At 70.7% G+C, this 113,945-nt stretch carries 103 protein-coding genes; 49 read left to right on the top strand and 54 right to left on the bottom strand.

Going from position 1 to position 113,945, the window contains the following annotated elements; all coding sequences use genetic code 11:
- Positions 1-304: 304 nt before the first annotated feature.
- Complete coding sequence (locus ACFWW9_RS10070) at positions 305-1,483, bottom strand: AI-2E family transporter (RefSeq protein WP_390374098.1); 1,179 nt, start codon at positions 1,481-1,483, stop codon at positions 305-307.
- A 76-nt stretch (positions 1,484-1,559) separates the two neighbouring features.
- On the opposite strand from ACFWW9_RS10070, the gene ACFWW9_RS10065 reads away from it, so the two are divergent.
- From ACFWW9_RS10065 to ACFWW9_RS10055, 3 genes are all read left to right on the top strand, one after another.
- On the top strand, positions 1,560-3,773 hold the full coding sequence (locus ACFWW9_RS10065) for a hypothetical protein (protein WP_390374095.1): 2,214 nt from the start codon (positions 1,560-1,562) through the stop codon (positions 3,771-3,773).
- A 174-nt stretch (positions 3,774-3,947) separates the two neighbouring features.
- Positions 3,948-4,787 (top strand): hypothetical protein, encoded by an 840-nt coding sequence (locus ACFWW9_RS10060; protein ID WP_390374092.1) that lies wholly within the window; start codon positions 3,948-3,950, stop codon positions 4,785-4,787.
- 182 nt (positions 4,788-4,969) lie between these two features.
- Positions 4,970-7,993: a beta strand repeat-containing protein gene (locus ACFWW9_RS10055; RefSeq protein ID WP_390374090.1), complete on the top strand. Its 3,024-nt coding sequence runs from the start codon at positions 4,970-4,972 to the stop codon at positions 7,991-7,993.
- Positions 7,994-8,093: 100 nt separating this feature from the next.
- Here ACFWW9_RS10055 and ACFWW9_RS10050 read toward each other — a convergent pair whose 3' ends face one another.
- Both ACFWW9_RS10050 and ACFWW9_RS10045 read right to left on the bottom strand, forming a co-directional pair.
- Complete coding sequence (locus ACFWW9_RS10050) at positions 8,094-8,936, bottom strand: diguanylate cyclase domain-containing protein (protein ID WP_390374087.1); 843 nt, start codon at positions 8,934-8,936, stop codon at positions 8,094-8,096.
- A gap of 128 nt (positions 8,937-9,064) precedes the next feature.
- A complete protein-coding gene (locus ACFWW9_RS10045) occupies positions 9,065-9,943 on the bottom strand; it encodes an exonuclease domain-containing protein (protein ID WP_390374084.1) in 879 nt (292 codons plus the stop codon).
- Positions 9,944-10,128: 185 nt separating this feature from the next.
- Here ACFWW9_RS10045 and ACFWW9_RS10040 point away from each other — a divergent pair, with 185 nt between their 5' ends.
- Positions 10,129-11,880 (top strand): hypothetical protein, encoded by a 1,752-nt coding sequence (locus tag ACFWW9_RS10040; protein WP_390374081.1) that lies wholly within the window; start codon positions 10,129-10,131, stop codon positions 11,878-11,880.
- Here the strand turns inward: ACFWW9_RS10040 and ACFWW9_RS10035 are convergent.
- The 3 genes from ACFWW9_RS10035 to ACFWW9_RS10025 are packed head-to-tail and all read right to left on the bottom strand — an operon-like array spanning position 11,877 to position 13,596.
- On the bottom strand, positions 11,877-12,260 hold the full coding sequence (locus ACFWW9_RS10035; protein WP_390374078.1) for a heavy metal-responsive transcriptional regulator: 384 nt from the start codon (positions 12,258-12,260) through the stop codon (positions 11,877-11,879). The two genes, ACFWW9_RS10040 and ACFWW9_RS10035, sit on opposite strands and share 4 nt — an antisense overlap.
- Positions 12,247-12,663, bottom strand: a complete 417-nt coding sequence (locus ACFWW9_RS10030) for a hypothetical protein (protein WP_390374075.1) — start codon at positions 12,661-12,663, stop codon at positions 12,247-12,249. Before ACFWW9_RS10030 ends, ACFWW9_RS10035 begins: the two co-directional genes overlap by 14 nt.
- A 42-nt stretch (positions 12,664-12,705) precedes the next feature.
- Positions 12,706-13,596, bottom strand: a complete 891-nt coding sequence (locus tag ACFWW9_RS10025; protein ID WP_390374072.1) for an alpha/beta fold hydrolase — start codon at positions 13,594-13,596, stop codon at positions 12,706-12,708.
- Positions 13,597-13,742: 146 nt separating this feature from the next.
- On the opposite strand from ACFWW9_RS10025, the gene ACFWW9_RS10020 reads away from it, so the two are divergent.
- Entirely contained in the window at positions 13,743-14,690 is a 948-nt protein-coding gene (locus ACFWW9_RS10020) for a helix-turn-helix transcriptional regulator (RefSeq protein ID WP_390374069.1), read from the top strand.
- Here ACFWW9_RS10020 and dnaB read toward each other — a convergent pair.
- From dnaB to ACFWW9_RS09990, 6 genes are all read right to left on the bottom strand, one after another.
- Entirely contained in the window at positions 14,687-16,663 is a 1,977-nt protein-coding gene (dnaB, locus tag ACFWW9_RS10015) for a replicative DNA helicase (RefSeq protein ID WP_390374114.1), read from the bottom strand. The two genes, ACFWW9_RS10020 and dnaB, sit on opposite strands and share 4 nt — an antisense overlap.
- Before the next feature lie 562 nt (positions 16,664-17,225).
- Positions 17,226-17,681: a 50S ribosomal protein L9 gene (gene rplI, locus ACFWW9_RS10010; protein WP_390374066.1), complete on the bottom strand. Its 456-nt coding sequence runs from the start codon at positions 17,679-17,681 to the stop codon at positions 17,226-17,228.
- A 25-nt stretch (positions 17,682-17,706) separates the two neighbouring features.
- Complete coding sequence (gene rpsR, locus ACFWW9_RS10005; protein WP_106184952.1) at positions 17,707-17,946, bottom strand: 30S ribosomal protein S18; 240 nt, start codon at positions 17,944-17,946, stop codon at positions 17,707-17,709.
- Between the two features lie 54 nt (positions 17,947-18,000).
- Positions 18,001-18,507 carry a single-stranded DNA-binding protein gene (locus tag ACFWW9_RS10000; protein ID WP_390374062.1) on the bottom strand — a complete coding sequence of 169 codons (507 nt, stop codon included), beginning with the start codon at positions 18,505-18,507 and terminating at the stop codon, positions 18,001-18,003.
- Positions 18,508-18,523: 16 nt separating this feature from the next.
- Positions 18,524-18,868, bottom strand: a complete 345-nt coding sequence (gene rpsF, locus ACFWW9_RS09995; protein ID WP_259629132.1) for a 30S ribosomal protein S6 — start codon at positions 18,866-18,868, stop codon at positions 18,524-18,526.
- A gap of 113 nt (positions 18,869-18,981) precedes the next feature.
- Positions 18,982-19,992, bottom strand: coding sequence for a hypothetical protein (locus ACFWW9_RS09990; RefSeq protein WP_390374059.1), 1,011 nt, complete (start codon positions 19,990-19,992; stop codon positions 18,982-18,984).
- A gap of 150 nt (positions 19,993-20,142) precedes the next feature.
- On the opposite strand from ACFWW9_RS09990, the gene ACFWW9_RS09985 reads away from it, so the two are divergent.
- Positions 20,143-20,913, top strand: a complete 771-nt coding sequence (locus tag ACFWW9_RS09985) for a deoxyribonuclease IV (RefSeq protein ID WP_390374057.1) — start codon at positions 20,143-20,145, stop codon at positions 20,911-20,913.
- Between the two features lie 2 nt (positions 20,914-20,915).
- Positions 20,916-22,328 (top strand): glycosyltransferase family 87 protein, encoded by a 1,413-nt coding sequence (locus ACFWW9_RS09980; RefSeq protein WP_390374054.1) that lies wholly within the window; start codon positions 20,916-20,918, stop codon positions 22,326-22,328.
- A gap of 40 nt (positions 22,329-22,368) precedes the next feature.
- Here the strand turns inward: ACFWW9_RS09980 and ACFWW9_RS09975 are convergent, their stop codons facing one another.
- From ACFWW9_RS09975 to ACFWW9_RS09960, 4 genes are all read right to left on the bottom strand, one after another.
- The gene (locus ACFWW9_RS09975; protein WP_390374051.1) at positions 22,369-23,931 is read right to left on the bottom strand and encodes a glycosyltransferase family 87 protein; all 1,563 of its coding nucleotides are present in this window, start codon (positions 23,929-23,931) and stop codon (positions 22,369-22,371) included.
- Positions 23,932-24,037: 106 nt separating this feature from the next.
- A complete protein-coding gene (locus ACFWW9_RS09970) occupies positions 24,038-24,502 on the bottom strand; it encodes a hypothetical protein (protein WP_390374049.1) in 465 nt (154 codons plus the stop codon).
- Positions 24,503-24,599: 97 nt separating this feature from the next.
- The gene (locus ACFWW9_RS09965; RefSeq protein WP_390374046.1) at positions 24,600-26,969 is read right to left on the bottom strand and encodes a transglycosylase domain-containing protein; all 2,370 of its coding nucleotides are present in this window, start codon (positions 26,967-26,969) and stop codon (positions 24,600-24,602) included.
- 601 nt (positions 26,970-27,570) lie between these two features.
- The gene (locus tag ACFWW9_RS09960) at positions 27,571-27,975 is read right to left on the bottom strand and encodes a DUF5318 domain-containing protein (RefSeq protein WP_390374043.1); all 405 of its coding nucleotides are present in this window, start codon (positions 27,973-27,975) and stop codon (positions 27,571-27,573) included.
- A 164-nt stretch (positions 27,976-28,139) separates the two neighbouring features.
- On the opposite strand from ACFWW9_RS09960, the gene ACFWW9_RS09955 reads away from it, so the two are divergent.
- Positions 28,140-28,685, top strand: a complete 546-nt coding sequence (locus tag ACFWW9_RS09955) for a PadR family transcriptional regulator (protein ID WP_390374040.1) — start codon at positions 28,140-28,142, stop codon at positions 28,683-28,685.
- Positions 28,686-28,735: 50 nt separating this feature from the next.
- The gene (locus ACFWW9_RS09950) at positions 28,736-29,827 is read left to right on the top strand and encodes an inositol-3-phosphate synthase (RefSeq protein ID WP_390374037.1); all 1,092 of its coding nucleotides are present in this window, start codon (positions 28,736-28,738) and stop codon (positions 29,825-29,827) included.
- A 47-nt stretch (positions 29,828-29,874) separates the two neighbouring features.
- Here the strand turns inward: ACFWW9_RS09950 and ACFWW9_RS09945 are convergent, their stop codons facing one another.
- Complete coding sequence (locus ACFWW9_RS09945) at positions 29,875-30,612, bottom strand: SDR family NAD(P)-dependent oxidoreductase (protein ID WP_390374034.1); 738 nt, start codon at positions 30,610-30,612, stop codon at positions 29,875-29,877.
- Between the two features lie 95 nt (positions 30,613-30,707).
- Between ACFWW9_RS09945 and ACFWW9_RS09940 the strand changes: the two genes are divergently transcribed.
- Positions 30,708-31,295 (top strand): hypothetical protein, encoded by a 588-nt coding sequence (locus ACFWW9_RS09940; protein WP_390374031.1) that lies wholly within the window; start codon positions 30,708-30,710, stop codon positions 31,293-31,295.
- Here ACFWW9_RS09940 and ACFWW9_RS09935 read toward each other — a convergent pair.
- Positions 31,267-31,902: an HAD family hydrolase gene (locus ACFWW9_RS09935; protein ID WP_390374029.1), complete on the bottom strand. Its 636-nt coding sequence runs from the start codon at positions 31,900-31,902 to the stop codon at positions 31,267-31,269. The two genes, ACFWW9_RS09940 and ACFWW9_RS09935, sit on opposite strands and share 29 nt — an antisense overlap.
- A 68-nt stretch (positions 31,903-31,970) precedes the next feature.
- Here ACFWW9_RS09935 and ACFWW9_RS09930 point away from each other — a divergent pair, with 68 nt between their 5' ends.
- The 4 genes from ACFWW9_RS09930 (at position 31,971) to ACFWW9_RS09915 (ending at position 36,894) form a co-directional block, all read left to right on the top strand.
- Positions 31,971-33,188: an MFS transporter gene (locus tag ACFWW9_RS09930; RefSeq protein ID WP_390374027.1), complete on the top strand. Its 1,218-nt coding sequence runs from the start codon at positions 31,971-31,973 to the stop codon at positions 33,186-33,188.
- A gap of 116 nt (positions 33,189-33,304) precedes the next feature.
- Positions 33,305-35,401, top strand: coding sequence for a PhoX family protein (locus ACFWW9_RS09925; RefSeq protein ID WP_390374025.1), 2,097 nt, complete (start codon positions 33,305-33,307; stop codon positions 35,399-35,401).
- Between the two features lie 158 nt (positions 35,402-35,559).
- Positions 35,560-36,141: a DUF3455 domain-containing protein gene (locus ACFWW9_RS09920; RefSeq protein WP_390374023.1), complete on the top strand. Its 582-nt coding sequence runs from the start codon at positions 35,560-35,562 to the stop codon at positions 36,139-36,141.
- Positions 36,142-36,207: 66 nt separating this feature from the next.
- A complete protein-coding gene (locus ACFWW9_RS09915) occupies positions 36,208-36,894 on the top strand; it encodes an SDR family oxidoreductase (RefSeq protein ID WP_390374021.1) in 687 nt (228 codons plus the stop codon).
- 3 nt (positions 36,895-36,897) lie between these two features.
- Here the strand turns inward: ACFWW9_RS09915 and ACFWW9_RS09910 are convergent, their stop codons facing one another.
- From ACFWW9_RS09910 to ACFWW9_RS09885, 6 genes are all read right to left on the bottom strand, one after another.
- Positions 36,898-37,929 (bottom strand): adenylate/guanylate cyclase domain-containing protein, encoded by a 1,032-nt coding sequence (locus tag ACFWW9_RS09910; RefSeq protein ID WP_390374018.1) that lies wholly within the window; start codon positions 37,927-37,929, stop codon positions 36,898-36,900.
- Positions 37,930-38,083: 154 nt separating this feature from the next.
- On the bottom strand, positions 38,084-39,391 hold the full coding sequence (locus ACFWW9_RS09905) for an amidohydrolase family protein (RefSeq protein WP_390374015.1): 1,308 nt from the start codon (positions 39,389-39,391) through the stop codon (positions 38,084-38,086).
- Positions 39,392-39,585: 194 nt separating this feature from the next.
- A complete protein-coding gene (locus ACFWW9_RS09900) occupies positions 39,586-40,782 on the bottom strand; it encodes a sensor histidine kinase (protein WP_390374013.1) in 1,197 nt (398 codons plus the stop codon).
- 296 nt (positions 40,783-41,078) lie between these two features.
- The gene (locus tag ACFWW9_RS09895) at positions 41,079-42,242 is read right to left on the bottom strand and encodes a nitric oxide synthase oxygenase (protein WP_390374010.1); all 1,164 of its coding nucleotides are present in this window, start codon (positions 42,240-42,242) and stop codon (positions 41,079-41,081) included.
- A 147-nt stretch (positions 42,243-42,389) separates the two neighbouring features.
- Entirely contained in the window at positions 42,390-43,043 is a 654-nt protein-coding gene (gene trmB / locus ACFWW9_RS09890; RefSeq protein WP_390374112.1) for a tRNA (guanosine(46)-N7)-methyltransferase TrmB, read from the bottom strand.
- A 104-nt stretch (positions 43,044-43,147) separates the two neighbouring features.
- A complete protein-coding gene (locus ACFWW9_RS09885; protein ID WP_390374007.1) occupies positions 43,148-43,606 on the bottom strand; it encodes a hypothetical protein in 459 nt (152 codons plus the stop codon).
- A 425-nt stretch (positions 43,607-44,031) separates the two neighbouring features.
- Between ACFWW9_RS09885 and ACFWW9_RS09880 the strand changes: the two genes are divergently transcribed.
- Positions 44,032-45,240 carry a S8 family serine peptidase gene (locus ACFWW9_RS09880; protein WP_390374004.1) on the top strand — a complete coding sequence of 403 codons (1,209 nt, stop codon included), beginning with the start codon at positions 44,032-44,034 and terminating at the stop codon, positions 45,238-45,240.
- On the opposite strand, the gene ACFWW9_RS09875 is transcribed toward ACFWW9_RS09880, so the two are convergent.
- From ACFWW9_RS09875 to ACFWW9_RS09860, 4 genes are all read right to left on the bottom strand, one after another.
- Complete coding sequence (locus ACFWW9_RS09875) at positions 45,237-46,139, bottom strand: ABC transporter ATP-binding protein (RefSeq protein WP_390374002.1); 903 nt, start codon at positions 46,137-46,139, stop codon at positions 45,237-45,239. The two genes, ACFWW9_RS09880 and ACFWW9_RS09875, sit on opposite strands and share 4 nt — an antisense overlap.
- A gap of 40 nt (positions 46,140-46,179) precedes the next feature.
- Positions 46,180-46,932 (bottom strand): ABC transporter permease, encoded by a 753-nt coding sequence (locus tag ACFWW9_RS09870; RefSeq protein ID WP_390373999.1) that lies wholly within the window; start codon positions 46,930-46,932, stop codon positions 46,180-46,182.
- Positions 46,933-47,122: 190 nt separating this feature from the next.
- Positions 47,123-47,881: a hypothetical protein gene (locus tag ACFWW9_RS09865; protein WP_390373996.1), complete on the bottom strand. Its 759-nt coding sequence runs from the start codon at positions 47,879-47,881 to the stop codon at positions 47,123-47,125.
- Between the two features lie 4 nt (positions 47,882-47,885).
- A complete protein-coding gene (locus tag ACFWW9_RS09860; RefSeq protein WP_390373993.1) occupies positions 47,886-48,797 on the bottom strand; it encodes an ABC transporter ATP-binding protein in 912 nt (303 codons plus the stop codon).
- A gap of 226 nt (positions 48,798-49,023) precedes the next feature.
- Here ACFWW9_RS09860 and ACFWW9_RS09855 point away from each other — a divergent pair, with 226 nt between their 5' ends.
- Positions 49,024-49,458, top strand: a complete 435-nt coding sequence (locus tag ACFWW9_RS09855; RefSeq protein ID WP_390373991.1) for a PPOX class F420-dependent oxidoreductase — start codon at positions 49,024-49,026, stop codon at positions 49,456-49,458.
- On the opposite strand, the gene ACFWW9_RS09850 is transcribed toward ACFWW9_RS09855, so the two are convergent.
- Positions 49,455-50,258, bottom strand: coding sequence for an HAD family hydrolase (locus ACFWW9_RS09850; RefSeq protein WP_390373989.1), 804 nt, complete (start codon positions 50,256-50,258; stop codon positions 49,455-49,457). The two genes, ACFWW9_RS09855 and ACFWW9_RS09850, sit on opposite strands and share 4 nt — an antisense overlap.
- Before the next feature lie 53 nt (positions 50,259-50,311).
- On the opposite strand from ACFWW9_RS09850, the gene ACFWW9_RS09845 reads away from it, so the two are divergent.
- The 3 genes from ACFWW9_RS09845 to ACFWW9_RS09835 all read left to right on the top strand — a co-directional run bounded on the left by ACFWW9_RS09845 (position 50,312) and on the right by ACFWW9_RS09835 (position 52,872).
- Positions 50,312-50,884, top strand: coding sequence for a TetR/AcrR family transcriptional regulator (locus ACFWW9_RS09845; protein WP_390373987.1), 573 nt, complete (start codon positions 50,312-50,314; stop codon positions 50,882-50,884).
- The gene (locus tag ACFWW9_RS09840; RefSeq protein ID WP_390373984.1) at positions 50,884-51,798 is read left to right on the top strand and encodes an SDR family oxidoreductase; all 915 of its coding nucleotides are present in this window, start codon (positions 50,884-50,886) and stop codon (positions 51,796-51,798) included. Before ACFWW9_RS09845 ends, ACFWW9_RS09840 begins: the two co-directional genes overlap by 1 nt.
- 387 nt (positions 51,799-52,185) lie before the next feature.
- On the top strand, positions 52,186-52,872 hold the full coding sequence (locus ACFWW9_RS09835) for a hypothetical protein (RefSeq protein WP_390374110.1): 687 nt from the start codon (positions 52,186-52,188) through the stop codon (positions 52,870-52,872).
- Positions 52,873-52,932: 60 nt separating this feature from the next.
- Here the strand turns inward: ACFWW9_RS09835 and ACFWW9_RS09830 are convergent, their stop codons facing one another.
- Together ACFWW9_RS09830 and ACFWW9_RS09825 are read right to left on the bottom strand one after the other, a co-directional pair.
- The gene (locus tag ACFWW9_RS09830; protein ID WP_390373982.1) at positions 52,933-53,589 is read right to left on the bottom strand and encodes a response regulator; all 657 of its coding nucleotides are present in this window, start codon (positions 53,587-53,589) and stop codon (positions 52,933-52,935) included.
- A 10-nt stretch (positions 53,590-53,599) separates the two neighbouring features.
- Positions 53,600-54,760: a sensor histidine kinase gene (locus ACFWW9_RS09825; protein ID WP_390374107.1), complete on the bottom strand. Its 1,161-nt coding sequence runs from the start codon at positions 54,758-54,760 to the stop codon at positions 53,600-53,602.
- Between the two features lie 185 nt (positions 54,761-54,945).
- Here ACFWW9_RS09825 and ACFWW9_RS09820 point away from each other — a divergent pair, with 185 nt between their 5' ends.
- Entirely contained in the window at positions 54,946-55,671 is a 726-nt protein-coding gene (locus tag ACFWW9_RS09820) for a hypothetical protein (protein ID WP_390373980.1), read from the top strand.
- Positions 55,668-56,039 (top strand): GntR family transcriptional regulator, encoded by a 372-nt coding sequence (locus tag ACFWW9_RS09815; RefSeq protein WP_390373978.1) that lies wholly within the window; start codon positions 55,668-55,670, stop codon positions 56,037-56,039. The genes ACFWW9_RS09820 and ACFWW9_RS09815 overlap by 4 nt, the downstream gene beginning before the upstream one ends.
- Here ACFWW9_RS09815 and ACFWW9_RS09810 read toward each other — a convergent pair.
- Positions 56,024-56,536 carry a hypothetical protein gene (locus ACFWW9_RS09810; RefSeq protein ID WP_390373976.1) on the bottom strand — a complete coding sequence of 171 codons (513 nt, stop codon included), beginning with the start codon at positions 56,534-56,536 and terminating at the stop codon, positions 56,024-56,026. The two genes, ACFWW9_RS09815 and ACFWW9_RS09810, sit on opposite strands and share 16 nt — an antisense overlap.
- Positions 56,537-56,652: 116 nt before the next feature.
- Between ACFWW9_RS09810 and ACFWW9_RS09805 the strand changes: the two genes are divergently transcribed.
- From ACFWW9_RS09805 to ACFWW9_RS09785, 5 genes are all read left to right on the top strand, one after another.
- Entirely contained in the window at positions 56,653-58,185 is a 1,533-nt protein-coding gene (locus ACFWW9_RS09805; protein WP_390373974.1) for a dynamin family protein, read from the top strand.
- Positions 58,182-58,568 carry a nucleotide exchange factor GrpE gene (gene grpE, locus ACFWW9_RS09800; RefSeq protein WP_390373972.1) on the top strand — a complete coding sequence of 129 codons (387 nt, stop codon included), beginning with the start codon at positions 58,182-58,184 and terminating at the stop codon, positions 58,566-58,568. The genes ACFWW9_RS09805 and grpE overlap by 4 nt, the downstream gene beginning before the upstream one ends.
- 4 nt (positions 58,569-58,572) lie before the next feature.
- Positions 58,573-60,393 carry a dynamin family protein gene (locus tag ACFWW9_RS09795; RefSeq protein WP_390373970.1) on the top strand — a complete coding sequence of 607 codons (1,821 nt, stop codon included), beginning with the start codon at positions 58,573-58,575 and terminating at the stop codon, positions 60,391-60,393.
- A gap of 166 nt (positions 60,394-60,559) precedes the next feature.
- Complete coding sequence (locus tag ACFWW9_RS09790; RefSeq protein ID WP_390373968.1) at positions 60,560-61,261, top strand: DUF6802 family protein; 702 nt, start codon at positions 60,560-60,562, stop codon at positions 61,259-61,261.
- Positions 61,262-61,653: 392 nt separating this feature from the next.
- Entirely contained in the window at positions 61,654-63,465 is a 1,812-nt protein-coding gene (locus ACFWW9_RS09785) for a phosphoenolpyruvate carboxykinase (GTP) (RefSeq protein ID WP_390373966.1), read from the top strand.
- Positions 63,466-63,615: 150 nt separating this feature from the next.
- Here the strand turns inward: ACFWW9_RS09785 and ACFWW9_RS09780 are convergent, their stop codons facing one another.
- Positions 63,616-64,902: a hypothetical protein gene (locus tag ACFWW9_RS09780; protein ID WP_390373964.1), complete on the bottom strand. Its 1,287-nt coding sequence runs from the start codon at positions 64,900-64,902 to the stop codon at positions 63,616-63,618.
- 50 nt (positions 64,903-64,952) lie between these two features.
- A complete protein-coding gene (locus ACFWW9_RS09775) occupies positions 64,953-65,726 on the bottom strand; it encodes a LamB/YcsF family protein (RefSeq protein ID WP_390373963.1) in 774 nt (257 codons plus the stop codon).
- A 77-nt stretch (positions 65,727-65,803) separates the two neighbouring features.
- Here ACFWW9_RS09775 and ACFWW9_RS09770 point away from each other — a divergent pair, with 77 nt between their 5' ends.
- The 3 genes from ACFWW9_RS09770 to mctP all read left to right on the top strand — a co-directional run bounded on the left by ACFWW9_RS09770 (position 65,804) and on the right by mctP (position 68,533).
- Complete coding sequence (locus ACFWW9_RS09770; RefSeq protein WP_390373961.1) at positions 65,804-66,499, top strand: GntR family transcriptional regulator; 696 nt, start codon at positions 65,804-65,806, stop codon at positions 66,497-66,499.
- Positions 66,500-66,617: 118 nt separating this feature from the next.
- Entirely contained in the window at positions 66,618-66,899 is a 282-nt protein-coding gene (locus ACFWW9_RS09765; RefSeq protein ID WP_390373959.1) for a DUF3311 domain-containing protein, read from the top strand.
- Positions 66,899-68,533, top strand: a complete 1,635-nt coding sequence (gene mctP / locus ACFWW9_RS09760) for a monocarboxylate uptake permease MctP (RefSeq protein WP_390373958.1) — start codon at positions 66,899-66,901, stop codon at positions 68,531-68,533. The genes ACFWW9_RS09765 and mctP overlap by 1 nt, the downstream gene beginning before the upstream one ends.
- Positions 68,534-68,572: 39 nt before the next feature.
- On the opposite strand, the gene ACFWW9_RS09755 is transcribed toward mctP, so the two are convergent.
- Positions 68,573-69,106 carry a CGNR zinc finger domain-containing protein gene (locus tag ACFWW9_RS09755; protein WP_390373956.1) on the bottom strand — a complete coding sequence of 178 codons (534 nt, stop codon included), beginning with the start codon at positions 69,104-69,106 and terminating at the stop codon, positions 68,573-68,575.
- 75 nt (positions 69,107-69,181) lie between these two features.
- Here ACFWW9_RS09755 and ACFWW9_RS09750 point away from each other — a divergent pair, with 75 nt between their 5' ends.
- Positions 69,182-70,084 (top strand): DMT family transporter, encoded by a 903-nt coding sequence (locus tag ACFWW9_RS09750; RefSeq protein WP_390373954.1) that lies wholly within the window; start codon positions 69,182-69,184, stop codon positions 70,082-70,084.
- Here the strand turns inward: ACFWW9_RS09750 and ACFWW9_RS09745 are convergent.
- The 9 genes from ACFWW9_RS09745 to ACFWW9_RS09705 all read right to left on the bottom strand — a co-directional run bounded on the left by ACFWW9_RS09745 (position 70,005) and on the right by ACFWW9_RS09705 (position 83,664).
- Positions 70,005-70,661: a class I SAM-dependent methyltransferase gene (locus ACFWW9_RS09745; protein ID WP_390373952.1), complete on the bottom strand. Its 657-nt coding sequence runs from the start codon at positions 70,659-70,661 to the stop codon at positions 70,005-70,007. The genes ACFWW9_RS09750 and ACFWW9_RS09745 overlap by 80 nt on opposite strands.
- A gap of 29 nt (positions 70,662-70,690) precedes the next feature.
- A complete protein-coding gene (locus ACFWW9_RS09740; protein WP_390373950.1) occupies positions 70,691-71,596 on the bottom strand; it encodes an ROK family protein in 906 nt (301 codons plus the stop codon).
- 19 nt (positions 71,597-71,615) lie between these two features.
- Positions 71,616-73,793 carry a hypothetical protein gene (locus tag ACFWW9_RS09735; protein ID WP_390373948.1) on the bottom strand — a complete coding sequence of 726 codons (2,178 nt, stop codon included), beginning with the start codon at positions 73,791-73,793 and terminating at the stop codon, positions 71,616-71,618.
- Positions 73,794-74,555, bottom strand: a complete 762-nt coding sequence (locus ACFWW9_RS09730; RefSeq protein WP_390373945.1) for an amino acid ABC transporter ATP-binding protein — start codon at positions 74,553-74,555, stop codon at positions 73,794-73,796. It lies immediately after the preceding gene.
- A complete protein-coding gene (locus ACFWW9_RS09725) occupies positions 74,555-75,346 on the bottom strand; it encodes an amino acid ABC transporter permease (protein WP_390373943.1) in 792 nt (263 codons plus the stop codon). The genes ACFWW9_RS09730 and ACFWW9_RS09725 overlap by 1 nt, the downstream gene beginning before the upstream one ends.
- 71 nt (positions 75,347-75,417) lie before the next feature.
- Positions 75,418-76,236: a transporter substrate-binding domain-containing protein gene (locus ACFWW9_RS09720; RefSeq protein ID WP_390373941.1), complete on the bottom strand. Its 819-nt coding sequence runs from the start codon at positions 76,234-76,236 to the stop codon at positions 75,418-75,420.
- A gap of 205 nt (positions 76,237-76,441) precedes the next feature.
- A complete protein-coding gene (locus ACFWW9_RS09715; protein ID WP_390373939.1) occupies positions 76,442-79,099 on the bottom strand; it encodes a glucosidase in 2,658 nt (885 codons plus the stop codon).
- A 90-nt stretch (positions 79,100-79,189) separates the two neighbouring features.
- Positions 79,190-80,620, bottom strand: coding sequence for a M20/M25/M40 family metallo-hydrolase (locus ACFWW9_RS09710; protein WP_390374105.1), 1,431 nt, complete (start codon positions 80,618-80,620; stop codon positions 79,190-79,192).
- Positions 80,621-80,640: 20 nt separating this feature from the next.
- On the bottom strand, positions 80,641-83,664 hold the full coding sequence (locus ACFWW9_RS09705) for a glycoside hydrolase N-terminal domain-containing protein (protein ID WP_390373937.1): 3,024 nt from the start codon (positions 83,662-83,664) through the stop codon (positions 80,641-80,643).
- Between the two features lie 565 nt (positions 83,665-84,229).
- On the opposite strand from ACFWW9_RS09705, the gene pdhA reads away from it, so the two are divergent.
- Genes pdhA through ACFWW9_RS09690 form a run of 3 tightly spaced genes read left to right on the top strand, consistent with a single transcriptional unit; the run spans position 84,230 to position 87,838 of the window.
- The gene (gene pdhA, locus ACFWW9_RS09700; protein WP_390373935.1) at positions 84,230-85,426 is read left to right on the top strand and encodes a pyruvate dehydrogenase (acetyl-transferring) E1 component subunit alpha; all 1,197 of its coding nucleotides are present in this window, start codon (positions 84,230-84,232) and stop codon (positions 85,424-85,426) included.
- Positions 85,426-86,451, top strand: a complete 1,026-nt coding sequence (locus tag ACFWW9_RS09695; RefSeq protein WP_390373933.1) for an alpha-ketoacid dehydrogenase subunit beta — start codon at positions 85,426-85,428, stop codon at positions 86,449-86,451. The genes pdhA and ACFWW9_RS09695 overlap by 1 nt, the downstream gene beginning before the upstream one ends.
- A gap of 13 nt (positions 86,452-86,464) precedes the next feature.
- Entirely contained in the window at positions 86,465-87,838 is a 1,374-nt protein-coding gene (locus tag ACFWW9_RS09690; RefSeq protein WP_390373931.1) for a dihydrolipoamide acetyltransferase family protein, read from the top strand.
- 45 nt (positions 87,839-87,883) lie between these two features.
- Here the strand turns inward: ACFWW9_RS09690 and ACFWW9_RS09685 are convergent, their stop codons facing one another.
- Both ACFWW9_RS09685 and ACFWW9_RS09680 read right to left on the bottom strand, forming a co-directional pair.
- Entirely contained in the window at positions 87,884-88,465 is a 582-nt protein-coding gene (locus ACFWW9_RS09685; protein WP_390373929.1) for a hypothetical protein, read from the bottom strand.
- Positions 88,466-88,764: 299 nt separating this feature from the next.
- Positions 88,765-89,295, bottom strand: coding sequence for a hypothetical protein (locus tag ACFWW9_RS09680; protein ID WP_390373927.1), 531 nt, complete (start codon positions 89,293-89,295; stop codon positions 88,765-88,767).
- A gap of 119 nt (positions 89,296-89,414) precedes the next feature.
- On the opposite strand from ACFWW9_RS09680, the gene ACFWW9_RS09675 reads away from it, so the two are divergent.
- The 3 genes from ACFWW9_RS09675 (at position 89,415) to ACFWW9_RS09665 (ending at position 91,428) form a co-directional block, all read left to right on the top strand.
- Positions 89,415-90,347 carry a MerR family transcriptional regulator gene (locus ACFWW9_RS09675; RefSeq protein WP_390373925.1) on the top strand — a complete coding sequence of 311 codons (933 nt, stop codon included), beginning with the start codon at positions 89,415-89,417 and terminating at the stop codon, positions 90,345-90,347.
- 81 nt (positions 90,348-90,428) lie between these two features.
- Positions 90,429-90,824, top strand: a complete 396-nt coding sequence (locus tag ACFWW9_RS09670) for a hypothetical protein (protein WP_390373923.1) — start codon at positions 90,429-90,431, stop codon at positions 90,822-90,824.
- Between the two features lie 142 nt (positions 90,825-90,966).
- Positions 90,967-91,428: a hypothetical protein gene (locus tag ACFWW9_RS09665; RefSeq protein ID WP_390373921.1), complete on the top strand. Its 462-nt coding sequence runs from the start codon at positions 90,967-90,969 to the stop codon at positions 91,426-91,428.
- Positions 91,429-91,516: 88 nt separating this feature from the next.
- Here the strand turns inward: ACFWW9_RS09665 and ACFWW9_RS09660 are convergent, their stop codons facing one another.
- Positions 91,517-92,731 (bottom strand): acyl-CoA dehydrogenase family protein, encoded by a 1,215-nt coding sequence (locus ACFWW9_RS09660; protein ID WP_390373918.1) that lies wholly within the window; start codon positions 92,729-92,731, stop codon positions 91,517-91,519.
- 11 nt (positions 92,732-92,742) lie between these two features.
- Positions 92,743-93,393, bottom strand: coding sequence for an SCP2 sterol-binding domain-containing protein (locus tag ACFWW9_RS09655; RefSeq protein WP_390373915.1), 651 nt, complete (start codon positions 93,391-93,393; stop codon positions 92,743-92,745).
- A gap of 96 nt (positions 93,394-93,489) precedes the next feature.
- On the opposite strand from ACFWW9_RS09655, the gene ACFWW9_RS09650 reads away from it, so the two are divergent.
- Positions 93,490-94,152, top strand: a complete 663-nt coding sequence (locus ACFWW9_RS09650; RefSeq protein ID WP_390373912.1) for a TetR/AcrR family transcriptional regulator — start codon at positions 93,490-93,492, stop codon at positions 94,150-94,152.
- On the opposite strand, the gene ACFWW9_RS09645 is transcribed toward ACFWW9_RS09650, so the two are convergent.
- Positions 94,141-94,932, bottom strand: a complete 792-nt coding sequence (locus ACFWW9_RS09645) for a MaoC family dehydratase (RefSeq protein WP_390373910.1) — start codon at positions 94,930-94,932, stop codon at positions 94,141-94,143. The two genes, ACFWW9_RS09650 and ACFWW9_RS09645, sit on opposite strands and share 12 nt — an antisense overlap.
- A complete protein-coding gene (locus ACFWW9_RS09640) occupies positions 94,932-96,230 on the bottom strand; it encodes a 3-oxoacyl-ACP reductase (protein WP_390373907.1) in 1,299 nt (432 codons plus the stop codon). Before ACFWW9_RS09640 ends, ACFWW9_RS09645 begins: the two co-directional genes overlap by 1 nt.
- 55 nt (positions 96,231-96,285) lie before the next feature.
- Here ACFWW9_RS09640 and ACFWW9_RS09635 point away from each other — a divergent pair, with 55 nt between their 5' ends.
- Entirely contained in the window at positions 96,286-97,563 is a 1,278-nt protein-coding gene (locus ACFWW9_RS09635; protein ID WP_390373904.1) for an acetyl-CoA C-acetyltransferase, read from the top strand.
- Here the strand turns inward: ACFWW9_RS09635 and ACFWW9_RS09630 are convergent.
- A complete protein-coding gene (locus ACFWW9_RS09630) occupies positions 97,560-98,639 on the bottom strand; it encodes an aldo/keto reductase (protein ID WP_390373901.1) in 1,080 nt (359 codons plus the stop codon). The two genes, ACFWW9_RS09635 and ACFWW9_RS09630, sit on opposite strands and share 4 nt — an antisense overlap.
- Before the next feature lie 107 nt (positions 98,640-98,746).
- Here ACFWW9_RS09630 and ACFWW9_RS09625 point away from each other — a divergent pair, with 107 nt between their 5' ends.
- Positions 98,747-99,622: an AraC family transcriptional regulator N-terminal domain-containing protein gene (locus tag ACFWW9_RS09625; protein ID WP_390373899.1), complete on the top strand. Its 876-nt coding sequence runs from the start codon at positions 98,747-98,749 to the stop codon at positions 99,620-99,622.
- Between the two features lie 50 nt (positions 99,623-99,672).
- Here the strand turns inward: ACFWW9_RS09625 and ACFWW9_RS09620 are convergent, their stop codons facing one another.
- Positions 99,673-100,515: a LysR family transcriptional regulator gene (locus tag ACFWW9_RS09620; protein WP_390373896.1), complete on the bottom strand. Its 843-nt coding sequence runs from the start codon at positions 100,513-100,515 to the stop codon at positions 99,673-99,675.
- A 71-nt stretch (positions 100,516-100,586) separates the two neighbouring features.
- Here ACFWW9_RS09620 and ACFWW9_RS09615 point away from each other — a divergent pair, with 71 nt between their 5' ends.
- A complete protein-coding gene (locus tag ACFWW9_RS09615) occupies positions 100,587-101,795 on the top strand; it encodes a pyridoxal phosphate-dependent aminotransferase (RefSeq protein ID WP_390373893.1) in 1,209 nt (402 codons plus the stop codon).
- On the opposite strand, the gene ACFWW9_RS09610 is transcribed toward ACFWW9_RS09615, so the two are convergent.
- Positions 101,781-102,419 (bottom strand): SIMPL domain-containing protein, encoded by a 639-nt coding sequence (locus ACFWW9_RS09610; protein WP_390373891.1) that lies wholly within the window; start codon positions 102,417-102,419, stop codon positions 101,781-101,783. The two genes, ACFWW9_RS09615 and ACFWW9_RS09610, sit on opposite strands and share 15 nt — an antisense overlap.
- Positions 102,420-102,563: 144 nt before the next feature.
- Between ACFWW9_RS09610 and ACFWW9_RS09605 the strand changes: the two genes are divergently transcribed.
- The 3 genes from ACFWW9_RS09605 to ACFWW9_RS09595 all read left to right on the top strand — a co-directional run bounded on the left by ACFWW9_RS09605 (position 102,564) and on the right by ACFWW9_RS09595 (position 106,980).
- Positions 102,564-103,757, top strand: coding sequence for an AAA family ATPase (locus tag ACFWW9_RS09605; RefSeq protein ID WP_390373888.1), 1,194 nt, complete (start codon positions 102,564-102,566; stop codon positions 103,755-103,757).
- A gap of 261 nt (positions 103,758-104,018) precedes the next feature.
- Positions 104,019-104,165, top strand: coding sequence for a hypothetical protein (locus tag ACFWW9_RS09600; protein ID WP_390373886.1), 147 nt, complete (start codon positions 104,019-104,021; stop codon positions 104,163-104,165).
- A gap of 1,465 nt (positions 104,166-105,630) precedes the next feature.
- Positions 105,631-106,980, top strand: a complete 1,350-nt coding sequence (locus ACFWW9_RS09595; RefSeq protein WP_390373884.1) for a S28 family serine protease — start codon at positions 105,631-105,633, stop codon at positions 106,978-106,980.
- On the opposite strand, the gene ACFWW9_RS09590 is transcribed toward ACFWW9_RS09595, so the two are convergent.
- A complete protein-coding gene (locus tag ACFWW9_RS09590) occupies positions 106,960-107,466 on the bottom strand; it encodes a Clp protease N-terminal domain-containing protein (RefSeq protein ID WP_390373881.1) in 507 nt (168 codons plus the stop codon). The genes ACFWW9_RS09595 and ACFWW9_RS09590 overlap by 21 nt on opposite strands.
- Positions 107,467-107,570: 104 nt before the next feature.
- Between ACFWW9_RS09590 and ACFWW9_RS09585 the strand changes: the two genes are divergently transcribed.
- The 6 genes from ACFWW9_RS09585 to ACFWW9_RS09560 all read left to right on the top strand — a co-directional run bounded on the left by ACFWW9_RS09585 (position 107,571) and on the right by ACFWW9_RS09560 (position 113,806).
- Positions 107,571-107,945 carry an NTP pyrophosphohydrolase gene (locus ACFWW9_RS09585; protein ID WP_390373879.1) on the top strand — a complete coding sequence of 125 codons (375 nt, stop codon included), beginning with the start codon at positions 107,571-107,573 and terminating at the stop codon, positions 107,943-107,945.
- Between the two features lie 4 nt (positions 107,946-107,949).
- Positions 107,950-108,354, top strand: a complete 405-nt coding sequence (locus tag ACFWW9_RS09580) for a VOC family protein (RefSeq protein WP_390373877.1) — start codon at positions 107,950-107,952, stop codon at positions 108,352-108,354.
- 40 nt (positions 108,355-108,394) lie between these two features.
- Entirely contained in the window at positions 108,395-110,248 is a 1,854-nt protein-coding gene (locus tag ACFWW9_RS09575; RefSeq protein ID WP_390374103.1) for an NHL domain-containing thioredoxin family protein, read from the top strand.
- Between the two features lie 49 nt (positions 110,249-110,297).
- Entirely contained in the window at positions 110,298-110,618 is a 321-nt protein-coding gene (locus ACFWW9_RS09570) for a GroES family chaperonin (protein WP_390373875.1), read from the top strand.
- 513 nt (positions 110,619-111,131) lie between these two features.
- On the top strand, positions 111,132-112,886 hold the full coding sequence (locus ACFWW9_RS09565; protein WP_390374101.1) for a VanW family protein: 1,755 nt from the start codon (positions 111,132-111,134) through the stop codon (positions 112,884-112,886).
- 104 nt (positions 112,887-112,990) lie between these two features.
- Complete coding sequence (locus ACFWW9_RS09560) at positions 112,991-113,806, top strand: DUF1206 domain-containing protein (protein ID WP_390373873.1); 816 nt, start codon at positions 112,991-112,993, stop codon at positions 113,804-113,806.
- Positions 113,807-113,945 lie beyond the last annotated feature (139 nt).

Below are 113,945 nucleotides of genomic sequence, written 5' to 3'. Positions count from 1 at the left end.
CCCATACACCCACCATTTTTCGTCTTGTCAAGGCAGCAAAGACGCCTTGACAAGACGAAAAAGGGTGGGGGCGCAAAAACAATCGGGGGCTGCCAGGGTTGGGGGTTGAAAGAACCTGCCGGCACGGAACGATGGGTAGCGGTGCGAGTGGCGGCCGGGGGCCCGAAAAGGCATGCGCCGGTTGGTCACGGGGGCCGGTTGAGGCCGGGGGCCGAAAGAGTCCGCCCCCGGTTGGTCACGGGGGCCGGTTGGGGCCGGGGGCCGGTGAAGTTCTGTTGGTCAGTGGGCCAAGAGGGCTGTGCTGCTAGTCCTTGAGTTTCTTGATTTCGTCTGTGAAGTCTTCTACGCGGTCGCCTGTGCCGTCTTTGGGGCCGCTGGCCTGGGGGGCGTGGACGTTGACTTCTGAGGGGCTGACTGTGGCGTCCGAGTCTGAGAGCAGGGAGCGGATGCCGGAGTTCAGTACTGCCAGTAGTGGTACTGCCAGTAGTGCGCCGGAGATGCCGCCTACCACCAAGCCGGCGGTGATGGCGAGGACTACTGCCAAGGGGTGCAGTTTTACTGCTCGGCCCAGGAGTAGGGGCTGTAGTACGTGGCTTTCCAGTTGCATGACGCCGATCAGTACCGCGAAGACGACCAGGGCTGCTACCGGGCCGTTGGCCACCAGGGCGATCAGTACTGCGACCGCGCCGGTGATGACCGCGCCGATGATCGGGATGAACGCGCCCAGGAAGACCAGGGCTGACAGCGGGACGATCAAGGGGACGCCGACGATCCACAGGCCGATTCCCACGCCTACCGCGTCGACCACTGCTACTGCTGCTGTGGCGCGGACGTAGCTGACCAGGGAGGCGAAGCCTCGGCGGCCTGCCACGTCTGCTCGTGCTCGGACGTCTGTGGGGACTGCTCTCACCACGAAGCGCCAGATGCCGTCGCCGTCGTGGAGGAAGAAGATCAGCGTGAACAGGGCCAGGAGGATGCCGGTCAGGAGTTCGCCCACCGTGGCGGCCGTCGTGAGGGCGCCTGAGGTGATCTCGGACTGGTTTTCCTTGATCGTGTTCAGCGCGTTGTCCAGGTACTGCTGGAGCTGGACGTCGCTGAGGTGCAGTGGGCCGTCCTTGAGCCAGCCCCTGATGGTGTCGAGGCTGGCCGACACCTGGGTCTGGAGTTCTGGGAGGCCCTTGGAGAACTCGGTGATCACGAAGGTGAGGACGCCGCCCACGACGGCGATGCCGCCGATCAGGACCAAGCCCGCCGCCAAGCCCCTGGGGACGCGGAGCTGCACCAGTTGTGCGACCAAGGGGGACAGGAGTGCGGCCAGGAGGAGGGCGATGGCCACCGGGATGACGATCGTGGCGAGGAACGACACCACGTTCGCGACCACGTAGAGGGCGGCCACCACTGCCACGAAGCGCCAACTCAGCGCGGCGCTGATGCGCAGCAGTCTGGGCACTCGGTTGCTGATCTCCGACTCACGTGCGGTCACGCTGGTCACCGTATCCCGCTCGACACTGGTCAGCACCGTGGTCGAGGTGATCAGATCGTGGCGAAACGGGGGTGTGATGGCTGACGACCTGACCGCGGTGGAACGCCGGGTGTGCCTGGCGTACGCGTCCGGGGTGCCGATCGACCTCCGCGAGGGGACCAAGGACCGGGCTGAGCGGACCGTTCGCGGGTCCGTTCTCTCCGGGTTGCTGACCGGTGTTTACCGCGTGCGGAGTCCCGGTGTGCCCGCGTTGCGGTTGAGCGGGGCGAACGTCGTGGGGGTGTTCGCGCTTGAAGGTGCTCGGCTGCGGACCGTGATCGACCTGCGGGAATGCTCGTTCGAGCAGCCGCCGGACGTGCGGATGGCGCACCTGGTGGGGCTGCGGATGCGCGGGTGTCGGGTTCCGGGGCTGTGGGGGCGGAACCTGCGCGTGGCGAGCGACCTGGTGTTGGAGGCGGGGTTCACCAGTGACGGTGTGGTGGACCTGACCGACGCGACGGTCGACGGCACGCTGCGGTTGGCGGGCGCGGTGCTGCGCAGTCGTGGGGATCACGCCCTGCTGGCCGCGCGGATCCGCGTGTCGGGGTCGGTCCAGGCCATCGCGCTGCGGGCCAACGGGGAGGTGCGGCTGCGCGGTGCGAACATCGGCGGCAGCGTGCACCTCGGTGGGGCGCGGCTGATCAACCCGGCGCAGGACGCGCTGGAGGCGTCCGGTGTGGTGATCGCGGGCAACCTCTTCTGCGACAGCGAAGGCGGGCGGTTCACCGCTGAGGGGCGGGTGCTGCTCGACGGGGCCCGTGTCGGTGGGGACGTCATCTTCTCCGGGGCGCGGCTGCGGTCGACGAGCGTGGTGGACCGGCCGGTGCTGGTGATCCCGCGCGGGACGGCCGACGAGTCCGCCGCGCTGGTCGCGGACCGGATCAAGGTCGACGGCAACGTCGAACTGGACGACGGGTTCACCTCCTCCGGCACGGTGCGGCTGCCGAACGCCGACATCGGCGGGTACCTGCGCATGTCCGGTGCGGTGATCGGGCGGCCGGACGCGCTCGAGGAGCTGGAGGACCTGGCCGACCCGGTGGTGCACCGCATCCCGGTCGCGCTGCACGCCGACGGCGTCCAGGTGCGCGGGGACGTCGAGGCGCGCGGCGCGGTCAACGGCGGGTTCACCGGGGACGGGGAGCACGAGTCGGCGTTGCGCGCGTACGGGCAGGTGCGGTTGGTCGACGCGCACGTGCGCGGCAGCATGAGCCTGTCCGGCGTGCAGCTGTTCGGGCCCGGCATCGACGTCCTGTTCGCGGACCGGCTGCGGGTCGGCGGCACCCTGTTCCTGCGCGACCTCCAGGCGAAGGGGTCGATCCGGCTCCAGAACGCGCACATCGGGTCAACGCTCGACTGCTCGGGCGCGAAGCTGACGCACCCCCGCCGCCGCGGCGACGGCACGGTGAAGCCGTCGCTGGACGCGCGCGTCGCCACGATCGGCAAGGACCTCCTGTGCAGCTACGGCTTCCACGCCGTCGGCGGCGTGCGGATCCGGTTGGCCGAGGTCAGCAAGATGGCCACGTTCGCGGGCGCCCGGCTGGGCGGTCCCGGCGGCGACATCGCCCTCAACGCCTACGGCCTCCAGGTGCACCAGCTCGTGCTGCGGCTGTCCGACAAGCAGATCCCGGTCGGTCGGGTGGTGCTCACCAGGGTCAAGGCGACGTCGGTGTCGGACGGGCCGGGGCTGTGGGCGGCGACCGGCGGCGTCGACGTGGAGGACTTCAGCTTCGACTCGATCTCCGCGTCGCCGGAGGTGGACGTGCACACCCGGCTGCGGTGGCTGCGGGAGGTGCAGCCGGACTTCGCGCCGGGGCCGTACGAGCAGCTCGCCGCCGTCTACCGAGACGGCGGGGAGGAGGAGCTGGCGCAGCACGTGCAGCTGGAGAAGCAGCACCGGCGCTACTCCGAGCTGGGCCGGGCGGGCCAGGTGTGGGGTTTCCTCCAGCGGTGGACGGTCGGGTACGGCTACCGACCGTGGTTGGCGATCGCGTGGCTGCTGGTGTTCTGGCTGGCGGGCTCGCTCTGGTTCGGCTGGCACGTGATGCTCAAGCTCAACTCCGACGAGGACCCGGTGTGGAACCCCTGGCTGCTCTCGATGGACCTGCTGATCCCCATCGTGGACCTCGGCCAGGACGGGAAGTGGCGGTTCGTGGGCGCTTCCCAGTGGATTTCCAGCGTGCTGATCGCGGTCGGCTGGATCCTCGCGTCGACGGCGGCGGCCGGTGCCGCACGGGTGCTCAAGAGGATCTGACGTGGAATGAGCACTCAGGGTCACGGCTGATGTCACAGAGTGTTCGTCACACGATGTGACGAACGGGCACCCGGGAGCGTGCGGTTCCGAGGTCCTCCCTGGCAGGCTCACGAAGTCGACTTGACCACTGCGGTCGACGTCCCAGTCGAGGTGGAGGTATCCGGGTTGTCTGCCGTGGACCAGCGAGCGGGAACGGGGGCGTGCCGTCTTCGGCGTGCCCTCGGCCGCGCTCTCCTGGTGCTCGGCGGCGCGGCGGCGAGCACCGCCGCCGCCTGGGTGCTCTCCACGGCCACGGCGGCCGCCGAGGCGCCGGACCCGGACGTGGTGTCGGCGGTCTCCGCCGGAGCGTCGCAGCACACGTTCGACGAGGTGCTGCCCGCTCGCGTGACCACCGCGATCGCCCCGGTCGTCACGCCCGCCACCCAGACCGTGGTCGGGATCGACGAGGCGCTGCGCGCCGAGCAGGAGAAAGCGCGCGCCGCCACCGCCCCGAAGCTCGAAGAGGTGGCGGACCAGCTCCGCGGCGGCCTCGACGAGGTGGGGTCCTGGTTCGAGCAGCCCCGTCTGGTCGGAGTCCTCCAGCCCGACGCCCTGTTCCAGGTCGACAAGACCGCTACCGCAGTGCCCGTGGTGCCTTCCCCGATCGACGACAGCGTCGCACCGGTCTCGGTGGGCACGCCCGTCGTGGAAGCCCCGGCCACGTCCTTCTCGCCGGTCGGCGACCCGTGGACGTGGCAGCCCGTCACCCCGCGCACCGCGCCGGGTGACGACGCGCGTCCCGATTTCCCCGGAGACCCCTCTCCGCTGCCGTTCGTCCCGTTCGCTCCGCCGGTCAACGCGCCGGTGCACTGCTCTTGCGGTGGCGACGGTTCCGGTTCGGCGGGCAACCAGAACTCGGCCTCCCAGGCCGCGTTCGTGAACGCCTACGACTCCGCCGTGGCTCGGGCGCTCAAGCCCACCACCGAGCGGATCTCCGTGCTCCCGGGCAAGCAGCCCGGCAGCACTCCTGACTGATCTGAGCGCGCGGTCCTAGACAGCTCCCACGCTGTCCTGGGGAATCGACCGGCGCGCTCTTTCTTCGCGCTCCTTTGTGGTCGAGATGCCGCGCACCCAGCCTTCCTCGATCCGGGTGGCCCACTTCCGACGCTGCGCGTCCGGCCGCCCGCCACATCCCCGCAAAGGAAAAAGGAGTCTCAATGCAGACCTGGGCAAAGCGCGGAATCCAGTCCGCGCTGGTTACTGGTGGTTTGCTGATGCTCGGTACGGGCATCGCTTCTGCCCAGGAGAACGTCAACCCCGATGCCGCCCCGTCGACCATCGACGGCGGCATCACCGTGCCGATCGACATGGAGAAGAACGCGGTCGGCCTCCCGGTCGCCAGCCAGCGCGAGCTGCCCGAGTTCCACCGCGAGATCAGCAACGACCGCGTCTCCCGCGCGAACCCGCTGGTCCGCGACGCGGGTGACCGCGTCGACACCTCCGCGGCCACCCGCGGCAACGTGGTCCAGCCGAACGTCGTCGTCCCGGTCGACGTCTGCGGCAACGCCGTCGCCGCCGGGAGCGACGCGAGCGTCGACACCACCTGCGGCCAGACCGTCACGCAGCCCGCCGCCGTGCTGACCGACGGGTCGAACGGGTCGCTCGCGGGCAACGTGGCCGCCGTGGGCCTCGCCGTCCCGGCGCAGGTCACCGGCAACTCGATCGCCGTGCTGGGCAACTCGTACGCGCACACCTCGGCCGTCCAGGCCGCGTCGACCGGTGGCGACATCACCACGTCCGGCGATCGCGGGACGCTGTCCGGCAACATCGCCGCCGCGCAGGGCGCCGTGCCCGCGCAGGTGACGAACAACGCGGTCGGTGGCGGCGGCAACGCCTACTCCGACTCGGACGCCGCCACCTCCGCCGAGTCCCTCGGCTCGCTGAAGACCGACGGCGACAACAGCTCCGTCGGCGGCAACGTCGTGGGCGTGCCGCTGGCCCCGATCGCCGCCGTGAACGGCAACGGCGTGGCGGGCGCGGGCAACGCGGACTCGATCGCGAGGAACAGCGCGACCTCGGACGCGGGCACCACGCGCACCGGCCTCAACGGCATCCCCTCGTGGACGCAGACGAGCGGTGACCCGGCGACGCTCGCGGGCAACGTGGTCCAGCCGCAGCTCGCGGGCCCGGTGTCGGTCGACGACAACGCGATCGCGGGCGCGGCCAACTCGAGCGCCACCAGCAGCACGGTGAACGACGCCGAGGCCGGTGGGTTCACCAGCACGACCGGTGAGGGCTCCACGCTCTCGGGCAACCTGGCCGACGCGCCCGTGGCGCTGCCCGTCTCCGGTGGCGGCAACGCCGTCTCGGCGATCGGCAACACCGCCGCGAAGCACAGCAACGACGTCACCGCCAAGGCGGGCGAGGGCACGTACACCAACGGCGACCACTCGGTGCTCGCCGCGAACACCCTCTCCGCGTCGCCCGCCGGAGCGGCTGACGCGTGCGGCGACGCCGTCGCCGGTGCGGGCAACGCCACCGCCTTCTGCGACAACGACGTGACCTCGGACACCGGTGGTTACAACGGCACGACCGGCAACGACAGCGTCGTGTCGGGCAACATCGCCCAGGTGCCCGCCGTGGTCCCGGCCGAGGCCTACGGCGTGGCCGCGGGCGTCGTGGGAGCGCCGACCAGCACGACCGACGAGCACAAGGTCCTCACGTCCGGCGGCACGCCGAACAGCCAGGACGACAACGGCACGGTGTCGAGCAACATCGTCACCGCGCCCACGGCCGTCGGCGCGCAGGCCTTCGGCGACGCCGCGGCGCTCGTCGGCAACCCGAACACCGACACCGCCAGCGACACCGTGCTGGTCGCGGGCGGCCCGTCCAACGCGACCGGCCACCACGGCTCCGCGTCGGGCAACATCGTGCAGGCCCCGACCTCGAACCCCGCGCAGGCGTTCGGCGACACCGTCGTCGCGGTCGGCAACGGCACCTCGAACGTCGACTCCGAGCTGGACTCCACCTCCGGTGGCGACGCCGTCAGCGACGGCGCCGAAGGCGCGATCGCGGGCAACGTCGTCTCCGTCCCCGAGGCCTCGGCCGTCGAGGTCTTCGGCAGCGCGGTCGGCGCGGGCAGCAACGTCGAGAGCGACGCCGCCAACGACTACAGCTCCCTCGCGGGCGGCGACGTCACCACGACCGGCGACCGCGGCTCCCTCTCGGGCAACGCCGTGGCAGCCCAGGTCGCCGCTCCGGTGCAGGCCTTCGCGGACACCGTCACCGCCGCGGCGAACGGCGACTCGAACACGTTCGGCGTCACCAAGGTCGTCGCGGGCGGCGACAGCACCACGTCGGGCAAGGACGCGTCGGTGTCCGGCAACCTGGTCACGGTTCCGGCGAACGCCGCGCCGGAGGTGTTCGGCGAGCCGGTCACGGCCGCGGGCATCTCGAAGACCACCTCGGACAGCACCCTGCTCAGCAAGGCGGGCGGCAAGACGACCACCGCCGGCAACGGCGACGCGGTCACGGCGAACGACGTGCCGGTGCCGGTCGAGGCCGCGGGGCAGGTCTACGACATCCCGGTCGAGGTCCTCGGCCAGGCCACCGCTCTCGTCCACACGACCACCACCCAGACCACCGGCGAGGAAGCCGACGGTGCGCGCTCGAACGAGGCGCCCCGCGGCATCGACCTCCCCGCCAGCGTGGACAGGCTGCTCGGCGCGTCCGACATCCCGAGCCTGACCAACCTGAGCCGCCTTCCCGTCGGCTCGGAGACGGTGAGCACCCTTCCGGTGAACCACATCCCCGACACCGACCAGCTGACCTCCCTGGACCTCCCGTCGACCGCGCCCGCCCTGGAGGAGGAGCGCTCGTTCGGCGGCACCCTCCCGCTGGTCGGCGGCTTCGGCTCCACGCCGGTGATCCGGGGCCTCCTGCCCCTGGCGCCCGCGGGCCGCAGCCTGCCGACGCTGCCCACGGCCCCGATCGCCGTCCCGGCGCTCCCGGTCGTGGTCCCGGTCGCCCCGGTCGCGCAGCCCCGCTCGCTGGACACCCCGACCCGCACGGCCCTGCCCACCGCGTCCCTGAGCGGCGTGAAGCTCAACACCACCGGTGACGCCCTCAAGGCCGCCGGTGCGGGCGACGAGCGCTCCCTCGGCGCTCCGGCCCTGGCGGGCCTGGACACCCAGTCCCTGTTCGGGTCCCTCGAGGACACCATCCAGATGTCCCGCATCTGATCGTGGTGACCGGCTGACACACCTGCTCCACCCTGGGAACGAAGGCTGAGCCCCCGACGCGATCCGGCGTCGGGGGCTCAGCCCTTTTGGCGTGTGAGGGCTAGGAGCGCAGCCGTTCCTCCACGTGCGCGATGACCGAGTGCATCGGCGCGGCCCCGTCGCTGGTCACCCAGCACACCCGCACGCCGGGCCGCACCCGCGTGCCCGCGATCCGCACCGCGCGCCCGGCCAGCTCACGCACGCGCTCGGCCACGGCCTCGCCGTTGCCGCAGCTGTGCTCGGCGATCACGGCGAACTCGTCGCCGCCGTACCGCGCGACCGTGTAGTCCTCGCGCAGCCCCTCCCGGAGCCTGCCGCCGACGACGGTCAGCAGCTCGTCGCCCCGCTGGAACCCGTGCTCGGCGTTCACCGCGGCCAGCCGGTGCACGTCCACCAGCACCAGCGTCACGACGGTGCCGTGCGTGCGGGCCCGCGCCAACGCCTGGTCGAGCCGGTCGTGCAGCAGCGCCCGCCCCGGCAGCCCGGTCAGCGGGTCCACCAGCCCGCGGCTGTGCGGCACGTCCGTGTGCACGGGTTGCAGGAACGCGACCAGCCGCTGCTCCCCGCGCACCAGCAGCGGGTGGCACTCGACCCAGATCTGCACGTGGGGAGCGCCGGTGCGCACGACGACCACCGGCAGCGTCAGCACCGACCCGGTCCGGAACACCTGGTCGGCGATCTCCGCCCGACTGGGCAGCGGCGCCCCGGAGTCGTCCCGCGCGGACCAGCCCTCGGGCCGGTCGCCGGACAGCAGCTCCTCCTGCCGCAGCCCCACCAGGTCGGCGGCGAGCCTGTTGCCCGCCAGCACGGTCCCGGCAGCGTCCATCAGCACCACGCCGACGGGTAACTCGGCGATCAGTTCATCCCACACCGGGCGGGTGGGGACTGTCTGCACGGTACGCATGCGGCTCGTACCTTCCGCTGGCTGCCACGGCCTGTTCGTCAGAGCTTCCCCGCAGGTAGCAGGCATTTCAATAGGTCGAATGACACCCGGTTCGGTGATCTTTCGCCCTGGTTGTAACGAGCGGGCCGCTAGGCCAACCGGGCGAGCATGGACCCGAAGTCCTGCTCGGACACGATCGGCACCTCGTACGCCCGCGCCCGGCGCGCCTTGCTGGACAACGAGAACGGGTCGGCCGCCACGAGGACGCGCGTCGCCTTCGTGACGTACCCCTGGATCACCCGCAGCCCGGCCGCCGCGGCGCGGTCGATCCACACGTCCCTCGGGTCGGCCATCTGCCCGGTGAACACGACCGTGTCGCCGCGGACGAGCGGGACCAGTTCGGCGCGGGAGGTCCGCTGGGCGACCACCTCGCCGCGGCGGACCAGGTGCGCCGACGAGGACGCGAAGACCGGCCACGGCGCGTGCTCGGCGTCGTCGAGCAGGTCCCGCCACGGCTCCGGCCGCCCGGCTTTCGCCAGGTAGTTCGCGAAGAGGCCCGCGGCGGCGTGCGCGTCGTAGAGCGCCGAGTGGGCGGACACCAGCCGGACACCGGCGGCGTCGCAGCACGCCCGCAACGACCGACCGGCCCTGTCCGGGAGGTACTGGGTGGCCAGCTTCATCGTGCACAGGCCCGCCGTCGGCCACTCCACGCCGAGCCTGCCGAACTCCGCGGCCAGGAAGCGCGCGTCGAAGCTCAGGTTGTGGGCGACCAGCACCCGGTTGCTCAACTGCGCCGCGAGCGACCCGGCGACCTCGGCGAACGTCGGCGCGTGCCACACCTCGGCGGCGCTGATCCGGTGGATGTGCTGCGGCCCCAGGTCACGGGCCGGGTTGACCAGCGTGCACCACTCGCCCGTGACGAGGCCGTCCTCGTCGAGCAGCACCACCGCGACCTCGACGACCCGATCCCGACCACCCGCCGCGAACCCCGTCGTCTCGGTGTCGACGACCGCGTAACCAGCACCCACCAGCGAACACCCCGATGCCGACGAACGATCTTCGGAATCTACTCGGACGATCATCGAAGCCGGTGCGCGCCTCGCGGGGTTTCCTGAGATTTTCCGGTGAAAGCGCAATCACAGCAACGAAAGTGAGCTATGGGGCGTCTCCTGGGTAGAGCGGGTGCATCCCGCTCACCACTGGGGGAGTCCCGTTGTCCACAACGTTGATCGCGGCGCCGAGGGTCGAGCACCGGGAACCGGAGGCGCCCGCGCCACCGGTCCGGGCCCGCTGGCGGCCGACCACGCCCGTGCAGGCGGTGATCAGCGCCGCGCTGCTCGGCCTGATGCTGCACATGCGCTACGGCTACACGGCGGGGACGGGCGACCACCTGGTCCTGTCGGCGTTGGGGCTGCACTGGGCGGACCCGACCAAGTTCGCGGGCGACTGGGTCATCGCGAACGCCCCGCAGCCGCACTGGCTGTTCGACGTCGTGACGTGGGCCGGGGCGAGCACCGGGACGCTCGACGCGGTCTACTTCGGCTACTGGTGCCTCGGCCTGCTGGCGTTCGGCTTCGCGACGGCGATCCTGGCGCGCGCGTGGGCGCCGCGGGCCACGTGGTCGGCGACGATCGTCGTCACCGTCATCGGCGCGCTCACCCCGTGGTGGCTGCTCGGCACCGGCTCGCCGATGCTCGCCATCGCCCTGCCCGGCGTGCTCTCCGGGTTCCTCATCTACCTCGCCGTCGCCGCGCTCGTCACCGGTCGGCACGGCCTGGCCGCGTTCGCCGCCGTCGCGACCGCGCTCGTCCACGTGCAGCAGGGCGCCGTGGTCGGCGTGCTGCTGCTGGCGGCCGTCGTCGCGCTGGGCGTGCGCGACCGCCGCGTCCACTGGCTGCTCGTCGGGACCGCCGTGGTCGTCGGCGGCATCGTCGCGGGCAACCTGGTCGCCCGGCCGGTCGCGGGCGACACCGCGGACTTCGCCAAGGTCTGCACCGAGCTGATCCCGTACCACTGCGAGGCGACCAGCTGGATCCCGCAGCTGATGTGGGGCGGCTTCGCGCTGGTCGGACTGGCGCTGCTGAGCGTGTTCCACTTCGTCCGCGGCACCCGCGGGCTGTGGGCCGCCCTGGTCCTGCTGCCCGCCATCGGCCTCACGGCGGGCGTGCTGGTCGACCGCTTCGACGTGCCGACCCTCGGCGTCCTCGCGCAGGGCCTGAACATCTACCGGCTCGACGTGGTCCTGATGCCGCTCGCGGTGTGGGGCGTCCTCACCCCGGTCTTCGCCCTCACCGCCGCGTGGAAGCGGCTGCTGCTGCTCCCGCTGGTGGGCGCGCTCGCCTACTTCGCCATGGGCGTCAAGGAGACCGAGCCCGCTTACCCGTTCGCGAGCACCAACGGCGGCCCGTGGATCCTGGTCGCCGCCGGCGCCATGCTGATCGGCTGCTTCCTGCTGGTCCCCCGCTTCCTGGTGGTCGCGGGCATCCTCACCGGTCTGATCGGCTCGGTCGTCGTCGCGGGCGTCCTGACCTGGCGTCCCCTCGACACCCGGTTCATCCCCGACACCGCGCTGCGCGACTGGGGCCAGGCCGTCGAACGGGTCGTGCCGCCCGGCAACCAGCTCCTGGTGCCCCCGCTGGCCCTGTACGTCCGCCTCGCCTCGGGCCGCGGCGTGGTCGTGGACTGCAAGAACGGCGCGTACGGCGGCCCGGCGACCCTCGACTACGAGGCCAGGCTCACGGCGTTGGGCGGCGTCGACCAGTGCGGCAGCCAGGACCCCGGCAAGTACAACTCGCTCAACGCCCTCCAGCTCACGGCCATCGCGCGGGAGTACGGGGCGAACTACCTGGTGCTGGAGCAGTCGCAGGCGTGGCAGGAGTCGGCGTACGTCGCCGAGGGGTGGACCGTGGTGCTGCGGCCGTTCAACTCGGTGAAGAACATCGTGATCAAGGCGCCCTGGGCCTAGTCCCCGACGAGCGCGGCCACCACCGGGCACTGCTCGGCGACGGCCCCGGAGACGGCGAGGTCCACCAGCGCCGCCCGCATCCGGCCCAGGTCCCGGATGCGGGTGTCGATCTCGCCGAGCTTGCCCGCCACCAGCCCGCTCACGTCGTCCCCGGTCAGCGCTCCGGCCCGCGGCAGGTCGAGGAACTGCGCCACCTCGACCAGGGTGAACCCCAGCTGCTGGGCGCGGCGGATGAACTTGATCCGCCGCACCGACTCCTCGTCGTACTCGCGGTAGCCGCCCCCGGTCCGCCCCAGCGGCTCGACCAGCCCGCGCCGCTCGTAGAACCGCAGGGTGCTGATCCCGACCCCGGCGGCCCGAGCCACCTCACCGATGCGCACGACCGCGATACTGCCCGACCACGGCCCACCCCTGCACCAGCGCCCAGGCCAGCTCCAGCACCAGGAACGCGACCAGCACCCGCGACTCCCCCTCGACCAGCGCCCAGGTGAACCACGCGCTGAACACCAGCCGCCCCACCGTGTCCATGCCGATCAGCACCGGCTCCGGCCGCACCCACCGGGCGATGGACCACATGACCACCACGACCCCGAACAAGCTCGTCATCAGCAGCGCGGTGCCGTCCACCACCGGCGGCGGAGCCCCGCCCACCCCCAGCCCCTCGTGCACGGCTCGCATCGCGTCGAACACGAGCCCCGCCGTCCACGGCGTCGCGAACAACGCCGTGACGACGAGGTCGTACCCCGCACCCGCCCGGCCCCACCGGACCACACCTGAACCCATGCCGACAGCCTCGACCCTGCACCTTGGTGCAGGGTCAAGTCGTCACGAGTCCTGTTCCTCCAACCACCGCAGGATCACCTGGTTGGTCTCCTCGGGCTTCTCCTGCTGGATCCAGTGGCCGCAGTCCAGCGTGACCACGTCCACGTTCGGCACGAAGTCCGCCAGGGTCGGGGACTGCGCGATCGAGTCCCGGCCGCCGTAGACCATGAGCGTGGGCTGGTGGACGATCGGGTCCGCGTCCGCCAGTTGGTGCCAGTTGCGGTCGAGGTTCCGGTACCAGTTGACGCCACCGGTGAACCCCGAGGATTCGAAAGCGGAAACGTAGACCGCCAATTCCTCCTCGCTCATCACGGGCTCACCGAGAGGTTCTTCCGCACGGGCCAGGTCGATGAACGCCATTCCCGGTCGCGGCTCCGCCGGGGGCTGGTTCTTCCGGTAGACGTTGCGCAGGAACCGGGCCGCGTTCTCGTCGAACACGGCGTCCGCGACACCCGGCTGCCGGTTGAAGTGGACGAAGTAGAAGTCGCCGCCCAGCACGGCCTCCATGAACTCGATCCACGGGATCTCGCCGCGTTCCTGGTAGGGCAGGCTGAGGTTCACCACCCTGGTCACCCGGTGCGGGTGCAGCAGGGTCAGGCCCCAGACGACTGCCGCGCCCCAGTCGTGGCCGATGAAGGTGGCCTCCTCGTAGCCGTAGTGGTCGAGCAGCGCGACGAGGTCACCCGACAGGTGCTCGATGTCGTAGGCCGTGACCTCGGACGGACGGGACGAGTTCCCGTAGCCCCGCTGGTTGGGGACGATGACGTGGTAGCCCGCCTCGACCAGGACGGGAATCTGGTGGCGCCAGGAAAAGGCGTGCTCTGGCCAGCCGTGGCAGAGCACGACGGGCTTTCCGGCGTTGTGCCCGCCCGCTTCGAAGACTTCGAGCTCCACCCCGTTGACCGCGACAAGGGTGGGCTCGGGGAAATCGGCTGGAGTGGAAATGGGACTTCCTCTTTCACTCGGTCGGTTCAGGTGACGACATCCTGCCGACCGAAACCGGTCACCTCGTGACCGGTTTTCGTGGAATTCTGGCCGTCGTGCGAACCGACCGGCTGGTGGCCATCCTGCTGATGCTGCAACGGCGCGAGCAGGTGACGGCGGCGGAGGTAGCCCGAGAACTGGAGATCGGCGAGCGCACCGCCCGCCGCGACCTCGACGCACTGGCCATGGCGGGGGTGCCCGTGTACTCGGTGCAGGGCCGGGGCGGCGGTTGGCGGCTCGTGGGCGGCGCCCGCACCGACCTGTCCGGGTTGACCGCGAGCGAGGCCCGCGCCCTGTTCCTGGTCGCGGGCCCGGCCTCGGCCGCGACGCCGACCGTGAAAGCGGCACTGCGCAAGCTCGTCCACGCCCTGCCGGAGCCCTTCCGGGAGCAGGCCGAGGCCGCGGCGTCGTCGGTGGTCGTGGACCCGCGGCGGTGGGGGTCGAGCCGGGCCGAGCACCGGCCGCCGCGCTTCCTCGACGACCTCCAGGACGCGGTGATCCGCGGCGTCCAGGTGCGGCTCGGCTACGTCGACGGCAAGGGCGTCGACACCGAGAGGACCGTCCACCCGCTGGGCGTCGTGGCCAAAGGCCCGTCGTGGTACCTCGTCTGCGCCACCGACGCGGGCAGGCGGACCTTCCGGGTCGACCGCGTGTCGTCCGTCGACCCGACCGGCGACCCCGTGGACCGACCGGAGGACTTCGACCTCGCCGAGAGCTGGCGCGAGATCGCCGACGAGGTCGACCGCCGGCGCACACCCCTGGAGGTCCAGGCGGTGTGCACGCTCGAGGGCGTGGGCGTGCTCCGGATCGGCTTCGGCGGTCGGCTCGAAGTGGGCGGCCCCACGCCCGACGGCCGCGTCGAGGTCGTGCTCCGCGGCCGCGACGAGCACATGCTCGCCGGTGAACTCGCCGGGCTGGTCGAGTGGGTCGAGGTGACCGGCCCGCCGGGCGTGCGCGACCACCTGGCCGCGATCGGCCGCACGCTCGCCGAGCGGTACTCCTAGCTGTGCGCCAGGTCCGTGAAGCGGCTGTAGTGGAGCTGGTGGGCGACGACGATGGTGGCGGTCGGGCCGGCGCGGTGCTTGGCGATGATGAGGTCGGCCTCGCCCGCGCGCGGGTCGTCGCGTTCCCAGGCGTCCGGGCGGTTGATCATGATGACCATGTCCGCGTCCTGCTCCAGCGAGCCGGACTCGCGGAGGTCGGACAGCATCGGCTTCTTGTCGGTGCGCTGTTCCGGACCGCGGTTCAGCTGGCTGATCGCGATCACCGGCACCTCCAGCTCCTTGGCGATGAGCTTGAGGTTTCGGGAGAACTCCGAGACCTCCTGCTGGCGTGACTCGGTGCGCTTGCCCGAGGACATCAGCTGGAGGTAGTCGACGACGACGAGCTTCAGGTCGTGGCGCTGCTTGAGCCGCCTGGCCTTGGCGCGGATCTCCATCATCGTCAGGTTCGGCGAGTCGTCGACGAAGATCGGGGCCTCGCTGATCTCGCTCATCCGGCGGGCCAGCCTGGTCCAGTCGTCGTCGCTCATCTTGCCGCCTCGCATGTCGCCGAGGCGGATCTTGGCCTCGGCGGAGAGCATGCGCATGACGATCTCGGTCCGGCTCATTTCGAGCGAGAAGATGGCGCTGGTGAGGCCGTGCTTGATGGAGCACGACCGGGCGAAGTCGAGGCCCAGGGTGGAGTTGTGGGTCGGGATCATCGTCGGGCCGGCGAGGTACATGTGGTCGTGGTTGTCGACCTCCACGCACCGCACCGGGACGCTCTCGACCGGCCGCACGGCGACGACGTCGACGCGGTCGCCGCCCACCGTCCGCAGCAGCTCGGCGATGTCGCGGGCCAGGCGCACGAAGCGGGTGCCGAGCGAGTCGCCCACCAGCAGCGCGTCCAGCAGCTCCCGGCGCTGGGCGTGGCTCGCCCGCAGGTACTCGACGGGGATGTGGGGCTCGTCCGCCAGACCGAGCTCCTTGGCGGTGTGCACCTCGTCGTCGGTCAGCTCCGACTCCACGAACGCCAGCTCGCCGACGCCCACGAGGAACGCGCCGAGCGCGCGGGGCTCCAACGGCAGGTCGGCGTGGGGCAGGGTCCAGCCGGAGGCGAGCCGCACGGAGTGCCGCGCGCTGCTGCGGTGGAGCTGCTCGGTGGTGCGGATCGCCCAGAACCCGCCGGTGGCGCTGCACGACTCGGTCAGCCACTGGTGCTGCGCGTCGGCCGTGATCACCGTGCCGTCGCTGAACTCGACGTCGAAGCACGGCCGGTCGACCATCACCTCGGTCGCCGCGACGACCCTGGTCGGCCTGCCGTCGGCGCCCATCAGCCGGTCGCCGACCTCGACGGACCCCATGGTCGTCCAGCCGGTCGGCGTGGGCAGCGGGGTGTCGAGCGCCAGCGCCTTGCCGACACCGGGGCGCGCCGCGACGATGATCATCTGGCCGGGGTGCAGGCCGTTGGTCAGCTCGTCGAGGTCCGCGAACCCGGTCGGGATGCCGCGCGAGTTGCCGCCGCGCGAGGCGATGGCGTCGATCTCGTCCATGGTCGGCTGGAGCAGGTCCTCCAGCGCCACGTAGTCCTCGGTCGTGCGCCGGTCGGTCACCTCGTAGATGGCGGCCTGGGCCCGGTCGACGACCTCGTCCACGTCCGCGCCCTCGGCGCCGTTGTAGCCGAGCTGCACGATGCGCGTCCCGGCCTCCACGAGCCTGCGCAGGACGGCCTTCTCGGCCACGATCTCCGCGTAGTACCCGGCGTTGGCCGCCGTCGGCACGGTCGCGATCAGCGTGTGCAGGTACGGGGCCCCGCCGACGCGCAGCAGCTCGCCCCGGCGCTCCAGCTCCGCGGACACGGTGATCGGGTCGGCGGGCTCGCCGCGGCCGTACAGGTCGAGGATGCAGTCGTACACGGCCTGGTGCGCGGGCCGGTAGAAGTCCGTCGGCGCGAGCGCCTCGATGACGTCGGCGATGGCGTCCTTGCTCAGCAGCATGCCGCCCAGGACCGACTGCTCCGCGGCCAGGTCCTGAGGGGGCTGCCGTTCGAAGCTGGGTTCGGCCATCCCTCGGTCGTCCACCAGCGCCACCGCGCCCTCACCTCCACGCATCGAGCTGTCCAAGGTCCGTTGTACCCCGAGGCACCGACAGTTCTTCGCAGCACTGTCCGCAACTCACAGCGAGGACCGGGGTTGTGCCTCGGACGCTAGAGCCACCCGACTGGAGCAAGCAAACCTGCCTGTGGACAAGTCGGTGGACAGGTTGTGGATGATCCGCGCTATCTGGCCACACCGAGCCGACAAGGTGGGGACAACCTGTGTACAACTTGGGGCGTGACAGAAATAGCCCCAGCTCAGGGCCTGTGTACAACTTGTGGAAAAAGTTGTTGGTCATGGGCGCGGCGTGTCGCGTGTAACTGCCCTTTCGGCGTGTCGCGCGCCACGTGTCACAGCGGCTGTCCACAGGCGTCGGTCACCCGAGCACTACGACGAACGAGCGACAGCGCCGCCCGCCCGGCGAACCGGGCGAACGGCGCTGTCAGCGGTCGAACAGCGGTGCTCAGCTGGCGGAGGACACGTCCACCGAGAGCGAGACCGTGACCTCCGGGTGCAGCCGGACGGTCACCGCGTGGTGCCCGGTCGTCTTGATGTGACCGGCCAGCTCGATGGCGCGCTTGTCCAGCGTCGGGCCACCGGCGGAACGCACGGCGGACACGACGTCGGACGTGGTGACCGAGCCGAACAGCTTGCCCGAGCCCTTGGCGGACTTGGCCTTCAGCGCCACGGCGCCGAGACCCTCGAGCGCGGCCTTGATCTCCTTGGCGTGGTCCAGGTCGCGCACGCGGCGCGTCTCCTGGGCACGGCGGATGACCTCGACCTGCTTGGCCGCACCCTTGGTGGCCACGATGGCCAGACCGCGGGGCAGCAGGTAGTTGCGTCCGTAACCGTCCTTGACCTCGACGATGTCGCCGGGGCCGCCAAGGCCGCTCACGTCCGCAGTGAGGATGAGCTTCATGATCTGGGCTCCGTCTCTCTCTGAGTTAGCGGGCGGTCGAGGTGTAGGGCAGCAGTGCCATCTCGCGCGAGTTCTTCACGGCGATGGCGACGTCGCGCTGGTGCTGCGAGCAGTTGCCCGTCACGCGGCGCGCGCGGATCTTGCCGCGGTCGGAGATGAACTTCCGCAGCATGGTGGTGTCTTTGTAGTCGATCTGAGTGGCGCTCTTGTCCTTGCAGAAGGCGCAGACCTTCTTCTTGGGCTTGCGCACAGGCGGCTTGGCCATGTGTTAGCTCCTGGGTTAACGCGGTGTGGGTTGTCTGGGTGACCGGTGCGCGGTCTAGAAGGGGGGCTCGTCGGCGAAGCCGCCGCCGCTGTTGCTCGCCGCCGGGGCGGAGCCCCAGGGGTCGTCAGCGGGAGCGCCACCGCCGCCACGGGGTGCCGAGGAGCCGCCGCCGAAGCCGCCGCCCTCACCCCCGCCACGGCTGACCTTGTTGACCTTCGCGGTCGCGTAGCGCAGCGAGGGGCCGATCTCGTCGACCTCCAGCTCCATGACGGTGCGCTTCTCGCCTTCCTTCGTCTCGAAGGAACGCTGGCGCAGCCGCCCGGACACGAGCACACGCGAACCACGGGTGAGCGACTCGGCCACGTTCTCCGCGACCTGGCGCCACACGTTGCACCGCAGGAACAGCGCGTCCCCGTCCTTCCACTCGCCCGACGCCTTGTCGAACGTGCGGGGAGTGGACGCCACGGTGAAGCTCGCCACCGCGGCGCCGGACTGGGTGAAGCGCAGTTCGGGATCGGCGGTCAGGTTTCCGACCACCGTGATCGTCGTCTCGCCAGCCATGTCGGGAGCCCCTGCCTCAGACCTTGGCCTTGGCGGCGTTCTTGGCCGCCTTCGCCGAAGCCTTCGTGGACTTCGGGGGGTGGCGCCGCATGACCTTGGTCCGCAGCACCGTCTCCTGCAGGCCCAGCTGGCGGTCCAGTTCCTTCACCGCGTCGGGAGTCGAGGTGAGGTCGAGGACGGCGTAGATGCCCTCGCTGCTCTTGTTGATCTCGAAGCTCAACCGGCGCTTGCCCCAGACCTCCACCTTCTCCACGTTCCCGCCAGTGGTGCGGATGACGTTGAGAAAGTTGTCCAGCGACGGTGCGACAGTGCGCTCGTCGAGACTGGGGTCAAGGATGACCATCACTTCATAATGACGCATGAGGACCACTCACCTCCTGTGGACTCGCGGCCACGGACTATCCGTGGCAGGAGGGTCGTCGCGTCAGCAACCCGTCCAGGGTAACAGCGAGTAGCAGGGGTCGATTACCAGGGTCAAGCCGCTGAACGGCGGAGCACCCACGTGCGCACGAGCGCGCCGGTCACGCAGGACAGCGCGAGCACCGCGAGCAGCACCGGAGCGGCCACGCCGCCCATCTTCCCGGTGCCGGGCAGCGCCTGGGCCCGACCGGCGGTCTGCACGTTCGCCGAATCCGTCGTCGGCAGCCCGTAGCCGGGCGTGTAGCCGGGCACCTGGCCGCCGTAGCGGACGCCGGGCGACGGCGAGAACAGGCCGGGCGTCGCGAACGGCAGCGAGCCGTAGCCGAACAGCGGCACGCGGCCGAAGTTCGCGCCGAGCCCCTGCGGGCCGTAGAGCTGGAGGTCGCCCGCGCCGACGCCGCCGACCGGGCTGAAGATGCTGCCGGGACCGGGCTGGCCGGGCGTGGAGCCCGTCCCGGTGCCGGGGGTGCCGCCGGTGCCCGGCTGGCCGGTGGACGGCTGCCCGCCGGGCGGGGGCGTCTGCGGCTGCCCCGCGCCGGGGACGATCTGCTCCACGAGCCCCTGCGAGGCGTCCGCGATGGCGCTGGTGCCGTCCTGCACGGGCGCCACGACGGCGTTGACGCCCTTGACCGTGACGCCGCAGGTCGCGGACAGGGTCTGCTGGACCGACGCGCTCAGCGTGCCGATGACCGGGCCGAGCAGCGGGATCTTGGAGAGCTCGCCGACGACCTTGTTCGCGATGTCGCCGCCGGTGATGAAGCCGGAGCCGGTGGGGATCGCGCCGATCGGGATCGGCGGCAGCGACGTGAACGCCTGGCGCAGCGGGTCCGCCAGCGGCGGGCCGAGCAGCGGGACCGCGCGGACCAGGTTGACCACGGGGTCGACCACGGCGCCGGGGCTCAGCGACACCGGGGTGCCGGGAGCGCCCTCGATCGTGGTCCGGCAGCTGCCCACGACCACCGGTTCGGCGGCGACGGCAGTGCCCTGACCTGCGGCGGCGCTGAGCACGCCGACCACGAGGGCCACGGCGGCCGCACCGAGCAACCGGGTGAGTCGGGTCCGCATGTCCTGCCTCCCCATCGTTTCCTACTTCCAAGTAACGAGCGTAGGTCCTGGTGGTGACGCAGTCCACGTGGTGTTTGACATTCGTCCCCCGACCGTCATATCGACGGTGGGGCGGCGGGGCATTACCGCCGCCGACTACCCTGCATGGTCATGCGCATCGGGGCTCATGTCCGCGACGACGACCCGCTCGGCGCCGCGGCGGACCGTGGCGCGGAAGTCGTCCAGTTCTTCTTGGCCGACCCGCAGGGCTGGAAAGCCCCCAAACCGCACCCGCAGACCGCCGAGCTGCTCGCCTCGGACATCACCGTCTTCATCCATTCGCCGTACGTGCTCAACGTGGCGTCCCTCAACAACCGCATCCGGATCCCCTCCCGCAAGGGGGTCACCCAGCACGCCGAGGCCGCCAAGGCCGTCGGCGCCAAGGGGCTGATCGTCCACGGCGGCCACGTCACCAAGGGCGAGGACCCCGCGGAGGGGTTCGCGAACTGGCGCAAGCTGTTCGAGCGCCAGGCCGAGTCCGGCGGCTTCGCCGTGCCGATCCTGATCGAGAACACCGCGGGCGGCGACAACGCCATGGCGCGCCGGTTCGACGCGCTCAAGCGGCTGTGGGACGAGGTCGGCGACTTCGGCGCCGGCTTCTGCCTGGACACCTGCCACGCGTTCGCCGCCGGGGAGGACCTGGTCGACATCGTCGAGCGGGTCAAGGCCATCACCGGCCGCATCGACCTGGTGCACCTCAACAGCTCGCGCGACGAGTTCGCCTCGTCCCGCGACCGGCACGCGAACATCGCGACCGGGACCATCCCGCCCGAACAGCTGGTCGCCGTGCTGGCGGCCGCCGACGCCCCCGCCGTGGTGGAGACACCCGACGAGGGCCAAGCCGCCGACATCGCGTTCCTGCGCGAGCACCTCGGCCGGTGAGCATGGCTCAGGAAGTGGTGGCCGCTGTGCCCGAGCACGTCGACGGGCCTCGGTCCAACCACTTCACGCGTGCCGCCATGGCGGTGCTCGTGCTGCTCTGCGGCCTCACCCTGCTCATCGGCTTCGTCAACAAGGACCGGTGCACGGGGCCGTCGTTCGACCAGTGGGGCCGCAGCCAGCCGGACTACGAGAAGCGGAACAAGCAGGACGTCTGCTACTCGGACATCCAGCACCTGTGGATCGGCCGCGACGTCGACCGGCACGTGTTCCCGTACGTCCACGGCGCCATCAACGCCAAGGGCACGCTCATCGGCGGCAGCGTCGAGTACCCGGTGCTGACCGGCCTGCTCATCTGGGCGGGCGCGATCTTCACCGACACCGACGCCGGGTTCCTGCTGTTCTCCGCGCTGCTCATGGCCCCGTTCGGGCTGGCGACGGCGTGGCTGCTCGGCAAGCTGTCCCGCTGGCGCGCGCTGCTGTGGGCGATCGGGCCGCCGCTGGTGCTCTACGCGTTCCACAACTGGGACCTGCCGGTCGTGCTGTGCGCGGTCGCGGCGGTCTACGTGGTGCACCGAGGGTGGGGCAAGCGCGGGGCCGACCGGCCGCTGCTCGACCGGGCCGTCGCCGCGTCCGTGCTGCTGGGGATCGGGTTCGCGTTCAAGATCTACCCGGCGCTGTTCGTGCTGCCGCTGATGCTGTACGTCCTCACCGGCGGCTGGCGCGGTCAGGAGCTGCCCGCGGGCAAGCGGTACGACTGGTCGGGCATGGTGAAGGTCGCGTTGGCGTCGATCGTCACCGTGGTGCTGGTCAACCTGCCGTTCGCGCTGTTCGGCTACCAGGGCTGGCTGGCGTCGTTCGAGTTCCAGGGCCAGCGCCGGGTCGACATCACGACGAACTCCATCTGGTACTGGGGCATGCGGCCGTTCATGTCGGACGACACGATGCAGTCGCTGGTCAGCGTCCTGTCGCCGGTGTGCATGGCCCTGTCGTTCATCATCGCGGCCTGGGTCGGCTGGCGCCGGTACCAGCGCGAGGGCGTGTACCCGTGGATCCCGGTGTCCGCCGCGATGCTGTGCGGGTTCCTGCTGCTGCACAAGGTGCACTCGCCGCAGTACACGCTCTGGCTGGTGCCGATGTTCGTGCTGATGCGCATCCCGCTGGGGTGGGCGTTCGCGTACTTCGCCGCGGACCTGGCGATGGGCATCGGTATCTTCCGCTGGTACTACGCCATCGAGTTCGGCCAGCCCGCGGGCATCTACGACGGGTTCTCCGCGCAGGCCGTGGTGATCGGCGTGTGGGGCCGGGCGGCGCTGCTGGTGGCGCTGTTCTACGTGTTCCTGCGGTCCCGCGACACCGTGACCTCGAACGACGAGGGCAGCCCGGTGCTCGACCACCTTCCCGCGTACAAGGTCTGACGTCCACCGGGGAGGGCCCGAGGGCCCTCCCCGGACGGATCTAGCTCTGCATCTGGTGCGCGGGCTCGCGGCGCTTGGGCAGTCTCAGCACCCGCTTGTCCGGCGCGCCGTCCAGGAAACCGCCCGCCGGGTCGTCCTCGCCGGAGCGGCGGACCAGGTCCAGCGACGGCCGGTAGACCTCCCGCACGACCAGGACGCACAGCAGGACCACGGCCGCGTCGCGCAGCAGCACGGCCCCGAGGAACCAGTCGATCGGCAGGCCCTTGTTGTCCGTGCCGAGGTAGAAGAACATCCGCGGCACCCACACCAGCGCGTCGAGCGCCATCCACGCGATCAGCAGCTTCCAGCGCGGGATCGCCAGCACCGCCAGCGGCACCAGCCAGAGCGAGTACTGCGGGCTCCACACCTTGTTGGTCAGCAGGAACGCCGCCACCACGAGGAACGCCAGCTGCGCCAGCCGCGGTCTCGTCGGCGCGGACAGCGCGATGAACCCGACTCCTGCGCAGCACAGGACGAACAGGACCGCGCTCACGGTGTTGAGCCCCTCCGGCACCTGCCCCTGCGTCAGGCCGGGGTCGAAGCCCTGCCAGCCGGTCCACTGCGCCACCACGTTGTACAGCGAGTCCGGGTCGGCGCCGCGCTCGGTGTTGAGCCGGAAGAACTCCTGCCAGCCCGGCCGGTAGAGCAGCGCGATCGGCAGGTTCACCGCCGCCCACGTGGCCAGCGTCGCCGCTACGGTCGTCATGCCCTCGCGGATCCGGTCGGACCGCCAGCACAGCAGCAGCAACGGCCCGAGCAGGAACAGCGGGTACAGCTTCGCCGCGCCGCCCAGCCCGAGCAGCACGCCGGCCAGCACCGGTTTCTTCCGCGCCCACGCCAGCATGCCGGTCGTGGCGAACGCGGTCGCGATCGTGTCGAAGTTCGTGAACGCGTGCACGATGACCAGCGGCGACAACGCCACGATCGCCGCGTCCCACACCCTGCGCCGCGCCAGCCGGGCGACCGCCCACGCCGTCGCCAACCACGCCAGCGCCAGCCAGAACGCGGTGATGTCGAAGTAGACGATCACCGTCATCGGCGCGGGCAACCACCCGGACTGCGCCAGGGTGATCCACCCCTGCGCCATCCGCGCGTTGATCCACTGGAACACGCCCGTCACCACCGGGTACTCCATGTACCGGATGTGCGCGGTCGGCTTGCCCTCGTCGTCGATCCACGAGGTCTTGTAGGGGAACGTGCCGGGCTGGTCCATCCGCTCGGCCGTGTACAGCGGCACGATGTCGGAGTAGCAGAGCGCCACGAACTGACGACTCCCCCGCCAGTCGAGCTGCACCTGCCCCTTCTCGTCCACGTACTGCTGGACGCAAGGGGACTTCTGCAACCACGCGAGCGACAACGTCACGACGGCCAGCAGCAGCACGACCCGCAACGGCGTCCAGAACCAGTGCCGCCCGATCGCCGCGTGCCTGCCGACCGGCCCGCCGAACGGCCGACTCGCCTGTTTCGCCAGCGGCTCGGTCCACGTCGGCAGGACCCGCTCGTCCGGGCCGAGCGAGTCCGTGTCGTCTGCGTTGGCACTCTGGACATCCGATGGGCTGGACACCCGCCGGATGCTACGGGTTGCCTGATCACGTCGGGGTCAACTCCCGCGCACTCGTGCGGCGCGGGTGGTGCGTCCCACGAGCACGCACCACCCGCACGTGTGATCTCTAGTCGGCGAGCGTGACCGTCCGCGTCACGCTGCCGTAGCCGGGCACTGCGGTCGGTAGCGTCACCGGGCAATCGGCGTCGCTCAGCGCCACGGTCGCCCGGTCGCCCAGTCGGGCGGTGAACCGCACGCACATCCGCACCGACGCCTGCTCGGCATCCCAACCGCCGCCCGCGTCCCTCCGCCCGTAGTAGACCCCGTCGACCTCGAAGCCGCCGGGGACCACCCGGCTGCCGAAGGCCTTGTCGGGCCCGAACCGGGCGACGGTGTCCTCTTTCGCGACCTCGCTGTCCGCGGGCGGAACCCGGCGAAGCTTCAGTTCCAGCTCGTGCCGATCACGCTCGGCCTGGGTCCGGGCTTCGGCGGTCGCGCCCTCCAAGGCGATCTCCTTGGGCGACGTGCACATCGTCGTGAGGCCGACCGCCGCCAGCACGCCCGCCACCGAAAGCGCTCCCCGAGTTCTCACGGTCCCACTCCTACCAGGCGCTCGGCGGGCGCGTCCCCGGAACGACGAAGGCCCGACGCGGGTGCGTCGGGCCTTCGTCACGCGGTCTGGCTACGAGCTATGGACCGTTCGGATTTCGCGGTTTTCCGCCGCCCGGTCCGGCGTTCGTCGAGGCGCTGGGGTCACCGGGGTTGCAGGTGGTCAGCGGGAAGCAGTTGGTCGGCGGCTTGCCGGTCGTCGTGGTGGACGAGCCGGTGGTGGTCGACGGCTTGCCGTTGTCCTCGTCGTCCTTGGGGTCCGTCGTGGTGGTCGTGGTGTCGGTCGTGGTCGTGGTGGTCGGCGGCGGCTTGGACACCGACGTCGTCTCCACGGACTTGCCCATCAGCTTCGCCTTGCCGAACTTCTCGGCGGGCATCTGGGCGAGTGCCTTGTCCATGAACTTCTGCCAGATCTTGCCCGGCAGACCACTGCCGAAGACGATCCCGTTGTTCTTGTCGCGGAGGGCGACGGTGCCCGCCTGGGTGCCCACCCAGACACCGGCGGCCAGGTTCGGCGCGTAGCCGACCATCCACGCCTTCGACGACTCGATCGTGCTCTGGGGCAACTCGTGCGTGCCGGTCTTGCCCGCGCAGTCGCGGTTGTCGGCGCACGGGATGTTGGAGCTCTTGGGGATGACCTTGAGCGCCTCGGTCACGTTGTCCGCGATCTGCGCGCTCTCCTCCGGGTCGTTGGAGAAGGCGGGCTTCGGCTTGGCGGCGTGCTGGTAGAGCAGCTTGCCCGCCGGGTCCTCGATCTTCGAGATGAAGTACGGCTCGTTGTACGTGCCGCGCGCCGCGAAGGTCGCGTAGGCGGACGTCATGTCGAACGGCCGGACCAGCGTCTTGCCACCGCCGATCGAGATGTTCGCGTCCGGCGGGCCGCCCTCCTCACCGACCAGGAGGTCGCGGCCGAGCGCCTGCTCGGGGATGCCCGCCTCGTGCGCGGCTTCGGCGACCGTCTGGGTGTTCGTGTCGTTCAGCACCATGTCGTAGAACACGGTGTTGACCGACAGCCGCATCGCCTCGCGGATCGTGCACTGCTTGCCGCACCGGTTGTCGTCGCCGGAGTTGTGGACCTCGCGGCCGTCGAACTTCCGGGGGGACGTGCCGTCGTAGGTGTCGGCGAGCCCCTTGCCCTTCTTCAGCGCGGCGACCAGGTCGAACGGCTTGAACGACGAGCCCGGCTCCTGGAGGGTGCCGGTCTGGTAGTCGATGCCGTAGCCGCCCTCGTCGGTGCCCGCCCAGTAGGCGAGCACGGCGCCGGTGGCCGGGTCGATGCCGGACAGCGAGTTCTTGAGCTCCTCGGGCTGGCCGTCCATGACCTCGTTGACGGCCTCTTCCGCCGCCAGCTGGATCTTCGGGTCGATGGTCGTGTGGACCGTGAACCCGATCTTCAGGCCCTTCTCCTTCGGGAAGTCGACGCCCTCCTTGGCCATCTCCTCCTCGACCTTGGCCTGGATGTGCGCCCGCACGCCCTCGAGGGCGTTCTGCTGCGTGTCGGCGAACGGCAGCGGCGTCGGGTACTGCGCCGTGTCGTAGTCCTGCTTGGAGATCCAGCCCTTGTCGAGCATCTGGCCCATCACGAACTTCCAGCGCCCGGTCGCGTACTCGACGTCCTCCGAGCGGCTGGGGTTCTGGATCAGACCGGCGATCAGGGCGGACTCGGACGGGGTGAGGTCCTTGATGTCCTTCTTGTAGTACATCTGCGAGGCGGCCTTGAAGCCGAACGCGGATCGCCCGTTGTAGATCGTGTTCAGGTAGGCCGTGAGGATCTCGTCCTTGGACTGCTGGTTGTTCATCTTGTAGGCCTTGACGACCTCGGTGAACTTCCTGGACAGCGTGGGGGACTCGTCCTCGGTGGCCTTCTTGATGTACTGCTGCGTCAGACCGGAGCCGCCGCTCTCGCCGCCGGTGACCTGGATCCACACGGCGCGGGCGATGGCCTTGGTGTCGAAGCCGGGGTTCGTCTCGAAGCTGGCGTCCTCGGCCGCGAAGACGGCGTGCTTGACGGCGTCCGGGATCTCCTCGGGTTTGAGCACCTCGCGGTTCGCGCCGGGGGGCGAGATCTTGGCCATCTCGCTGCCGTCGGAGTAGAGCAGCGTGATCGACTTGTCCTGCTTCGCCTGGATGTCCGCGGGCTGCGGGACGTCGACGACCTGGTAGGCGATGGCGAACGCGACGACGGGCGTCAGGATCATCAGGCCCGCGGCGACGTAGGAGATGCGGCGCACGCGGCGCCAGATCTTCTTCTTGCGCAAGCGGCGCTCTTCCTCCTCCGACAGGAGTTCCTCGTCCTCGTACTCGTCGTCGGCGGCCTCGTCGCCGTAGAAGATCGCGGGCTCGTCGGGTTCGCGGTGGGTGAGCAGGTCGGGTTCGCGCTTCACCGCGGGCTGCACCGGCTGGAGCAGGTCCGTCAGCTCGTCGGCCTTGTTGGTGGCCGGTGGCGGCACGGCGCGGCCGCCGGGACCGTTCGGTCCGCCGGGACGCGGAGGGCCCCCCGGACCACCGGGGGGCAGAGGGGGACGACCACCGGGGGGCGGAGGACCGCCCGCGCCCGGTGGGGGCATCGGCGGCCTGCGCGGGCCGCCGGGCGGGGGCATGGGCGGACGGCCGCCGGGCGGCACGGGGCCACCCTGCGGGCCGCGGGGCGGCGGGCCCTGGTTCACGCCGCCGGGCGGCGGGCCCTGCGGTGGGCGGGCGAAGCCGCCGGGAGGTGTGGGGGGACGCGCGCCGGGGCGCGGCGGCACTCCGCCCTGCGGGGGGCGCGGGGCGTTGCCGGGCGGTGTGCCCGGTCGAGGGGGCCGGTTCTCGCCTTGCGACGGGTTCCGAGCGCCGGTTCGATCATCCGGCTGATCCTGGGCACCGGGACGCCTGCCCGCAGCACCACCGTCCGGGTCGTCCCCGGTCGGCCACTGCGGCTCTCCGCCACGGTGCCTGTCGTCATGCTGGTCGTTCACGAAAAGGCCCTCCCAGACCGGCGCACGGGCGTGCGCGGTTCGGTGGTCATACACCGCACTTGTTCGGTTACGGCGATCAGCGGGTGGAGCGGGTTCACTCCGCCGCGGTCCTCCGGCGTGGCTTCTGAGTTTTCAGACCACGCGTTCCCAGGACGTATGACTGCACCAGGTGGTTCCAACTACATGTGCGGCAGACTTCCACGACGTACACGGTGAATTCCTCGTAGAGGTTCGCCATCCGTCCGAGCTCGTCGGCGGTTCGTGCCGAACCGGCCGCGTGCTTGAGCTCTTCGCCGTAGACCCAAGACACCAGAGTCAGCGGTTCCTTGCGGCACACCGGGCACGTCACATCGCTCGGTCTGCCGTGGAACTTCGCAGCTCGGAGTAGGTATGGACTCGCATCGCAGACTTCCATGGTACCCACACGACCCGAGTGCACGTCCGCGAGCAGCGCACGGCGCTGCAACGCGTAGTCCACGACCTGTCGTTGGGTCACCACGGGACAAGAGTACGGGGCGATCGCCCGCCTTCGGTGGTCCGTTCAGGGCAGCGTCGGTGAATCCGATATCACGGTGTGCCACAGCACACACTCAACAGGAGGCGCTGATGTATCGGGCCGATATACTGAGAGCACCCATCGGGGCTCAGGCAGGGAGGTGACTCGTGCTCGATTTCGCCATCCTCGGTCTCCTGCACGAGGCGCCGATGCACGGCTACGAGCTCCGCAAGCGCCTGCACGAGCTGCTGGGCGCTTTCCGGGCGTTCTCCTACGGCACGCTCTACCCGACGCTGGGGCGCCTGCAACGCGCCCACCTCATCGTCGAGGAGCTGCCCGAGGAGGACGTGCGGGCCTGGGGCCGTCGGGCCAAGAAGGTCTACCGGATCACCGCGGAGGGCAAGGAGCGGTTCGCCGAGCTCCTGGTCGACACGGGGCCGCAGACCTGGGACGACGACTCGTTCGGCGTCCACATGGCGTTCTTCTCCCGCACGCCCGCCGAGATCAGGATGCGGATCCTGGAGGGCAGGCGGCGCCGGGTCGAGGAGCGCAGGGAGGGCTTGCGCACCACGTTGGGGAGCGCGAGCGACCGGATCGACCGCTACACCCGTGAGCTGCACCGCATGGGGTTGGACACGACCGAGCGCGAGGTGCGGTGGCTCAACGAGCTCATCGCCCACGAGCAGGCCGAGCAGCGGAAGACCGAAGAGTGACCGCCGCTTTCGCGGGCGAAACCACAGCAGAAGCACAAGGAGGACTGGGCATGGGCGCACAACGCCGGACTGTTCGGGTGGCCATCGTCGGGGTCGGCAACTGCGCCGCGTCGCTGGTGCAGGGGGTCGAGTACTACCGGAACGCCGACGCGTCCGCCAGGGTGCCCGGACTGATGCACGTCGAGTTCGGCGAGTACCACGTCGGCGACATCGAGTTCGTCGCCGCGTTCGACGTCGACGCCAAGAAGGTCGGCTACGACCTGTCCGAGGCGATCGGCGCCAGCGAGAACAACACGATCAAGATCGCGGACGTGCCGCCCCTCGGCGTGCCGGTGCGGCGCGGCCACACCTACGACGGCCTCGGGAAGTTCTACCGGGAGACCATCGAGGAGTCCGAGGAGGAGCCGGTCGACGTCGTGCAGGTGCTGCGCGACACCAAGGCCGACGTGCTGGTCGCGTACCTGCCGGTCGGCTCGGAGGACGCGGACCGCTTCTACGCCCAGGCCGCGATCGACGCCAAGGTCGCGTTCGTCAACGCCCTGCCCGTGTTCATCGCCTCCGACCCGGTGTGGGCCGAGAAGTTCCGCGCCGCGGGCGTCCCGATCGTCGGCGACGACATCAAGTCCCAGGTCGGCGCCACCATCACGCACCGCGTGCTGGCCAAGCTCTTCGAGGACCGCGGTGTCCAACTGGACCGCACCATGCAGCTGAACGTGGGCGGCAACATGGACTTCCTCAACATGAAGGAACTGGAGCGCCTGGAGTCCAAGAAGGTCTCCAAGACGCAGGCCGTGACGTCCCAGATCGACCGCGACCTCGGCAAGCGCAACGTCCACATCGGCCCGTCGGACTACGTGGCGTGGCTGGACGACCGCAAGTGGGCGTTCGTGCGCCTGGAGGGCCGCGCCTTCGGCGACGTGCCGCTGAGCCTGGAGTACAAGCTCGAGGTGTGGGACTCGCCGAACTCTGCGGGCATCATCATCGACGCCGTGCGCGCCGCGAAGATCGCGCTGGACCGCGGCATCGGCGGCCCGATCCTGTCGGCGTCGTCGTACTTCATGAAGTCCCCGCCGGTGCAGTACTCGGACTCCGAGGCGCACCTCGCGGTCGAGGGCTTCATCCGCGGCGACGCGGAACGCTAGGAGCGCCTCCGTGCGCCGCAGGGCCGTCGTCCTGCGGCGCAGGGGGTCTAGCGCTTCGACAGCCTTAGCGCCTGCCACGAGCCGTCGGCGGTCCAACCGCCGTCGACGGGCAGCGCCACGCCGTTGACGAAGCCGCTGCGCGCCGGGTCGGCGAGGAACGCGACGGCCTGGGCGATGTCGTCCGGGACGGCGAACCGGCCCGCGGGCACGTGGTCGGTGATGTCGGAGTCGACGTAGTGGCCGCCCGCCTGGGACTCGACGTCCATCTCCGTCTTGACCCAGCCGGGGCACACGGCGTTGACCCGGACCCCGCGCCCGCCCCACTCGACGGCGAGCGTGCGGGTCATGCCGATCAGGCCGTGCTTGCTGGTGTTGTAGGCCGCCCGGTCCGCGACGCCGCTGAGGCCCGCGACCGAGGCGATGTTGACGATCGAGCCCGAGCCCTGCGCCAGCATCGTGCGGCCGAACGCCTGGCTGAGCAGGAACGGCCCGGTCAGGTTGACCTCCATGATCCGCTGCCACAGCTCGAGGGACGTGTCCTCGAACGGCACGATCCCGGCGATGCCCGCGTTGTTGACCAGCACGTCGACCCGGCCGTACCGCTCGTGCACGTGCTCCGCCAGCCGTGTCACGTCCGCGGCGTCGGCCACGTTGCCCGTCACCCCGCCGTCGGTCTCCAGCAGGTCGAACCCGACCACCGCGCACCCCTCGCCCCGCAGCACCTCGGCGATCCGCCGCCCCATGCCCTGCGCCGCCCCGGTCACCACCGCAACTCGATCAGTCATGGTTCGGACCCTAGAGGTTCTTACGGGAGTGTGACCTCGGCGTTCTCCGGCCCTCGACAGCGTTTTCCGGCGTTCCCGGCCACTAGCGTGGCCCGATGCACCTCCGCACCGCGCTCGTGGCACTGCCCGGTCTGGTCCTCGCCGCCGTCGGGCTCACGCACCCGCAGTACCTGGACGCGTCCACCGCCCACCACTGGCGGGACATGCACATCGCGCTGGCCTTCGTGTTCCCGCTGCTGGCCGCGGCGGTGTGGGTGCTGCTGGACACCAGCCCGCCCGTGCTCCGGTGGGCCGGGCGGGCAGCGGCGTTCGGCTACGCGGTGCTGTACGGCGCGCTGGACACGATCGCCGGGGTCGGCGGCGGCGCGATGGCGATCGCGCAGAACGGCCGGACCCCGGTGATCGACCCGCTGTTCGACATCGGCAACGCCCTGGGCACGCCGGGCGCGTGGTGCTTCCTCGTCGCGTCCGCGCTGCTCACCGCCGGGACCGCCCTGCGGGCGGGCTGGAAGGCCGCGCCGGGCGGGGTGGTGCTGCTGTTCGGCGCGTACCTGTTCCTGGACAGCCACATCTACTGGCCGAAGGGCGTCGTGGCGATGACGTGCTTCGCGGTGGGCTTGGCGGCGTTGAGCTTCGTGGTTCCACGTGGAACCTCTAGGCCAGCGCCCCCGGCAACTCCGTGATCGAGGCGACCACGGTCACGCCGGTAAGCGCGGCCGGGTCCGGCGGGAAGTGCGGGTTCGGGATCGCGTAGACGTCCATGCCCGCCGCGGTGGCCGCGCGCAGGCCGTTGGTCGAGTCCTCGACCGCGGCGCACTTCGCCGGGTCCAGGCCGAGTTCGCGGGCGGCGGCGAGGTAGACGTCGGGGGCGGGCTTGCCCGCGCCGGTCTGCTCGCTGGACAGGGCGACGGGCACCAGCGACGACAGGCCGGTCGCCTCCAGGAAAGCCCTGATCAGGACCGGTGGGGACGAGCTGGCGATGGCGACCGGGTAGCGGGCCGCGACGGCGCGCACGGCGTCCACCGCGCCGTCGATGACGGGCGGGCCCTGGGCGTAGCGCGCGGCCATCTCGGCGATCACGCCCTCCGCCGCCTCGTCCGGGGTGAGCCGCACGCCGACCTCGTCGACCAGGTAGGCCGCCCATTCGGGGGTGCTCATGCCCTGCATGGCCCGTGTCGAGTCGGGCAGCCACGTGCCGCCGTGGGTGGCGGCGAACGCCTGCCGCACCTCGTCCCACACGCGTTCGGAGTCCACCAGTACGCCGTCGAGGTCGAAAACCACTGCTTCCACAGCGGTGACGGTACCTGTGAGACAACATACTTAGGTTGGCGAAGTAAAAGAGATTAGCATACCTAACTATGAGCGAACACCCGAAACTCCTCGACGCGATCAAGGGCCAGCCCCGCCCGGTGTGGATCACCGCGTTCGCCGCGGTGATCGCGTTCATGGGCATCGGTCTGGTGGACCCGATCCTGCTGTCCATCGCGGAGGGCCTGCACGCCACGCCCTCCCAGGTGACCCTCCTCTTCTCGTCGTACCTGGGCGTGCAGGTGCTGGCGATGCTGTTCACCGGCGCGATGGCCGCGCTGTTCGGCGCGAAGCGCACGGTGCTCACCGGCCTGGTGCTGATCGTGCTGGCGACGGTCGCGTGCGCGCTCGCGGGCTCGATCGGCCAACTGGTCGGCCTGCGGGCGGTCTGGGGGCTCGGCAACGCGTTCTTCATCGCGACCGCGCTCTCGGTGATCGTCGGCGCCGCGTCCGGCGGCCAGAAGGGCGCGATCCTGCTGTACGAGGCGGCGCTCGGCATCGGCCTGTCCGTCGGGCCGCTGCTCGGGGCGCTGCTGGGCTCCATCTCGTGGCGCGGGCCGTTCTTCGGGACCGCCGCGCTGATGGCCATCGCCCTGGTGCTGTGCGCGACGATGCTGCCGTCCGACGCCGCCGAGAAGCGGGACAGGGTCGGGCTGCTGGACCCGTTGCGGGCGTTGAAGCACGGCGGGCTGTTCCGCACGTCGGTCGGCGCGGCGCTGTACACGGCCGCGTTCTTCACGGTCCTGGCCTGGTCGCCGTTCGTGCTGCGGTGGGGCGCGATCCAGATCGGCCTGATCTTCTTCGGCTGGGGCCTCTGCGTCGCCGTCGCGGGCGTCGTCCTCGCGCCCCGGCTGTCCGCCCGGTTCGGCGAACGCCACGCGACGGTGTTCGCCGTGCTCGCCTTCGCCGCCCTGATGCTGGTGATGAGCGTCGACAGCAAGCCGGTCCTGGTCGTCGGCGTGATCCTCAGCGGCGTGGTGTCCGGCCTGCTCAACACCCTGTTCACCGGCACCGCGATGAGCATCAGCCCGTCGCCGCGCCCGGTGGCGAGCGCGGGCTACAACTTCCTGCGCTGGCTCGGCGGCGCGGCCGCCGCGACCCTGGTCGGCCACGTGGCCGAGTGGTTCGGCTCGGACCACGCGCCGTTCGTCGCCGCGACCGTCCTGTGCGTGATCGCCGCGGGCCTGCTGTCGGTGGGCGCGAAGCAGCCCGACCCCCACACCCTGCCCGCGGGCGCGGTGCTGGTGGGGGACGAGGCCATGAGCTGACCCAAGGTGCCCTGATCGGCGGTTGTTCGTCCGGCGTTCACCTCGAAGACCACTGGACAACCGCTTCCCCTCTTACGGTCGCCCGGTTCCCACCGATATCCACCACGGAGGTCCGCGTGTCCGTTCCCGCCGATCGGGGCCGTCGCCTGCTGCCCCTGCTGCTGCCCAACCACCCGCTCGGGCGCTCGGAGACGACCTGTCTTTACCGCTGTGCCAACGCCTGCGCCCACGACGCGCCGAACAAGTCCGACAACGCCTACTTCGGCGACGTCGTCCGCGAGGTCGTCAGCCGCCGCGGTGTGCTGAAGGCGGGCGCGGTGCTGGCCGTGGCCGGTGCGGGCGCCACGGCGCTCGGCGCGGGGACGGCCGTCGCCGCCCCGGTCGCCCCGGCCGACGTGACCGCGGACGCCGACCTGGGTGGGGGACGGCGCAAGGACGGCCTCAACTTCACCGCCGTCGCGCCGAACACCGAGGACCGGATCGTCACGGCCGACGGGTACGAGTCCGCCGTCGTCATCCGCTGGGGCGACCCCGTCGTGCCGGGCGCGCCCGCGTTCGACTTCGACCACCAGACGCCCGAGGCGCAGGCCCTCCAGTTCGGCTACAACAACGACTTCTGCGGCCTGGTCCCGCTCGACGGCTGGAACCGCTGGCTCATGGGCAGCAACCACGAGTACACGACGGAACCGTTCCTGCACAAGGGATACGATGCCAACAACCCCACCGAGGCGCAGGTCAAGATCGGCTGGGCGGCGCACGGGTTCTCCGTCGTCGTGGTCGAGCAGGACCGCCGCAGCGGCAAGCTCGTGCCGAAGATGGACCGCCAGTACAACCGCCGCATCACGGCCACCACGCCGTTCGCGGTCGACGGCCCGGCGGCGGGCAGCAAGTTCCTGAGGACGTCGGTCGACCCGACCGGCAAGAAGGTCCTCGGCACGTTCGGCAACTGCGCCGGCGGCGTGACCCCGTGGGGCACGATCCTGTCCGGCGAGGAGAACTTCAACGGCTACTTCGCCGGTGGCGCCTCGATCACCGACCCGGTCGCGCTGGCCCGCGCCTCCCGCTACGGCCTGCCCGGCGCGTCGACCGAGCGCAAGTGGGAGCGGTTCGACAAGCGCTTCGACCTCGCGCAGGAGCCCAACGAGTTCAACCGGTTCGGCTGGGTCGTCGAGATCGACCCGCACGACAAGAACTCCGCGCCGGTCAAGCACACCGCGCTCGGCCGGTTCAAGCACGAGGGCTGCACGATCCGGGTCGCCAAGGACGGCAGGGTCGTCGCGTACATGGGCGACGACGAGCGCTTCGACTACATCTACAAGTACGTGTCGAAGAACAAGATCGTGAAGGGCGACAGCAAGCGCGCCCGTGAGCAGAACAAGAAGCTGCTCTCCGACGGCACGCTCTACGTCGCGAAGTTCAGCGGCAACAGCCCCGTGGCCGAGATCGACGGCACCGGCAAGCTCCCGACCGACGGCCACTTCGACGGCACCGGCGAGTGGCTCAAGCTGGTCAGCGGCGACAAGTCCTTCGTCGAGGGCTTCACCGCCGAGGAGGTGTACGTCTTCACCCGGCTCGCCGCGGACAAGGCGGGCGCCACCAAGATGGACCGCCCCGAGGACATCGAGGCCAGCCCGCGCACCGGCAAGGTGTACGCCGCGCTGACCAACAACACCGACCGCGGCAAGCCCGGCAAGGAAGCGGGCACCGAGATCAACCCGCGCGTCGGCAACAAGAACGGCCACGTCCTGGAGTGGGAGGAGAACCGCGGCGACCCGACCGCGACCACCTTCCGCTGGACGCTGCTGCTGGTCTGCGGCGACCCGGCCACCGCCGACACGTACTTCGGCGGATACGACAAGTCACAGGTCAGCCCGATCTCCTGCCCGGACAACGTGGCGTTCGACAGCGCGGGCAACCTGTGGATCTCCACCGACGGCAACGCCCTGGGCTCCAACGACGGCCTGTTCGCCGTGCCGGTCGAGGGCAAGTACCGCGGGCGGGTCAAGCAGTTCCTCACCGTGCCCAAGGGCGCGGAGACCTGCGGCCCGGTGATCACCGACCGGTTCGTCCTCGTGTCGGTGCAGCACCCCGGTGAGATCACCGGCGCCAGCGCCGACAACCCGCTGTCGCACTGGCCGGACGGCGGTACCAGCCAGCCGCGGCCGTCCGTCGTGGTGGCGTGGAAGAAGGACAACGGCCGCGTCTGCGGCTGAGTCCATTCGACGCCAAGTCCATTCGAGACGGTGGCCGGGGCCCTGTGGCCCCGGCCACGTTTTTCGCTTGAACCACGCCGAACGACCACCCGTGTAGTGGGTGGCTGCACCGCGGACAGCCGGTTCTCATCCAGACGGCCATCCCCCAGGAGTGCACTGTGAAGCGTGTCAAGATCATCGGCCTGACCCTCGGCGCCCTCGCTCTCGCCGGGGTGACGTCCGCCTGCGGCTCCGCCACGGCGGGCACCGCCCAGCCCACCTCGTCGCCCTCCGCCTCGGCGGACAAGGCCGACGTCGGCGTCGAGGTCGAGGTGGAGGCTCCCGCCGCGGTCAAGGTGCCGGACGGCAACAAGCTCGTCGGCAAGTACCAGGCCAGCGGCGTGCAGGCCTACACCTGCGCCGCCGGGACGTGGAAGCTGCTGGAGCCCGACGCGATCCTGGTCACCAAGGACTCGAAGCCGATCATCCTGCACACCCGCGGCCCGGTGTGGGTGTCCACTGTGGACGGCAGCGCGGTCGAGGCCGCCGCCGTCGACGGCGCGAAGGTCGACCACCCGGACGCCATCCCGGAGATCCTGCTCAAGGCCAAGACCGTGCGCGGCGACGGCCTGCTCGGCAAGGTCACGTACGTGCAGCGCCTGGACACCAAGGGCGGCGTCGCGCCGACCGGCACCTGCCAGCCCAACGTCCAGCAGTCCGCGCCCTACAGCGCCCTGTACACCTTCTACACCTCGGCCTGATCCCCCTCCGGGTCGTCCTGCGGTTTCCGGCCGCGGGACGACCACCGCGGGGCCTAGGGTTCGACCATGTCTCCTGTCGCTTTGATCACCGGCGCCTCGCGCGGCATCGGCGCGGCCATCGCCCGCTCGCTCGCCGACACCCACGAGCTGCTGCTGGGCGGCCGTGACGCCGAGGCGCTGAAAGCCCTCGCGGACAGCCTCCCCCACGCCCGCCCGTGGCTGGTCGACATCACCGACCACGCCGCGCTGGCCGAGGCCGTGTCGTCGGTCGACCGCCTAGACGTGCTGGTGCACAGCGCGGGCGTCACCGAACTGGGGCACGTCGCCGACTCGCCGCCGGACCTGTGGCGCCGCACGTTCGACCTCAACGTCTTCGCCGTGGCCGAGCTGACCAGGCTTCTGCTGCCCGCGCTCCACGCGACGCGGGGGCACGTGGTCCTGATCAACTCCGGCGCGGGCCTGCGCGCCAACCCGAACTGGGGCGCGTACGCGGCCAGCAAGTTCGCCCTCCGAGCCTTCGGCGACGCGCTGCGGGCCGAGGAGGAGCGCGACCACGGCCTGCGCGTCACGTCCGTGCACCCCGGCCGGGTCGACACGGACATGCAGCGCGACGTCCGCGCCCAGGAGGGCGGCGAGTACGAGCCGCAGTTCTACCTGGAGGCCGACTCGGTGGGGCGCGCGGTCGCGGCCGCCGTCACCGCGAGCCCCGACGCCCACCTGACCGAGATCGTGGTGCGCCCTCGGGCCCACTGACGCTCACGCCCGGCCCAGGACCTCGAAGCTGTCGGCGGAGGGGCCTGGGCCGAGCGCCCACCCGTCGTCCAGCAGGTCGGCCGACCGGCGGTCGACGAGGACGACGTCCTTGCGGCGCGGCGCGGTGGCGCACAGCTCGGCCGCCCGGTGCACGCCCGAGCCGAGGATGACCGGCTCGCGCTGGCGGGCGGGGCCGATCAGGGCTTCGCGGAAGTCGCCGTAGGCGATCCCGATCCGGCTGAACACCGAGGCCACCTCCCAGCGCGAGGCGAGCCAGGACTCCTTGAGCGCCCGGAACGCCGCCGTCGCGTCGACCGCCGCTCCCACCGCCCGCCGCACCGCGGCCTCGGGGCCGTCGTCGGGGAGGAACCGGCACAGCGCGCCGTCGCCGAGGTACTGGTCGACCGAGCCGCCCGCCGTGAGGACGACGTCGACCGTGCGGGTCAGGTAGTCGTCGAGGCACCCGATCGCGTCCGCGGCGTGCAGCACGTCGAACAGCGAGGACGACGCGCTCAGGTCGCAGAACACGATCGCGGCCTCGGCCGGGCTGGGCGGGGAGTGGAGGCCGACCTGCGCGTAGTTCCCGGACTCGCGGACGAATTCCGCGACGCTCCGCGCGATTCGCCCGCATTCCGCCGCGGCCCGCGCTTCGTCCTCCGCGCCGAACGTCCGCTCGCCGAGGAATTGCGCCACCCCGACCACGGCCCCGTCGGCGATCAGCGGAATGGCGAGCAATCGGGTTTCCACCTGCGACGACAGGTACGGGTTCACCTCTTGCCGCGCTTTTCCGGTCTTCGACACCTTTCCGGCCGTGGAATCGCGGCCGGCCGCCGTCGCGCGCATCCCGGTGGTTGTTTCGCCGCTCCAGGCGAGGAAGAACAGGTGCCCCGCCGACGGTTCCGGGGCGCGCACCAGCACCGAACCCTCGGTCACGCCCACTCGGAGCAGCACCGCGTCGAGTTCGACCTCGATTTCCTTCCGCAGGACCAGACCCCTCTTCGAGTGGTCGGCGTTCGTGGAGACCCCCGGCTGCATGCGGCAACAATCGCAGAGAAGGCGAATTGCTACAAGAAGATCATCAGCGGTATGGGCAGAACTGCTGACCAAGCCAATTCGGCCCCTGATGAACCGCAGAACTGCGGTTCATCAGGGGCCGAACGGGTGTATATCGCTGGTGAATTCGAATGGTCTAGGAGCGCAGTCGGGCCGACACGGCTCCGACCGCCGCCTGTGCTTCCGCCCGGTCCACCCGCGTGCTCTCGCCGCCCGCGACGACCTGCTCGCCCGCCACCCACACGTCCAGGACCCGCCGCGAGCCGGAGGCCCACACCAGGTTCGCCAGGAGCTGGTCGTCCGGGGCGTCCACGCCGGTCGCGAACGCCGGGTCGTCGACGTCGATGTGCACGACGTCGGCCCACCGGCCCGCCTCCAGCACGCCGATGTCGTCGCGGCCCAGGGCCGCCGCGCCGCCGCGGGTGGCGAGCAGCAGCGCGTCGGCCGCGCGGATCACCGAGGCGTCCATCGCGGACACCCTGGCCAGCAGCGCGGCCAGCCGGGCCTCCTCGAACAGGTCGAGGTCGTCGTTGCTGGCCGGGCCGTCGGTGCCGAGGCCGATGTTCACCCCGGCGTCGAGGTAGGCGCGCAGGGGCGCGATGCCGGAGGCCAGCTTCGTGTTGGAGCCGGGGCAGTGGGCCACGCCGACGCCGTGCTTCGCGTAGATCGCGATGTCCTCCGGCGACAGGTGCACGGAGTGCGCGGACAGGACCCGGCCCTCCAGGACGCCCGCCTGCTCCAGCAGCCGCGGCACGGAGCCGTGCGACGCGCGCTGGGCCACGTCCTCGTTCGGGGCCTCGGCCACGTGGATCTGGGTGAGCGCGCCTCGGGTGCGGGCCGACGCGGCGATCTCGCCGAGGATCTCGGGCGCGAGCATGTACGCGGAGTGCGGGCCGTAGCCGAGTTCGACGCGTTCGGAGGGGCCGAACCGCAGGCCGTCGGCGTCGATCCACTTGTCGATCGCGTCGGCCATCGGCCGCCACGGCATGCCCGGCAGGTCGAGCACGGCGAGGCCGACCACGGCCCTCGACCCGGCCGCCAGCACCGATTCGACGAGCTGCTCGCCGTGGAAGTACATCTCGGCGCTGGTGGTGACGCCGTTGCGAAGCATCTCGATCGCGCCGAGGAGCATGCCCGCGCCGCTGTCCTGGGGGGTCATCTTCGCCTCGGCGGGCCACATGGCCTCCTGGAGCCAGCGCAGCAGCGGGAGGTCGCCGCCGAGGCCGCGCAGGACCGTCATCGGGCTGTGCGCGTGGGTGTTCACCAGGCCGGGCATGAGGATGCCGGTGAGGCGGCGGGTCTCGCCCTCGAACGCGGGCGCGGTCGCGGCCGGGCCGACGTGGACGACGCGGCCGTCGTCGGACAGGTCGACCACGGCGTCCCGCAGCACGGTGCAGGTCGGATCGCAGGGCAGGACCACCGGGGCGTGCAGGCGCATGGACATGAAAAGAATCCTGCCCGATCGGGTTTGGGCCCGCACTGGACGGGTATCCGCTCTTCACCTGACTTCTTTCCCACGGGGGGCCCGGCGCGTGACGCGTCGGGCCTTTCGACTTCCCCGGTGGCGGGGAAGTGCCACGACCCGGCCGTTCCCTCCTCCCGCCCGTGTACCGGCCAAGGGAAAAGGGGAGGGAGAGGTCAGTGTGCGATGGGGATCCGGGCGCGCACTTCCCAGCCGTCACCGGGTCGGGCGCCCGCGGTGAACGTGCCGCCGAGCAGTTCGACGCGCTCGCGCATCCCGACGAGCCCGTAGCCGCCGGACCCGCCCACGGGCGCCTGCCGGGTGCCGCGGCCGTTGTCGGCGACGCGGATGTGCACGGCGTCGTCCTTCGTCGCCACCACCACCTCGACCCTCGTCACGTCGGTGGCGTGCTTGCGGGAGTTGGTCAACGACTCCTGCACCAGGCGCAGCACCGACCGCTCGAACTCGGGCGGCACCTTGTCGGCGAGGTCGAACTCCAGGTGGATCGGGAGACCGGACTGCTCGGTGACCGCGCGGACGTCGGCGGCGAGGTTGCTCGTCGAGTCGACGGAGCCGGACCCCGCCGGTTCGGACCCGCGCAGCGTGCTGACGAGCTTGCGCATCGCGGCGAGCGCCTCGGTGCCGCTGCTGGTGATCACCGGCAGGACCTCGCGGGCCGCGTCCGGGTTCACCTCCAGCACGGCCTCGGCGGCCTGCGAGTGCACGACGATGCTCGTCACGTAGTGCGCGACCACGTCGTGCAGCTCGCGGGCCAGCGCCATCCGCTCGGAGTGCTGCGCGGCCAGCACCTCGGCCTCGACCGACTGGCGGCGCTCCCCGTCGCGGGACCGGAAGTACAGGCCGGTGCCGACCGAGATGATCAGCAGCACGCCGCCGCCGATGACGCTGGGCCACAGCTGGGGCCCGTAGGTCCGGACCTCGCCGTCGTACTGGTAGGTGTAGCTCGGCCGGATCCAGGCGGTCGCCGTGGTCACCGCGACCACCGCCGCCACGCCGATCGCGGCCCGCCACCTCGGCGCCTCGCGCACCAGGATGGCGATCAGGGCCATGAGGGCCGCCACCTCGGTGACCAGCAGGTTGCTGACGAGCGGGGGTGACCCCGGCACGTCCAGCAGGCGGAGCAGCACCGAGCTGACGAGCACCGCCGCGGCGGCGGCGAGCGCGGCGTCGAACGGGCGGCGCGGGGTGAGCACGGCGAGCGCGCACACCACGACCGTGCCGGGGAGCTGCCAGAACCTGGTGGTGCCGTCGGCGGTGCTGACCACCTCCAGCGCCAGCAGGAAGAGCAGGGCGCACGCGAGGGGCCACTGGCGCCTGGTCATGGCCCGCCAGCTCAGGTCGGTGCTCTCCACGTGCAACAACCTAGGTCCTGCGGGGGGATACCGCGTCCGACTCCGGTCGGGTGTCACATCAGCCGTAAGGCTGACCCCCGGTCACCGGAAAACACCCCGGTGGCCGATGTCGGATGACGCTCCGAGGAGCGATTCTGGAGAAGCGAAGTTCGGGGAAACGGAGGACGTCATGTTCACGGTTGTCGCTACTTGGTTCGGAGCTGTGCTCGGCCTGCTGGTGCTCGTCCTGATGGCTCTATCAGGCGTGATGGTCGACTCGCAGCGCTGACGGGTATTTCTGAATTACCGGCGTGTGATTAGGCGGAATCGTCGGCGTGCAGGCCGCTCGAACGATCCTTGTGGTGTTTGAGGAGTTCCGCCAAACGGCCTGGGGACTGCGGTTGGGTGGTTTCCGCGGGCGTTCCGGAAAAACGTGCGGGGGCACCGGTGCGCGCTCGCTGCGCCGCCGCGGGGTCGAGTCGGAACGTCGGGCGGTTGCCGGTGTGCCGCTGCCTGGCGCGCAGCCACGACAGCCGGTGCAGCGACTCGGCGTGGTGGTCGGTGATGGTGACCTCGGCGCGGTCGAACGAGTGCAGCACCGCGCGGTTCAGCTCGACGACGGCCCGGTCGCGCCACAGCGTGCGCTCGGAGCTCGTGTCCAGGCCAAGCGCTTGCGCGACGGGCTTCGCGGCCGCGTAGCCGTGCTCGTCGGCGAGGCTGCGGGTGCCGATCTCGGAGCCGACGAACCACGAGTTGAACGGCGCGGCGGGGTAGGTGATGCCGCCGATTGACAGGCGCATGTTGCCGATCACCGGCACGGCGTGCCAGCGCAGGCCCAACCGCGCGAACCACGGCAGCTCGGGGTGCTCGATCCGCACCTCGTGCACCACCTCGGGCGGCAGGGTGAACAGCCGAGGGCCCTCGTGGGAGGTCTCGACGACGAGCGGCAGCACGTCGAACCGGCCGCGCTCGGCCGGTGGCTTCCAGCCCATGCCCTGCATGGCGTCGGTGAACGCCGCGTAGCGCGGGTCGCCGACGCCGTCGGAGTACCCGGCGTACCGGATGAGCTGCTCGTTCCAGATGCACGGGCCCGGCCCGGCTGGCGAGTCCGGCGCGAAGACCGTGACCAGCGGGCGGATCTCGCCGCCGTTGGTCGCGAGCCGCAGGTGCTCCACGCACTCGCCCGCCACGGCGGCGGCGTTGCGGAACCCGCGCAGGTCGCGGACCTTCAGCCTGCGCCACGGCAGCCCGCTGGTGCACCAGCCGCTGTCGCGCAGGGCGATCCGCGCGCCGTAGGACAACTCCTGTGTGGTGTGCCGGTAGGTGCCGGTCGTCGCCACTTCCGCACGCACGTCCGCGAGCCGGGCGCTGACGGCGCCCGCCTCGGGATGCGCGATGTGGAACATGCGGAGGAAACCCTCCGCGGCATCGAGGTCTACTGCCTCGGGGAGCGTTCGGACTCCGTTGTGGACTGCGGTCACGGTCGGTAACCGTAGTTGCGAAGGGTATTCACCCGTCACTGCCAGACGGGGCACTCCGGGTGATCAACAACGACCACCCGATCAAGTGAGTCAGAAACCCTCAGTGGTGGCACATCGACCACCGAGGGTCGCTACTTGAGTACACGGTCAGGTGAGCGTGTTCCGCAGGAACATCAGATCGTGGCTGATCCGCTCCTCTTCGACCGCGCGCTGTTCGAACTTCGTGATGGGCCGCCACTCGGGCCGAGGAGCCCACCCGCCGGGCTCGTCCGCGTGCGGGTTGTCGAGCTTCGGCTCGGCCGAGCACACCGCCATCATCTGGTCGGCGTAGTTCTCCCAGTCGGTCGCGAGGTGCAGCATCCCGCCGGGCACCAGCCGCGTGGCGAGCAGGGAGACGAACTCCGGCTGCACGAGGCGGCGCTTGTGGTGCTTCTTCTTCGGCCACGGGTCCGGGAAGAAGATCCGCACGCCGGACAGCGAGGCCTCGGGGACGTGCTCGGTGATCAGGTCGACCGCGTCACCGCGCAGCAGGCGCAGGTTGTCGACCTCGAGGAGTTCGGCGCGCAGGATCAGCATCGCCAGTCCGGGCTTGTAGACCTCGACGGCCACGTAGTTCACGTCCGGCGCGGCGGCCACGAGCTGGGAGGTGGTCTCGCCCATGCCGGAACCGATCTCCAGCAGCACGGGGGCCTCGCGGCCGAACCAGCCGGAGAAGTCCACCGGACCGGCGGGGAGTTCCTTCACGTCCCGGCCCAGCCGGTCCCAGTGCGTGTCCCACGCGCGTTGCTGCCCGACCGTCATCCGCTCGCCGCGCTGGACGAAGCTGACGATGGAACGGTGGTTCGGCGGGGTCTGCTGGCTGGGGGTCACGACCGCACAGCCTACAAACCACGCCGAACCGCACGTCAGGCGATGTTCTCCAGGTCCTCGATCTGCTCGCGCAGATCGGCGGTGGTGAACGCGATGGGTTGCTGCACCCCAGGTCCGCGGTGCACCGGCAGCAGGTCGACCCAGCCGGGGTGCAGGTCGGTGAACTGGACGGTCGTCGGCTCCGACGGCCCGTACACGCCGCTCTCGGACGGCACGAACTCCCAGTAGCCGACCTCGCCCTCGGACGCCCACGGCACGTACACCCACCCCGGTCGGGCGGACAGCAGCGCGGTGACCTCGTCCTCGATGGCGAAGCCCGCGGCGCGCGACGGCAGCTTGCCGCGGTGCAGCGCTCGGAGCCACCACGGTGACGGCGGGTTCTGCGTGACGGTGTGCACGGAGCGGAACAGCGCCAGCACCTGTTCCTCGTCCGCGCGGTGGATCCAGGCACGCCTGGTCTCGGCCGGGCTCTGGGCCAGGTCGATGGTGTTCATGGCTTCGATGGCGTGTGACCATTCGAGGCCGACCATGGGTTCTACGCGCACACCGCGTGCGCGAGTACCGATCAGGTCGGTCGCCGGGTATCCGGCAGTCGGGTTGGGATCGAGCACCGTCACGGGTTCACCTCCGCGGAGTTCCTTGACGGGGGGATTACCGATCGCGGACGCGGCCTAACCCTGAAAGCACCGCAGTGTGCCGGTGCCGCGCGCGATTCGTTACTTTCCATCTGAGCCTGTCCTGAGCCGGTTGTCATGGCGCTGTGCCGGAGTTCACGTGGTATTAACCGCCGGCTTACGCCAAGTGCCGCAAAAGCGGGTTCGGAAACATGGATGACATGGAATATTGGTGATCGACAGCATGGTGTGAAAGCCGCCACATTCGGGTTTGAAGTGCGCGGATGCCGATTTGGGGGGCTCGGATGTCGGGGAGGGCGCTCGTCCTCGCAGTGCTCGTTCTGCTCGTCGTCACACCGCCGGTCTACGCGCAGTCGATCGAGGACCAGCAGTGGCACCTTGGAGCGCTGGACGTGTACGCGGCGCAGGGGATCACCCGCGGCGACGGGGTCGTCGTGGCCGTCGTCGACTCCGGTGTGGACGAGACGGCGCCTGATCTCGCGGGGCGGTTGCTGCCCGGCGCGGGGTTCGGCACGGCGGCGGGAACGGACGGGGTGAAGGACACCTACGGCCACGGAACGGGGATGGCGGCGCTCATCGCGGGCCGGGGTCGCGGCGGCGCGCTCGGCGTCGCGCCCGGCGCGAAGATCCTGCCGGTCGCCGCGGCGGTCGACGGGAAGGACTTCCCGACCGACGGGGTCGTGCAGAGCATCCGGTGGGCCGCGGACCACGGCGCGAAGGTGATCAACCTGTCGCTCGGCACGGAGTCGCTCTCGACGCCGGACCTGGTGAGCGCGGTCGCGTACGCGTTCGACAGGGACGTGGTGGTCGTCGCGGCCACCGGCAACGACGGCGTCGAGCACATCGGGTCGCCCGCGAACATCCTCGGCGTGGTCGCCGTGGCGGGCACGGTCCAGGGCGGCGCGCCCTGGCCGTCGTCCAACACCGGCAGGCTCACGGTGCTCGCCGCGCCCGCGCAGGACATCGTCACCGCGGCCCCGCTGTCCGTGTCGGACAGCGGCTACGTTCAGGTCAGCGGGACGAGCGCGGCGACGGCGCTGGTGTCCGGCGTGGCCGCGCTGGTGCGGGCGAAGTACCCGGAGATGAGCGCGGCGAACGTGGTCAACCGGCTGATCGCCAGCGCCACCGACATCGCCGCGCCCGGCCGGGACGACGCCACCGGCTTCGGCGTGGTGAACCCGGTGGAGGCGCTGACCAAGGACGTCCCGCTCGTGGACCGCAACCCGCTGCTGCCGGGGCACGCCACGCAGCCCCCGCCCGTCCCGGTGAACCCCGGCAACCCGGCCATCGCCGTCGGCAGTCCCCCGACCGAGCGGCCGGTGGACACCTTCACCAGGCTGGCGTACGTCACGGCGGGGGTGCTGGCCGTGGGCGTCGTCGTGCTCGTGCTCCGCGCCCGGGCCCGCAAGCGCCGCGGCCCGGTCCTGGAACCGGTGACCTCGTGGGAACCGCCGCCGCCGGACGACGACTTCTGGCGGCCCCGCTACGACTAAACCCCGTGGTACTCCACGGACTCCTTGGTCAGCTGCATGAAAGCCTCCTCCAGCGAGCCGCGCTGCGGGCTCAGCTCGTGCAGCACGATCCCGTTCGCGGCGGCCAGTTCGCCGATGCTCGCCGGGTCCATGCCGTGCACCACGAGCGCGCCGTCGACCGCGTCGGCGGTGACCGTCGAGGTGCCGGCGAGCAGGTCGCGCAGCTTGTCCGCGTGCGGCGAGCGCACCCGGACGTTGTCCTCGGTCGCGTCCTTGATGAACTGGTCCGTGCTCGTCTGGGCGATCAGCCTGCCCTTGCCGATCACGATCAGCTCCTGCGCGGTCTGCGCCATCTCCGACAGCAGGTGGCTCGACACCAGCACCGTCCGGCCGTCCGCGGCCAGCCGGTGCATGAACTGCCGGATCCACACGATGCCCTCGGGGTCCAGCCCGTTGACCGGCTCGTCGAACAGCAGCACCGACGGGTCGCCGAGCAGCGCGCCCGCGATCCCGAGCCGCTGCGCCATGCCGAGCGAGAAGCCGCCCGCGTTGCGGTTCGCGACGGCGGTGAGCCCGACCATCTCCAGCACCTCGTCGACCCGCTGGACGGGGAGGTGGTTCGACTTCGCCAGCCACCGCAGGTGCGACCGGGCGGACCGGTTGGGGTGCACCCACTTGGCGTCCAGCAGCGCCCCGACCGTCCGGAGTGGACTCTTCAGCTCGGCGTACCGCTTGCCGTCGATGAGGGCCCGCCCGGCGTTGGGCGTGTCCAGCCCGAGGATCATCCGCATGGTGGTCGACTTGCCCGCGCCGTTCGGCCCGAGGAAGCCGGTGACCCGGCCCGCCTCCACCGTGAACGACAGGTCGTCCACCGCCACCGTGGAGCCGTAGTGCTTCGTGAGTCCCGCCGCTTCGATCATGACCACGCTCCGATCACGTCAGTTGTGCGATGAACGAGTGCTACGCGTCCCGCCGCTTGGCGACCACGAGTGCGACGACCAGCAGCCCGACGCAGACGGCGGCGTAGTAGGCCAGCGAGCCCCACGGGCCGAACGGGTGGTCGTCCGCGCCGCCCTCGGCGAGGAACGACTGGTTGCCCGCGGTCAGGAAGTGGTCGGACATCCGGCCGATGAGCCAGCGCTGGATCTTGGGGCCGATCGTCGGGATGATCCCGATCAGGTTCTCCACCAGCAGCGTGTAGACCAGCAGGATCGCCACGGCGGCCGCGGTCTGGCGAACCAGGATGCCGACGGCGACGGCCAGCACGGCGGCGAACGCGAACACTAGGCCCGTGCCCGCGACGTTGCGCCACTCGGCGGCGGAGTTGATGGCCATGTCCGCGTCCGGCTTGATCAGCTTGCCGACGCCCCACGAGCCGAAGGCGATCACCTCGCCGACGACGCCCGACACCAGCGCCACGACGACGGTCTTGGCCACGAGCGCCTGCACCCGGCCGGGCACGGCGAGGAAGGTCGCCCGGATCGTGCCGAAGCGGTACTCGGTCGTGACGGCCAGCGCGGCCATGACCATGAGCACGACCATGCCGAAGTTGGTGAACCCCTGCGACACCGGCACCGACAGCGGGAACCGGTCGTCGGTGTTGGCGGCGATCAGCGCGGCCATGCCGATGGTGATCGCCAGCGCCATCCCGACGCACCACCACGGCGAGCGCGTGCTGAAGAGCTTGATCCGTTCGACAGCGAGCAGCGTCACCGGTTCATCCCCGATTCCCGGTCCTCGTGGACCACGGTCGTAACGTTCGCGCATTCCGACGATCTTCGCGAGCCGGAACGGGAAGGAGCTCGGACCACACCCCGAAGGTGATCCGAGCTCCTCCTCCCCCGTTCCCGGCCGTGGCGAGCGACCCCCTAAGACGCTCGCCGCGACCGGTACCGGTTCCCCTCTACGCGTCCCGCTTCTTCGCGACCACGAGTGCCACGACGAGCAGGCCGACGCTGATGGCCGCGAAGTAGGCCAGCGAACCCCACGGTCCGAAGGGGAAGTCGAGCCTCGGCGCTCCCGCGCCCTCGGGGAGGGGAGCGCCGTCGGCGGTCAGGAAGTTGTTGGCGTGCATGAAGGGCATCCACTCCTGGATCTTCACGCCGATCTTGGGGATGAGCCCGATCAGGCTCTCCACCAGCAGCGCGTAGACCAGCAGGATGGCGACCGCCCCCGCGGTCTGCCGGACGAGGATGCCGACCGCGACGGCCAGCACGGCGGCGAGGGCGAACACCAGGCCGGTGCCCGCGACGTTGCGCCACTCCACGGCGGAGTTGATCGCCAGGTCGGCGTCCGGCTTGATCAGCTTGCTGATGCCCCACGAGCCGAAGGCGACGACCTCGCCGACGACGCCCGAGAGCAGGGCGACGACGGTGGTCTTGGCGAGCAGGGCGGGCGTGCGGCCCGGCACCGCGAGGAACGTGGCGCGGATCGTGCCGAAGCGGTACTCGGTCGTGACGGCCAGCGCGGCCATCACCATGATCACGATCATCCCGAAGTTGGAGAAGCCCTGGGAGAGCCCCACGCTCATCGGGAACTCGTCACCGGTGTTGGCGGCGACCAGCGCGGCCAGGCCGACCGTGAGCGCGATGGCGAGCGCCATGCACCACCACGGCGAGCGGGTGCTGAAGAGCTTGATCCGTTCGACGGCGAGCAGAGTCATCAGTTCACTTCCCGATCTCGGCGTGGTACTCGACGGAGTCGCCCGTCAGCTGCATGAAGGCCTGCTCCAGCGAACCGCGCTGCGGGCTCAGCTCGTGCAGCACCACGCCGTTGGCCGCGGCGATGTCACCGATCTGGTCACTGGTCGCGCCCGTGACCGCGAGGGAGCCGTCGTCGTCGTTGCGGACGGTGTAGCCCTTGTCGACCAGCAGCGGGCCGAGCTTGCTCAGGTGCGGGCTGCGCACCAGGACGCTGTTCTCGGTCGCCTTCTCGATGAAGTCCGTCGTGCTGCCCTGGGAGATGATCTTGCCCTTGCCGATCACCACCAGGTCCTGCGCGGTGACGGCCATCTCCGACAGCAGGTGGCTCGACACGAGGACCGTGCGGCCCTCGGCGGCCAGGCTCTGCATGAACTTGCGGATCCAGAGGATGCCCTCCGGGTCCAGGCCGTTCACCGGCTCGTCGAACAGCAGCACCCTCGGGTCCCCGAGCAGCGCCCCCGCGATGCCCAGCCGCTGGGCCATGCCCAGCGAGAACCCGCCCGCGCGCCGCTTGGCGACGCCCCGGAGCCCGACCAGGTCGAGCACCTCGTCGACCCGGCGGTCCGGCAGCCCGTTGGACTTGGCGAGCCACTGGAGGTGCGCCCGCGCCGACCGGTTGGGGTGCACCCACTTGGCGTCCAGCAGCGCGCCGACGGTCCGCAGTGGACGGTCCAGCTCCGCGTACGGCTTGCCGTCGATGAGCGCCCTGCCGCTGGTCGGCCGGTCGAGGCCGAGGATCATCCGCATGGTGGTGGACTTGCCCGCGCCGTTGGGCCCGAGGAACCCGGTCACCCTGCCGGGGGCGATGGTGAAGGACAGGTCGTCCACCGCCACCGTCGTCCCGTACCGCTTGGTGAGGCCGATCGCCTCGATCATGGTTTCTCCCCTTGGCGGCCCGTGCCGTCCACTTGCTGCCCTTGTTGACGCTCTGAATGCTGCCGTGCCGCGGGGGTCCACCACATCGGTCGGTAGTTGATTCCCGTGTGCGACTTCAGTCTTACTGTGTCCGATACCTCGGTCGTACTAATCAGTGGTGACCCTGAGTCGCCCCCTGAGTCTTTCCGGATTTCTCTCAGGGACGACTGCTCTACCGTGGTCGACCATGGGTTACACGGACGCACCTGAAGGCTGGTGGCGCGAGTTCGTCTCGGCCACGCCCGCGAAGACCGGCAAGCTCGCTGTGGTCCGCAAGGACGGCTCGCCGCACGTCTCGCCGATCTGGGTGGACCTCGACGGCGGCACGCTGGTGTTCACCACGAACACCGAGTCGATCAAGGGCAAGGCCATCGCCCGCGACGGCAGGGTCGCCATCTGCTTCGACGACGAGAACCCGCCGTTCGCGTTCGCCACGATCACCGGCCGGGCCGAGATCGACGACGACCGCGAGCAGGTGAAGTACTGGACGGGCCGGATCGGCGGCCGGTACATGGGCGCCGGGCGCGCGGACGAGTTCGCCGAGCGCAACGGCGTCCAGGAGGAGGTCGTGGTCCGCCTCCGGGACATCAAGGTCGTGGCCAAGCTCGACGTCGCGGACTAGGCGGGGAAGTAGCGGTCCAGCACGGCCGCGGCGCCGTCGTCGAAGATCGTCCCGGTGACGGTGTCCGCGGCCTCCTGGACCACGGCGGGCGCCTGGCCCATCGCCACGCCCAGCGCGGCCCAGCGCAGCATCTCGACGTCGTTGCTGCCGTCGCCGATGGCCAGCGTGTCGTCGGCGGACACGCCGAGCCGCACGCGCAGCGCCTCCAGTTCGGCGCCCTTCGTCACGCCCGCGGGCACGGCGGTCAGCCAGGGGACGTGGTGGTCGATGGTCCACTCGACGCCCGGCACGGACACGTCCATCACCCGCAGCGCCATCTCCTCCGGCGTGTGGTCGGCCCAGAAGGCGACCAGCCGCGGGGTCGGCAGGGCGACGAACTCGTCGAACTCGACGAACCGCCGCACGCCCCACAGGTGCCCGTCCGGCCACGGCCCGAGCACCAGGTTGCCCTCGCCGACCAGTTCGGCGGCGTAGGCCGCGCCCGGCAGCAGGTCGGTGAGCTTGGCCACGAGCACGCCGGTGTCGAACGCGGTCCGCTTGACCACGGCGTTCACCGCGCCGTCCCACCAGACCGCGCCGTTGGAGCACAGCACCACGGCGTCCGGGAGGTCGAGCGCCGCGATGACGCGCCGCGCGCCCACGAGGGTCCGGCCGGTCGACAGCACCACGTGCGCCCCGTGGTCCACCGCCCTGGCGATCGCCGCGCGCACGGCCGGGGCAATCTCACTCTCACCCATCCGGGCGATCGTGCCGTCGATGTCGAGTGCGATGAGCCGGGGACGCCAATCGGGTGTGGTCACTGCGTCAAGACTAGTCGGTGGCGTTCATTAATGAACCGTGGTTCACTAACGGCGTGGCCAGACCGAGGACGATCACGGACGAACGCCTCCTGAGCGCCGCGATGGCGTTGATCGGCCGTCGCGGCCCGGAGTTCACGATCGCCGACGTGGCGGCGGAGGCCGGGGTGTCGGTCGGCACGGTCGCCAAGCGGTTCGGGTCGAAGAACGGGCTGATCCAGGAGGTCAGCCGGGTGACCACCCGCGTGGCCGTGGCGCGGATGCGGGACGCGGCGGCGGCCGAGCCCGATCCGGTCGACGGCCTGCGCGCGGCGCTGACCACCCTGTTCGGCGAGCTGGCCGACCCCGAGGTGGCGGCGAACAGCCTCGCGCAGCTCGGGGTGGACCTGATCGACCCGGCCCTGCGCGCGCTGCTGGTCGAGCACTACCGGGCCGTGGAGGACGAGCTGCGCGCGCTCGTCGAGCGGGCCGACCTGCCGGGAGCGCCCGCACCGGCCCTCGCCGCGCGGGTGCTGGCCGGGCTGATCAACGGGATCTCGATGGACTGGTCGATCCGGCCGCGCGGCGCGCTCGCGGACCGGATCGCCGAGGACGTGGACGCGGTGCTGGTGAACTGGAGGAGGAGCTGATGGGGAAACCGTTGTCGGACAAGGTGGCCGTGGTGACCGGCGGGACGAGGGGAGCCGGTAGGGCCATCGCGGTGCAGCTGGGCGCGGCGGGGGCGACGGTGTTCGTCGGCGGCCGCACGACGCGGGAGGGCCGGTCGCCCATCGGGCGGGCCGAGACCATCGACGAGACCGCGGAACTGGTGACGGCCGCGGGCGGTCGGGGCATCGCGATCCGGTGCGACTTCACCGTTCCCGCCGACGTGGACGCGTTCCGCGACCGGATCGAGTCCGAAGTGGACGGCCGGTTGGACGTCCTCGTCGACGACGTGTGGGGCGGCGAGCTGAACGTGGAGTTCAAGCCGTTCTGGGAGGCCGACCTGGACGGGCAGCTCGGCATGTGGCGCAACAGCATGGAGGCGCACTTCGTGGCGCTGCACAAGCTCCTGCCGCTGGTGATCCGGCGGCCCGGCGGGCTCGTGGTCGAGGTGACTGACGGCGACGCCGACTCGCCGTACTCGGGGATGCTCGCGTACGACTCGGTGAAGGCCGGTCTCCGGCGGCTCGCGTTCGGGCTGGCGAAGGACCTGGAGCCGCACGGCGGCACGGCCGTCGCGGTGACGCCGGGGTTCCTGCGGTCCGAGCAGATGCTGGAGACCTTCGGCGTCACCGAGGAGAACTGGCGGGACGCGATCGAGAACGAGCCGCACTACGTGATGGCCGAGACGCCGCACTACCTCGGGCGCGGCATCGCGGCGTTGGCGGCGGACCCGGACCGGGCCCGGTTCGCCGGGCAGACGCTGTCCTCCTGGTCCCTGATGCACGAGTACGGCGTCACCGACCTGGACGGCACCCAGCCGGACTGGGGCCGGTGGAATACCGACGTGGTGTCGACTGGGACCGCTCCCACCAGCGTGGACGCGTCGAAGTACCGCTAGTTGACCTCCACAGGTTTCCGGTACTGGTCTGAACCAGGCATCTCGGTCGTCCGTAGGCCCGATTACGCGACGAAAGGAAGTGACGGCATGAGCCGACGGATGCCCGAGGTAGCGCGAAAGCGGCGCTGGACGATCGCTGCCGGTCTCCTCGTAGTGGTTGGCGCGGGTGCCGGTTCGGCGTTCGCCATGGGTGGTGGCGCTGCCGGTCAGGTCGCCTGCCAGGGCCAGAACCTGACGTTCTCCGCCGAGGGCGGCGCTCCCGGTGTCACGAGCAACCAGTTCAAGGTCGGCACCCAGCTGAAGATCACGAACCTGGACAACAACAAGTCCACGACGGTGCCCGTCACCGGCGTCTCGGGCAGTTGCGCGCTGCTGAACCAGGCCGCCATGGACCAGGTCCGCGAGCAGGGCAAGAACGTGATCCGCAACAACAAGGTCGAGGTCGTGAGCGGTGGAGCGGCGGCCGCTCCCGCGGCGGGCCAGCCCGCCGCCGGACAGCCCGCGGCCGGTGGCGGCGCCTCGGTGTGCCCCGGCAACCTCACGTTCTTCGCCGACAACGCCGCGCCCGGCGTGACGAGCAACAAGTTCCCCGTCGGGACGCAGCTGAAGATCACGAACCTGGACAACAACAAGTCCACGACCGTGCCCGTCATCGGCACGTCGGCCAGCTGCGCGCTGCTGAACACCGCCGCGATGGACCAGGTCCGCGAGCAGGGCAAGAACGTGATCCGCAACAACAAGGTCGAGGTCGTCGGCGGTGGCGCCGCGGCCCAGCCCGCCGCCGGTCAGCCCGCCGCGAACCCGCCCGCCGCGCAGCCCGCGACCGGCCAGGTCGTCTGCAACGGCTCCACGGTCACGCTCTCCGGTGAGGGCGGCGCGCCCGGCGCCAGCAGCAACCAGTTCCCCGTCGGCACCAAGCTCAAGGTGACCAACCTGGACAACAACAAGTCCACCACGGTCAGCGTCACCGGCGCCTCGGGCAGCTGCGCGCTGCTGAACAACGCGGCCTTCGAGCAGGTCCGCGAGCCCGGCAAGTTCCTGATCCGCAACGCCCGCATCGAGAAGGTGAGCTAGGGATCTCCACACCCCCGGCCGGTGTCGTGACGCGTAACGCCACCGGCCGGGCAGGAGGCCTCAGACGTCCCCCGGACGAACCAGTCCGGTCTCGTAGGCCAGCACCACGGCCTGCACGCGGTCCCTGATCTCCAGCTTCGACAGGATCCGCCCCACGTGGGTCTTCACGGTCGCCTCGGACAGGAACAGCTTCCGGGCCAGCTCCGTGTTCGACAGGCCCTTCGCGATCAGCACCAGGACCTCGCGCTCCCGCTCGGTGAGCACGTCCAGCACGGTCGCGTCGCGCAGCTCACCACCGCCCTCCCCGAGGAACCGGCTCAGCAGGCGCTTCGTCACGCTCGGCGAGACCACGGCGTCGCCGCTGGCCACCGCCCGCAGCGCCGACACCAGGTCGCCGGGCGGGGTGTCCTTCAGCAGGAACCCGCTGGCCCCGTTGCGCAGCGCGGACAGCGCGTACTCGTCCATGTCGAACGTGGTCATCACGAGCACCTTGGACGTCCCCGCCTCGGCGATCCGCTTGGTCGCCTCCACGCCGTCCAGCACGGGCATCCGGACGTCCATCAGCACCACGTCGGGGCGCAGCTGGTCGGCGAGCTGCACGGCGTCGAGGCCGTCGGCGGCCTCCCCCACCACGTCGATGTCGGGTTGGGCGCCGAGCACCATGCGGAAACCCATGCGCATGAGCTCTTGGTCGTCGACGAGCAGTACACGGATCACGCTGATCACCCTAGGACGCCGTCAGCGGGAGCACGGCGCGAACCCGCCAGCCGCCGCCCGGATTGGGGCCCGCCTCGAGCGTGCCGCCCAGCACGCCCGCGCGTTCGCGCATGCCGATCAGCCCGTTGCCGCCGGACACGGCCACCAGGTCGTGCGGCGTGCCGAAGCCGTTGTCGGTCACCTCGATCACGACCTTCTCGTCGGTGCGCAGCACCTTCACCACGGCGTTCGCCCCGGTGCCCGCGTGCTTGAGCGTGTTGGTCAGCGCCTCCTGGACGATCCGGTAGACGCCGAGGCCGAGCCCGGCGGGCAGGTGCTCCACGTCGCCGGTGATCTCCAGCCGCACCGGCAGGCCCGCGGCCCGGCAGTTCTCGGCCAGGTTGTCCAGCTCGCGCGCGTCCGGCTGCGGCGCCCACTGCGTGCCGGACTGGTCCTCGCTGCGCAGCACGCCGAGCAGCCTGCGCAGCTCGGTCAACGCCTGCCTGCCGGTGTCCGAGATCGTCTTGACGGCGGCCTCGGCGAGTTCGGGCTTGGTCCGGATCGCGTAGCCCGCGCCGTCGGCCTGCACCACCATCACGCTCACCGCGTGCGCCACCACGTCGTGCAGCTCGCGGGCGATCCGCGACCGCTCCTCGCCCACGGCGATCCGCGCCTGCTGGTCGCGCTCGGTCTCCAGGAGCTTGAGCCGCTGCTCCAGCTCCGAGTGGTAGGCCCGTCTGGCCCCGACGAACTCGCCGAGCGCCCAGCTGAACCCGAAGATCACCGCGACCAGGAACGTGAGGATCACCGCCGAGGCGGGTTCGGCGATCCGCCAGATCGCCCAGATGAACGTCCCGACGAACAGGGCCATCGTGTAGACGAGCCCCTGCTGGCGGTCGACGTACGCCACGATCGTGTACAGCGCCACGGCCAGCGCGAAGTCGCCCGCACGCGCCGGGATGCCGTCGTTCATGCCGCCGTGGGTCATGAGCTGGAGGAACGCGCCGAACAGGATCACGTAGCTGCTGCCGAGCGGGTACTTCCGGCGGAACGCGACGGGGACCACGAGCAGCAGCCCGACCAGGAAGAGCACCCCGCCGGAGACCGGCGCCCGGCCCGCGAACGCGCTGAGGTCGGCCAGGAAGAGGAGCCCGGCGATCAGGGAGTCCCCGAACACCGGGTGGGCTCGCATCCACAAGCTCAACCTCTGCACGACGCAAGGTTAGGTACCGGTCGAACTGTTCGCGTCGCGCCACGGGCTGAACCCGCGTACCTCTCCAGTCTGATCCCGACACCCCTCGTTCACCCGGTGGTGGCGTGGAGCGGGCCGGTGTGCCATCTTTGTATCAAGGACTTGGTGCAAAGCGCGGGGGCGACGTGTACATCTGGATCCAGCTGGGCGTGCAGGGGTTCGTCGGCCTGATGCTCCTGATCGCGCTGTGGCCGACGGACAAGACCGCGGCGAAGGTGCTGCGCAAGTGGCACGTGGCGGACCCGACGCCCGCGCAGGTCGCCGAGTCGAAGGTGTACCTGAAGCGGCGACGGCTGCTGTACCCGTGGCTGTTCCTGGCCATCGGCTACGGCGCGTCCAAGCTCCTGCCCGCCGCCGACTACTTCGTCCCGCAGATCCTGCTGACCGTGCTCGCGGGGATGCTGCTGGCCGAGCTGATCTCCGCCGCCCGGCCGACGAGGGGACCGCGCCGGGTGGCCGTGCTGGCGCCCCGCCGCGTGGTCGACGTCGTGCCCGCGTGGGGCCTGGTCGTGTTCGGGGCCGCCGCCGTCGCGCTGGCGGTCGCGCTCGTGGTGGCCCGCCCGGTCCCGGTGCCGAGCCTGATCGCGTTGGCGGCGGTGGTCCTGGCGGTCACCGGCGCGGTCCGGCTCGCCGTGCGGCGGCCGACCAGCGGCGACGAGGCCGTGGACGCGGCGCTGCGGGTCCGCAGCGGGCGTGTCGCCCTCGGCCTCGGCCTGGCGATGACGGGGATGCTGGTCGGGGGCTCGTCGCCCGGCGGGTTCGCGCTGCTCGCCCTGTGCGTGGTGCTGATCGGGCTCGGCTGGAACCTGGTCACGCCCCCCGTGCGCGCCGAAGCGCCCGTCCGGGGATGACCGAGCCGCCGAGGATCGTGGTGGACGTGGAGAGCGGCGTCCCGCCGTGGCGCCAGGTCCGCGACCAGATCACCCGCCTCATCGTCCACGGCTGGCTGCCGACCGGGTCGCGGCTGCCGACCATCCGGCAGCTCGCGGGCGACCTCGGCATCGCGCCGGGCACGGTCGCGCGCGCCTACCGCGAACTGGAGTCCGGCGGGGTGCTGAGCACCGGCAGGCGGCAGGGGACCGTTGTGGCCTCCGTGCCCGCGGCGGCCCCGGACGCGCTCGAGGCCGCCGCGGCGGAGTTCGCCACGACGGCCAGGGCGTTGGGGATCGGGGTGGAGGACGCGGTGGCGGCGCTGCGCGCGGCCTACTTCGTCGAGTAGGGCTTCTCCGCCGTGCGGGACTCCTGGACGGGGAGGGACTCCCGGACGGGCGTCGTCTCGACGACCTCGGTGGTCCTCCGGACCGGCGGCGACTGGACGCGCGACTCGGGGACGCCCCGGTGCCGCTCGTCGAACTGCCGGTGCTCCTCGGCCATCTCGTCGACCATCGCCTGCTGGAGCTGCCGGTCGCGGATGCGGGCGAGGATCGCCATCGTCGCGCCGTGCGCCAGTGCGAGGAGCAGCAGCACCATGCCGAGGCGGAACACCACGTTCTGCACGGGGTCGCCGGTCTGGACGTCGATCGTGGAGAGCATGGCGAGCAGGCCCAGCACCACGAGGTGGAACAGGACGGCGACGAGCCGGTTCATCGACCGCGCCGACTCCTCGTTGCCGTACGCCTTGGTCAGGTAGCCCCGGCCGCTGAAGTAGATCAACTGACCGTCGATGACGACGAGCACGACACCGAGCAGCAGGAAGACCGCATAGCCCTGGTCCATCGACCTCGCTCCCTCCACGAACGCCGAACGCGAACGTCGTCGGCCGAGTACCCGTGCGGCCGGTACCCGAAACCGAACCCGCACCGCGGTACACCCGGTCGTGGCACGATCTGGCCGTGACCACGGCGACAGGGCGACAGCTGGCCGGACCGCTCTCGGCGGCCGTCGCGACCCTGTGCGTGTCGCTCCAGCCGCAGGTGTCCGCGGAGACCGCCGCGGGGTTCCGCGAGGTGCTGCGCAGGCTGTCCGCTCCGTTGCAGGTCGCCATCGCGGGCCGGATCAAGTCCGGCAAGTCCACGCTGGTCAACGCCCTGATCGGCCGCCGGGTCGCGCCGACGGCGGTGGGCGAGTGCACCCGGCTGGTGACCCGCTTCCAGTACGGCACGGTCGACCGGATCGAGGTGATCTTCACCGACGGCCGCAAGCAGGTGCTGCCGTTCGACGCGGAGGGGATGATCCCGGCGTCGCTGGGCGTCGACGTGACCGAGGTGTCGCACATCGAGGCGTACCTCACCAACGCGGTGCTGCGGGACCTGACCGTGATCGACACCCCCGGCCTCGGCTCGCTGGACGCCGCGTCCGTGGCCCGCACCGAGGAGCTGCTCGGCGCGGCGGGCGACCTGGACCCGGTGTCGCGCAACGCCGTCGCGGGCGCGGAGGCCGTCCTCTACGTCGTGACGCAGGGCGTGCGGGCCGACGACCACCAGGCGCTGGCCGCGTTCACCGCCGCCACCGCGAGCCGCGAGGCCGGTCCGGTGAACGCGATCGCCGTGCTGAACAAGGCCGACACCATCGCGCCCGAGTCGGTCGACGGCTCCGACGGCGACGTCTGGAAGGCCGCGCTGCTGCTCGCGGAGAAGCAAGCGCGGATCCTCAAGCCGAGGGTCGCGGACGTGCTGCCGGTGATCGGCCTGGTCGCCGAGTCCGCCGAGACGGGCGGGTTCACCGCGGCCGACGCGGACGCGCTGCGCCAGGTCGCGGCGCTCGACGCCGACACCCTCGAGATGATGCTGATGTCCGCGGACCTGTTCACCAGCTGGGAGTGCGACGTCCCGGCGGGGGTGCGGGTGCGGCTGGTGGAGCGGCTCGACCTGTACGGCGTGCGCTGCGCGTTGACGGCGCTGGCCGCCGAACCCGCGATCACGGCGGGGGCGCTGCGGCGCAAGCTCCTCGACTCCTCCGGCCTCGACGGCGTGCGCGGCAAGCTGAACGCGGTGTTCCGCGCCCGCGCCGACGGCATCAAGGCCGCCGCCGCGCTCGCGTCCGTGACCGCGCTGGCACAGGCGTCCGGCGACGCGGGCGAGCGGCAGCGCGTGCACAACGCCATCGAGGTGCTGCTCGCCAAGCCGGAGGCGCACCAGCTGCGGCTGCTGGAGGCGTTGACGCTGGTGACGTCCGGCGCGGTGGCGATGCCCGCGGAGCTGGCCGAGGAGGTGCTGCGGGTCGGGGGCAGCCCGCACATCCCGGACCAGCTCGGGCTGCGCGGCAGACCGCTGCCGGAACTCCTCGCGTACGCCCTGGCGCGCGCGGGCTGGTGGCGGTCGTGGGCGTCGTTCGGCGCGACGCCCGCGCAGAGCCGGGTGGCGCACGTGGTGCACCGGGCGTACTTCCTGATCTGGCAGCAACTCCGCGGCGGGGGGCAGCGATGAGCGTGGACGGAACCGGGGCGGGGGCGCCCGCGTCGCAAGCGGGTGTGGCGGCACCCATGATGGAGACCATCGGCGACGAACTGCTGGACCAGGCGCTGGCCGAGCGGCGCGCGCTGGTGCAGCTCTGCCTGTACGCGCTGGACCGGGCCCGCAGCGCCGGGGTCGTGGAGCGCATCGAGGCGGGGCTCGCGGACATCGGGGTGCGCGCGGTGCGCCCGGACGGCGACCGCTTCGACCCGTCCCGGCACGAGGCCGGCGGGGTCGTCCCGACCGACGACCCGTCGCTGGAGGGCGTGGTCGCCGAGACCGAGGTCGTCGGCTTCGTCGACCGCGAACGCCCGCTGCGCCCGCCGATCGTCACGGTCTACACGGCGAAGGCCTGACCCGGTGACGCTGCCGCAGACCGTCAAGCAGGCCAGGGAGAAGCTGACCGCCCTGGTCCGCGAGGTCGACCCGAAGGCGGCCGACTGGGTCGACGGGGTCCGCGGCGAGCGGGGTCGCACGCCGACCGTGGTCGTCGTCGGCGAGACGAACCGCGGCAAGAGTTCCCTGGTCAACGCCCTGCTGGCCACGCCGGGCCTGTCGCCGGTCGACGCCGAGGTCGCGACCAGCACGTACCTGGTGTTCCAGCACGGCGAGCGGTGGGCCGCCCGCGCCTGCTACCCCGGCGTCCTGGAGCCGGTGCCGTTCGACCGGGCCGAGCTGGTCGACTGGGTGTCGGCCGCCCACGAGCTGCCCGAGGGCGAACTGCCGCCGCGGTACGTGGAGGTCGACGCGCCCGTGCCGCTGCTGGAGCGGATGTCGCTCGTGGACACCCCCGGCGTCGGCGGGCTGGACGCGGCGCACGGCGAGCTGGCGCTGGAGGCGGCCGCGTCCGCGACCGCGCTGCTGTTCGTGGTCGACTCGTCGGCGCCGTTCACCAGGGGCGAGCTGGCGTTCCTGCACGCCGTCGGCGAACGCGTGGAGACGGTCGTGTTCGCCCTGACCAAGACGGACCAGTTCCGCGGCTGGCGGGAGCTGCTGGCCGCCAACAAGGCCCTGCTGTCGGAGCACGCGCCGAGGTTCGCCGACGCCGTCTTCCACCCCGTGTCGTCGCGGATGTTCGAGATGGCCGCCAAGGCCCCGAACCCCGACGCCGCCGCGATGCTGCGCGAGCGCTCCGGCATCGCGGGCCTTCAGTCGGCGTTGCAGGAGCTCGTCGTCGGCCGCGCCTCGATGCTGGCCGAGGCGAACACCCTGCGCGCGCTGGCGACCGTGCTGGCCGAGTTCGACGTCCGGTTGGCGGGCGAGCAGCGCGCGTTGAGCACGGGCGAGGAGGAGGCGGAGGTCCTGCGGGCCCGGCGCGAGGAGCTGAACGCGCAGCGCCGCACGTCCACCAGGGGTTGGCAGCTGACGCTGCGCGGCGAGGTCCAGCGGGCCCGCGTGGAGTGCTCGCACGAGGTCAGCAGGCAGGTCCGGGACGTGCAGACCTGGTTCCGCCAGGCGATCGACGTGGCCGACCGCGAGACCCTGACGTCGTTGCCGCAGCAGGTGGACGCGGCGTTGCAGGTCGTCTCCGGCAGGCTCAGCGCCCTCCTCGCCGCCAGACTGGCCCAGGTCACCGACGCGTCCTTGGCGGACCTGTTCTCCCCCGACGAGCTGGCGGTGATCCGCGCCCAGTTCGCCCGCGACGGCCAACCGGTCGTGCTGCGCCCGCCGGACAAGCGCCCGCCGACCGCCGAGGACAAGCTGCTGGTGTTCATGGGCGTGTCCGGCGGTCTCGGCGCGGGCAGGCTCGCCGCGCTGCCGCTGGCGGGCTTCGGCGTGGCCGCCCTGAACCCGATCGTCCTGCCGGTCACCCTCGTCCTCGGTCTGGGCGCGGGCTGGTGGATGGCCAGGACCCGCAAGCACAGCGCGGACAAGCAGCACCTCAAGCAGTGGCTGTCCGACGCCATCGCCGACGCCCGCTCCACCGTCGACCAGGTCGTGGCGGAGCAGCTCATCGCCGCCGAGCAGCACCTGTCCCTCGCCCTCGACGAGGCGCTCGGCAAGCGCGTGGAGGCCATCGAGGCCGAACTCCGCGACGTCGACAAGGCGCTCCGCATGGAAGCGGGCGAACGCGGCCGCGAACTCCAGACCGTCACCCGCCGCCAGGCCGAGATCCGCGCCGGCCGCACCCAGATCGACCAACTCCTGAGCCGCATCCGCGCGGTTCGGGACCGGGCCTGAAGAACTCGCGCCTGACGGTTCGACGTTCCGGCTGCGGGGCGTGCGGACCGCGGAGGGCTCCGACACCGTGCTGATGAGCTGCGAAATGGGTGCGTGACGTCACGTTCGGAACCGAATCGGCCTACCGTGGGTCGTACCGGTACGCGACGCGCAGGAGGGTGACCCGGTGTACATCGACGAGAACGGCGGAGCCGACGGCGAGCTCAAGGTCACCGTCGAGGGCGAGGAGTACACCGCCGAGACGACCTACGACCTCGACCACGACGGTGTCGAGGACAGCGCGGTCGTGGAGACCGACGACGGCGGGCACCTGGCGTTCACCGACTCGGACCACGACGGTGACGCGGACCTGATGAGCACGTTCGACCGCGACGGGAACCTGGTGGCGCAGGCCAGGTTCGACGGGCACTCGGGGGAGTGGATCGCGGTCGACCCGGCGGACGCGCACGAGCAGACGAACGCGAACGCGGGCCACACGATGGTCGTGGACACGGACAAGGGCGAGCAGAACGTCGGCGTCCCGACCGAGGACACCGACGGAGACGGCCGGGCCGACACCGCCGTGGTGAAGGACGAGCAGGGCGACACCTGGCTGTTCACCGACGTGGACGGGGACGGCAAGGCGGACCTCGCGACGGAGATCACGACCGACGGCGAGGTCACCATGACCAAGCACACGGCCGAGGACACGTGGACCGAGGTCGAGCGCGGGCACATCGACTCGAACGGCAAGTACGTGCCGGACAGCAAGAGCGGCGTGCTGTCCGACGAGGACGCGTGGCTCGACGACCGCGAGGAGCCGTTCGGCGCGGTTTCCGGCGTCGTGCGAATCGATTCCACGACGGGGCAATGGATCAGTCCTAACTAGACCCGACACGGGGTTCTGGTGGACTCGGAACAGAATCCCACCGGAACGCTCACTGGACTGGACCATTGAGAGCGTTCCCACGAGTGACGTGAAAAGTGGCCCGTGTGCTGTTCGACGCACGCGGGCCACTTGATTTTCGCTGGATAAAGCGCAGGTCACACTTTTTCCCGTTGGGTAAACGGGTGCTGAATCGATTCCAGAATCGGTCTTGTGAGGGAGCCGACAGGTCAGCTCTCGGTAACCGGGGATTAACCCGGCTATCTTCGGTGCATCCCCTTCACAGCACGTCCGGTTCCCGCCGGACGTTGTGGAGCTATTTCCGAGGACGTTGTCGTCCCACGCCGGACGACGACGTCCATGTGGGCTGTGGCGCAGTCAGGAGACGAGACGAGATGACGGCAGTGACCATTCCCGGTCTCGACAAGGCACCTACCAACCATGCAGGCCTGTTGTCCTGGGTCCGCGAAGTAGCCGATCTGACCTGTCCCGACGAGGTCGTGTGGGCGGACGGAACCGAAGCGGAATGGACACGGCTCACCGGAAAGCTCGTCGACGCCGGAACGTTCGTGCCTCTGAAGAAGAAGCCGAACTCGTTCTGGGCGGCTTCCGACCCGACCGACGTGGCGCGGGTCGAGGAGCGCACGTACATCTGCTCCGTTGACGAGGCCGACGCGGGCCCCACCAACAACTGGATGAACCCTTCCGAGATGAAGGCGATCATGACCGAGCTCTACCGGGGCTCGATGCGCGGTCGCACGATGTACGTGATCCCGTTCTGCATGGGGCCGCTCGACGCGGACGAACCCATGCTGGGCGTGGAGATCACCGACTCCGAGTACGTGGTCGTGTCCATGCACATCATGACCCGCATGGGCGACAAGGCGCTCGCGAAGTTCGGCGAGGACGCCAAGTACGTGAAGGCGCTGCACTCGATCGGCGCCCCGCTGGAGCACGGCCAGGCGGACGTGCCGTGGCCCTGCAACGACACGAAGTACATCACCCAGTTCCCCGAAGAGCGGACGATCTGGTCGTACGGCTCGGGCTACGGCGGCAACGCCCTGCTGGGCAAGAAGTGCTACTCGCTGCGCATCGCCTCGGTGATGGCGCGCGACGAGGGCTGGCTCGCCGAGCACATGCTGATCCTCAAGCTCACCTCGCCGGAGAGCAAGGTCTACTACATCGCCGCGGCGTTCCCGTCGGCGTGCGGCAAGACCAACCTGGCGATGCTGGAGCCGACCATCCCCGGCTGGAAGGTCGAGACCCTGGGCGACGACATCGCCTGGATGCGCTTCGGCAAGGACGGGCAGCTCTACGCGGTCAACCCGGAGAACGGCTTCTTCGGCGTCGCCCCCGGCACGGACTACCACACGAACCCGAACGCGATGCGCACGATCGCGAAGGGCAACTCGCTCTTCACGAACGTCGCCCTGACCGACGACGGCGACGTGTGGTGGGAGGGCATGGGCGAGCCCCCGGCCCACCTGACCTCGTGGAAGAAGCAGGACTGGACGCCGGACGGCGGCGAGCTGTCGTCGCACCCGAACTCCCGCTACTGCACGCCGATCGAGCAGTGCGACATCAAGGCGCCGGAGTGGGACGACCCGAAGGGCGTGCCGATCTCGGCGATCTTCTTCGGCGGCCGCCGCGCCACGACGATCCCGCTGGTCACCGAGTCGCGCGACTGGCAGCACGGCGTGTTCATGGGCGCCACGCTGTCCAGCGAGACGACCGCCGCCGCCACCGGCAAGGTCGGCGTCGTGCGCCGCGACCCGATGGCGATGCTGCCGTTCATCGGCTACAACGCGGGCGACTACTTCAAGCACTGGCTGGAGGTCGGCAAGAACGCCGACGCCGACAAGCTGCCGAAGATCTTCTACGTCAACTGGTTCCGCCGCGGCGAGGACAAGCGCTTCCTGTGGCCCGGTTTCGGCGAGAACTCGCGCGTCCTGAAGTGGGCGATCGAGCGGCTCGAGGGCAAGGCCACCGCCGTGGAGACGCCCATCGGCCACGTGCCGACGGCCGACGCGCTGGACCTCGACGGCCTGGACGCCTCGACCGAGGACATCGCGACCTCGCTGGCCGTGGACGTGGACGAGTGGAAGGCCGAGATCCCGCTCATCGAGGAGTGGTTCACCAAGATCGGTGACAAGCTGCCGACCTCGCTGCGCGACGAGTTCGACGCACTGAAGCAACGCCTCGGCTGACAGCCCGAGGTGGGGACAGGAAGACCCGGTGGCCAACGGCGTCCACCGGGTCTTCCGCTGTTGTGCACAACTATCCACACGTCTTGAGCAGGGCGGATCCGAAGTTGTCCACAGCCTGTGCATGGATCTGTGCACAGGCTGTGGAGAAGGTCAGACGACCCCGACGAGCGCCACGGCCTGGTTCACGATGTCCCGCCGCTGCGCCTCGAACGCCGCGTCGGTCAGCGCCGCCGGGTCGACCGGCTGGCCGAGCACCGGCGTGTGCAGGTGGCCGCCGAGCACGGCCGTCGCGCCGAGGCCGGTCCGCACGCGGTTGGCGCGGTACATGCTCTCGTTGGACAGGTAGTCGCCCCCGCCGCCGGACGCCGCCGCCGCGCCGGGCGTGGGCTCGTCGCTGCGGCACGACATCGGGCCGGTGCCGGGGACGCTGCCGATCGGCCACTCGCAGAAGGACCGGTTGAGCTGCACCGGGAACGGCGCCGTGCCCGCGTCGATCATCTTCTGGAACGGCAGCGTGGTCTCGATGAACTCGGTCGCGGGCTGCGGCCAGCCCGCCGCGTCCGGCACCGGGCCGCGCGCGGACACGTCGTTGTTGTCCGGGAACCCGCCGCGCCACCGCGACGCCCAGCGCTCCACGTCGAACCGCCCCGGCCTGCCCTGGCTGATCGTCACGAACGCGTCCGGCGTGGTCCTCGCCTTCAACGCCGTGCCGTAGACCGCTTCCACGACGCCCTCGTCGAACGCGCCCCACAGCACCGGCAGCACGGCGGCCTGGACGACGACCTTGCCCTGCGGGGTGTCGAACACCTTGCCGTCGAGCTGGAGCGCCGCCGCGCCCGCCGGGTTGCCCCGCCGCACGGAGGAGCCCTGGAGCTGGAACGGGTCGAAGCCGGTCACCACGATCTTGCGCACCCCCGGCTGCGCGGGGAACCGCACGTCGGGGACACCGCGGGAGGCGCGGTCGACGGTTTCGAGGAGCTTGCCGCGGTCGGCCGCGCCCAGGGTGAACCGGGGCGTCCACTGCCGCAGGGCCCTCGTCAGGTGCAGGCGCGCCCAGTACAGCGGCCGGTCGTCGTAGGCGTCCCACGTGGGCTGGGTGCTCTGCGCCCGCGTGACGGCGGCCTTCCACAGGTCGTTGCCCGCCAACGCGACGAGCTGCTGGGCGGCGCGCGTCGAGCGGGTGGCGCACAGCCGGTCGGTGAACGACCTCACGCTCGCGTCGAAGCCCGCCAGCCGGACCAGTTCGGGTCCGACGGCAGGGCCTCCGGTGACGAGCACGTCGTCGAGGCGCTGCTCCTCGACGCTCAGGGGTGCGGCGGGGTCGAAGCAGGCGCGGGCGTCCTGTTGGGCGGAGGCGACGCCCGGAGCCACGAGCAGGGACAGGGCGACCGCGGCGGGCACGAGCGCGCGCAGTCGGTGGGTGTGTTCACGGATCACGCTGTGATCGTTTCCGATCACCGAGCGTGGCGGTAGCCCATGAACTCGGCTCAGGCCGTCAGCCTGCGGTTTTCCAGGCTGAAAGGTTTTAACTTCACACCTGCCGCCGTCAACGCGGTCCGCGCCGCGTCCGCGATGGCCACCGCGTTCGGGGTGTCGCCGTGCACGCAGAGGGAGTCGACCCTCGCCCGGATCCGGCGGCCGTCGACGCTGGTCACCGTGCCCTCGGTGGCCAGTTGGACGCACCGGCGGGCGATCTCCGCCGGGTCGTGCAGCACCGAGCCGGCCTGGTCGCGCGGCACGAGCGTGCCCGCCGCCGTGTACGCGCGGTCGGCGAACGCCTCGAACCGCACCGGCAGCCCGGCGACGTCGGCGCGCTTGAGCCACACCGCGCCGGGCATCCCCAGCACGGTGAGCGCCGGGTCGTAGGCGCGCACCGCGTCGACCACGGCGTCGGCCTGCGCCTCGTGCCGGACCAGCGCGGTGTACAGCGCGCCGTGCGGTTTCACGTACCCGATCCGCACGCCCGCGGCCCGCGCGCACGCGTCCAGCCCGCCGAGCTGGTAGAGCACCTCGGCCGTCAGCGTGGCGGGGGCGACGTCGACGAACCGCCGCCCGAACCCGGCCAGGTCGCGGTAGCCGACGTGCGCGCCGATCGCGACGCCGCGCTCGGCGGCCAGCAGGCAGGTGCGCAGCATCGTGTCCGGGTCGCCCGCGTGGAAGCCGCACGCCACGTTCGCGCTGGTCACGATGTCGAGCAGGGCCTCGTCGTCGCCGAGGCTCCAGTGGCCGAAGCCCTCGCCCAGGTCCGCGTTGAGATCCACGGGTCGCACCTCCCTGAGGAAGAAGGGTAAGGATTGTTCAACAATCCTTCAATACTCCAAACCGGTAAGATGGGCGGATGACCACGGCGCCGTCGCACGACTGGTTGGGCACCCTCGCGGAAGACCGCCTGAGCCAGGACCGGGCCCGCGCCGAACGGGTCGCCGACAAGCTCCGCGACCGGATGCTCGACGGCGAGCTGCTCCCCGGCCTCCAGCTCAACGAGAAGGCCATCTCCGAAGCACTCGGCATCTCCCGCAACACGCTGCGCGAGGCGTTCCGGCTGCTCACCCACGAACGCCTGCTGGTGCACGAGCACAGCCGCGGCGTCTTCGTGTGCGAACCGGGCGTCGCGGAGGTCGCGGACATCTACGCCGCCCGCCGGGTGATCGAGTGCGGCGCGATCCGCCGCTGGGCCGACGCGGGCGAAGGGGCCCGCCAGGGCGTGCGCGACGCCGTCGAGTTCGGCGTCCGCGGGGCGAGGTCGGACAACTGGCTCGACGTCGGCACGGCCAACATCCGCTTCCACCGGGCGATCACCGCGCTCGCGGGCAGCCTCCGGCTCGACGAGGAGGTGCAGCGGCTGCTCGCCGAACTGCGGCTGGCGTTCCACGTGATGGGCAACCCGCGCGAGTTCTACCAGGACTACCTGCCGATGAACCAGGCCATCCTCGCCCTGCTGGACGCCGATTCCGTCGCCGAGGCCGAGGTCGAACTGCTCCGGTACTTCGACACGGCCGAGTCTCATTTGGTCACTAGGCTGTCCGGCCGTTAGTTGGTCACGATTCGGTCGTTCAATCCGTAGTCGGTCCACTCGACACGGTGACGCTCAACACCCCTCCGGCTTAACATCTCGAAACACCTGAGTAACCAGGGCCGTACGGAGGGGCACCATGCCTTCTGCTCCACAGACCAGCGGTTTGCGCTGGAGCAACTGGAACCTGCTGCTGCTGGTTCCGCTGCTGATGTTGATCACGCCGTTCTTCAACTTCGCGAAACCCGCGGTGTTCGGCTTGCCGTTCTTCTACTGGTACCAGTTCGCGTTCGTCCCCGTGGGGGTCGTGTGCGTGGGCCTGGTGTTCCTGAGGACCAGGGACGAACCGGTGGAGCACGGAGCCGACCACCTCGCGGTCGACGACCTCGACGAAGGCGACTCGAAGAAGGGCAAGCGCTGATGCGGTGGACCGAGCTGGTCGTGTTCACGATCTTGTTCCTGCTGGTGACGGTGCTGGGGTTCTTCGCGGCGAGGTGGCGGCAGGGCAGCACCCTGGAACACCTGGACGAGTGGGGGCTCGGCGGCCGCAAGTTCGGCTCGTGGATCACCTGGTTCCTGGTGGGCGGCGACCTCTACACGGCTTACACGTTCGTGGCGGTGCCCGCGCTGATGTTCGGCGCCGGGGCGATGGGCTTCTACGCCCTGCCGTACACGATCATCCTGTACCCGATCGTCTTCCTGCCCCTGGTCCGGATGTGGTCGGTGTCGCGGGTGCACGGGTACGTGACGCCCGCCGACTTCGTGCGCGGCCGCTACGGCTCGCACTGGCTGGCGCTGATCGTCGCCATCACCGGCATCGTCGCGACCATGCCGTACATCGCGCTCCAGCTCGTCGGCCTGGAGGCCGTGCTGCGCACGATGGGCCTCAACGGCGGCGGCATCCTCGGCCACCTGCCGCTGTTCGTCGCGTTCGTCGTGCTGGCGCTGTACACCTACCAGTCCGGCCTGCGCGCGCCCGCGCTGATCGCGTTCGTCAAGGACGGCCTGATCTACCTGGTGATCATCGTCGCGGTGGTCTACCTGCCGAGCAAGTTCGGCGGCTGGGGCGGCGTCTTCTCCGACGCGCAGGCGAAGTTCGACAAGACGCCCGCGTTGACCGACGGCACGCTGTTGAACGCCAACAACCAGCTCCAGTACGTGACCCTGGCGCTCGGGTCGGCGTTGGCGCTGTTCCTGTACCCGCACTCGCTCACCGGCATCCTCGCGTCGCGCGGCCGCAAGGTGATCAAGCGGAACATGGTGGCGCTGCCCGCGTACTCGCTGCTGCTGGGCCTGCTGGCGCTGCTCGGCTACGTCGCCATCAGCGCGGGCGTCAAGCCGATCACCAACCAGGCCACGGGCCGCCCGGACACGAACACCATCGTGCCGGTGCTGTTCGGCCAGGAGTTCCCGTCGTGGTTCGCGGGCATCGCGTTCGCCGCCATCGGCATCGGCGCGCTGGTCCCGGCGGCGATCATGTCGATCGCCGCGGCGAACCTGTGGACCCGCAACATCTACAAGGAGTACATCAAGAAGGGCGCCACCCCGGCGCAGGAGGCGAAGCAGGCCAAGCTGGCCTCGCTGGTGGTGAAGTTCGGCGCGGTCGCGTTCATCCTGTTCATCGACCCGCAGTTCTCCATCGACCTCCAGCTCATCGGCGGCGTCATGATCCTCCAGACGCTGCCCGCCGTGGCCATCGCGCTCTACACGCGCTGGCTCCACGTGTGGGGCATGATCGCGGGCTGGGTCGTCGGCATGGGCTGGGGCATGTACCTGCTGTACACGATCCCGAACGCGGCGGCTGGCAAGAACCACTTCGGCGGTTCCGCGCTGTCGCTGAGCAAGCTCTCGCTGCTCGGCTACCACCCGTTCGGCACGTCCAGCGTGCAGATCTACGTCGGTTTCGTCGCCGTCGTGGCGAACGTCGTGGTCGCGGTCCTCGTCACGCTGATCGCCCGCAAGCTGCGGGTGTTCAACGGCACCGACAAGACCGCCCCCGCCGACTACCACGTCGACGAGGACAGCCCGCGCGTCAAGGCGATCGCGGCGCACTAGTCGGTCCGAGGGCCGCCGGGGTTCCCCCTCCGGCGGCCCTCACGCCTGCTGCCTGGCCCGGAACTGCGAGGCCTTCGCCCGGTTCCCGCACTTCTTCATGTCGCACCACCGCCGCGCCCCGCGCCGCGAGTGGTCCACGTACAGGCGCGTGCACGTCTCCGCGCCGCACTCCCGCACCTCGACGGCCAGCGGCCGTGCGAGCAGGGCCACCGCCGCCCGGCCGATCGTCGCGAGCACCGCGTCCACGTCGCCGGTCCGCGTCACCGCGCCCTCCGAGCCGAGGCCGACCACGACCGGTGGCCGCGCCGCCCTGTCGTTGAGCAGCGCCAGGTTCCCGTAGTCCTCGCCGTCGCGCGCCGCGCAGGCCAACCGGTAGACCTCCTCCCGCAGCTGCACGGCGTCCTCCAGTGCCAAGGCGTCCACGTCCGGCGCGACGTCGAGCAGTCCCGCCGCGGTGATCCACGCGGCCAGGTCGGCGGGCGTGGGCAGCAGTTCCACCCGGTCCGTGCGCCGGGAGCCGACCGTGCCGACGAAGTCCAGGGCGACGTCACCGCTGACGAACGTGAAGTCCATGGGTGGAGCATAACCCGTTCAACAGGTTACTGTTCCGAGTAACCACACAAACGGGTTACTTGCTCGGGAGGCGTCATGGCCAGACTGGTGTTCGTCGTGCTGTGGAGCAGCGCGTTCATCGCCGGGGTCATCGGCACCGACGTCGCCCCGCCGTTCCTGCTGCTGTTCTGCCGCTTCGCCCTGGCGGGGCTGCTGCTGGCCGGGATCGCGTGGGTGTCGCGGTCGCCGTGGCCGCGCGGCAAGCAGCTCTGGCACGTGGCCGTGGTCGGGCTGCTGATGCAGGGAGTGCAGTTCGCCGGCTTCTACTCGGCCATCGCCCTCGGTCTGCCGGGCGGGGTGGTCGCGCTGGTCCAGGGGCTGAACCCGGTGGTCATCGCCCTGCTCGCGGCGGGCGTCCTGCGCGAGCGGATGACCCGTCGCCAGTGGCTCGGCTTCGCCGTCGGCGGCGCGGGCGTGCTGCTCGCGGTGTCCGACCGGCTCGGGTCGTCGCTCGGCGCGGTCCTGCTGTGCGTGGTCGGCCTGCTCGGGCTGAGCCTCGGCACGGTCTACCAGAAGGCCTTCACACCGGACGTGGACGTGCGGAGCGGCACCGCCGTGCACTTCCTGGTCGCCACGCCGTTCATGGGCCTCGCCACGCTGCTGTTCGAAACGCCGCACGTGACGAACTGGCCGGTGTTCGGCTGGGTGCTCGCGTGGATCGTGCTGGTCAACTCCGTCGGCGCGTTCCTGCTGCTCAACGTGATGCTGCACCGCGATTCCGCCGCCCGCGTCGGCACCCTGTTCTTCCTCACGCCCGCCGTCACCGCGCTGCTGGCCTGGCTGGTGCTCGGCCAGACCCTCAGCCCGGTGGCGGTCGTCGGCCTGGCGCTCGGCGGCGTCGGCGTGCTGCTGGCGACGGTCAGGCGAGGCGCGCCCGGAGCCACAGGTGGTACGGCGTCGGCGCGTCCTTCCACGCCGGTTCCCGCAGCGCTTCGATGAGCAGCCCGGCCTTCTCCAGCGCGCCGGTGTAGTGCGACAGCGGGTGGCTCCAGCCGCCGAACACCATCGGCAGCCCGTCCCGCACGACCGCCTCGCTGAAGCGGGTCGACTCCAGATACGGGCTGTCGCGCTCGCCGGGGTTCGTGATCGGGTGCGTGATCGACAGGCAGAGCCGTCCGCCGGGCATCAGCACCCGCGCTGCCTCACCGACCGCGGCCTCGACGTCGTCGACGTCCATCAGCACGTTGTAGGCGACGACGAGGTCGAAGCTGTCGTCGTCGAACGGCAGCGCGGCCGCGTCGGCGACCAGGTACGTGCCCTCCGGGTCGGCTTCGCGCGCGGCCTCGACCATGCCCGCCGAGCCGTCGAACGCCGTGACCCGGTGGCCGCGGTGGACGAGGTCGCGCGACACCCGGCCCTCACCGCAGCCGAAGTCCAGGGTGGCGAAACCGGGAGCGGGGACGAGCGCGAAGAAGTCCTCGCGGTAGGTCCAGTAGCTGTCGAAGCCGGGGCGTCGAACCCAGGCGATCCAGTTGGCGCTCTGCTCGTCCCAGTGCTCTACCAGTGTCTCGTCCACTGCTCGGACCTTAGCCGTGGCAACGACTTTCAGCGATCGATTACCAACGCCGCCGCCCCCACGAGACCGGCCTCGCCACCGAGCCGCGCGGGCTCGACCCGCAGCCCGTCCAGGTACGACAGCCCCGCGTGCCGCTCCAGCGACCGCCGGATCGGGTCGAACAGCAGGTCACCGGCCTGCGCCACCCCGCCGCCCACGACGGCGAGGTCCAGGTCGCACACGGCGGCCGTGGCCGCGATCGCCAACCCCACCGCGTAGCCCGCGCGCTCGAACGCCGCCAACGGCACCTCTTCACCGTGCTGGGCGGCGGCCGCGAGGTGCGCCGCGTCGGCGTGCTCCGGCGCCTGCCACCCCTGCCGCCGGGCCCACTCGACCAGCCGCGGCCCACCGGCCACGACCTCGACACAGCCCCGTCCACCGCAGGGGCAGGCGATGCCGTCGGGCTCCACGACCACGTGCCCGATGTGCCCGGCGTTCCCGGTCCGCCCCCCGAACGGCCGCCCGCCGAACACCAGCCCACCACCGACGCCGGTCGAAACGACCAGCCCGACCATGAACCGACTGCCCTGCCCCGCACCGCACCAGTGCTCGCCCAACGCCATGCACACACCGTCACCCGCGAGCTCGACCCGCACGCCGGGCAGCGCGTCGGCCACCCGCTCGCGCAACGGGAAGTCCTGCCACAGCGGGATGTTGATCGGACTGGCCGCCCCGATCCCGGCGTTCACCGGCCCGGCACAAGCGATCCCGACCCCGGACACGATCTCGCCCTGGAGCACCTGCTCCATCGCCGACGCCACGGCCCCCCACGTCGCCTCGGCGTCGTCCACCGGCGTGGGCACCCGCACGGCCCGCAACACCGCGCCGTCCCGGTCGACCAGCCCGGCGGCGATCTTGGTGCCACCCACGTCCAACGCCAGCACGACATCCGTCACGAGCGCGAGGCTACCTGCACTACCGCTTCAACATCCGCGTCAGACCCGCCGCCACGGTCGTCGCCAGGGTCCAGCCGCTGACGATCAGCCCCGACGCGATCCACTGCGCCGCGCCCGGTGTCTGCCAGCGGTTCTTGTTGCCGAAGTCGACGATCGGGACGACCAGGTCGATGGTGAACAGCCAGGGGTTCCACGGGAGGGTGTCGTCGGCGTTGATCACGGTCAGCGGCGGGCCGACGGCGAAGTAGGCGCTGCCCAGGATCCAGGACACGACGAGCCAGCCGAGGGCGCGTCCGGGGCGGTAGCCGTAGCCGACCATCCACCGCTGGAGCCAGCTCCACAGCAGCACGAGCGGGCCGACGATGCGGGTGCCCTCGGCGACCGCGATGTAGCGGAGGCGCTGCTTCTCCATCAGGACGGTGGAGGCGTGCTCGTCGTTGCCGCTGGCGCGCAGCAGGGCGGCGAGCTGGTCGTACGGGCCGGGGCGGTAGCGGTGGCGCATCGCCTGGCGGAGCCAGCGCAGCCTGCGCTGCACGGAGGCGTCGTCGCGCAGGTCGATGGAGTGGCGCAGGGAGTCGTAGCGGAAGTCCTCGAGGTCGATCCGGCCGGTGGCGCTCCAGAACGTCTCGTTGTCCTCCAACGTGGTGCAGCCCGCGCCGCGCAGCGTGACCTTGCCCTTCGGCGGGCTGACCGGGGTCAGCACGAGTTCGGGGACCTGCATGCCGAGCGCGTTGAGGGCGTGGCTGTCGAGCCGGTCGCCGAGGACGGAGCCGGTGAAGTTGGCCGTCCGGCCGATCTGGGCGCGGCGGGTGCGGACGCCGCCGTGGGCGACGAACTCCTTGGCGCCGCGGGCGCAGATGAGGTCGCGGCCGATGGTCGCGCCGCCGATGTCGACCGACGCCTTCTCCCCCGGCTGGTGGCGGTACTTGCCCGGCTGGATCAGCCTGCTGCCGCGCAGGTCGAGGTTGGCTCCGATGTGGACGGCGCGCAGTTCCAGCACGCCCGCCACGTCCGCCTCGCGGGCGCTGAAGTTGCTGCCCACCCGGCAGCGGTTGGCCAGCACGGTGTCCGCGTGCGGGTTCGACAGGGTCGAGCCGTCCAGGACGAGGCTGCCGCGCACGGTGGCGTCGACCATCCGGAACTGGCCGCGCACCACCAGTTCGCGCGCGGTGAGGTCGCCGCCGATCTCGGCGCCGTCCAGGTGCAGCGCCCGCCCCCGGCCGACGGGGTCGGTGTTGCCGCCCGCGGGTTTGACCGCGTCCAGGTGCGCGCCGGACAGCGACAGGGTGCCGCCGATGGTCGCGTTGAGCATCCGCAGCGTGCCCGCGCTGGTGAAGCCGCGGTCCAGTTCGACGTCCCCGCTGACCGACGTCCGGTCGAGCACCAGCGACGCGTGGGGGTCGGCGTGCGGGTCGGCCAGGTCCGGTTCGGCGCGGTCGTCGCCCGCGTGCAGCGCCGCCCGCCGCATGGTGAACGCCGAGCTGATCCGCGCGTTCGGCAGCACCACGGCGCCGTGCGCGGTGAAGCCCTGGTCGGTCTCCGCCCACACGCCGCACAGCAGGTTGCCGCCGACCTGCATCCCGTTGCCGTTCAACGAGAACCCGGACGGGTTGTGCAGCACGGCCCCGCTGAAGTTGCAGTTGCCGCTGATCTGCGCGCCCGCGACCCGCACCTCGCCCTCGGTGCGGATGCCGTACGCCAGCAGCGCTCCCGCGACCTTCATCCGGTCCGCGTGCAGCGCCAGCTCACCGGGCATCCTCACGGTGCTGGTGCGCAGCACCACCGAGCCCGCGATGTCGGAGTCGGTGAGGTCGACCGGCCCCTCGACGGTGCACCCGTCGAGCGACACGTCGTTGGCGCTGGTGAGGTTGCGGCCCGCCAGGCCGGGCAGCCAGCACCCGCGGAACTCGACGCCCGCGAGCTTGCTCTGCCGCAGGTCCGGCGGCTGCTCGAACCGGCAGCGCTCGAACTCCAGCAGGTAGTTCAGCTCCACGGCCCGCAGGTCCAGCACACCGGTGAGGAACCGGTCCACGACCCGGATCACCGGCGGGGCGCTCGCTCGACGCCGGGGGATCCGCCAGTTGCCCGCGACGTCCGGTTCGCCGATCCCGCGCAGCACGTCGGCCGCGGGCATCCGGAAGGATCGCGCGGGGCTGTCGTCGAAGACGTCCAGCCCGCGCGCCCCGTTGTCCGCCATCTAGTCGGTCGGGTCCTGGTGCGTCGGGTTGAGCACCCTGGCCAGGAACGACTTCGTGCGGTCGTGCTGCGGGTTCCCGATGACCTCGGCCGCGGGACCCTGCTCGACGACGTACCCGCCGTCCATGAACAGCACCTTGTCCGCCACCTCGCGGGCGAACTGCATCTCGTGCGTCACGACGAGCATGGTCATGCCCTCGTCCGCGAGCTGGCGCATGACGCCGAGCACGTCGCCCACGAGCTCCGGGTCGAGCGCGGACGTCGGCTCGTCGAACAGCATGACCTCGGGGCTCATCGACAGCGCCCGCGCGATGGCGACGCGCTGCTGCTGGCCGCCGGAGAGCTGCGCGGGCATGGCGTTGGCCTTGTCGGTCAGCCCCACGCGCTCCAGGTTGTGCCGGGCGATCTCCTCGGCCTCCTTCTCGCCGCGCTTGAGCACCTTGCGCTGCGCGACGGTCAGGTTGTTGATGACGCTGAGGTGCGCGAACAGGTTGAACGACTGGAAGACCATGCCGATCTTGGTCCGGGCGCTGTCGATGTCGACGTCCGGGTCGGTCATCTCGACGCCGTTGACGACGATCTTGCCGCCGCTCGGCTCCTCCAGCAGGTTCACGCAGCGCAGCATCGTCGACTTGCCGGAGCCCGACGGGCCGATGATGCAGACGACCTCGCCGGACGCGACCGTGAGGTCGATGTCCTTGAGCACCTCCAGCGGCCCGAACGACTTCTTCAGTCCGGTGATCACGACTGCCGGTTCGGTCATCAGGACACCTTCTTCCCGCCGGTGTGGCGTTCCAGGCGACGGGACAGGTACCCGAGCGGCAGGGTGATGATCAGGTACAGCGCGCCCGCGACCAGGATCGGGGTCATGCCGCGGTACTGGTTCATGGCGTCGCGGCCGAACTTCGTCAGCTCCAGCTGCTCGTACTGCACGCCGATGAGGTAGATCAGCGACGAGTCCTTCGTCAGCATGATCAGCTCGTTGGTCAGCGGCGGCAGGATGATCCGGAACGCCTGCGGGATGACGACCGTGGCCATGGTGCGGCCCTGGGACATGCCGAGCGAGCGGGCCGCCTCGATCTGGCCCTTGGGCACGGCCTGGATGCCCGCGCGGATCGTCTCCGCCATGTAGGCGGCGCCGACGATGGCGAGCGCGATCGTCACCGTCGTCAGGTTGTCGAACCGGACCTGGAACGCCAGCGGGATGCCGAAGTTGAAGGCGATGAACACCAGCAGCGCCGGGATGCCGCGGAAGAACTCGATGTAGATCGTCGCGATCCACCGGTACGGCGGCACCGGCGACAGCTTCATCAGCGCCAGGACCAACCCGAGCACCAGGCCGACGGTGAACCCGAGGGCCGTGTAGATGATCGTGTTCTTCAGCGCGACGAAGATGACGTCCGGGAAGAGCTTCGACATCACCTCGAAGTCGAAGAACGCCCGCTTGATCGTGCCCCAGTCGGCCACGAAGGCGAAGACGACGATGACGACGACCAGGATGCCGTACTGGACGCCGCGGAAGGCTTTCGCGCGCTGGCGCTTGGACAGGGCCATGGATTACCTCGCGAACTCGGGCGGACAAGAAACGGGGGCCGATGCTCGGCATCGGCCCCCGCGAGAGCTGGTTACTTCGTAGCCGGCTTCTTGCCGAACCACTTCTCGTAGATCTTGTCGTACTCGCCGCTGTCCTTGGCCTTCTTCAGGGACTCGTTGATCTTGGCGATCAGCGGGCTGCCCTTCTTGGCGCCGATGCCGTACTTCTCACCGGTGGCGAACTCGGTGGTGACCTCGGTCTCCGCGTTCTTCTTGGCGAAGTCGTAGAGCACGCCGTTGTCGTTCACCGCCGCGTCGACCTGGCCGGTTTGCACGGCGGTCAGCTCCAGCGCGAGGTCCTCGAACTGGATGACCTCGTAGCCGTTGGCGTCCTTGTTCTTGTTGATGTACTCCTCGCCGGTGGTCGAGGCCTGCACACCGATCTTCTTGCCCTTGAGGCTCGCGAGGTCCTTGAAGCCCGCGCCCTTCTTCGTCAGCAGGGCCTGCTCCGCGTCGAAGTACGGGTCGGAGAAGTCGAAGTTCTGCTTGCGCACGTCGGTGATCGTCATGCCCGCCGCGGCCACGTCGCACTTGTTCGTGTTCATGTCCTCACCGGACTGGATGCCCTCGAACGGGGTGTCCACGATCGTCTGGGTGAGGCCGAGGTCCTTCGCGACGAGGTCGACGAGGTCGACGTCGAAGCCGACCGTCTTGTCGCCGTCGCGGAACTGGAACGGCTCGTACGGCAGGTGCGTGCAGGTCGTGAGCTTGCCCGCGCTGACGACGGCGATACCGCTGTCACCGGCGGTGCCGCCGGTGTTCGTGCTCGTGGCACACCCCGCGACCGCGACTGCGGCGAGCCCCAGCGCGGGGAGCAGGGCGAACACCTGGTGACTTGTTCGACGGGCCACTGAGGTCACTCCTCGTAACTGAGTTGGTCGAGTGTTCGGGATACTGCCACTTGGGTGACATGGTGGACAGCACGTCCGTGTTACATCCCGTTCGCGTTGCCGAATTGAGCGTCACAGTCCTATTCGGCCGAATGTCGTACACGCGATCGTGGTGAATCACACCGCACGCACACGCAGAGCGCATATCGAGCGGCATCGGCGCAGGTCACGGATGGAGTAGTCCCGCTACCAGAGCCGTCCACCCGGTTTGGTGCGTCGCGCCCAATCCCTCACCCGTGTCGCCGTCGAAGTACTCGCTGAACGTGATGTGATCGCGCCACAGCGGAGAGTCGGTGGATTCCACGCGCTTGCCGTCCGCGGGCCTGCGGCCGTCGTGGTCGGGCAGGAACAGCGACACCAGCCGCCGCGCCAGCTCGTCGGCGGCCTGACCCGCTGTGACCTCCCGCTCCGACCCCGTCGGCAGCTCCACGCGGAACTGCCCGTCGTGGAAGGAGTCCACCGTCCGCAGCGCCTCCACCAGCAGCGCGTTGGTCGGGAACCACACCGGGCCGCGCCAGTTGGAGTTGCCGCCGAACATGGGGGTGCGCGACTCGCCGGGCTCGTAGCCGATCCGGTGGTCCTGGTCGCCGACGTGCACCTCCAGGCCCTCGCGGTGCGCGACGGACATCGACCGGATGCCGTGCGGCGACAGGAACTCGCCCTCGTCGAGCATCCGGGCGAGCACGAGCCGCAGCTTGCGGTCGTCGAGCAGCGACAGCAGGTTGCGGCGGCCGTCCGGCCGGTCCTGCCAGGTCAGGAACTGCACCAGCTCCGGCCTGCGGGCCATCAGGTGGTCGAGCCTGCTGGTGAAGCTCGGCAGCTCCTCGAACACCCACGGCTCCAGCACGGCCGACGCCAGCAGCGGGATGAGGCCGACCATCGACCGCACGCGCACCGGCTGCGACTGGACCGTGCCGTCGGGGAGCCTGCGCGACACCACGTCGTAGCAGAACCCGTCCGCCTCGTCCCAGATCCCGCCGCCGCCCGAGCCGAACTGGGTCGACGCCTCCGCGATGCCCAGGAAGTGCTCGACGAACTTCGTCGCCACGTCCTCGTAGGACTCGTCGTGCCGCGCCAGCTCCAGCGCGATCTGCATCAGGTGGAGGCTGTAGGCGGCCATCCACGACGTGGCGTCGGACTGCTCCAGCCGCCACGCGCCGAGCATCGGCTCGGACCGGTTGACCGGCCCGATGTTGTCCATGCCGAGGAACCCGCCCTCGAACAGGTAGCTGCCGTCGGCGTCCTTGCGGTTGACCCACCAGGAGAAGTTCAGCAGCAGCTTGTGGAAGATCTTGGCGAGGAACTTCCGGTCCGGCACCTCCTCCGCCCGGTACACCTGGAGCGCCGCCCACGCGTGCACGGGCGGGTTGACGTCGCCGAACTCCCACTCGTACGCGGGGATCTGGCCGTTGGGGTGCATCAGCCACTCGCGGCACAGCAGCAGGAGCTGCTCCTTCGCGAACGCCGGGTCGACCATCGCGAACGGCACGGTGTGGAACGCGAGGTCCCACGCCGCGAACCACGGGTACTCCCACTCGTCCGGCATGGAGATCACGTCGGCGCAGTCGAAGTGCCGCCAGTGCGCGTTGCGCGAACCGGGCGACTTGCGCGAACCGGGCGCGGCCGGTTGCGCCGGGTCGCCGTCCAGCCACTCCCTGGTGCGGAAGCGGTAGTGCTGCTTGGTCCACATCAGACCGGCGAGCGCACGCCGTGCCACGGCGGCCTTCTGCCGGTCCGCGTCGGGCATCAGGTCGTGGTGGAACTCGTCCGCCTCGGCCCTTCGGACGTCCACAGTGGACTGGAAGGTCGGCCCGAACGCGTCGTAGTGCCCGTCGCCCTCGACCAGCCGCAGCCGGATCGCCACGGTCTCGCCGGGCGCGACCTCGTCGAACGAGTACCAGGCCGCGGCCTTCGTGCCGGGCTCGGACGTGCCGTCGACGACCTGGCAGGTGTCCTCGCCGCCGACGACGTGCCGGTCGACGCCGTCCTTCGTGTACTCGGTCGGGTTGGCGGCGGCGCCGAACAGCGCCACCTCGTTGGTCTCGTTGTCGGTGACCAGCAGCGACGGCGCGCCCTCGACGTGCAGCGTGTACCGCCCGAGCTTCCCGTGCTCGGCGGTGACCCGGTGCCAGCCGTCCGCGGTGGACGCGGTCAGCGACGGCTTGCGCTCGTCGCGCCCCCACGCCCAGGTGTTGCGGAACCACAGCTGCGGCAGCAGGTGCAGCGGGGCCGGGTCCGGCCCGTGGTTGGTCGCGGCGATCTCCACGCACACGTCCGTCGGCCCGGCCTTGGCGTAGCTGATCACGACGTCGAAGAACCGGTTCTCGTCCAGCGCCCCGGTGTCGGACAGCTCGGGCTCACGCGACTCGCGACCGGCGGTCGCGGCCAGGTCGCGCAGCTCGGCGTACGGGAACTCGGCCTGCGGGTACCGGTACAGCACCTGCATCCACGAGTGCGTGGGCGTGCCGTCGGTCACCCACCAGTACTCCTTGGCGTCCTCGCCGTGGTTGCCCTCGTTGTTGGTGAGCCCGAAGTACCGCTCCTTGAGGATCGGGTCACGGCCGTTCCACAGCGCCACGCCGAAGTTGAGGAAGCCGTGCACGTCGCAGATGCCCGCGATCCCGTCCTCACCCCACCGGTACGCACGGGCCCGCGCGTGGTCGAACGGGAATGACGTCCAGGCGTCGCCGAACGCGGAGTAGTCCTCGCGGACCGTGCCCCACTGGCGTCCGGCCAGGTAGGGCCCCCACAGGCGCCAGGGCGCATCGGGTGAGTCCGACGCGGCCAGCCTCGTCCGCTCGGTCCTCTGCCGTTGCTCGTTCACCCGAACAGTGTGCGGCATCGATCCAGAGAGCCCGGTTACCGCGACGTTATGTGTGTCGGGCGGGACCGCGCGGCCCCGCCCGACAGCGGATCAGCCCTGCTTGGCGTGCGCGTCCAGCACCAGCGCGACGGCCTCGGTGACCTTCGCCGCCTGGTCGAGGTTCAGCGACTCGTCCGGCACGTGGCAGTTCGAGTCGGGGCCGACCGCGCCCGTGACCAGGAACTGGGCGTTCGGGTACGCCTCGTGCAGCAGGCCCATGAACGGGATCGAGCCGCCGAGCGCGACCGTGCGCCACGGGTTGCCGAAGACGTCCTTCCCTGCCTCGTCGAGCGTCTCGCGCAGCCACGGCGCGAGGTCCGGGGCGTTCCAACCGCCCGCGTGCTCGACCCGGCTCAGCTCCACGGTCGCGCCGTACGGCACGTCCGTGGTCAGCAGCTCCTTCACGGCCTCGAACGCCACGGCGGCGTCGGCGGTCGGAGGGAGGCGGAAGCTGAGCAGCAGCGTGGTGAACGGCCGCAGCACGTTGCCGGCGTCGTCCAGCGGCGGAAGGCCCTCGGCGCCGGTGATGGACAGCGTCGGCCGCCAGCCGCTGTTGAGGGCGAGCTCGACCTCGTCCTTGTCCATGGCCGTGGTGCCGCCCGCGAACGGGACGGTCTCGGTCAGCGTGCCGGGCACGGCGGCGACGGCCTCGCGGACCTCGGCCAGCCGGTTGGCGGGGATGTCCACGTGCATCTCGCGGACCAGCACCTCGCCGGTGGCGGAGTCCTCGATGCGATCGAGCAGCTGCCGGGCGATCCGGAACGAGCTGGGCACGATGCCGCTGGCCATGCCGGAGTGCAGGCCGCCGTCGAGCACGCGCACGGTCAGGCCGACCTGCACGAGGCCGCGCAACGACGTGGTCAGCCACATCCGGCCGTAGTCGTTGCCGCCGGAGTCCAGGCACACGACGAGCGACACGTCGCCGAGCCGGTCGCCCAGGTGCGCGAGGTAGGCGGGCAGGTCCGGGCTGCCGGACTCCTCGCTGGTCTCCAGCAGCACGAGGCACCGGCCGTGCGCGCCACCGGCGGCGTGCACCGCTTCGAGCGCCGCGATGGCGGCGTACCCGGCGTAGCCGTCGTCGGCCGCGCCCCGGCCGTAGAGCCTGCCGTCCTTGACGACCGGCGTCCACGGGCCGAGGCCCTCCGACCAGTCGGCCACGGGCGGCTGCTTGTCGAGGTGGCCGTAGAGCACGGTGGTGCCCTCCGCGGTCACACCGGGCGTGGCGGGCACGTCGACGAGCAGCAGCGGCGCGTGGCCGGGCAGCTCGAACACCTCGGTGGTCAGTCCGGGCAGGTCGCGGGCGGCGATCCACGCCTGGACGTGCTCGATGGCGGCCGCGAGGTGACCGTGCTCCGCCCACTGCGGGTCGAAAGCAGGGGAGATCGCGGGCACGGCCACCAGTTCGGACAGGCTCGGGAGGATGTCGTCATCCCACAGCCCTCGGACGGTACGGGTCAGCGCTGAACGGTCCACGCTCCCGATCCTGTCACGAACGGCGCAGGTCAGCCGAAGGCGATCGACCTCCAGTTCGGCACGTCGGCCGCGCTGAGGGCCCTGGCCAGGATCGCCGTCCGGTCGACCGCGCCGGTGAGCCGCTGCCCGCCGCCCTGGTCGGCCCCGAACCGCAGTTCCCTGGTCGCGCACGCGTTGATGCCGCTGGTGGTGACCTGCGCGGTCGCCGCCTGCCGCCCGTCCAGGTAAACCGTGACAACACCGTTGAGCAGCGTCACGACTATGTCGACATAGCGACCTGTCGGGACGACCGCGGCCGTGGTCACGCCCGTGCCCGCGCCGATGAACCGCACCTGGTTGGTCGGCGTGAGGTCGACCAGCACCCCGTCCGTGCCGGGGTCGCCGGACGGCTGGAAGTCGAACAGCCGCCGGTAGCCGCCGGTCGTCGTCACCTTCACCTCCGTGGCGAACGTGGCCTGCGGCAGCCGTCCGATCGACGTCGGCTGGGTGCGCAGGTAGCGGTTGCCGTCGAGCACCAGCGCGGTGCCGGTCGAGCCCTCGGCGGCGTACGCCCCGCCCGCCTGGACGGTGGCGGTCCGGGCGTTGCGGGACCGGTCGGTAACGGTGTTACCGGACTGCGGGTCCCACGCGACCACGGGCGTGTCCGAGGCCGCGTCGCCGCACCCGCCGGTGGCCACGTACCGCCGCCCCGCCTGCGCGGTGAACGTGATGGAGTCGCCGTTCGCCGTCACCGGCACGGTCGCCCCGGTCGTCGCGTCCACCAGCCGGTACGACTGCCGGAACAGCCCGTTGCGCACGGTCAGCGGCCCGGAGCGACCGGCCGTCACGCCGATCTCCGTCGCCGACCCACCGGACCAGCGCACGTCGACCGTCGACCCGCCGCGGGCCTTCAACCCGGCGTAGGAGCCGGTCGGCCACGCGCTGGGCAGCGCGGGCAGCACGTGGACGACGTTGTTCTGGCTCTGGAGCAGCATCTCGGCCACCCCGGAGGTCGCGCCGAAGTTGCCGTCGATCTGGAACGGCGGGTGCGTGTCCCACAGGTTCGCCAGCGTGCTGCCGGTGAGCTGCTCGGACAGCATCTTCTGCGCGTGGTCGCCGTCGAGCAGCCGCGCCCAGAAGTTGATCTTCCACGCCTTGCTCCAGCCCGTGCCGCCGTCGCCGCGCGCGGTCAGCGACACCCTGGCGGCGTTGGTCAGCGCCGGGGTCGTGAGCTGGTTGCCGGGGAACAAGCCGAACAGCTGCGACACGTGCCGGTGCGTGTCCGTGGGGCTGTCCCAGTCCTCCTTCCACTCCTGCAACTGGCCCCACGACCCGACCCGCGTGCCGGGGTCGAGCTTGGCCAGCGCCGTCCGCACCTCGTCGCCGAACGCCGAGTCGCCCACGAGCCCGGCGGAGTTGACGACGTTCGTGAACAGGTTCCAGACGATCTGCTGCGACATCGCCGCGCCCGCCGAGAAGTCGCCGTTCTCCGGCGAGTAGCTCGGCGTCACGACGAGCTTCCCGTCGCGCGGGTCGACCCTCAGCTCGTCCAGCCAGAACTGGGCCAGCGACTTGAGCACCGGGTACGCCCGGTCGCGCAGGAACGCCTGGTCGCCGGTGAACAGGTAGTGCTCGTAGTAGTGCTGCGCGAGCCACGCCCCCGCCTCGGGGAACCAGAACGACTGCGGGTAGTTGTGCACGCCGGTGAAGCCGTACGGGTTGGTCTCGTTGTTCACCACCCAGCCGCGGTTGCCGTACATGGTCGACGCGGTCACGGCTCCTGGCTCGCGCATCTCGTCGACGTAGTCGAACAGCGGCGCGGTGGTCTCCGAGAGGTTCGTGGTCTCGGCGGGCCAGTAGTTCATCTGGAGGTTGATGTTGACGTGGTAGTCGGCGTCCCACGGCGGTGACGTGCTGTTGTTCCACACGCCCTGGAGGTTCGCGGGCAGCGAGCCAGCCCGTGACGAGGAGATCAGCAGGTACCGGCCGTACTGGAAGTACAGGACCTCCAGCGCCCGCTTGGTCGCGGGAGCGGCGTTCGCGTAGCCGGCGAGCAGGTCGTCGGTCGGGATCGACGGCACCTGCTGGCCGAGGTCGAGCCGGACCCGCTCGAACAGGTTCTTGTAGTCCGACTCGTGGGCGCTGAGCAGGCCGTTCCAGCCCTTGGCCACGGCCGCGTCCACCGTCGACTGCACCCGCTGGTGCGGGTCGGCGCCCCGGTAGGTGGGGTAGTCGGCGGCGTAGTTCGTGCCCATGGCGAGCACGACCACGGCGCTGTCGGCGTTCGCCACGGTCACCGAGCCGTCGCCGTTGTCGGTCCGCGACCCGCCCTGGCCGATCACCTGGAGCTGCGACTCGAACTTCAGCCCGTTGTCGGTCAGGGCTCCGGCGAACGTGCTGCGCCCGCCGCTCGCGGTGGTCCGCTTGGACCGGTTGTCCGGCGCGGTGATCGCCGTGGTGAAGCCGATCTTGCCCGACTGGCTCGCCGACAGCCGCGCGACCAGCACCTTGTCGGCGGCGCTGGCGAAGTACTCCCTGGTGTAGCGGACGCCGCCCGCGTCGTAGGCGACCGTGGCGACGGCCCGGCCGATGTCCAGGTCGCGGCGGTAGTTCGTGACGCCGCTGGGCGCGGTGGTCAGGGTGAGGCCCAGTTCGCCGAACGTCTGGTAGGAACCGAAACCCTGTTTCGGTTGGCCGAGCGCGGACGCGATGGCGGACGGGGCGACCCGGCGCTCGCGGTCGATCCGGTCCTGGGCGTCCTTGATGGCCGTCGGCCTCGGGCTGGTCCAGTTGCCGAAGTTGTAGCCCTGCGTCGAACCGGGACCGCCGGTCCACAGGGTCTTCTCGTTGAGCTGGATCCGCTCCTTCGCGACGGTGCCGAAGACGCCGCCGCCCAGCGCGCCGGTGCCGATGGGCAGGGATCGGGTTTCCCAGTCCGTGGCGGGTTCGTCGTACCAGAGGGTGAGCGGTCCGGCCGCCGCCGCGCCCACGTCGGGAGCGGCGGCGACGACCGGGGTGAGTGCGGACAGCAGGATCGTGACAAGAGCTGGAACGGTTGTGCGCAGGGCGTTCATGCGTCCTCCACCGACCGGGTGCGCGCCGACGGCGGACGACTGCCGCGTCGACGCCTGCAGGTGACCCCGACGTTAACAAGACATCAGATGTCTGTGTAGCGCAGCTCACAGAATCAGGCTGTTTGGCGTAGTCGATGAACTAATTAACGCCACTTGGGACGCGTGGACGAAGACTCGGCGGTCGGTCAGTGATCGGATGTCTTCGGAATCTCTCCCGGAGGGTGGCCGGCCATCGAGTTGATCATGGCGAGAACTGGCCGAAGAGTGGTCACGAGGTTAACGAACGGTAACCGGGACAACCGTGTTCGGTGACCGAACTCGGTGGTCGGAGGTCAAAAGGTCGACCTTCCGACTGTTCTCCCAGTTCAGGGCGCTGACCTGTGTGTTACGAAGTGGGATGGCACTCACCAAGTCGGGGGAGGCCGTGTCAGGATGTGGATGAGAACCACCGTCAGCGCCGACGGTTGACCGACGCCCCCACAGGGGCGGAGGCGGCTGGCGGTGCATCGCCGCACACACGTCGCCACAAGCGACCGGGCGGCCTCGTAGACGAGGAGAAGGCGCAATGTCGTCCCCCGAGCAATGGACGCACCCCGAGCCGGCGTCGGCCCCGGCCGCGACCGCGGCGAAACCGACAGCGGAGCAGGTGATCGCAGGTTTGCGCGCGACGGACCAGGGTGACGTGAACCTGGTGCAGCTGCTGACCCCCGAGGGTGAGCGCGTCCAGCACCCGGACTTCGACATCGACATCACGGCGGACGAGCTGCGCGGCCTGTACCGCGACATGGTGCTCATCCGCCGCGTCGACCGCGAGGCCAACGCGTTGCAGCGCAAGGGCCAGCTCGGCATCTGGGTGCCGCTGCTCGGCCAGGAGGCCGCGCAGATCGGCGCGGGCCGCGCGATGCGCCCCGACGACATGGCGTTCCCGAGCTACCGCGAACACGGCATCGCCTGGACCCGCGGCATCCACCCGACCGACCTGCTGGGCATCTTCCGCGGGACGGACATGGGCAGCTGGGACCCGGTGAAGCACAAGTTCCACCCGTACACGATCGTCATCGGCAACCAGGTCCTCAACGCGACCGGGTACGCGATGGGCCAGAAGTTCGACGGCAAGGTCGGCGACGCCGACGGCGAGGCCACGATGTGCTTCTTCGGCGACGGCGCGACCAGCCAGGGCGACGTGCACGAGGGCTTCGTGTGGGCGGCCGTGTACGACGCGCCGCTCGTCTTCTTCTGCCAGAACAACCAGTGGGCCATCTCCGAGCCGACCGAGCGCCAGTCCCGCCTCCCGCTCTACCAGCGGGCCCGCGGCTACGGCTTCCCCGGCATCCGGGTCGACGGCAACGACGTCCTCGCCACCCTCGCGGTCACCCGCTGGGCGCTGGAGGAGTGCAGGCAGGGCAACGGCCCGATCCTGATCGAGGCGTTCACCTACCGGATGGACGCCCACACGACGTCGGACGACCCGTCCCGCTACCGGCTCTCCGACGAGCTGGAGCTGTGGAAGCTCAAGGACCCCATCGAGCGGGTCAAGGTCCACCTGGTCAAGCAGCAGTGGGCCGACAGCTCGTTCTTCGAATCCATCGAGGCCGAGTCCGAGGCGCTGGCCGTGGAGCTGCGCGAGTTCTGCGTGAACATGCCCGACCCGCCGCCGGAGCGGATCTTCGCCAACGTGTACGCGGAGGGGAACCCCGTGCTGGAGGCCCAGCGCGACGAGTTCCTCGCCTACGTCGAGGGTTTCGCGGGAGGCGAGCACTGATGGCCGCTCCGACCATGAACCGCGCGGGCGCCGACTCCGGCGACTCCGCCGTGCAGACGTTGACGATCTCCAAGGCCCTGAACATGGGGCTGCGCGCCGCGATGGAGGCGAACCCGAAGGTCCTCATGATGGGCGAGGACATCGGCAAGCTCGGCGGCGTCTTCCGCATCACCGACGGCCTCCAGAAGGACTTCGGCGAGCAGCGCGTCCTGGACACGCCGCTGGCGGAGTCCGGCATCATCGGCACCGCCGTGGGCCTCGCGATCCGCGGCTACCGGCCGGTGTGCGAGATCCAGTTCGACGGCTTCATCTTCCCCGGCTTCGACCAGATCGTCAGCCAGGTCGCGAAGCTGCACTACCGGACCCAGGGCAAGAACAAGCTGCCCATGGTGATCCGCGTGCCCTTCGGCGGCGGCATCGGCGCGGTCGAGCACCACTCCGAGTCGCCCGAGTCGTACTTCGCGCACACCGCGGGCCTCAAGGTCGTGTCGTGCTCGAACCCGACCGACGCCTACTGGATGATCCAGCAGGCCATCGACTGCGACGACCCGGTGCTGTTCTTCGAACCGAAGCGCCGCTACTACGAGAAGGCCCCGGTCGACACGACCAAGGCCCCCGGCCCGCTGTTCGAGTCGCGCGTCCTGCGCAGCGGCACCGCGGCCACGCTCGTCGGCTACGGCCCGATGATCCGGGTGTGCCTCGACGCGGCCAACGCCGCCGCCGAGGACGGCACCGAGCTGGAGGTCATCGACCTCCGCACGCTGTCCCCGCTCGACCTGGGCCCGGTGTACGACTCGGTGCGCCGCACCGGCCGTCTCGTCGTGGTCAGCGAGGCCCCCAGCGAGAGCTCCATCACCAGTGAGATCGCGGCGAAGGTCCAGCAGGAGTGCTTCTACTCCCTGCAGGCGCCGGTGCTGCGCGTGACCGGGTTCGACACCCCCTACCCGCCGTCGAAGCTGGAGGAGGAGTTCCTCCCCGACCTCGACCGGGTGCTGCACGCCGTCGACCGCTCGCTCGCCTGGTAAGGGGACACCTGTCATGCCGCAGTTCAAGCAGTTCCCCATGCCCGACACGGCCGAGGGGCTGACCGAGGCCGAGATCCTGACCTGGAACGTCAAGGTCGGCGACGCGGTCAAGGTCAACCAGATCATCGTCGAGATCGAGACGGCCAAGGCCGCCGTCGAGCTGCCGTGCCCGTGGGACGGCGTCGTCACCGAGCTGCTGGCCGAGGTCGGCCAGACGGTGAACGTCGGCGTCCCGATCATCACCATCGACGTCGATCCCTCGGGTGCGGCGGCACCCGTCCCGGCGCCGGTGGCCGCGGAACCGGCCACCAACGGCGCCTCCTCCGGCAAGATCGGCGAGGAGATGCCCGGCGGCCGCATCGCGACCCTGGTCGGCTACGGCCCCCGCGCGGGAGCGGCGAAACGCCGTGCCCGCAAGGGATCCGAGCCGGAACCGGTCGCGGCCGTGGTCGCGCCCCCGGCTCCTGTGGCCGCTCCGGCTCCCGTGGCCGCTCCTCCGGCTCCGGTGGCCCAGCCCGGCGGTTACGTGCCGCTGGCCAAGCCGCCGGTCCGCAAGCTGGCCAAGGACCTCGGCGTCGACCTGCACGCGTTGACCGGCTCCGGCGCGAACGGCGTCATCACCCGTGAGGACGTCGAACAGGCAGTAGCCGCACCGGTTCCCGCTCCCGTGTCCACTGTGGACAACGGCAGCCGGGAACGCCGGGTGCAGATCAAGGGCGTCCGCAAGGCCACCGCGCAGGCGATGGTGGACAGCGCGTTCACCGCGCCGCACGTCACGGAGTTCCTCACCATCGACGTCACGCCGATGATGGAGCTCCGGGCCCGGCTGAAGACCTCACCCGCGTTCCGCGACGTCAAGGTCACCCCGCTGACGTTCGCCGCCAAGGCCGTGATCCTCGCCGCCAAGCGGACCCCGGACGTCAACGCGACCTGGGACGCGGCGGCGGGCGAGATCGTCTACAAGGACTACGTCCACCTCGGCATCGCCGCGGCCACCCCCCGTGGCCTCGTCGTGCCGAAGGTCCGCGACGCGGACGCGATGTCGTTGCGCGAACTGGCGGTGGCGCTCGACCAACTCGCCACCACCGCCCGCGACGGCAAGACGTCACCGGCGGACATGATGGGCGGCACGTTCACCATCACCAACGTCGGCGTCTTCGGCGTCGACACCGGCACGCCGATCATCAACCCCGGCGAGTCGGCCATCCTCGCCCTCGGCGCCATCCGCGACATGCCGTGGGTCGTCGACGGCCAGGTCGTGCCGCGCAAGGTGTGCCAGCTCGCGCTGAGCTTCGACCACCGCGTGGTCGACGGCCAGCAGGGCTCGCAGTTCCTGGCCGACGTCGGCGCGCTCCTGGCCGACCCCGGCATGGCGATGACCTACTAGACGGGTCGGGCCGGGAGCCGCACCCGCGACCCCCGGCCCGTCCGACTAGCTCAGGGACGCCGCCAGCGCCTCCATCGCCCGCGACTGCCCGGTGGTGCCCACGAGCGCCACCACGCCGGGACCGGCGCACTGCGTGCCCTGCCACCCGATACCGGCCAGGTGGGCGTTCGCGCAGGTCGTCGAGCCGGGCGAGCCGAGTCCGAGCGCCTCCATGGCCCGCGACTGGCCGGTGGTGCCGACCACCGCGGTGCCGCCGTCGGCCACGCACACCTGCGACAGCCAGCCGAGCCCCGACACGTGGGCCTGGGCGCAGATCCCGCCCGCCCCCGACGTGGTCACGGCCAGCGCCTCCATCTGTCTGGACTGCCCGGTGGTGCCGACCTGGACGCTCGTGCCGCACGTCCAGCCCTGCCAGCCGATCCCGGCCAGGTGGGCGTTGAGGCAGAGCGTGCCCGCCGCCTGCCGCACCTGGTCCTTCGGCAGCGGCGGGGCCTGGATGGTCGAGTTCGAGACCGACCCCGGCGCGTTCGTGACGGCCGCGGGACCGGTGCCCGCGGAGGCGGGCGCCGCTGTGACGGCCAGCGCGGCGAGCACGCCGAGAACGAGTCCGATAGCTCGATGACGCATCGATTTCCCTTTCGTGGCAACGAATCCGACTGATCAACCGTGCCACGAGCCGTCGCCGGAGCACTCCGGCCTCCGGGTGCCGTTGTGCGTCCTTCCGTGAACGGGCGGTTACGGGGACCGATCGGGCTCCAGGGCCGTCCAGCCGGGTCCGCCGTGGGCCCGCCTGCCGGATCGGCCGGTCCACCCGCCCCTGCCCACCGCAGGTGGAGGGCTTGCCCGCCGCTGGGAACGGCGTGCGGTGGAACGGCCATCCGGTGGTCACCCACGCGGGCGCACGACCCGGACCTCGGGTTCGCGCGTCAGGCGATCCAGGCGATCAGGGACTCCATCTGCCGCCACGGGTACAGCTTCCCGCTCTGCGCCGTGGAACCGGGGCCCGCGCACGAGATGCCGAGCCACCCGTCCCCGCCCACGTGGCCGTTGAGGCAGACGGCCCGCGTCCCGGTGCCCACCCGGATCGCCTGGATCGGCAGCGACCGCCCGGTCGTGCCGACGACCGCCATCTCCCCCTCGCCCACGCACACCTGCGGCCACCAGACGGGCAGTTGCGGCGCGGGCAGCGCCAGCGCGGGCAGGGCCTGCGCGCACACCCCGCCGGTGCCCCACGTCGTCAGCGCCACGGCCTCGATCCGCCGACCCTGGCCGGTGGTCCCGACCTGCACCTGGGCGCCGTCGTCCCCGCACACCCAGCCCTGCCAGCCGATGTCGGCGAGGTGGGCGTTGAGGCAGAGCCTGGTCGGCGTCGGACTCGGCTGGGCCGTGGCGGGCACGGCCGCCGACAGGATCGAGGCGAGCACGGCGACCACCACTGCGACTACTCGACTTCGCATCGAACTTCCTTTCACGGCAACGGATCCAGCGCTCCCACCGTGGCACGCGCGGCGGCCGAGATCACTGCGGCCTTCGGCCGCGAAAGGCCCTTGACTCTCCAGCGGCTGGAGAGTTCACGATGGGTCCCGTGACGCACTACTCGATCGGCGAGCTGGCCAGGCTGACCGGCCTGCCCGTGCGGACGATCCGCTTCTACTCCGACGCCGGGCTCATCCCCGTCGTCGGCCGGACCGGCGGTGGCTTCCGCGTCTACGACGTGGCGGGCCTGAACCGGCTGAAGCTCGTCCGCACCCTGCGCGACCTCGGCGTCGACCTGGCGACCGCGCAACGGGTGTTGGAACGGGAAGTCGGGATCGCCGAGGTGGCGAGGGTGCACGCGGACGCGGTCGACGCGCAGATCAGGACCTTGCGGCTCCGCCGCTCGGTGCTGCGCGCGGTCGCCAAGGGAGGGGAGATGGAACTCGTGAACGAGTTGGCGAGGCTGTCCGACGAGGAGCGGCAGCGCATCCTGGACGACTTCTTCGACGACGTGTTCGGCGGCTACGACCTGGAGCCCGGCTTCGAGTCGATGATGCGGTCGGTGCGCGTCCAGCTGCCGGACGACCCGAGCACCGAGCAGGTGGAGGCGTGGGTCGAGCTGGCGAACCTGGTGCGGGACGAGGACTTCCGGGCCAGCATCCGCCGGATGTCGGAGAGGCACGCCGAACTCCGCGCCGCGGGCTCGGAGATGACCGCTCCGAGCGCGGAGCAGATGGCCGCGTTCACCTTCGGCGTCGAGCAGGCCCGTGCCGCGCTGGACGAGGGCGTCGCCCCGGATTCGGCGCGGGCCAAGGAGGTCGTCGAGGCCGTCAACGCCAAGTGGGCCGACGCGTTCGGCGTCCCGAACGACGACGCCCTCGCGGCGAGGCTGCTGGAGCAGGAGGCGTTCGCCGACCCGCGCGCCGAGCACTACTGGCGGTTGATCGCGATCGTCAACGGCGGCCCCGCGGTGCCGGACACCACGGCGGAACGCGAGTGGCTGCGACGTGCGGGTCAGCCGTTGAGCGGTTGACCGTTTTTCCCGTTGCCGGGTGCCGCACACTGGGGGAACCAGGCGCCCGGCGACGGCGTTGTTGCATCCGGGGGTGAGCCGATGTCGGCGTGGAAGCAGTGGTTCGCGGGCCTGTTCCGGCGCGGCGACGCGGGCGGCACGGTCGCGGGCAGGCTCGCCGAGTTCGAGGCGGGCGGCGAGCCGGTCATCACGGCGGCCATGCTCGACGACGGCGTGTGGCGCGCGGGCAGGTTGAAGGCGGGCCGGTACCGCCTGGTGTGGTGGGTGCCGGGGGAGGACGGGGTGCTCGACTTCAGCAGGCGGGACGGCGTCGTGGAGAGCCTGGGCGGTGTCGACGGCGGCAACGGCTGGACCATCGACCCGAACATGGTGGTCCTGCACTACCGCAGGGGCCCGGAGGTCGTCCACCTAGCCGTTCCCCCGGCGGAGCTGGAGCTGGTCGGCCGCATCCTGCCGTTGCCGCAGCAGCGGGGCTAGGTCCTTTCCGGTCACTCCTGTTGAGACGGACCGGTCGGTCTACCGGGTCGCGGGATGTCATTCGGCGCAGGAACGGGGCCGTTCGGATCGCGTGGACCAAACCGCGTCGTCACCCGCTCGGGTCGTTTGAGAGCATGTAGGGGTGGACATCGTGGCGCAGTGGGTGCGAACCGTGTGGACAGAGGACGCGACCGGCGGCCCCGCGGCGGCCCTGCCGGTGGCTTTCGAACTGCCGGAACTGGCCCCGCTCCTGACCCACGAGGTCACCCAGCAGGAGTGGCACGACTTCGCCCCCAGGTCGACGATCCACCACGGCCGCCCCGACGAGAACCAGGTCACCCTCCAGGAGGAGAACGACAGGGTCCGCGTGAACCTCCAGGTCTCCCCCATCGGCCGCCCCTTCAGAGCCAGACGCCCCCCAGCCGTCTGGGTCAAGGAAGGCGAGGTGGTCCGCTGGCAGATCAACTACCGCTACTCCGGCCTCACCACAGACGCCTGGATCTACGCCCTGGACACCCTGAACGTAGCCTGCGGCCCAGTCACCCCAGACGTCTTCCTCACAGACCCGACCCACCACGTCAGCGAACTCGTCAACCTGTTCTAACAACACCGGCGCCTTCACGAACACCGCCGTTTTCACCCACACATCACCTCCGGACCGAGCCGCCAAACCCGGCCCGGAGGCACACAACTCACTTGATGTGCATCCCCGAAATCGCCCTGGCCACTACCAACCGCTGAATCTCGGACGTTCCTTCGAAGATGGTGAAGATCTTCGCGTCGCGGTGCATTCGTTCCACGGGGTGGTCGCGGGTGTAGCCCGCGCCGCCGAGGATGTGGATGGCGCGTTCGGTGGCCCAGACTGAGACCTCGCCTGCTTTCAGCTTGGACATGGAGCCTTCGCCCGCGGTGAACGGGACGTTGTTGCGGCCCATCCACGCTGCTCGCCACACCAGCATTCGGGCGGCGTCGATCTCCATCCTCATGTTCGCCAGGTCGAAGGCGATCGACTGGTTTTCGATGATCTTGCGGCCGAAGGCCTCGCGTTCCTTCGCGTAGTCCAGGGAGTACTCGTAGGCCGCCCTTGCCACGCCGATGGCCATGGCTCCCACGGTCGGGCGGGTCGTCTCGAACGTGGCCATGGCTGCTTGGCCGCCGGATTTCTGGCCTTCACGGGCCCGCGCCAGGCGCTTGTCCAGTTTTTCCTTGCCGCCCAGCAGGCACCGGCCCGGAACCCTGACGTCGTCGAGGAACACGTCCGCCGTGTGCGACGCGCGCATCCCGTGCTTGCGGATCTTGCCCGGACTGGACACGCCCGTGGTGCCCGGCGGGATGATGAAGCCCGCTTGGCCGCGGGAGCCCAGGGAGGCGTCGACGACGGCTGTGACCACGTGGACGTTGGCGATGCCGCCGTTGGTGGCCCACGCCTTCTGGCCGTTGAGCACCCACTCGTCGGTCGCCTCGTCGTACCGGGCCCGCGTGCGGTAGCCCGCCACGTCCGAGCCCGCCTGCGGTTCGGACGCGCAGAACGCCGCCAACTTCGGGTCGTCTTCCGTGCCAAAGCACTCCGGGACCCATTCGGCGAGCTGTTCGGGTGTGCCGGAGGCGAAGATGCCCGCCGCGGCCAAACCCGTGCCCATCAACGAGAGGGCGATGCCGGCGTCACCCCAGAACAGCTCCTCGGTGGCGATGGGGAGCGACAGGCCGATCGGGTCGGCGAACCACGTGGCCAACGCCTCGAAGCCGTACAGACCGATCTTGGCGGCTTCCTGGATGACGGGCCACGGTGTCTCCTCGCGCTCGTCCCACTCGGACGCCGCGGGGCGGATCACGTCCTTGGCGAAGCCGTGCACCCAGTCGCGCAGGTCGGTCTGGTCCTCGTTCAGCTCGAGCGAGAAGCCGCCCATGAAAGAACTCCTCAGGCCTTGGGGATGGTGAACAGGCTCATGAACCCCGCCGCGAAGCCCAGGTCGCCCTTGACCTTGAGCTTGCCGGTCATGAACAGGACCGGCGCCGACGCGTTGCCGGTCGCCAGCTTCAGGAACTCGACCGGGCTCAGTGTGACGCTCGCTCGGCCTTCCCTCGTCTCGCCCTTGTTGATCGAGCACTTGGCGTCCTCGATCACGGCCTCGTACGTGTCGAGCCCGTCCGCGCCGAAGCCGCCGGTGAGGTGGAAGTGCACGACGGCCCTGGTGGCGCCCGCGCGCTCGCTGCGGAAGTGGACCTCCATGCGGCGGAACACCTCGTCGAGCACGCGTTCGCGGAGGCCGGGCCTGCCGGTGACGGCCTCGATCTGGTCCTTGGACGCGCGCGAGATGATGCGGGCGAAGTTCTGCGGGTCCATCGTGGCCAGGTCGAGGTCCGCGCCGCCGTCGGCCAGGTCGCCGAGCGCGCCGAGGAGGTCGGCGAACTCGTCCTTGCCGAGCTTCTTCGGGTCGATGCCCCTGGCGATCACGTCGATGTCGACGCCCTTCAACGCCGGATCGGCGGGGTCGATCTGCTTGAGTGTGCTGATCAGCTCGGACGGGCTGAGCTTCGCGATCGCCTCGGTGGTGAGGTCGATGGTCATGGACGCCTCCTGTACCTACTCACGGGTAAATCTACTGGCGAGTAGGTAAGCCTGCAAGTCCGCCGAGTAATCTTGTCCCAGCCTTCAGGGGGTGCGATGCAAGCAGACCAACCGGTCCGTACCGGTCGAGCCAAGCGATTGCCGCGCGCGGTGCGTGAACGCCAGATCATGGACGCCGCGGTGGACGTCTTCTCGCGCCTCGGTTTCCACGCCGCGTCGATGGACGAGATCTCCGAGGTCGCGGGCATTTCCAAGCCCATGCTCTACGCCTACCTCGGCTCCAAGGAGGAGCTGTTCGCGACCTGCATCCGCCGTGAGGCGACGGTCATGATGGAGGCCATCGCCACCGGCATCGAGCCGGACCAGGCACCGGACGTGCAGTTGTGGAGCGGGTTGCGCGCGTTCTTCGGCTTCGTCGGCGAGAACCGCGCCAGCTGGCAGGTCCTGCACCGCCAGGCGGGGTCGCAGGGCGGCCCGTTCGCCGCCGAACTGGCGGAGATGCGCGGCCGCGCCGTCAGCCTGGTCGCCGCGCTCCTAGTCCACGCGACGAAGACGCAGGACGTGCCGAGCGCGTCCGAACAGGAGGCCGAAAGCCTGGCCGCGGCGCTCGTCGGCGCGGGCGAGTCGCTGGCCGACTGGTGGCTCGACCACCCCGAGGAGTCCGCGGGCATGGTCGCGTCACGCCTGATGAACCTGGTCTGGATGGGGTTCGGCGACCTCGTGCAGGGCAACATCTGGCACCCGCCGTCACGCCGTTAGCGTCCCCGTGAGGTGGGGTTTCCCGGTTTTCGGGTGGTGCAGGGCGAAGGTGCTGCCGTCGGTGGAGAAGTCCACGGTGGCCGGGAGGAGCACCGGAGCCTTGAACCGCACGTCGACCTCGAACGCGTCCGGCAGGCGGCCTTCGAACGCGGCGAGGCACCGCGCCTTCGTCCACATCCCGTGCGCGATGGCCCGCGGGAACCCGAACGCCTTGGCGGTCACCGGGTGCAGGTGGATCGGGTTCCGGTCGCCGGACACCCGCGCGTAGCGCCTGCCGGTGTCGGCGGGCACGCGCCACACGCCGGTCGGCGCCGGTGGTGGCGTGGCGCTCGAACTCGACCCCGATCCGCCCTCGCGCTTCAGGTACGTGGAGGTGCCGGTCCACACGACCTCGCCCGCCACGGCCGCGGTCGTGACCACGTCGAACTGCGTGCCACGGTCGTGCGGGCGCAGGTTTCCGGTGCTCACGTGCAGTGCCAGAGGTTCCTCGACCGCCACCGGACGCGCCTGCGCGATCCGGTTGCCGAGGTGCACCAGTCCGGGCAGCGCGAACGGGAACGCGCGGTCGGTCATCAGCTCCAGCTGGAGCGGGAACCCGAGCACGTGCGGGTAGGTCACGGGCAGCGTCTCGCCGATCCGGAAGCCGCACACCGCGTTGTACGCCGCCAGGTGCTCCCGGTCGACCACGACGTCGGCCGACCGGGTGGCCGACGGCAGATCGCCGCCGTGCCGCAGGAACGCCGTGAGGCCCGCCTTGGCGTAGAGCAGCCCGAGCCCCATCACGCCCCCAGCAGCATCTGCCCGCAGACCCGGACCACGTTGCCGTTGACGCCGGTCGACGCCGGGTGCGCGAACCAGGCGATGGTCTCCGCGACGTCCACCGGCAGCCCGCCCTGCGACAGGCTGTTCAGCCGCCTGCCGATCTCGCGGGTCATCAGCGGCACGCCCGCGGTCATCTTGGTCTCGATGAACCCCGGCGCGACGGCGTTGACCGTGCTGCCGCGCGACGCGAGTTCGTCGGTCAGGGCCTCCACGACGCCGATCACGCCGGCCTTGGACGTGGCGTAGTTCGTCTGGCCGACGTTGCCCGCGATCCCGGCGATCGAGGAGACGCCGATGATCCTCCCGTTGCCGCGCAACGCGTTCGTCTCCAGCAGCGCCGCGTTGATCCGTTCCTGGCTGGTCAGGTTGACCGCGATCACCGCGTCCCACTGCCCGGAGTCCATGCGCCCCAACGTCTTGTCGCGCAGCACGCCCGCGTTGTGCACGACGACGTCGACGCCGCCGTGCCGCTGCGTGAGGTGGTCGACGAGCCGGGCGGGCGCGTCGGCGGCCGTGATGTCCAACTGGAGCGAGGATCCGCCGACCCGGTTGGCCACTTCGGACAGTTCGCCGCCCTGCGCGGGCACGTCCAGGCACACCACGTGCGCCCCGTCGCGCCCGAGCACCTCGGCGATCGACGCGCCGATGCCCCGTGACGCGCCGGTCACCAGCGCGACCTTGCCCTCCAGCGGGCGGTCCCAGTCCGACGGCTCCTCCACGGTGGCGGGTCCGATCCGGACGACCTGGCCGGACACGTACGCGGACTTGCCGGACAGCAGGAACCGCAGCGTCGACTCGATCCCGTCCTCCGCGCCTTCGGCGACGTAGACGAGTTGAGCCGTGCCGCCGCGCTTGAGCTCCTTGCCCACGGACCGGGTGAACCCCTCGAGCGCCCGCTGCGCGATCCCCGTTCCGCCACCGAGCACGAGGACGCGGCCGGACGGCGCGAGCGAGCGGATCACCGGGTGGAAGAACTCGTGGACCTCGCGCAGTCGGGTCGTGTCGTCGATGCCGGAGGCGTCGAACACCAGCGCGGCGTACCGCTGGTCCGCCACGGCCTCGCGGTGCACGTCGACCGACTTCAGGATCGCCGCCACGGGCTCGACCAGCCGCCCGGTCCCACCGAGCAGCACCGGCCCGTCCACGAGAGGCTGTCCCGGTGTGTACCGCCGCAGCGGGTACGGGTCGGGCAGGCCGAGCTTGCCGACCACGAGGCGTCCGACGCCGGACGTGGCGAAGCGCTGGTACCGATCCATCTCACCCTCCCCTACTCGCTGGTAAGTCTACTGATCGGTAGGTAGAATGGCCAGCATGGCTGACATCAAGCGCGTCGCGGTCCTCGGTGGCAACCGCATCCCCTTCGCGCGGTCCAACGGGCCGTACGCCACGGCGTCGAACCAGGACATGCTGACCGCCACCCTGGACGGCCTGGTCAGCCGCTTCGGCCTCCAGAGCGAACGGCTGGGCGAGGTCGTGGCGGGCGCGGTCCTCAAGCACAGCAAGGACTTCAACCTCGTCCGCGAGTCCGTGCTGGGCAGCAGGCTCGCCGCGGACACCCCCGCGTACGACCTCCAGCAGGCGTGCGGCACCGGTTTGCAGGCCGTGATCGCCGTCGCCAACAAGATCGCGCTCGGCCAGATCGACTCCGGCATCGCCGGGGGCGTCGACACCACCAGCGACGCGCCGATCGGCGTCAACGAGGGCCTGCGCGCGGTCCTGCTGGAGTTCAACCGCACCCGGAGCACCGCGGGCAGGCTCAAGCTCCTCGCAAAGCTCCGCCCCGGCCACCTCGTGCCGGACGTGCCGCGCAACGGCGAACCGCGCACCGGCCTGTCGATGGGCGAGCACGCCGCCATCACCGCCAAGCTGTGGGACGTCGCCCGCGAGGACCAGGACGTCCTCGCCGCGGCGAGCCACCACAACCTGGCCGCCGCCTACGACCGCGGCTTCTTCGACGACCTGGTCACGCCCTACCTCGGCCTCACCCGCGACCAGAACCTGCGCCCCGACTCCAGCGTCGAGAAGCTGGCGAAGCTCAAGCCCGTCTTCGGCCGCGGCGACGGCGCCACGATGACCGCGGGCAACTCCACGCCGTTGACCGACGGCGCTTCGGCGGTGCTGCTGGCCAGCGAGGAGTGGGCGGCCGCGCGCAACCTGCCCGTGCAGGCGTACCTGACGTTCACCGAGACCGCCGCCGTCGACTACGTGCACGGTGCCGAAGGCCTGCTCATGGCCCCGGCCTACGCCGTGCCGCGGATGCTCGCCCGCGCCGGGCTCTCGTTGCAGGACTTCGACTTCTACGAGATCCACGAGGCCTTCGCCTCCCAGGTCCTGTCCACGCTGAAAGCCTGGGAGGACCCCGACTTCACCAAGTCCAGGCTGGGCCTGGACGCCCCGCTCGGCTCGATCGACCGCGCCAAGCTCAACGTCAACGGCTCGTCCCTGGCCGCGGGCCACCCGTTCGCCGCGACCGGCGGCCGCATCGTGGCCACGCTGGCGAAGCTCCTGGCCGAGAAGGGCAGTGGCCGCGGCCTGATCTCGATCTGCGCGGCGGGCGGCCAGGGCGTGACGGCGATCCTGGAGCGCTAGTACCGGGTCGCGCTCTCCAGCAGCGGCGGGTAGACGATCGACGGCTGGCCGTCGACCGTCGTGCCGCCGAACTGGAGCATCGGGCCGGTCTGCCGGTTCAGGTCGTACGGGTAGTTCAGCCGCGGGGCCGACACCTCGTCCAAGGTGGTGATCTGCTCCGCGGTGAGCCGCACGTCCAACGCCGCGAGGTTGCCGAAGAGGTGGTCGAGCCGCCGCGGCCCGACGATCGGCGCGGTGACGCCCGGCTTGTTCCGCAACCACGCCAGCGCGACGGCGGCGGAGGTGACGCCGAGGTCCTCGGCGACGGCGGCCACGGCGTCGATGACCGGGTACTGCCCCTCGCTCGGGCCGCCGATGATCGCCCCGCGCTTGGTGTCCTCCGGCTGAGCGCCGCGGCTGTACTTCCCGGACAGGTAGCCGCCCGCGAGGGGGCTCCACGGCAGCACGCCCATGCCCGCGTCCAGCGCCAGCGGGATCAGCTCGCCCTCGACGGTCCGGGCCAGCATCGAGTACTCGACCTGCAACGCGATGACCGGCGTCCACGCCCGCAGCACCGCCGTCGTGGTGGCCTGCGCGGTGTACCAGCCGGGCGTGTTCGAGAACCCGAGGTACCGGGTCTTGCCCGCGGTGACGAGGTCGTCGAGCGCCCGCATCGTCTCCTCAACGGGCGTGTGCGGGTCCCAGTTGTGCAGCCACAGCAGGTCCACGTAGTCCGTCCGCAGCCGCCGCAGCGACTCGTCGACCTGCGCGATGATCGCCTTGCGCCCGGCCCCGCCGCCGTTCGGGTCGCCGGGGTGCATGTTGCCGAAGAACTTCGTGGCGAGGACGACCCGGTCGCGCAGGCCCGGTCGGGCGGCGAAGAAGTCGCCGACGATCGCCTCGGAGTGGCCGTTGGTGTAGAAGTTCGCCGTGTCGACGAAGTTGCCGCCCCGGTCGAGGTAGGTCTGGAGGATCTTCTCCGACTCCTCGACGCCGCAACCCCACCCCCCTTCCTCGCCGAAGTTCATCGCGCCGAGGCAGAACGGGCTCACGCGGAGGCCGGACCGGCCGAGGGTGACGTACGAGTCCAGTGTCATGTTCGTGCTCCAGGTGCCGGGAAGGCGAAATGTCTGCCAACCCATACAAGCACCGCCACCTGCGGCGCAGGTAGACGAGAACTCCTGACGTAGTGCACGATCCTCCCATGAGCCTGTCCGAGTTGCGGTCGTTGATCACCAGGCACGGCCGGCGCGGGTCCCTGCCGATCGACGACGTGGCGCTGTCGGTCGTGGAGGAGCCGGGCACGCCGTCGGCGGCGATGACCGGGACGTTGGTGGCGCTCATCGCACAGGGCTCGAAGCACCTGGAGCTCGGCGGGCGCGCCTACGACTACGGGGCCGGGCAGTACCTCGTGGCCTCCCTCGACCTGCCCATCACCGGCCACTTCTCCGAGGCCAGCCGCGCCGAGCCCGCGCTCGGGTTCGGGATGGTGCTGCGGCCGACGGCCGTGGCGGCGCTGCTGGCGGAGGTCGAGGCCCCGAAGGACGCCGCGGTGCCGTCCGGGCTCGCGGTCAGCGACGCGTCCGCCGAGCTGGTCGACGCGGTCGTGCGGCTGCTGCGGCTGCTCGACCACCCCCGTGACCTGCCCGTCCTCGCGCCGATGATCAAGCGCGAGATCCTCTGGCGGCTGATCTCCGGCGAGCAGGGCGCCACGGTCCGCCAGATCGGGTTCGTCGACAGCACCCTCTCGCACGTCAGCCGCGCCGCCCACTGGATCCGCGACCACCACGCCGAGGCGTTCCGCGTCGAGGACCTGGCCCGGAGCGCCGGGATGAGCGTGTCGGCGTTCCACCGCAACTTCCACGCGGTCACGGCGATGAGCCCGATCCAGTTCCAGAAGCGCATCCGCTTGCAGACCGCGCGCACGATGCTCGTGGCCCGAGCGGACGACGTCGCCGGGGTCGGCTACGCCGTCGGGTACGACAGCCCGTCGCAGTTCAGCCGCGAGTACCGCAGGCAGTTCGGCACGCCGCCGGGGCAGGACGCGGCCCGGTTGCGCGCGGAGCCGCAGACGACCTGATCGAACAGGTGTTCGAGTTGTCCACAGGTGTGGACGGAGCTGTGGATGGGCTAGCGGGCCAGCGCGCGACCCTCGGCGCGGAGCACCGCGAGCACGGCCACCACTCCCGGCAGCCGGGCCGAGCCGGTGCGGGTGAGTGCGTCGATCCGGCGGTGGCGCGGAGGCTTGAGCGGGGTCGTGGGCAGGTCGCGGTGGGACATGGCCAACGCCGGGAGCAGCGCCGCGCCGGTGCCCGCCGCGACCAGGTCGGCGATGGTGGCGAGACCCTCGAACTCCCAGCGGGTCACCGGCGTGATGCCCGCGGCGGTCAACGCGCTGTCGGTGGCCGCGCGGGACGGCTGGTCCGGCGGCGCGCACAGCCAGAGGCCGTCCGACGGGTCGCCGATCATCAGCAGCGGGTCGTCCACGAGGTGGTGGCGGTGCAGGTCGCGTTCCTCGGGCGGCTGGGGGCGCCAGTCGTCGACGATGGCGATGTCGACCTCCCGTGACCGCAGGGCGTCCAGGGCTCGGGCAGGCCCGAGGTGGCGCAGCACGAGTTCCAGCGCGGGGTGGGTCTGGCGGAGGCCGACCAGCAGGGGCGACCACGCCGTGGCGGCCGACGGGATGGTGCTGATGACCAGCCGCCCGGACACGGTGTCGGAGGCGAGGTCGGCCTCGGCGGCCTCCACGGCGTTGAGCACGGTCGCCGCGTGGGCGGCGAGCCTGCGACCCGCGCTGGTGAGGTGGGCGCTGCGGGCCGAGCGCTCCAGCAGCGTGACGCCGACCTCACGTTCGAGGACCGCGAGCTGCTGCGACACCGCCGACGCCGAGTAGCCGGTGGCGTCGGCCACGGCGGCGATGGTGCCGCGCAAGGAGAACTGGTGGAGCAGGGCGAGTCGACGGAGTTCGAGCACCACATCTTCTTACGCCCATCCCTGGGTTTTCGCGCTGTACGTGGTGCTCGGGTCGGGGTGAAGGTGGTCGCATGACCGTTTCCGCGACCCTGGCCCTCAACGACGAAGTCGCCCGCCGCCGCCGTGCCGGACTGCCCACCGTGCCGCTCGGGTTCGGCGAGGCCGGACTGCCCGTGCACCCGCTGCTCAAGGACGAACTCGCCCGGTGGGCGGGGTCGGCGAGCTACGGGCCCGCTGCGGGCGTCGAGGAGTTGCGGACCGCCGCGGCCGGGTACTGGACCCGCCGCGGCCTGCTCACCGAACCGGACCAGGTGGTCGCGGGACCGGGCAGCAAGGCGCTGCTGTGGGCGCTGCTCGGCGAGACGAGGGGCGCGGTCGCGCTCGCCCGGCCGAGCTGGGTCAGCTACGCAGCCCAGGCGTCACTGCACGGCGTGGTCACGCACCTGCTGCCGACCGCGCCGGGCCACGGCGGCGTGCCCGACCCCGACCTGCTCGACGAGACGGCCAGGCGTGCGCGCCACGACGGATGGCCGCTCAAGACGGTCGTGCTGACGCTGCCCGACAACCCCACCGGCACCCTGGCCGCGCCGAACGCCGTGGCGGCGGTGTGCGAGGTCGCCCGCGAGCACGACCTGCTGGTGATCTCCGACGAGATCTACCGCGACCTGGTCCACGACGACACCACGCCGTTCGTCAGCCCCGCCGAACTCGCGCCGGAAAGGGTCGTCGTGACGACCGGGCTGAGCAAGAACCTGGCGCTCGGCGGCTGGCGCACGGGCGTGGCGCGCTTCCCGGACCGGGACCTGCGCGACCGGGTCGTCTCGGTCGGCAGCGAGGTGTGGTCCTGCGTCGCCCAGCCCGTCCAACGAGCCGCCGCGCTGGCCTTCGACGAGCCCCCTGAGCTGCGGGAACGCGTCCGGCTCAGCAGACGGTTGCACGCGCGCGTCGGCACCGCGGTCGCGGACATGTTCCTCGACTCCGGGGCCGACCTGGTCCGCCCGAACGCCGGGTTCTACCTCTACCCGGCGATGACGACCGTGCGCGCGGCCACCGACGTCGAGATCGCCAGGACGTTCCTGGAGGACTTCGGCGTGGCGACGCTGCCGGGGTCCGCGTTCGGCGACGACCCGGCGAACAAGCGGCTGCGCGTGGCGACCAGCCTGCTCTACGGCGAGGACGACGACCAGCGCGAACGGGCGTTGCGCGGCGAGGACGCCCCGTGGATCACCCTCCAGCTCGACCGGATCGCGCGGGCGCTGGGCCGGCTACTCGAGCAGTGACCAGACCGCGGTGCAGCGCACGGTGACGGTGATCTGCTGCGGCTCCAGACCCAGCTGCTCGATCTGCACGGGCGAGCCGGGGCTGCCGCCGCCGAAGCCCGCGAACGACTTCGCGGCCATCGCGGTGTCGTTGGCCTGCCACATGTCCCCGTCGCCGTCGGACAGCCGCTGCAACGGGCCGAGCCTGCGCCCGAGCGCCTTCGCGTACCCCTGGGCGCGCACACCGGCGTCGGCGACGGCCTCCTGCTGGGCGTCGAACACGGCGTCCTTGGAGTCGGCCAGGTCCCACGACGGGCCGTTCAGCCAGGTGGGTTCGGCGTGCACGAGCGCGGACAGCAGCCCGTCCAGCTCGGCCAGGTCGGTCACCCGCAGCACGTACCGCTGGCTGGCCCGGCTGCCCGCGCGGGTGTTGCCGTCCCAGTTGTCGTGCACGGACAGCTGCCGCGTCCGCACCTCGACCCCCCGCGTGCCCGACAGCAGCCGCTCCACCGCGGCAACGCGGCTGGTCAGCGCCTCGACGGCGTCGTTGCGCTGCGCCCCGTCGGTCTCGAAGCTCACGTCCACCTGTGCTCGGTCCGCGGTTCGCTCGACCGTGCCGGTCCCCTTGGTCAACACCTCAGCCACGTCGTCCAGCCAACCCCGGCTGACGATCATCCGCAACGATTGACCTCTCTAGCTCGAACGCTAGAGAGCCGTAGAAGGAGAAACACCGTGAGGAAGTCTCCGTGAATATCGGCTGGACAGTAGAGACGGCGATAGCGTTCGAGGGTGGACCCGGTGCGCAACCCGTTCGCCCCCGGCGCAGGCCAACGTCCGCCCGAGCTCGCGGGGCGCGACAAGGAGCTGAGCGCCTTCGAGGTCGTGCTGGAACGGGTCGCGCGCGGCCGCCCGGAACGCAGTCTGGTGCTCACGGGCCTGCGCGGTGTCGGCAAGACCGTGCTGCTCGGCGAACTCCGCTCGATGGCGTTACGCCGGGGGTGGGGCGCGGGCAAGATCGAGGCCAGGCCAGACGCGGGCCTGCGCCGCCCGTTGGCTGCCGCCCTGCACCGCGCCATCCGCGACCTCGCCGTCCGGCACCGCGCCCCCGATCGGGTCGAGGCGGCGCTGGGCGTGCTCAAGGCGTTCGCGCTCCGCTCGAACCCGGCGGACGCGAAGCTCCGCGACCGCTGGCAGCCCGGCATCGACGTGCCCGCCACGCAGGGCAGGGCCGACTCGGGCGACATCGAGATCGACCTGGTGGAGCTGTTCACCGACGTGGCCGAGCTGGCCCAGGACGTCGGCACCGGCGTGGCGTTGCTGATCGACGAGATGCAGGACCTGCGCCCGGACGACATCTCCGCGCTGTGCGCCGCCTGCCACGAACTGTCCCAGTCCGGCGCGCCCCTGGTCGTCGTCGGCGCGGGCTTGCCACACCTGCCCGCGGTGCTCTCGGCCAGCAAGTCCTACTCCGAGCGGCTGTTCCGGTACGTGCGCATCGACCGCCTCAGCCGCGAGGACGCCGACCGCGCGGTCCTGGCCCCGATCGAACGCGAGGACGCGGCCATCGACGTGGAAGCCCTCGACGCCCTGTTCGACGCCTCCGGCGGCTACCCGTACTTCATCCAGGCGTACGGCAAAGCCGCGTGGGACGCCGCCCCGACAGACCCCATCAGCGCCTTGGACGTCTCCGTGGCGGCCCCCGAGGCCGACGCGGAGTTGGCGGTCGGCTTCTTCGGCTCCAGGTACGAGCGCGCGACCCCGGCGGAACGCGAGTACCTGCGCGCGATGGCCGAGATGACCGACGGCAAGGACGCGGGCGTCAACACCGCCCAGGTGGCGGAGCACTTGGCGCGCAAACCGTCGTCCCTGTCCCCGGCCCGCGACAGCCTCATCAAGAAGGGGCTCGTCTACTCGGCCGAACGCGGCCAGATCGCCTTCACCGTCCCGCACTTCGGCCGCTTCCTCCTAGGCCGCGAGGACTAAGCCCTCCACCTGCGAGAACAGGGTGGATCGACGCGTATTCAGCTCTCTAGCCCCAGCGCTAGAGAGCAACCCTGACACGCAGATGACCTGTCCGGTGACAACGGGTGTCTCACAGGCGAATCGTAGGCGTTAACCTGATCAACTCCGATGATTCGCCGGCCTGTGCCCCAACTCACCGGATAAACGGGTGCAATCCTGGGGTCCAGGGTGCATACTTGAGCTACGCAACCGAGAGAACCTCTTGAGAGGGAAGAAACACCGATGAACATCACCGCGAAGCTCCGCGCCCGTCGTGTCGAAGCTCGCAACCGCAGGGCCGTCAACCGCGCCATCGACATGGCGTCCACGCCGTCCATGCGCCACGAGCTGATCGCCATCGCGCAGAACCAGATGACCACTCTCCGCTGAGACCCGCCGCCACGACGTCACCCGCCAACGCGGGTGAGCGCCCCGTCGTAGAGCGCGAGTCGAAGGAGAATGGGCGAAGTCCCTGGCAGCCCTCCCGCGTGCCAGGGGCTACGTCGCACCACCCATCGACCGCTCGAAGTGATCCAGCTCACAACCGCAAGGGTGTGTAACGGTTCCCGAGCGCAAGTCGATGTTCCAAGTGACCCCGCGATGCTGTCGGACCCCCGACCTGGCAGCACCGCGGGGTTTCTTCATGCCCAGAGCACGACGCGGACAGCCACCGTCCCCAGCGGGACCGGTTGGACAACCTGCCCGAGGCAAGTCGGTCATTCGACAACGCCGGCCCGGACTCAAGCCGTTCGGCAACCGAAGCTGAACCCCAAAAGACAATTTATTAACTGCAACGGCATCCAGGACCCACGGTGGGGTTCAAGATCACCAGGTAGCCCACAACGGGATCAGGGCTGCACGGTGACCAGCCAAGGGACGCGGATCTACCTGGCGGCCAGCCTAGGAACCTGGGGCTACCTGGTGACCAGCCAAGGGACGTGGGTCTACCTGGTGACCAGCTAAGAGACGTGGGTCTACCTGGTGACCAGCCAAGGGACCTGGGGTTACCTGGTGGCCAGGCTGGGACTCGCGGCCGCCGCCACGGAACGTGGCCGATTTTACTTGGGGATTTTGGCCTTAAAATTGGAGATCGGGCAGGCCTTCGGGCACTGCCTTTTGGCCCGATCAAGGTCAAAATTCGGGGTCCCCAAGTAAAATCGGCCACAGCACGCTGGAAGCCGCAGCCGCCGGGCGACCCTCATGGAACCGGCAGCCGCCAGGAGACCCAAGCAGAACCGGCAGCCGGAGATCCCCGCTGGAAGCCGCAGCCTCCAAGTGACCCAGCTGACAGCCGCGGCCGCCGGGAGACCCACGCAGACACCGGCAGCCGCCGAAAGATCCCGCTGAAAGCCAAGGCCACCGGGTGACCCACCCCAAAACCCCCACCTCGGGCAGCCGACGAAGGCTTCGCCGACCCCCGCCGACCACCCGAGGCCCACACTCGACCGGATCCTCCGGTCACCTCACCGATCCCCGCGTTCCGCTACACGGGAACCGCCGCGGTAGCCGTCCTGGTCGCACTCCCGTCGCCCAGTCCGCCAACCGCCCACTACCGGCCGCCGAACCGGGACGCCGCACCCGCCGCCCGGTCCACCAACCGCCTCCCGTCAGTCACCAAGCGGGCATCCCCGCTCACCGACCGCCCGCTCGCCGGGCCTGTCCGACCCGTCGACCGTTCCTCACCGTGTCGCGCACCCGGTCCACTCGTCTTCGGAACCCCTGCCGCGACTCGATTCCCGACCCATGATCCCCCTTCCAGCCGTGTCCCGGAATCATCCCAGCCACCACCGACATTTTCCGCGTCCCCCCGATCGGCCGGTGCCCCCTCCATCACCCGATCGATACCGTCGGGGAGGTGACCAGACTGACGCGGCTCCTGGTGGTCCTGCTCCTCGGTCTTTCCCAAGTGGCGGTTGGGGTTCCGCCTGATCTGGACACCGAACTCGCCCACATCCAGGGCCTGAGGATCATCAGCAAGACGACAGTCGGCGATTACCTCTACTACGTCCTCGGCTTCCAACAGCCGGTGGACCACCGCCACCCGTCCCGCGGCACCTTCGAACAGCGGATCTCGTTGCAGCACAAGGACGAGAGTCGTCCGATGATCCTCCACACCACGGGCTACGGCCTCCCCGGCGGCCCCGGCCTCTCCGAACCGGCCAGGCTCGTCGACGGCAACCAGCTGAGCGTGGAGCAGCGCTTCTTCACCCCGTCCCGCCCGCAACCGGCGAACTGGCGCGACCTCGACATCCGGCAGGCGGCCGACGACCACCACCGGATCGTCCAGGCCTTCAAACGGATCTACCACGCCCGATGGCTGTCCACCGGCGCCAGCAAGGGCGGCATGACCTCGGTCTACCACCGCCGCTTCTTCCCCCACGACGTCGACGCCACGATCGCCTACGTGGCGCCGAACGACGTCGACGACGCCCACGACGTCTACGGCCGCTTCATCGAGCAGGTAGGCGACGACGACTCCTGCAACCGCCGCCTGGAAGGCGTGCAACGGCAGATCCTCCAGCACCGCGACGACGTCGTGAAGATCATGCTCTCCAGGGGCTACACCTACGACACCCTCTTCGGCACCCCTCAACGCGCCTTGGAGATCCTCGTCCTGGACACCCCGTTCACCTTCTGGCAGTACCAGACCCAGGTGGACTGCGCGCTGGTCCCCGGCCCGGACGCCACCGTCGCCCAGCTCGTCGAGTTCATGGACGCCACCGTCGGCTTCGACTTCTACACCGACGCGGGCGTCGCTCCCTACACGCCGTACTACTACCAGGCTGGCACGCAGCTCGGCTCCCCGAAGGCCGACGAGCACGCCGTCGCGGACCTGTTGCGCTACCCCGGTTCCAGCGTCCCGCGGTCCTTCGTCCCGGCCGACATCCCGATGCGCTTCGAGCCGGGCGCGATGCGCGACGTCGACCGCTGGGTCCGCCTCTCCGGCCGGACCCTGCTGTTCGTCTACGGCGGCAACGACCCGTGGGGCGCGGAGCCGTTCCGCCTGGGACCGGGCACGCGGGACTCGTTCAGCTTCACCGTGCCGGGCGGCAACCACGGCTCGACCATCGCGAAGTTGCCCGAGCCGCAACGGAACCAGGCCACGGCCGCCGTCCTGCGCTGGGCGAACGTCCCCGTGCGGGCGACCGTCCCCGACGGTCCGGGCCCGGACGACCTCGCCGAGCTACGCCGCCGTCCGCGGTAGCTGCCGCCCCCACAACGCCCGCAGGTCCGCGCCGAGCCGGTGCAGGATCCGCACGGACTCGCTGCGCCGGTCGGCGAGCAGCCCGAGCACCAGGTGCGGCGGCGTGACCAGCCCGTCGCCGCGCTTGGCGTAGTACAGGGCCACCTCGACGGCCTTGCGCGCCTGCATGGCCAACGGGAGGTCCGTCGCGGGACCGGTGAGCGTGACGCGCAACGGCCGCAGCGGCGACCGCTGGAGCCGCCACGTCCCGAGGTCCTCCAGCGGCGGCGGGACCACGTCGATGCCCAGCGTCGCCAGGAGTTCGCGGTCGGTCGGGCCGGGGATGCGGTCGCGCACGGCGTCCGCCGTGACGCCGTCGACGGCCTTCGTCTCGGTGAGCGCGAGCAGCAGGAACTCGGTGTCGAGCGCGCGACGGCCGTGCTCGGCGGCCAGCCTTCCCGCGCGGATCACCGCGCGCCGGGCGGCCGGGTCGAAGCTGGCGAACATCGTTCTGCCTCCTGGAAACGCTGAGCACCAGGGATTTCCCCCCTTCGTGTCAACCTAGGGTGACAAAACTGCGCGTGTCAACCAGGACTGACAAACTGGGGCGCATGGATGAACTCCCCCTGCTGGTCGTCGATTCCGCCAACGTCGTCGGCTCGGTGCCCGACGGCTGGTGGCGCGACCGGGCGGGCGCGGCCGAACGCCTGCGCGACTCGCTCGTCCCCGTTGCCGCGCAAGGCATCGACGCCGACGGGCCGATGGAGGTCGTGCTCGTCGTGGAGGGCAAGGCGAGCCGCGTCGAGTCCGTCGACCACGTCCGCGTGGTTCGCGCGCCGGGCGACGGCGACGACAAGATCGTGGAGGTCGTGCGCGACGAGGGCGCGGGCAGGCGCTGCGTCGTCGTCACCGCCGACCGCGAACTCCGCCGCCGCGTGGCGGAACTCGGCGCGGAGGTGGTGGGTCCGCGCACCGTGCGAAGCTAGGGCCATGGACGCTCTCTACCCGCGACTCCTGGTCCGCGACTTCGACACCGCGGTCGCCTTCTACACCGGCGTGCTGCGCGACCTGGTCGGCGTGGAACCGGTGAAGGTGGTCCCCCAGGCCTCCTACGCGAACTGGGACATCAACGGCGAGGCCGGTCTGGTCCTGTTCAGCCGCAAGGCCATCGCCGCCGTCGTCGGCACCGCCGACCTCCCGGACGGCCCGGTCACCCGCGACACGGCGATGCTCGTGCTCCGGGTGGACGACGTCGACCGGGCCGTCGAGTGCTTCACCAGGCACGGCGCGGTCCTCGTAGCGAAGCCCCAGGACCGCCCCGAGTGGGGCCCCGGCCTGCGCACCGCCCACCTGCGCGACCCGGAGGACAACCTCGTCGAACTCCAGTCCTACTGATCCCAGGGAGTGGACCGCGGAACACCACCGCCGCGGCGTGTTGTTGACTTCCGTCGTGACCACCGCTCAACGCCGCCGTGCCCGTGTCCGCGCCCCCGAACTCGTCGGCCGCGGCTGGCTCAACACCGGTGGCGAGGACGTCAAGCTCGCCGACCTGCGCGGCAAGGTCGTGCTGCTCGACTTCTGGACGTTCTGCTGCATCAACTGCCTGCACGTCCTGGACGAGCTGCGGCCGTTGGAGGCCGAGTTCGCGGACGTGCTCGTCACGATCGGCGCGCACTCGCCGAAGTTCGTGCACGAGGCCGATCCGGACGCGCTGGCCGCGGCCGTGGAGCGGTACGAGGTGGACCACCCGGTGCTGGACGACCCGGAGCTGACGACCTGGCAGGCGTACGCCGTGAAGGCGTGGCCGACGCTGGTCGTGGTCGACCCCGAGGGCTACGTCGTGCACGTCGCCGCTGGTGAGGGGCACCTGGACGCGTTGAGGCAGGTCATCACCGAGCTGGTGGCCGAGCACGAGGCGAAGGGCACGCTGCACCGCGGCCACGGCCCGTACGTGGCGCCGGAGCCCGTCGCGACCGAGCTGCGGTTCCCGTCCAAGGCCGTGCTGACGTCCGCGGGCACGCTGCTCGTCGCCGACTCCGCGCACCACCGCGTGGTCGAGCTGGAGCGGGACGGCGAGACGGTCGTCCGGAGCTTCGGCACCGGCGAGCGCGGGCGGCAGGACGGGCTGGAGGCCACGTTCTCCGAGCCCGCGGGCCTCGCCCTGCTGCCGGGGGAGGTCGCCGCCAAGGTCGGCTACCACGTCGTCGTCGCGGACACCGTCAACCACCTGCTGCGCGGCCTGGACCTCGACTCCGGCGAGGTCACCACGATCGCGGGCACGGGCGAGCAGTGGCGCGGCGGGGAGACCGACGGCCCGGCCGGGGAGATCGAGCTGACCAGCCCGTGGGACGTCGAGTGGTGGGAGCCCGCGGGCGGTATCGCCATCGCGTTGGCGGGCAACCACACCCTGGGCCTGTTCGACCCCGTCACCAAGCAGTTGAGCCGCCTCGCGGGCACCACCGTGGAGGGCTTGAACGACGGCCCCGCTCTGGAGGCGTTCTTCGCCCAGACCTCCGGTCTCGCGGCCGACGGCGACCGCCTGTGGCTCGTCGACTCGGAGACGTCCGCGCTGCGCTGGCTCGACGCGGACCGCACGGTCCACACGGCGATCGGCAAGGGCCTGTTCGAGTTCGGCCACCGGGACGGCCAGGCCGACCAGGCGCTGCTCCAGCACCCGCTCGGCGTCACCGTGCTGCCCGACGGCAGCGTCGCGATCTCGGACACCTACAACGGCGCTCTCCGGCGCTACGACCCCAGCACCGACGAGGTGTCCACGTTGGCCACCGGTATCGCCGAGCCGTCCGGCGCGGTGCTCGTCGACGGCGAGCTGGTGGTCGTCGCGTCCGCCGCGCACCGCCTGGACCGACCGGTCGCGCCCGGCGTCGCTGCGGAACTGGTGTCCGGTCAGGCCCACAAGGTGCGCAGGCCCCCGTCGGACATCGGGACCGGCGAACTGGAGCTCGCGATCGTCTTCACGCCGCCCGCGGGGACCAAGCTGGACGACCGATACGGCCCCTCGACACGCCTGGAGGTCACGAGTTCGCCACCGGAATTGCTCCTCGACGGCGCAGGCGTCACGACCGAGCTGACCCGGACCCTGCGGATCGCCGAGGGTTTCCCCGAGGGCGTGCTCCACGTCGTCGCACAGGCCGCTAGCTGCACGGACGACCCTTCGGTGGAACACCCGGTCTGCCGTCTCACCCGTCAGGACTGGGGTGTACCCGTTCGTGTGACAGCCGGTGGTCCGAGCCGGCTACCGCTGATGATGGGCGGTCTGGACGACGTCTAGGGGTGGACACCTGGTCCGGGCATCAAGTTCTGGCACGTAGACTCTCCGGGTGGCTGATGTCAAGCTCGAGATCCAGATGCTGCACGACCGCGTCTTGGTGCGGATCTCGCCCGAGGACGGGGAGCGCCGCAGCAGCGGTGGCATCGTGATCCCGTCCACGGCGCAGATGGCGAAGCGCCTCGCCTGGGGCGACGTCCACGGCATCGGCACCCACGTGCGCCACGTGAAGGTCGGGGACCGGGTGCTGTTCAACCCGGACGACCAGCTCGAAGTCGAGGTTCACGGGCAGACCTACCTGGTCATGCGGGAGCGGGACGTGCACGCGACCGCGACCGAGCAGACCGATCAGGGCACCGGTCTTTACCTGTGACACCCCCGAACGTGATCACCGCGTGATGGCGTTCCGGTAAGTACTCGCAAGACCACCTTTGACGAGCCAGAAGGGGGCGCGGTGCCGGACAAGCAGCGACCCGAGTACGAGGCGGAGCGGACCATGGCCATCGAGCCGGTCCGCCCGCGGGAGACGGCGTCGGAGCAGACGACGAAGTTCTCCGCGGCCTCGCTGTCGGCACCGCAGGACACCGGCGGCTGGCCCGAGCACGAGCCCGACGGCGAGGCGGAGTTCGCGGCCGCCCCGACGGTGCGCACGATGCCGCCGCCCACCCCGCCGTTCCCGCCCACGCCGCAGGCCGGGGCGACCGCGTTCTTCGGCGGTCCGCCGCCCGTCCCGTCGGCGGAGGCCACGTCGTTCCTCGGCGGTGCCGCGCCGACCGCGTCGCTGGGCTCGCCGTCGTCGCCGACGGTCTCCCTGCCGACCACGCCGCCCGCGGGCACGTCGTTCCAGAACGCGGCCGAGGCGACCACCACGGTCCACGGCCCGCTGATGGTCGAGCAGGGCGGGGACGACGACCCGGAGGCCGCCGCGGCCGCGCGCAAGAAGAAGATGCGCAAGATCGGCATCGTCGCGGGCGCCGCGGCGGGCGTGCTGGTCGCGTTGTGGGGCCTGGACATCCTGATCTCCAGCGGCAACGTGCCGCGCGGCGTGACGGTCGCGGGCGTCGACGTCGGCGGGCTGAGCCACGCCGACGCGGAGGCCAAGCTGCGCCAGCAGATCGAGCCGCGGCTGAGCCTGCCGTTCAAGGCCAAGGCGGGCGACGTCGAGACCGAGATCGACCCGAAGGCCGCGGGCCTGGCGCTCGACTGGGACTCCACGATCGACCGCGCCGGCAGCCAGCCGCTGTCGCCGATCACCCGGCTCACCTCGTTCTTCACCTCCCGCGAGGTCGGCTTCGCCACGACGAGCGACCAGGCGAAGCTGACGGCCGCGCTGGAGGGCATGCGGGCGACGACGGACCACGACGCCGCCGAGGGCACGATCAAGTTCGACGGCGCGAAGCCCAGCGCGGTGGAGCCGAAGCAGGGCCAGAAGCTCGAGGTCGACAAGGCGTCCGGCGTCGTGCTGGCCGACTGGGCCAAGGGCAAGGTCGAGCTGCCGGTGGCCACCACGCCGGTGAAGACCACCAAGGAAGGCGTCGAGAAGGCGCTGAACGAGGTCGCGAAGCCCGCCGTCGCGGCCCCCGTGGTCGTGAAGGGCGAGGGCAAGGACGCGACCGTCACGCCCGAGCAGATCGCCACCGTCCTCGTCTTCGAGCCCGGTGACGGCGGCGCGCTCAACGCGCGCATCGACAACGGCAAGTTCGCCGAGGCCGCCGGTCCCCAGCTCAAGGAGACCGAGAAGGAGGGCAAGGACGCCGAGATCGTCTTCGACAGCGGCGCGCCCGTCGTGAAGGAGTCCGTCGACGGCGTCGGCGTCGACTGGGACAAGAGCCTGGAGAAGGGCCTCGACGTCCTCAAGGCCACCACCCCGCGCGACATCAAGGCCGAGTACAAGCACACGCCCGCCAAGGTGACCACCGAGGCGGCGAACAAGCTGGGCATCAAGGAGCCCATCGGGTCCTTCGAGACCGGTGGCTTCGCGGCGGCGTCCGGCACGAACATCAAGATCGGCGCGGCCAAGATCAACGGCGCCATCGTCAAGCCCGGCGAGACGTTCAGCCTCAACGGCTTCACCGGTCCGCGCGGCACCGCGCAGGGCTACGTCGAGGCGGGCATCATCAACAACGGCGCCCCCGGCACCGCGGTCGGCGGCGGTCTCTCGCAGCTCGCCACGACGCTGTACAACGCGTCGTACTACGCGGGCATGAAGGACGCGGGCCACCAGGCCCACAGCTACTGGATCTCCCGCTACCCGGCGGGGCGCGAGGCGACCGTGTTCGAGAACCCGGACGGCTCCAGCGTCATCGACCTGAAGTTCACCAACGAGGCCGACACCGGCGTGGCCATCCAGACGATCTGGACGCCGTCGTCGATCAAGGTCGTCCTCTGGGGGACCAAGCGCTTCACGGTCGAGGGCGTGACCGGGGAGAAGGGGAGCTTCACCGAGCCGCCGACGATCCACAAGGAGACGCAGCCGTGCGCCGCGGGCACGGGCGCGCAGGGCTTCACGGTCACCGACACCCGGATCATCAAGGACCTGTCGGGGGCCGAGGTGCGGCGGGAGAACCAGACCGTCAAGTACGACCCGTCGCCGACGATCGTGTGCGGCCCGAAGCCGGAGGACAAGCCGCCGGGTCAGTAACACCGTTTCGCCGCGAAAGCCCGTTCAGCGCAGTGCTGGGCGGGTTTTCGCGTGTGAAGGGGGCGTGGGGTGGGTATCACTCGTCCGAGTGATTGGAGCCCGACGTGGGTACAGCGCAACGCACAGCACGCGAGGTCAACGAGAACCCGGTCGTGCAGGTCGCAGGCCGGGTCGGGATGGTCTTCTACGGCATCCTGTACGTGGTCCTGGCCTTCATCACGGCCCAGGTCGTGCTCGGGGACAGCGGTGAGCAGGCCGACCAGAAGGGCGCGCTGGGGCAGATCGCCGAGACGTCCTTCGGTCCGTTCCTCCTCTGGGTGACGGCGATCGGCCTGTTCGCCTTCGCCCTGTGGCAGATCCTCGAGGCCGCCATCGGCTACACGTGGATCCCCAAGGAGCGCAAGCGCCTCGGCAAGCGGATCGGCGCCGCCTCGCGCGCCATCACCGGCGTGCTCCTCGCGCTGGCCGCCATCAAGTACGCCAAGGGCGCGGGCGGCGGTGACTCCAGCGCGCAGCAGAAGGAGCTGACCGCGGTCGTGCTCGGCTGGCCCGGCGGGCAGTTCATCGTCGGCGCGGTCGCGATCGGCGTGCTGGTCATCGCGTTCGTGGTGATCCGCAAGGGCGTGAAGAAGACGTTCGAGGAAGACCTCAACATGGGCGAACTGCCCAACGGGACGCGCAAGTTCGTCGAGCGCACCGGCCGCATCGGCTGGATCGGCAAGGGCCTGGCGTACGCGATCATCGGCCTGCTGGTCGGGATCGCCGCGATCAACGCCGACCCCGAGCAGTCCGGCGGCCTGGACAAGGCGCTGCACACGCTGGCGGCCGAGCCGTACGGCGTGTTCCTGCTCGCCGTGATCGCGCTGGGGTTCCTCGGCTTCGGCATCTACTGCTTCGCCGCGGCCCGCTCCCACAAGTGAGCCAACGAGAAGGCGGGGGGGCCCCGCACCCCCCGGAGCCCCCCCAGCACGGAGCGGGAGAAAAAGTGGAGCTGCACCGCCAACAACGACTTGTAGGGCGCCAGGTCGGAGATAAAAAAAACCAACCACACCAGACGCT

The organism is Umezawaea sp. NPDC059074, assembly GCF_042738955.1.
Lineage (GTDB): Bacteria > Actinomycetota > Actinomycetes > Mycobacteriales > Pseudonocardiaceae > Umezawaea.
This window is presented reverse-complemented; position numbering and strand designations above follow the sequence as displayed.

What these genes read in the sequence shown, in the direction of transcription:
- ACFWW9_RS10065 (WP_390374095.1), top strand. Translation starts at nt 1,560, where the DNA reads ATGGCTGACGACCTGACCGCGGTGGAACGCCGGGTGTGCCTGGCGTAC.
- ACFWW9_RS10055 (WP_390374090.1), top strand. Translation starts at nt 4,970, where the DNA reads ATGCAGACCTGGGCAAAGCGCGGAATCCAGTCCGCGCTGGTTACTGGT.
- ACFWW9_RS10050 (WP_390374087.1), bottom strand. Translation starts at nt 8,936, where the DNA reads ATGCGTACCGTGCAGACAGTCCCCACCCGCCCGGTGTGGGATGAACTG.
- ACFWW9_RS10030 (WP_390374075.1), bottom strand. Translation starts at nt 12,663, where the DNA reads ATGGGTTCAGGTGTGGTCCGGTGGGGCCGGGCGGGTGCGGGGTACGAC.
- dnaB (WP_390374114.1), bottom strand. Translation starts at nt 16,663, where the DNA reads ATGCTGCTGAGCAAGGACGCCATCGCCGACGTCATCGAGGCGCTCGCG.
- rplI (WP_390374066.1), bottom strand. Translation starts at nt 17,681, where the DNA reads ATGAAGCTCATCCTCACTGCGGACGTGAGCGGCCTTGGCGGCCCCGGC.
- rpsR (WP_106184952.1), bottom strand. Translation starts at nt 17,946, where the DNA reads ATGGCCAAGCCGCCTGTGCGCAAGCCCAAGAAGAAGGTCTGCGCCTTC.
- ACFWW9_RS10000 (WP_390374062.1), bottom strand. Translation starts at nt 18,507, where the DNA reads ATGGCTGGCGAGACGACGATCACGGTGGTCGGAAACCTGACCGCCGAT.
- rpsF (WP_259629132.1), bottom strand. Translation starts at nt 18,868, where the DNA reads ATGCGTCATTATGAAGTGATGGTCATCCTTGACCCCAGTCTCGACGAG.
- ACFWW9_RS09990 (WP_390374059.1), bottom strand. Translation starts at nt 19,992, where the DNA reads ATGCGGACCCGACTCACCCGGTTGCTCGGTGCGGCCGCCGTGGCCCTC.
- ACFWW9_RS09985 (WP_390374057.1), top strand. Translation starts at nt 20,143, where the DNA reads ATGCGCATCGGGGCTCATGTCCGCGACGACGACCCGCTCGGCGCCGCG.
- ACFWW9_RS09980 (WP_390374054.1), top strand. Translation starts at nt 20,916, where the DNA reads ATGGCTCAGGAAGTGGTGGCCGCTGTGCCCGAGCACGTCGACGGGCCT.
- ACFWW9_RS09950 (WP_390374037.1), top strand. Translation starts at nt 28,736, where the DNA reads ATGGGCGCACAACGCCGGACTGTTCGGGTGGCCATCGTCGGGGTCGGC.
- ACFWW9_RS09945 (WP_390374034.1), bottom strand. Translation starts at nt 30,612, where the DNA reads ATGACTGATCGAGTTGCGGTGGTGACCGGGGCGGCGCAGGGCATGGGG.
- ACFWW9_RS09940 (WP_390374031.1), top strand. Translation starts at nt 30,708, where the DNA reads ATGCACCTCCGCACCGCGCTCGTGGCACTGCCCGGTCTGGTCCTCGCC.
- ACFWW9_RS09930 (WP_390374027.1), top strand. Translation starts at nt 31,971, where the DNA reads ATGAGCGAACACCCGAAACTCCTCGACGCGATCAAGGGCCAGCCCCGC.
- ACFWW9_RS09915 (WP_390374021.1), top strand. Translation starts at nt 36,208, where the DNA reads ATGTCTCCTGTCGCTTTGATCACCGGCGCCTCGCGCGGCATCGGCGCG.
- ACFWW9_RS09910 (WP_390374018.1), bottom strand. Translation starts at nt 37,929, where the DNA reads ATGCAGCCGGGGGTCTCCACGAACGCCGACCACTCGAAGAGGGGTCTG.
- ACFWW9_RS09905 (WP_390374015.1), bottom strand. Translation starts at nt 39,391, where the DNA reads ATGTCCATGCGCCTGCACGCCCCGGTGGTCCTGCCCTGCGATCCGACC.
- trmB (WP_390374112.1), bottom strand. Translation starts at nt 43,043, where the DNA reads ATGACGGTCGGGCAGCAACGCGCGTGGGACACGCACTGGGACCGGCTG.
- ACFWW9_RS09885 (WP_390374007.1), bottom strand. Translation starts at nt 43,606, where the DNA reads ATGAACACCATCGACCTGGCCCAGAGCCCGGCCGAGACCAGGCGTGCC.
- ACFWW9_RS09880 (WP_390374004.1), top strand. Translation starts at nt 44,032, where the DNA reads ATGTCGGGGAGGGCGCTCGTCCTCGCAGTGCTCGTTCTGCTCGTCGTC.
- ACFWW9_RS09875 (WP_390374002.1), bottom strand. Translation starts at nt 46,139, where the DNA reads ATGATCGAAGCGGCGGGACTCACGAAGCACTACGGCTCCACGGTGGCG.
- ACFWW9_RS09865 (WP_390373996.1), bottom strand. Translation starts at nt 47,881, where the DNA reads ATGACTCTGCTCGCCGTCGAACGGATCAAGCTCTTCAGCACCCGCTCG.
- ACFWW9_RS09860 (WP_390373993.1), bottom strand. Translation starts at nt 48,797, where the DNA reads ATGATCGAGGCGATCGGCCTCACCAAGCGGTACGGGACGACGGTGGCG.
- ACFWW9_RS09855 (WP_390373991.1), top strand. Translation starts at nt 49,024, where the DNA reads ATGGGTTACACGGACGCACCTGAAGGCTGGTGGCGCGAGTTCGTCTCG.
- ACFWW9_RS09840 (WP_390373984.1), top strand. Translation starts at nt 50,884, where the DNA reads ATGGGGAAACCGTTGTCGGACAAGGTGGCCGTGGTGACCGGCGGGACG.
- ACFWW9_RS09835 (WP_390374110.1), top strand. Translation starts at nt 52,186, where the DNA reads ATGGACCAGGTCCGCGAGCAGGGCAAGAACGTGATCCGCAACAACAAG.
- ACFWW9_RS09825 (WP_390374107.1), bottom strand. Translation starts at nt 54,760, where the DNA reads ATGCGAGCCCACCCGGTGTTCGGGGACTCCCTGATCGCCGGGCTCCTC.
- ACFWW9_RS09815 (WP_390373978.1), top strand. Translation starts at nt 55,668, where the DNA reads ATGACCGAGCCGCCGAGGATCGTGGTGGACGTGGAGAGCGGCGTCCCG.
- ACFWW9_RS09810 (WP_390373976.1), bottom strand. Translation starts at nt 56,536, where the DNA reads ATGGACCAGGGCTATGCGGTCTTCCTGCTGCTCGGTGTCGTGCTCGTC.
- grpE (WP_390373972.1), top strand. Translation starts at nt 58,182, where the DNA reads ATGAGCGTGGACGGAACCGGGGCGGGGGCGCCCGCGTCGCAAGCGGGT.
- ACFWW9_RS09785 (WP_390373966.1), top strand. Translation starts at nt 61,654, where the DNA reads ATGACGGCAGTGACCATTCCCGGTCTCGACAAGGCACCTACCAACCAT.
- ACFWW9_RS09770 (WP_390373961.1), top strand. Translation starts at nt 65,804, where the DNA reads ATGACCACGGCGCCGTCGCACGACTGGTTGGGCACCCTCGCGGAAGAC.
- ACFWW9_RS09765 (WP_390373959.1), top strand. Translation starts at nt 66,618, where the DNA reads ATGCCTTCTGCTCCACAGACCAGCGGTTTGCGCTGGAGCAACTGGAAC.
- mctP (WP_390373958.1), top strand. Translation starts at nt 66,899, where the DNA reads ATGCGGTGGACCGAGCTGGTCGTGTTCACGATCTTGTTCCTGCTGGTG.
- ACFWW9_RS09755 (WP_390373956.1), bottom strand. Translation starts at nt 69,106, where the DNA reads ATGGACTTCACGTTCGTCAGCGGTGACGTCGCCCTGGACTTCGTCGGC.
- ACFWW9_RS09750 (WP_390373954.1), top strand. Translation starts at nt 69,182, where the DNA reads ATGGCCAGACTGGTGTTCGTCGTGCTGTGGAGCAGCGCGTTCATCGCC.
- ACFWW9_RS09735 (WP_390373948.1), bottom strand. Translation starts at nt 73,793, where the DNA reads ATGGCGGACAACGGGGCGCGCGGGCTGGACGTCTTCGACGACAGCCCC.
- ACFWW9_RS09730 (WP_390373945.1), bottom strand. Translation starts at nt 74,555, where the DNA reads ATGACCGAACCGGCAGTCGTGATCACCGGACTGAAGAAGTCGTTCGGG.
- ACFWW9_RS09725 (WP_390373943.1), bottom strand. Translation starts at nt 75,346, where the DNA reads ATGGCCCTGTCCAAGCGCCAGCGCGCGAAAGCCTTCCGCGGCGTCCAG.
- ACFWW9_RS09705 (WP_390373937.1), bottom strand. Translation starts at nt 83,664, where the DNA reads ATGAACGCCCTGCGCACAACCGTTCCAGCTCTTGTCACGATCCTGCTG.
- pdhA (WP_390373935.1), top strand. Translation starts at nt 84,230, where the DNA reads ATGTCGTCCCCCGAGCAATGGACGCACCCCGAGCCGGCGTCGGCCCCG.
- ACFWW9_RS09695 (WP_390373933.1), top strand. Translation starts at nt 85,426, where the DNA reads ATGGCCGCTCCGACCATGAACCGCGCGGGCGCCGACTCCGGCGACTCC.
- ACFWW9_RS09690 (WP_390373931.1), top strand. Translation starts at nt 86,465, where the DNA reads ATGCCGCAGTTCAAGCAGTTCCCCATGCCCGACACGGCCGAGGGGCTG.
- ACFWW9_RS09685 (WP_390373929.1), bottom strand. Translation starts at nt 88,465, where the DNA reads ATGCGTCATCGAGCTATCGGACTCGTTCTCGGCGTGCTCGCCGCGCTG.
- ACFWW9_RS09680 (WP_390373927.1), bottom strand. Translation starts at nt 89,295, where the DNA reads ATGCGAAGTCGAGTAGTCGCAGTGGTGGTCGCCGTGCTCGCCTCGATC.
- ACFWW9_RS09675 (WP_390373925.1), top strand. Translation starts at nt 89,415, where the DNA reads ATGGGTCCCGTGACGCACTACTCGATCGGCGAGCTGGCCAGGCTGACC.
- ACFWW9_RS09670 (WP_390373923.1), top strand. Translation starts at nt 90,429, where the DNA reads ATGTCGGCGTGGAAGCAGTGGTTCGCGGGCCTGTTCCGGCGCGGCGAC.
- ACFWW9_RS09660 (WP_390373918.1), bottom strand. Translation starts at nt 92,731, where the DNA reads ATGGGCGGCTTCTCGCTCGAGCTGAACGAGGACCAGACCGACCTGCGC.
- ACFWW9_RS09655 (WP_390373915.1), bottom strand. Translation starts at nt 93,393, where the DNA reads ATGACCATCGACCTCACCACCGAGGCGATCGCGAAGCTCAGCCCGTCC.
- ACFWW9_RS09650 (WP_390373912.1), top strand. Translation starts at nt 93,490, where the DNA reads ATGCAAGCAGACCAACCGGTCCGTACCGGTCGAGCCAAGCGATTGCCG.
- ACFWW9_RS09645 (WP_390373910.1), bottom strand. Translation starts at nt 94,932, where the DNA reads ATGGGGCTCGGGCTGCTCTACGCCAAGGCGGGCCTCACGGCGTTCCTG.
- ACFWW9_RS09640 (WP_390373907.1), bottom strand. Translation starts at nt 96,230, where the DNA reads ATGGATCGGTACCAGCGCTTCGCCACGTCCGGCGTCGGACGCCTCGTG.
- ACFWW9_RS09635 (WP_390373904.1), top strand. Translation starts at nt 96,286, where the DNA reads ATGGCTGACATCAAGCGCGTCGCGGTCCTCGGTGGCAACCGCATCCCC.
- ACFWW9_RS09630 (WP_390373901.1), bottom strand. Translation starts at nt 98,639, where the DNA reads ATGACACTGGACTCGTACGTCACCCTCGGCCGGTCCGGCCTCCGCGTG.
- ACFWW9_RS09625 (WP_390373899.1), top strand. Translation starts at nt 98,747, where the DNA reads ATGAGCCTGTCCGAGTTGCGGTCGTTGATCACCAGGCACGGCCGGCGC.
- ACFWW9_RS09615 (WP_390373893.1), top strand. Translation starts at nt 100,587, where the DNA reads ATGACCGTTTCCGCGACCCTGGCCCTCAACGACGAAGTCGCCCGCCGC.
- ACFWW9_RS09600 (WP_390373886.1), top strand. Translation starts at nt 104,019, where the DNA reads ATGAACATCACCGCGAAGCTCCGCGCCCGTCGTGTCGAAGCTCGCAAC.
- ACFWW9_RS09590 (WP_390373881.1), bottom strand. Translation starts at nt 107,466, where the DNA reads ATGTTCGCCAGCTTCGACCCGGCCGCCCGGCGCGCGGTGATCCGCGCG.
- ACFWW9_RS09585 (WP_390373879.1), top strand. Translation starts at nt 107,571, where the DNA reads ATGGATGAACTCCCCCTGCTGGTCGTCGATTCCGCCAACGTCGTCGGC.
- ACFWW9_RS09580 (WP_390373877.1), top strand. Translation starts at nt 107,950, where the DNA reads ATGGACGCTCTCTACCCGCGACTCCTGGTCCGCGACTTCGACACCGCG.
- ACFWW9_RS09565 (WP_390374101.1), top strand. Translation starts at nt 111,132, where the DNA reads ATGGTCGAGCAGGGCGGGGACGACGACCCGGAGGCCGCCGCGGCCGCG.